This window comes from Piscibacillus salipiscarius JCM 13188, assembly GCF_001311865.1.
In the GTDB taxonomy this organism is placed as follows: domain Bacteria; phylum Bacillota; class Bacilli; order Bacillales; family Alkalibacillaceae; genus Piscibacillus; species Piscibacillus salipiscarius.
Genome location: NZ_BBCD01000002.1, coordinates 1 through 115,343, shown reverse-complemented (window position 1 = coordinate 115,343; position 115,343 = coordinate 1). Strand labels below are relative to the sequence as shown.

The 115,343-nt window shown below is 38.4% G+C and carries 100 protein-coding genes, 1 tRNA gene, 34 pseudogenes and 1 riboswitch (1 of these 136 running past the window's edge); of the genes and pseudogenes, 108 read left to right on the top strand and 27 right to left on the bottom strand.

From position 1 onward, the window contains the following. Positions 1-136 carry the final stretch of an ABC transporter permease gene (locus tag JCM13188_RS02150; protein WP_054751797.1) on the top strand. 770 nt of this gene lie to the left of the window's left edge, so the window shows 136 of its 906 coding nt (coding positions 771-906); its start codon lies off the left edge, out of view; its stop codon occupies positions 134-136. 223 nt (positions 137-359) lie between these two features. Next, positions 360-512: a hypothetical protein gene (locus tag JCM13188_RS17545; RefSeq protein ID WP_279401255.1), complete on the top strand. Its 153-nt coding sequence runs from the start codon at positions 360-362 to the stop codon at positions 510-512. Between the two features lies 1 nt (position 513). Here the strand turns inward: JCM13188_RS17545 and gltC are convergent, their stop codons facing one another. Next, entirely contained in the window at positions 514-1,419 is a 906-nt protein-coding gene (gltC, locus tag JCM13188_RS02145) for a glutamate biosynthesis transcriptional regulator GltC (RefSeq protein WP_054751795.1), read from the bottom strand. Between the two features lie 256 nt (positions 1,420-1,675). Here gltC and JCM13188_RS17540 point away from each other — a divergent pair, with 256 nt between their 5' ends. From JCM13188_RS17540 to proC, 7 genes and pseudogenes are all read left to right on the top strand, one after another. Next, on the top strand, positions 1,676-2,011 hold the full coding sequence (locus JCM13188_RS17540; RefSeq protein ID WP_279401254.1) for a hypothetical protein: 336 nt from the start codon (positions 1,676-1,678) through the stop codon (positions 2,009-2,011). After that, entirely contained in the window at positions 1,974-2,375 is a 402-nt protein-coding gene (locus JCM13188_RS17535; RefSeq protein ID WP_279401253.1) for a hypothetical protein, read from the top strand. The genes JCM13188_RS17540 and JCM13188_RS17535 overlap by 38 nt, the downstream gene beginning before the upstream one ends. After that, positions 2,356-2,936, top strand: a pseudogene (locus JCM13188_RS17530) (class II glutamine amidotransferase domain-containing protein); the annotation flags it as partial. The gene JCM13188_RS17535 and the pseudogene JCM13188_RS17530, both read left to right, overlap by 20 nt. 227 nt (positions 2,937-3,163) lie before the next feature. Beyond that, a pseudogene (locus tag JCM13188_RS17520) lies at positions 3,164-3,987 on the top strand (glutamate synthase central domain-containing protein). A gap of 80 nt (positions 3,988-4,067) precedes the next feature. Further along, positions 4,068-6,076: pseudogene (locus tag JCM13188_RS21645) on the top strand (glutamate synthase-related protein); the annotation flags it as partial. A 129-nt stretch (positions 6,077-6,205) separates the two neighbouring features. Further along, positions 6,206-7,694 (top strand): annotated as a pseudogene (locus tag JCM13188_RS21640) (glutamate synthase subunit beta). 345 nt (positions 7,695-8,039) lie between these two features. Further along, positions 8,040-8,831 (top strand): pyrroline-5-carboxylate reductase, encoded by a 792-nt coding sequence (gene proC, locus JCM13188_RS02130; RefSeq protein ID WP_054751793.1) that lies wholly within the window; start codon positions 8,040-8,042, stop codon positions 8,829-8,831. A gap of 23 nt (positions 8,832-8,854) precedes the next feature. Here proC and JCM13188_RS02125 read toward each other — a convergent pair. Continuing rightward, positions 8,855-9,956 (bottom strand): annotated as a pseudogene (locus tag JCM13188_RS02125) (M20 peptidase aminoacylase family protein). A 102-nt stretch (positions 9,957-10,058) separates the two neighbouring features. Between JCM13188_RS02125 and JCM13188_RS02120 the strand changes: the two are divergent. After that, positions 10,059-10,577, top strand: a complete 519-nt coding sequence (locus tag JCM13188_RS02120; RefSeq protein WP_054751791.1) for a VanZ family protein — start codon at positions 10,059-10,061, stop codon at positions 10,575-10,577. Position 10,578: 1 nt separating this feature from the next. On the opposite strand, the gene JCM13188_RS02115 is transcribed toward JCM13188_RS02120, so the two are convergent. Further along, positions 10,579-12,141: a SpoIID/LytB domain-containing protein gene (locus JCM13188_RS02115; RefSeq protein ID WP_054751790.1), complete on the bottom strand. Its 1,563-nt coding sequence runs from the start codon at positions 12,139-12,141 to the stop codon at positions 10,579-10,581. Between the two features lie 262 nt (positions 12,142-12,403). On the opposite strand from JCM13188_RS02115, the gene JCM13188_RS02110 reads away from it, so the two are divergent. The 12 genes and pseudogenes from JCM13188_RS02110 (at position 12,404) to JCM13188_RS02055 (ending at position 23,144) form a co-directional block, all read left to right on the top strand. Beyond that, positions 12,404-13,363, top strand: coding sequence for an N-acetylglucosamine kinase (locus tag JCM13188_RS02110; RefSeq protein WP_054751788.1), 960 nt, complete (start codon positions 12,404-12,406; stop codon positions 13,361-13,363). Between the two features lie 68 nt (positions 13,364-13,431). Further along, complete coding sequence (locus JCM13188_RS02105) at positions 13,432-14,304, top strand: MurR/RpiR family transcriptional regulator (protein ID WP_054751786.1); 873 nt, start codon at positions 13,432-13,434, stop codon at positions 14,302-14,304. Between the two features lie 163 nt (positions 14,305-14,467). Beyond that, on the top strand, positions 14,468-15,049 hold the full coding sequence (locus JCM13188_RS02100) for an anhydro-N-acetylmuramic acid kinase (protein WP_054751784.1): 582 nt from the start codon (positions 14,468-14,470) through the stop codon (positions 15,047-15,049). A gap of 40 nt (positions 15,050-15,089) precedes the next feature. Beyond that, on the top strand, positions 15,090-15,638 hold the full coding sequence (locus JCM13188_RS02095) for an anhydro-N-acetylmuramic acid kinase (protein ID WP_054751782.1): 549 nt from the start codon (positions 15,090-15,092) through the stop codon (positions 15,636-15,638). A 27-nt stretch (positions 15,639-15,665) separates the two neighbouring features. Further along, positions 15,666-16,567: pseudogene (gene murQ / locus JCM13188_RS02090) on the top strand (N-acetylmuramic acid 6-phosphate etherase). A 72-nt stretch (positions 16,568-16,639) separates the two neighbouring features. Further along, positions 16,640-17,374 (top strand): serine hydrolase domain-containing protein, encoded by a 735-nt coding sequence (locus JCM13188_RS02085; RefSeq protein WP_054751780.1) that lies wholly within the window; start codon positions 16,640-16,642, stop codon positions 17,372-17,374. After that, positions 17,359-17,583 (top strand): serine hydrolase family protein, encoded by a 225-nt coding sequence (locus tag JCM13188_RS02080; protein WP_054751779.1) that lies wholly within the window; start codon positions 17,359-17,361, stop codon positions 17,581-17,583. The genes JCM13188_RS02085 and JCM13188_RS02080 overlap by 16 nt, the downstream gene beginning before the upstream one ends. A 119-nt stretch (positions 17,584-17,702) precedes the next feature. Beyond that, complete coding sequence (locus tag JCM13188_RS02075) at positions 17,703-19,262, top strand: ABC transporter substrate-binding protein (RefSeq protein WP_054751777.1); 1,560 nt, start codon at positions 17,703-17,705, stop codon at positions 19,260-19,262. A gap of 70 nt (positions 19,263-19,332) precedes the next feature. Next, complete coding sequence (locus JCM13188_RS02070) at positions 19,333-20,277, top strand: ABC transporter permease (RefSeq protein WP_054751775.1); 945 nt, start codon at positions 19,333-19,335, stop codon at positions 20,275-20,277. 31 nt (positions 20,278-20,308) lie between these two features. Continuing rightward, positions 20,309-21,106 carry an ABC transporter permease gene (locus JCM13188_RS02065; RefSeq protein WP_279401249.1) on the top strand — a complete coding sequence of 266 codons (798 nt, stop codon included), beginning with the start codon at positions 20,309-20,311 and terminating at the stop codon, positions 21,104-21,106. A 178-nt stretch (positions 21,107-21,284) separates the two neighbouring features. Then, complete coding sequence (locus JCM13188_RS02060; RefSeq protein ID WP_279401248.1) at positions 21,285-22,202, top strand: ABC transporter ATP-binding protein; 918 nt, start codon at positions 21,285-21,287, stop codon at positions 22,200-22,202. After that, positions 22,171-23,144: pseudogene (locus JCM13188_RS02055) on the top strand (ABC transporter ATP-binding protein). The gene JCM13188_RS02060 and the pseudogene JCM13188_RS02055 overlap by 32 nt, the downstream one beginning before the upstream one ends. Positions 23,145-23,197: 53 nt before the next feature. Here the strand turns inward: JCM13188_RS02055 and JCM13188_RS02050 are convergent. Both JCM13188_RS02050 and glcD read right to left on the bottom strand, forming a co-directional pair. Next, positions 23,198-24,488 (bottom strand): annotated as a pseudogene (locus JCM13188_RS02050) ((Fe-S)-binding protein). A gap of 12 nt (positions 24,489-24,500) precedes the next feature. Continuing rightward, positions 24,501-25,906, bottom strand: a pseudogene (gene glcD, locus JCM13188_RS02045) (glycolate oxidase subunit GlcD). Positions 25,907-26,020: 114 nt separating this feature from the next. On the opposite strand from glcD, the gene nagA reads away from it, so the two are divergent. Both nagA and nagB read left to right on the top strand, forming a co-directional pair. Then, entirely contained in the window at positions 26,021-27,154 is a 1,134-nt protein-coding gene (gene nagA, locus JCM13188_RS02040) for an N-acetylglucosamine-6-phosphate deacetylase (protein ID WP_054751773.1), read from the top strand. Positions 27,155-27,168: 14 nt separating this feature from the next. Beyond that, a pseudogene (nagB, locus tag JCM13188_RS02035) lies at positions 27,169-27,902 on the top strand (glucosamine-6-phosphate deaminase). Between the two features lie 151 nt (positions 27,903-28,053). Here the strand turns inward: nagB and JCM13188_RS02030 are convergent. The 5 genes and pseudogenes from JCM13188_RS02030 to JCM13188_RS02010 all read right to left on the bottom strand — a co-directional run bounded on the left by JCM13188_RS02030 (position 28,054) and on the right by JCM13188_RS02010 (position 32,319). Beyond that, positions 28,054-29,185 (bottom strand): annotated as a pseudogene (locus JCM13188_RS02030) (ABC transporter ATP-binding protein). Positions 29,186-29,288: 103 nt separating this feature from the next. Then, positions 29,289-30,146, bottom strand: coding sequence for a PucR family transcriptional regulator (locus JCM13188_RS02025; protein ID WP_054751771.1), 858 nt, complete (start codon positions 30,144-30,146; stop codon positions 29,289-29,291). An 80-nt stretch (positions 30,147-30,226) separates the two neighbouring features. Next, positions 30,227-31,168 (bottom strand): AI-2E family transporter, encoded by a 942-nt coding sequence (locus JCM13188_RS02020; RefSeq protein ID WP_369404785.1) that lies wholly within the window; start codon positions 31,166-31,168, stop codon positions 30,227-30,229. Between the two features lie 291 nt (positions 31,169-31,459). Then, complete coding sequence (locus JCM13188_RS17505) at positions 31,460-31,603, bottom strand: anti-repressor SinI family protein (protein WP_279401247.1); 144 nt, start codon at positions 31,601-31,603, stop codon at positions 31,460-31,462. A 17-nt stretch (positions 31,604-31,620) separates the two neighbouring features. Beyond that, positions 31,621-31,703, bottom strand: a riboswitch (cyclic di-GMP riboswitch). Positions 31,704-31,962: 259 nt separating this feature from the next. Next, the gene (locus JCM13188_RS02010; RefSeq protein WP_279401246.1) at positions 31,963-32,319 is read right to left on the bottom strand and encodes a hypothetical protein; all 357 of its coding nucleotides are present in this window, start codon (positions 32,317-32,319) and stop codon (positions 31,963-31,965) included. Between the two features lie 361 nt (positions 32,320-32,680). Between JCM13188_RS02010 and JCM13188_RS02005 the strand changes: the two genes are divergently transcribed. Then, entirely contained in the window at positions 32,681-34,162 is a 1,482-nt protein-coding gene (locus JCM13188_RS02005; protein WP_279401245.1) for an APC family permease, read from the top strand. A gap of 364 nt (positions 34,163-34,526) precedes the next feature. Here JCM13188_RS02005 and JCM13188_RS02000 read toward each other — a convergent pair whose 3' ends face one another. The 3 genes from JCM13188_RS02000 to JCM13188_RS01990 form a co-directional block, all read right to left on the bottom strand. Beyond that, positions 34,527-35,630: a S8 family peptidase gene (locus tag JCM13188_RS02000; protein WP_279401244.1), complete on the bottom strand. Its 1,104-nt coding sequence runs from the start codon at positions 35,628-35,630 to the stop codon at positions 34,527-34,529. A 110-nt stretch (positions 35,631-35,740) separates the two neighbouring features. Next, a complete protein-coding gene (locus JCM13188_RS01995) occupies positions 35,741-36,061 on the bottom strand; it encodes a hypothetical protein (protein WP_054751763.1) in 321 nt (106 codons plus the stop codon). Positions 36,062-36,415: 354 nt separating this feature from the next. Continuing rightward, positions 36,416-37,057 carry a YigZ family protein gene (locus tag JCM13188_RS01990; protein ID WP_054751761.1) on the bottom strand — a complete coding sequence of 214 codons (642 nt, stop codon included), beginning with the start codon at positions 37,055-37,057 and terminating at the stop codon, positions 36,416-36,418. Between the two features lie 150 nt (positions 37,058-37,207). On the opposite strand from JCM13188_RS01990, the gene JCM13188_RS01985 reads away from it, so the two are divergent. From JCM13188_RS01985 to fliT, 22 genes and pseudogenes are all read left to right on the top strand, one after another. Continuing rightward, a complete protein-coding gene (locus JCM13188_RS01985; RefSeq protein ID WP_369404772.1) occupies positions 37,208-38,242 on the top strand; it encodes a sensor histidine kinase in 1,035 nt (344 codons plus the stop codon). Positions 38,243-38,409: 167 nt separating this feature from the next. Next, positions 38,410-39,108 carry a response regulator gene (locus JCM13188_RS01980; RefSeq protein ID WP_054751759.1) on the top strand — a complete coding sequence of 233 codons (699 nt, stop codon included), beginning with the start codon at positions 38,410-38,412 and terminating at the stop codon, positions 39,106-39,108. 159 nt (positions 39,109-39,267) lie between these two features. Then, a complete protein-coding gene (locus JCM13188_RS01975; protein WP_054751757.1) occupies positions 39,268-40,113 on the top strand; it encodes a DegV family protein in 846 nt (281 codons plus the stop codon). 160 nt (positions 40,114-40,273) lie between these two features. Next, positions 40,274-41,560 (top strand): ATP-dependent helicase ComFA, encoded by a 1,287-nt coding sequence (locus JCM13188_RS01970; protein WP_279401243.1) that lies wholly within the window; start codon positions 40,274-40,276, stop codon positions 41,558-41,560. A gap of 26 nt (positions 41,561-41,586) precedes the next feature. Next, positions 41,587-42,129, top strand: a complete 543-nt coding sequence (locus JCM13188_RS01965; RefSeq protein WP_279401242.1) for a type I phosphoribosyltransferase — start codon at positions 41,587-41,589, stop codon at positions 42,127-42,129. Positions 42,130-42,153: 24 nt separating this feature from the next. Further along, positions 42,154-42,267 (top strand): annotated as a pseudogene (locus tag JCM13188_RS17500) (ComF family protein); the annotation flags it as partial. 69 nt (positions 42,268-42,336) lie between these two features. Next, entirely contained in the window at positions 42,337-42,735 is a 399-nt protein-coding gene (locus JCM13188_RS01960; RefSeq protein ID WP_054751753.1) for a TIGR03826 family flagellar region protein, read from the top strand. Positions 42,736-42,805: 70 nt separating this feature from the next. Next, positions 42,806-43,075, top strand: coding sequence for a flagellar biosynthesis anti-sigma factor FlgM (gene flgM / locus JCM13188_RS01955; protein WP_054751751.1), 270 nt, complete (start codon positions 42,806-42,808; stop codon positions 43,073-43,075). 11 nt (positions 43,076-43,086) lie between these two features. Next, a complete protein-coding gene (gene flgN / locus JCM13188_RS01950) occupies positions 43,087-43,395 on the top strand; it encodes a flagellar export chaperone FlgN (protein ID WP_054751749.1) in 309 nt (102 codons plus the stop codon). Next, positions 43,395-43,577 carry a flagellar export chaperone FlgN gene (gene flgN / locus JCM13188_RS01945; protein WP_054751747.1) on the top strand — a complete coding sequence of 61 codons (183 nt, stop codon included), beginning with the start codon at positions 43,395-43,397 and terminating at the stop codon, positions 43,575-43,577. The genes flgN (JCM13188_RS01950) and flgN (JCM13188_RS01945) overlap by 1 nt, the downstream gene beginning before the upstream one ends. 21 nt (positions 43,578-43,598) lie before the next feature. Continuing rightward, entirely contained in the window at positions 43,599-43,904 is a 306-nt protein-coding gene (locus JCM13188_RS20250; protein ID WP_054751745.1) for a flagellar basal body protein, read from the top strand. Between the two features lie 17 nt (positions 43,905-43,921). Then, a complete protein-coding gene (gene flgK / locus JCM13188_RS01935) occupies positions 43,922-45,160 on the top strand; it encodes a flagellar hook-associated protein FlgK (RefSeq protein ID WP_369404771.1) in 1,239 nt (412 codons plus the stop codon). 10 nt (positions 45,161-45,170) lie between these two features. Then, positions 45,171-46,053, top strand: a pseudogene (gene flgL / locus JCM13188_RS01930) (flagellar hook-associated protein FlgL). A gap of 56 nt (positions 46,054-46,109) precedes the next feature. Continuing rightward, a complete protein-coding gene (locus JCM13188_RS01925) occupies positions 46,110-46,703 on the top strand; it encodes a DUF6470 family protein (protein WP_054751741.1) in 594 nt (197 codons plus the stop codon). 17 nt (positions 46,704-46,720) lie between these two features. Next, complete coding sequence (gene fliW / locus JCM13188_RS01920) at positions 46,721-47,182, top strand: flagellar assembly protein FliW (RefSeq protein ID WP_054751739.1); 462 nt, start codon at positions 46,721-46,723, stop codon at positions 47,180-47,182. Continuing rightward, positions 47,154-47,423, top strand: coding sequence for a carbon storage regulator CsrA (csrA, locus tag JCM13188_RS01915; RefSeq protein ID WP_054751737.1), 270 nt, complete (start codon positions 47,154-47,156; stop codon positions 47,421-47,423). The genes fliW and csrA overlap by 29 nt, the downstream gene beginning before the upstream one ends. A gap of 83 nt (positions 47,424-47,506) precedes the next feature. Then, a complete protein-coding gene (locus tag JCM13188_RS01910; RefSeq protein ID WP_054751736.1) occupies positions 47,507-48,316 on the top strand; it encodes a flagellin N-terminal helical domain-containing protein in 810 nt (269 codons plus the stop codon). A gap of 117 nt (positions 48,317-48,433) precedes the next feature. Beyond that, complete coding sequence (gene flaG, locus JCM13188_RS01905) at positions 48,434-48,805, top strand: flagellar protein FlaG (RefSeq protein WP_054751734.1); 372 nt, start codon at positions 48,434-48,436, stop codon at positions 48,803-48,805. Positions 48,806-48,819: 14 nt separating this feature from the next. After that, complete coding sequence (fliD, locus tag JCM13188_RS01900; RefSeq protein WP_279401241.1) at positions 48,820-49,944, top strand: flagellar filament capping protein FliD; 1,125 nt, start codon at positions 48,820-48,822, stop codon at positions 49,942-49,944. Next, positions 49,907-50,308 (top strand): flagellar filament capping protein FliD, encoded by a 402-nt coding sequence (gene fliD, locus JCM13188_RS01895; RefSeq protein ID WP_054751730.1) that lies wholly within the window; start codon positions 49,907-49,909, stop codon positions 50,306-50,308. The genes fliD (JCM13188_RS01900) and fliD (JCM13188_RS01895) overlap by 38 nt, the downstream gene beginning before the upstream one ends. 19 nt (positions 50,309-50,327) lie before the next feature. After that, on the top strand, positions 50,328-50,714 hold the full coding sequence (gene fliS / locus JCM13188_RS01890; RefSeq protein ID WP_054751932.1) for a flagellar export chaperone FliS: 387 nt from the start codon (positions 50,328-50,330) through the stop codon (positions 50,712-50,714). A 125-nt stretch (positions 50,715-50,839) separates the two neighbouring features. Then, positions 50,840-51,019, top strand: a pseudogene (gene fliT / locus JCM13188_RS17495) (flagellar protein FliT); the annotation flags it as partial. A gap of 132 nt (positions 51,020-51,151) precedes the next feature. On the opposite strand, the gene JCM13188_RS01885 reads toward fliT, so the two are convergent. From JCM13188_RS01885 to JCM13188_RS01860, 5 genes and pseudogenes are all read right to left on the bottom strand, one after another. Further along, the gene (locus JCM13188_RS01885) at positions 51,152-51,403 is read right to left on the bottom strand and encodes a hypothetical protein (RefSeq protein ID WP_054751728.1); all 252 of its coding nucleotides are present in this window, start codon (positions 51,401-51,403) and stop codon (positions 51,152-51,154) included. Between the two features lie 97 nt (positions 51,404-51,500). After that, complete coding sequence (locus tag JCM13188_RS01880; protein ID WP_054751726.1) at positions 51,501-51,962, bottom strand: hypothetical protein; 462 nt, start codon at positions 51,960-51,962, stop codon at positions 51,501-51,503. A gap of 180 nt (positions 51,963-52,142) precedes the next feature. Next, positions 52,143-52,672, bottom strand: a pseudogene (locus tag JCM13188_RS20245) (YheC/YheD family protein). Further along, positions 52,665-53,246: a YheC/YheD family protein gene (locus JCM13188_RS01865; protein ID WP_054751719.1), complete on the bottom strand. Its 582-nt coding sequence runs from the start codon at positions 53,244-53,246 to the stop codon at positions 52,665-52,667. The pseudogene JCM13188_RS20245 and the gene JCM13188_RS01865 overlap by 8 nt, the downstream one beginning before the upstream one ends. Before the next feature lie 3 nt (positions 53,247-53,249). After that, on the bottom strand, positions 53,250-53,558 hold the full coding sequence (locus JCM13188_RS01860; RefSeq protein WP_054751717.1) for a DUF8042 domain-containing protein: 309 nt from the start codon (positions 53,556-53,558) through the stop codon (positions 53,250-53,252). A 186-nt stretch (positions 53,559-53,744) separates the two neighbouring features. Here JCM13188_RS01860 and hpf point away from each other — a divergent pair. The 42 genes and pseudogenes from hpf to JCM13188_RS20220 all read left to right on the top strand — a co-directional run bounded on the left by hpf (position 53,745) and on the right by JCM13188_RS20220 (position 93,624). Next, positions 53,745-54,297: pseudogene (hpf, locus tag JCM13188_RS01855) on the top strand (ribosome hibernation-promoting factor, HPF/YfiA family). Between the two features lie 80 nt (positions 54,298-54,377). Then, positions 54,378-54,881, top strand: a pseudogene (locus JCM13188_RS17490) (GrpB family protein); the annotation flags it as partial. Then, positions 54,864-55,439, top strand: coding sequence for a GNAT family N-acetyltransferase (locus tag JCM13188_RS01850; protein ID WP_279401277.1), 576 nt, complete (start codon positions 54,864-54,866; stop codon positions 55,437-55,439). The pseudogene JCM13188_RS17490 and the gene JCM13188_RS01850, both read left to right, overlap by 18 nt. 108 nt (positions 55,440-55,547) lie before the next feature. Further along, positions 55,548-55,961: pseudogene (locus tag JCM13188_RS01845) on the top strand (cytidine deaminase). 614 nt (positions 55,962-56,575) lie between these two features. Then, positions 56,576-59,088: pseudogene (gene secA, locus JCM13188_RS01840) on the top strand (preprotein translocase subunit SecA). Positions 59,089-59,211: 123 nt separating this feature from the next. Continuing rightward, a pseudogene (prfB, locus tag JCM13188_RS01835) lies at positions 59,212-60,314 on the top strand (peptide chain release factor 2). 57 nt (positions 60,315-60,371) lie between these two features. After that, positions 60,372-60,740, top strand: a complete 369-nt coding sequence (locus JCM13188_RS01830) for a c-type cytochrome (RefSeq protein ID WP_054751715.1) — start codon at positions 60,372-60,374, stop codon at positions 60,738-60,740. 273 nt (positions 60,741-61,013) lie between these two features. Next, a pseudogene (gene ftsE, locus JCM13188_RS20240) lies at positions 61,014-61,700 on the top strand (cell division ATP-binding protein FtsE). After that, positions 61,690-62,586: a permease-like cell division protein FtsX gene (gene ftsX, locus JCM13188_RS01820; protein ID WP_054751713.1), complete on the top strand. Its 897-nt coding sequence runs from the start codon at positions 61,690-61,692 to the stop codon at positions 62,584-62,586. The pseudogene ftsE and the gene ftsX overlap by 11 nt, the downstream one beginning before the upstream one ends. Before the next feature lie 29 nt (positions 62,587-62,615). Then, complete coding sequence (locus JCM13188_RS01815) at positions 62,616-62,948, top strand: hypothetical protein (protein WP_279401237.1); 333 nt, start codon at positions 62,616-62,618, stop codon at positions 62,946-62,948. After that, on the top strand, positions 62,908-63,999 hold the full coding sequence (locus tag JCM13188_RS01810; protein WP_054751709.1) for a murein hydrolase activator EnvC family protein: 1,092 nt from the start codon (positions 62,908-62,910) through the stop codon (positions 63,997-63,999). Before JCM13188_RS01815 ends, JCM13188_RS01810 begins: the two co-directional genes overlap by 41 nt. Before the next feature lie 150 nt (positions 64,000-64,149). Beyond that, positions 64,150-65,625 carry a S41 family peptidase gene (locus JCM13188_RS01805; RefSeq protein WP_054751707.1) on the top strand — a complete coding sequence of 492 codons (1,476 nt, stop codon included), beginning with the start codon at positions 64,150-64,152 and terminating at the stop codon, positions 65,623-65,625. A 114-nt stretch (positions 65,626-65,739) separates the two neighbouring features. Further along, on the top strand, positions 65,740-66,288 hold the full coding sequence (locus tag JCM13188_RS01800; protein WP_054751705.1) for a hypothetical protein: 549 nt from the start codon (positions 65,740-65,742) through the stop codon (positions 66,286-66,288). Then, positions 66,285-66,932, top strand: coding sequence for a hypothetical protein (locus tag JCM13188_RS01795; RefSeq protein ID WP_054751703.1), 648 nt, complete (start codon positions 66,285-66,287; stop codon positions 66,930-66,932). Before JCM13188_RS01800 ends, JCM13188_RS01795 begins: the two co-directional genes overlap by 4 nt. Before the next feature lie 185 nt (positions 66,933-67,117). Further along, the gene (locus tag JCM13188_RS21910) at positions 67,118-67,666 is read left to right on the top strand and encodes a DEAD/DEAH box helicase family protein (protein WP_369404770.1); all 549 of its coding nucleotides are present in this window, start codon (positions 67,118-67,120) and stop codon (positions 67,664-67,666) included. Further along, positions 67,569-68,833 (top strand): annotated as a pseudogene (locus JCM13188_RS21905) (helicase-related protein); the annotation flags it as partial. The gene JCM13188_RS21910 and the pseudogene JCM13188_RS21905, both read left to right, overlap by 98 nt. A 147-nt stretch (positions 68,834-68,980) precedes the next feature. Beyond that, positions 68,981-69,085 (top strand): annotated as a pseudogene (locus JCM13188_RS21900) (UvrB/UvrC motif-containing protein); the annotation flags it as partial. A 9-nt stretch (positions 69,086-69,094) separates the two neighbouring features. Continuing rightward, a pseudogene (uvrA, locus tag JCM13188_RS01785) lies at positions 69,095-71,958 on the top strand (excinuclease ABC subunit UvrA). Positions 71,959-71,971: 13 nt separating this feature from the next. Beyond that, positions 71,972-72,325: a YojF family protein gene (locus JCM13188_RS01780; protein WP_054751701.1), complete on the top strand. Its 354-nt coding sequence runs from the start codon at positions 71,972-71,974 to the stop codon at positions 72,323-72,325. A gap of 12 nt (positions 72,326-72,337) precedes the next feature. Then, positions 72,338-73,027: a bacillithiol biosynthesis deacetylase BshB2 gene (bshB2, locus tag JCM13188_RS01775; protein WP_054751699.1), complete on the top strand. Its 690-nt coding sequence runs from the start codon at positions 72,338-72,340 to the stop codon at positions 73,025-73,027. Positions 73,028-73,138: 111 nt separating this feature from the next. Next, entirely contained in the window at positions 73,139-73,582 is a 444-nt protein-coding gene (locus JCM13188_RS01770) for an SHOCT-like domain-containing protein (RefSeq protein ID WP_054751696.1), read from the top strand. A gap of 2 nt (positions 73,583-73,584) precedes the next feature. Further along, positions 73,585-74,211 carry a DUF4097 family beta strand repeat-containing protein gene (locus JCM13188_RS01765; RefSeq protein WP_054751695.1) on the top strand — a complete coding sequence of 209 codons (627 nt, stop codon included), beginning with the start codon at positions 73,585-73,587 and terminating at the stop codon, positions 74,209-74,211. A gap of 12 nt (positions 74,212-74,223) precedes the next feature. Further along, positions 74,224-74,580 carry a phage holin family protein gene (locus JCM13188_RS01760; RefSeq protein ID WP_054751692.1) on the top strand — a complete coding sequence of 119 codons (357 nt, stop codon included), beginning with the start codon at positions 74,224-74,226 and terminating at the stop codon, positions 74,578-74,580. Between the two features lie 536 nt (positions 74,581-75,116). Next, a pseudogene (gene hprK / locus JCM13188_RS01755) lies at positions 75,117-76,056 on the top strand (HPr(Ser) kinase/phosphatase). A 13-nt stretch (positions 76,057-76,069) separates the two neighbouring features. Then, positions 76,070-76,927, top strand: a complete 858-nt coding sequence (lgt, locus tag JCM13188_RS01750) for a prolipoprotein diacylglyceryl transferase (RefSeq protein WP_054751691.1) — start codon at positions 76,070-76,072, stop codon at positions 76,925-76,927. A gap of 18 nt (positions 76,928-76,945) precedes the next feature. Then, complete coding sequence (locus tag JCM13188_RS01745; RefSeq protein ID WP_054751689.1) at positions 76,946-77,920, top strand: nucleoside recognition domain-containing protein; 975 nt, start codon at positions 76,946-76,948, stop codon at positions 77,918-77,920. After that, positions 77,895-78,533, top strand: coding sequence for a pyrophosphatase PpaX (ppaX, locus tag JCM13188_RS01740; RefSeq protein WP_054751687.1), 639 nt, complete (start codon positions 77,895-77,897; stop codon positions 78,531-78,533). Before JCM13188_RS01745 ends, ppaX begins: the two co-directional genes overlap by 26 nt. A 5-nt stretch (positions 78,534-78,538) precedes the next feature. Beyond that, positions 78,539-79,054 carry an acyltransferase gene (locus JCM13188_RS01735; RefSeq protein ID WP_054751685.1) on the top strand — a complete coding sequence of 172 codons (516 nt, stop codon included), beginning with the start codon at positions 78,539-78,541 and terminating at the stop codon, positions 79,052-79,054. A 108-nt stretch (positions 79,055-79,162) separates the two neighbouring features. Further along, positions 79,163-80,656 (top strand): glycerol kinase GlpK, encoded by a 1,494-nt coding sequence (gene glpK / locus JCM13188_RS01730; RefSeq protein WP_054751683.1) that lies wholly within the window; start codon positions 79,163-79,165, stop codon positions 80,654-80,656. A 24-nt stretch (positions 80,657-80,680) separates the two neighbouring features. Then, positions 80,681-82,350, top strand: a pseudogene (locus JCM13188_RS01725) (glycerol-3-phosphate dehydrogenase/oxidase). 293 nt (positions 82,351-82,643) lie between these two features. Beyond that, positions 82,644-83,561 (top strand): tetratricopeptide repeat protein, encoded by a 918-nt coding sequence (locus JCM13188_RS01715; protein ID WP_054751679.1) that lies wholly within the window; start codon positions 82,644-82,646, stop codon positions 83,559-83,561. Between the two features lie 87 nt (positions 83,562-83,648). Next, positions 83,649-84,596, top strand: a pseudogene (gene trxB / locus JCM13188_RS01710) (thioredoxin-disulfide reductase). A gap of 228 nt (positions 84,597-84,824) precedes the next feature. Further along, positions 84,825-85,289, top strand: coding sequence for an NUDIX hydrolase (locus tag JCM13188_RS01705; protein ID WP_054751677.1), 465 nt, complete (start codon positions 84,825-84,827; stop codon positions 85,287-85,289). 20 nt (positions 85,290-85,309) lie between these two features. After that, positions 85,310-86,194, top strand: a pseudogene (rapZ, locus tag JCM13188_RS01700) (RNase adapter RapZ). Position 86,195: 1 nt separating this feature from the next. Beyond that, positions 86,196-87,152, top strand: coding sequence for a gluconeogenesis morphogenetic factor MgfK (gene mgfK / locus JCM13188_RS01695; protein ID WP_054751675.1), 957 nt, complete (start codon positions 86,196-86,198; stop codon positions 87,150-87,152). Positions 87,153-87,199: 47 nt separating this feature from the next. Further along, positions 87,200-88,149: pseudogene (gene whiA, locus JCM13188_RS01690) on the top strand (DNA-binding protein WhiA). A 99-nt stretch (positions 88,150-88,248) separates the two neighbouring features. Next, positions 88,249-88,506: an HPr family phosphocarrier protein gene (locus JCM13188_RS01685; protein WP_054751673.1), complete on the top strand. Its 258-nt coding sequence runs from the start codon at positions 88,249-88,251 to the stop codon at positions 88,504-88,506. 453 nt (positions 88,507-88,959) lie between these two features. Next, positions 88,960-90,033: an aminotransferase class I/II-fold pyridoxal phosphate-dependent enzyme gene (locus JCM13188_RS01680; protein WP_369404769.1), complete on the top strand. Its 1,074-nt coding sequence runs from the start codon at positions 88,960-88,962 to the stop codon at positions 90,031-90,033. Positions 90,034-90,108: 75 nt separating this feature from the next. Continuing rightward, positions 90,109-91,611: an aldehyde dehydrogenase family protein gene (locus tag JCM13188_RS01675; RefSeq protein ID WP_054751671.1), complete on the top strand. Its 1,503-nt coding sequence runs from the start codon at positions 90,109-90,111 to the stop codon at positions 91,609-91,611. A 27-nt stretch (positions 91,612-91,638) separates the two neighbouring features. After that, a complete protein-coding gene (locus JCM13188_RS01670; protein ID WP_054751669.1) occupies positions 91,639-92,811 on the top strand; it encodes a saccharopine dehydrogenase family protein in 1,173 nt (390 codons plus the stop codon). A gap of 67 nt (positions 92,812-92,878) precedes the next feature. Further along, positions 92,879-93,376: an IclR family transcriptional regulator gene (locus tag JCM13188_RS01665; RefSeq protein ID WP_369404768.1), complete on the top strand. Its 498-nt coding sequence runs from the start codon at positions 92,879-92,881 to the stop codon at positions 93,374-93,376. Further along, entirely contained in the window at positions 93,376-93,624 is a 249-nt protein-coding gene (locus JCM13188_RS20220) for an IclR family transcriptional regulator domain-containing protein (RefSeq protein ID WP_369404783.1), read from the top strand. Before JCM13188_RS01665 ends, JCM13188_RS20220 begins: the two co-directional genes overlap by 1 nt. Positions 93,625-93,909: 285 nt before the next feature. On the opposite strand, the pseudogene JCM13188_RS01660 reads toward JCM13188_RS20220, so the two are convergent. The 3 genes and pseudogenes from JCM13188_RS01660 to JCM13188_RS01655 all read right to left on the bottom strand — a co-directional run bounded on the left by JCM13188_RS01660 (position 93,910) and on the right by JCM13188_RS01655 (position 96,466). Continuing rightward, positions 93,910-95,115 (bottom strand): annotated as a pseudogene (locus tag JCM13188_RS01660) (acyl-CoA dehydrogenase family protein). A 239-nt stretch (positions 95,116-95,354) separates the two neighbouring features. Continuing rightward, entirely contained in the window at positions 95,355-95,642 is a 288-nt protein-coding gene (locus tag JCM13188_RS20215) for a helix-turn-helix domain-containing protein (protein WP_369404767.1), read from the bottom strand. Between the two features lie 179 nt (positions 95,643-95,821). Next, entirely contained in the window at positions 95,822-96,466 is a 645-nt protein-coding gene (locus JCM13188_RS01655) for a sugar diacid recognition domain-containing protein (protein ID WP_054751667.1), read from the bottom strand. Between the two features lie 166 nt (positions 96,467-96,632). On the opposite strand from JCM13188_RS01655, the gene JCM13188_RS01650 reads away from it, so the two are divergent. The 3 genes and pseudogenes from JCM13188_RS01650 to JCM13188_RS01640 all read left to right on the top strand — a co-directional run bounded on the left by JCM13188_RS01650 (position 96,633) and on the right by JCM13188_RS01640 (position 100,245). Beyond that, the gene (locus tag JCM13188_RS01650) at positions 96,633-97,799 is read left to right on the top strand and encodes an NAD(P)/FAD-dependent oxidoreductase (RefSeq protein ID WP_054751665.1); all 1,167 of its coding nucleotides are present in this window, start codon (positions 96,633-96,635) and stop codon (positions 97,797-97,799) included. Between the two features lie 13 nt (positions 97,800-97,812). Next, positions 97,813-98,634 (top strand): ornithine cyclodeaminase family protein, encoded by an 822-nt coding sequence (locus JCM13188_RS01645; RefSeq protein ID WP_054751662.1) that lies wholly within the window; start codon positions 97,813-97,815, stop codon positions 98,632-98,634. 157 nt (positions 98,635-98,791) lie between these two features. Next, a pseudogene (locus JCM13188_RS01640) lies at positions 98,792-100,245 on the top strand (sodium/proline symporter). 89 nt (positions 100,246-100,334) lie between these two features. Here the strand turns inward: JCM13188_RS01640 and JCM13188_RS01635 are convergent. Both JCM13188_RS01635 and JCM13188_RS01630 read right to left on the bottom strand, forming a co-directional pair. Next, complete coding sequence (locus JCM13188_RS01635) at positions 100,335-102,242, bottom strand: nitric oxide reductase activation protein NorD (RefSeq protein WP_054751660.1); 1,908 nt, start codon at positions 102,240-102,242, stop codon at positions 100,335-100,337. A 9-nt stretch (positions 102,243-102,251) separates the two neighbouring features. Further along, positions 102,252-103,133: an ATP-binding protein gene (locus JCM13188_RS01630; protein ID WP_054751658.1), complete on the bottom strand. Its 882-nt coding sequence runs from the start codon at positions 103,131-103,133 to the stop codon at positions 102,252-102,254. 126 nt (positions 103,134-103,259) lie between these two features. Here JCM13188_RS01630 and JCM13188_RS01625 point away from each other — a divergent pair, with 126 nt between their 5' ends. Next, positions 103,260-103,538: a YhdT family protein gene (locus tag JCM13188_RS01625; RefSeq protein ID WP_054751656.1), complete on the top strand. Its 279-nt coding sequence runs from the start codon at positions 103,260-103,262 to the stop codon at positions 103,536-103,538. Beyond that, positions 103,535-104,985, top strand: a pseudogene (gene panF / locus JCM13188_RS01620) (sodium/pantothenate symporter). Before JCM13188_RS01625 ends, panF begins: the two are co-directional and overlap by 4 nt. 223 nt (positions 104,986-105,208) lie before the next feature. On the opposite strand, the gene clpP reads toward panF, so the two are convergent. Beyond that, positions 105,209-105,790: an ATP-dependent Clp endopeptidase proteolytic subunit ClpP gene (clpP, locus tag JCM13188_RS01615; protein ID WP_054751654.1), complete on the bottom strand. Its 582-nt coding sequence runs from the start codon at positions 105,788-105,790 to the stop codon at positions 105,209-105,211. Positions 105,791-106,009: 219 nt separating this feature from the next. Between clpP and JCM13188_RS01610 the strand changes: the two genes are divergently transcribed. From JCM13188_RS01610 to JCM13188_RS01565, 12 genes are all read left to right on the top strand, one after another. Then, positions 106,010-106,081, top strand: a tRNA-Arg gene (locus tag JCM13188_RS01610). 385 nt (positions 106,082-106,466) lie between these two features. Next, entirely contained in the window at positions 106,467-106,814 is a 348-nt protein-coding gene (locus tag JCM13188_RS01605) for a VOC family protein (protein WP_369404766.1), read from the top strand. Positions 106,815-107,028: 214 nt separating this feature from the next. Next, entirely contained in the window at positions 107,029-107,463 is a 435-nt protein-coding gene (locus JCM13188_RS01600; RefSeq protein ID WP_279401236.1) for an SRPBCC family protein, read from the top strand. Positions 107,464-107,539: 76 nt separating this feature from the next. Then, positions 107,540-107,818: a putative quinol monooxygenase gene (locus JCM13188_RS01595; RefSeq protein WP_054751652.1), complete on the top strand. Its 279-nt coding sequence runs from the start codon at positions 107,540-107,542 to the stop codon at positions 107,816-107,818. Between the two features lie 130 nt (positions 107,819-107,948). After that, positions 107,949-108,833: a serine hydrolase domain-containing protein gene (locus JCM13188_RS17475; RefSeq protein WP_279401235.1), complete on the top strand. Its 885-nt coding sequence runs from the start codon at positions 107,949-107,951 to the stop codon at positions 108,831-108,833. Then, positions 108,814-109,434: a hypothetical protein gene (locus JCM13188_RS17470; protein ID WP_279401234.1), complete on the top strand. Its 621-nt coding sequence runs from the start codon at positions 108,814-108,816 to the stop codon at positions 109,432-109,434. Before JCM13188_RS17475 ends, JCM13188_RS17470 begins: the two co-directional genes overlap by 20 nt. A 152-nt stretch (positions 109,435-109,586) precedes the next feature. Continuing rightward, positions 109,587-109,913, top strand: a complete 327-nt coding sequence (locus tag JCM13188_RS01585; RefSeq protein ID WP_054751651.1) for an ArsR/SmtB family transcription factor — start codon at positions 109,587-109,589, stop codon at positions 109,911-109,913. Between the two features lie 21 nt (positions 109,914-109,934). Next, positions 109,935-110,453: an SRPBCC family protein gene (locus tag JCM13188_RS01580; protein ID WP_054751649.1), complete on the top strand. Its 519-nt coding sequence runs from the start codon at positions 109,935-109,937 to the stop codon at positions 110,451-110,453. Between the two features lie 13 nt (positions 110,454-110,466). Then, positions 110,467-111,270 carry a VOC family protein gene (locus tag JCM13188_RS01575; RefSeq protein WP_369404765.1) on the top strand — a complete coding sequence of 268 codons (804 nt, stop codon included), beginning with the start codon at positions 110,467-110,469 and terminating at the stop codon, positions 111,268-111,270. After that, positions 111,164-111,382 (top strand): VOC family protein, encoded by a 219-nt coding sequence (locus JCM13188_RS20210; protein ID WP_369404782.1) that lies wholly within the window; start codon positions 111,164-111,166, stop codon positions 111,380-111,382. The genes JCM13188_RS01575 and JCM13188_RS20210 overlap by 107 nt, the downstream gene beginning before the upstream one ends. A 129-nt stretch (positions 111,383-111,511) precedes the next feature. After that, on the top strand, positions 111,512-112,474 hold the full coding sequence (locus JCM13188_RS01570; protein ID WP_054751647.1) for an RNA polymerase sigma factor: 963 nt from the start codon (positions 111,512-111,514) through the stop codon (positions 112,472-112,474). Between the two features lie 85 nt (positions 112,475-112,559). Further along, complete coding sequence (locus tag JCM13188_RS01565; RefSeq protein WP_054751646.1) at positions 112,560-112,934, top strand: VOC family protein; 375 nt, start codon at positions 112,560-112,562, stop codon at positions 112,932-112,934. 143 nt (positions 112,935-113,077) lie between these two features. On the opposite strand, the gene ytxJ is transcribed toward JCM13188_RS01565, so the two are convergent. From ytxJ to JCM13188_RS21630, 3 genes and pseudogenes are all read right to left on the bottom strand, one after another. Further along, complete coding sequence (gene ytxJ / locus JCM13188_RS01560; protein WP_279401233.1) at positions 113,078-113,416, bottom strand: bacillithiol system redox-active protein YtxJ; 339 nt, start codon at positions 113,414-113,416, stop codon at positions 113,078-113,080. A 35-nt stretch (positions 113,417-113,451) separates the two neighbouring features. Continuing rightward, a complete protein-coding gene (locus JCM13188_RS01555) occupies positions 113,452-113,610 on the bottom strand; it encodes a glycine zipper domain-containing protein (RefSeq protein WP_279401232.1) in 159 nt (52 codons plus the stop codon). A gap of 179 nt (positions 113,611-113,789) precedes the next feature. Further along, a pseudogene (locus tag JCM13188_RS21630) lies at positions 113,790-113,904 on the bottom strand (IS1595 family transposase); the annotation flags it as partial. A 90-nt stretch (positions 113,905-113,994) separates the two neighbouring features. On the opposite strand from JCM13188_RS21630, the pseudogene nadE reads away from it, so the two are divergent. Both nadE and JCM13188_RS01545 read left to right on the top strand, forming a co-directional pair. Next, positions 113,995-114,734: pseudogene (nadE, locus tag JCM13188_RS01550) on the top strand (NAD(+) synthase). A gap of 6 nt (positions 114,735-114,740) precedes the next feature. Then, positions 114,741-115,295 carry a cysteine hydrolase family protein gene (locus JCM13188_RS01545; protein ID WP_054751640.1) on the top strand — a complete coding sequence of 185 codons (555 nt, stop codon included), beginning with the start codon at positions 114,741-114,743 and terminating at the stop codon, positions 115,293-115,295. The last annotated feature ends 48 nt before the right edge of the window (positions 115,296-115,343 follow it).

The following is a 115,343-nucleotide window of genomic DNA, read 5'->3' as shown; positions in this document are numbered from 1 at the left end:
TGAATCGCAGCAATATATCGTTTCTGCTCCATGGACGATGATTTTCCCAGGTTTAGCAATTATGCTGACTGTGTTAGGGTTTAACTTAATGGGAGACGGTTTGCGTGATGCTCTGGATCCGAAGATGAAAAGTTAATAGGTTCATAAAAAAGGCCCAAACTAGAACGGTGACGTTTAGCTTGGGTCTTTATTTTGGTTAAGAGGTTATAGTTATTGTACAATGACTATGAGTTTATTATCTAATTTTTAGTTTTATTATCTAATACAAAAATCGCAAGCGGTGAAACCATGTCTATGGCCAATCTCTTGAGAAATGGTAAAATATAATCATCTTAAACATCAAGAAGGAGTATTTAAACATGTCTTATCTTACATTATTAATGGGTCTCGTATCTGGCGTATTATCATGGATTTTCTTAATGGCTTATGACCCTATTAATCCGATCATTATTACGAATATATTATTAGGTTTAATCGTTGGGCTATTATTTGAAAGAAGGTCATCGAAGTAATCTAATACCCAAATTGGTTTAACTTATTATAATAGGTTTCGAGAAATTCAAAGAAAACTTTCTCTGATGGGGCGAGGGTACGGTTGGTCGGAAGCACAATCCCAACTGTTCTTGATACATCAGGCTCCACAATCTCAATTGCCTTCGTATCACGCATCGGCATATCCGTTAGCGTGATCTCAGGTAAAACGCTCACCCCTAACCCTGCTGATACTAAACCTTTGAGTGTATCGACATCCTCTCCTTCAAACGCAATTCTCGGCTGAAATCCAACCTGAGCGCAAGCTTTCATGACAATATCGCGAATAATGTACCCTTGTCTAAACAAGACGAACTGTTCATGCCTAAGCTGATCAAGCCTTAAGTAAGGCTCTGTTGCTAGCTCGTGCTGTTTTGATAATAAGGCCATCATTTTTTCAGTAAAAAAGATATGCCCATCAAGCTGCGGGTCACTTGAGGGGACAGGGGAGACGAATGCAATATCGATATGTCCTTGAACCACGGCTTCAGAAAGTTCCTTAACTGTCCCTTGTTGAAGCTGGAACCCGATTTGTGGATGTTCTTTTCTAAAAGCTGAGATGACATTTGGTAATGTTTTAGCAGCCAAACTTGTTGGAAATCCAAGACGAATCGTACCGGCCTCAGGGTTTAAGTATTCATATATTTCACGCTCAGCTTTGTCGAATTCATTCATGGCACTTTTCACTCGTTCAAGAAAGATTTCTCCAACAGGTGTTAAGCGTATTCGCCTGCCACCTCTTAAAAATAACTTAACCCCTAACTCATCTTCTAAGTTGGCAATTTGTCTACTAACTGCCGATTGAGCAACGTGCAGTTCAGCTGCTGCTTCACTAACGTGTTCTAATTCTGCAACTTTTATGAAATATTTAATTTGTCTAAGTTCCATTATATCAGTCCTTGTAAGCGCTATATCTCAAAATGAGATTGATTCTATCGAATATATATATTGATAGCATAACAGAAAAATTATACGATTAGAATAGCTATTTGTCGCATTTTTATAACTTTTTCGAACTGTTCCTGAATCCACTGAAATGACCTCATTATTTTAATCCACTTAAGTTGTTAATTAAGTCAAAACATAATTTTCTCGTAAAACGGGGTTTAACATAGCCACAATCAGAAAGAAAGGATGAAGATGTATGATACGCACAGGACTTCCTGAAAAGCAGGGATTATATGATCCGAAACACGAAAGTGACGCATGTGGTATTGGTTTTATTGCCAATATAGATAATAAACCATCACATCAGATGATTGAAGATGCCATTACGATCCTTTGTCGACTTGAACACCGCGGAGGACGTGGGTCTGACCCTAGCACAGGTGACGGTGCAGGGATTATGATGCAAATTCCAGATGAATTATATCGAAAAACGTGGAACGAATTATTGCCTAAGCAAGGCGAGTATGCTGTAGGAATGCTTTTTCTTCCTCAAAATGAACGTTTTAAGAAACAAGGCAGAAGAGATTGTTAATGAGGTTATTGAAGAGGAGAATCATGACTTAATTGGTTGGCGTGATGTGCCGGTTGATGAATCGATGTTATCAGACACGGCAAAATCTACGATGCCTTATATTAAACAGGTGTTTATTAAAAAGCCAGAATCGACTTATTCAACAGAGAAATTTAATCAATCGTTATATTTAATTCGCCGCATAATTGAACGCCGCATTTCAAGCTTACAGGGGTTCAAAGAAGGACCATTTTATTTTGCAAGTCTTTCTCCAGAAATTGTGGTTTACAAAGGTATGCTAGTGCCAGAACAGATGGATGAGTTTTATTTAGACTTAAAAGATCCATTAGCTAACGTCATTTGGTATGGTTCACTCTCGTTATAGTACCAACACATTCCCATCTTGGGAACGTGCTCACCCGAACCGTATGGTGATGCACAATGGTGAGATCAATACGATTACAGGTAACGTTAACTGGATGAAAGCGCGTGAAACAGCTGCGATTTCAACGGTTTATGGAGAACGTCATAAAGACCTTTTACCTATCATCGATGAATCATCAAGTGACTCTGGTATGTTAGACCAGGCATTTGAATATTTAGTGATGAATGGACGCAGCATGTCACAAACCGCAATGATGATGGTCCCTGAAGCTTGGGATTTAAATGAACAAATGAAGACCCGGAGCGTGCTTGCTTTGAGTATTTAAGTACGATTATGGAACCTTGGGATGGACCAACAGCGATTGCTTATACGAATGGTAAGCAAATCGGCGCATCACTTGACCGTAACGGTTTGCGTCCAGCACGTTTTTACATGACAGAGGATAACCGGATCGTTTTATCTTCTGAAGTGGGCGTGGTTGACATTGAACCTGAAAAGATTGTTCGAAAAGGTCGCCTTGCTCCAGGTGAGATGATCTATGTTGATTTAGAAAAACACCAAGTATTATTTAATGAAGATATAAAAAGGAACATTGCAAACAAGTTTCCTTATCGTGAATGGTTAAATGATTCCTTAGTTCAGTTAAAAGGTCCTGTTTTTACAGAATCGAGCGAAGAATTAGATGAAGAGACCTTACTCAAATTTCAGCTTGCGAATGGTTACACAAAAGAAGAAACGATGAAAAATATCCTGCCGATGGTGACAGAACAAAAGATCCAATCGGGTCGATGGGTAACGATACGCCGCTTGCAGTGTTATCGGAACAGCCTCAGCTTTTGTTCAACTATTTTAAACAGCTGTTTGCGCAGGTCACGAACCCGCCGATTGATGCGATTCGTGAGAAAGGAGTCACATCGACGACATCTTATCTAGGGCCGAGACATAATTTCTTAGACGATGGACCAGAGCATTGCCGAAGAATTCGTCTTTATACACCGATTTTGAAAAACAAGAGTTTGACGCAGTTGTGCATAACAGTCGTAGTGACTTTCGCTTTGAAAGGTTTTCGATTACTTACCCCGTATCACGTGGTACGCACGGGTTAGAATCAGCGCTTGAATCATTATTTAAGCAGGTTGAAACGGCAATTAATCAGGGTGTTTCAATGATTGTGCTGAACGATCGTGACACCTCTGAAGAGAGGGTAGCCATACCGTCCTTACTTGTGACGAGTGGGCTTCACCATTATTTAGTACGTAAAGGGTTGCGAACGAAAGCAAGTATTATTGTTGAGACGGCTGAAGCGAGAGATGTGCACCAATTCTCGACCTTAATAGGGTTCGGGGCAGATATGATTTACCCATACTTGGCTTATCGTACGATTGAGAAGCTAGTTGACGATCAGTTTGCTGAGAACTTCACTTATGAACAGGCAATCGAGCGTTATCGTGAAGCGGCAACGTCTGGTATTGTTAAAGTTATGTCTAAGATGGGGATCTCAACGATTCAAAGCTACCGCGGAGCACAAACATTTGAAGCCATCGGTATTGATGAAGAATTGATGAATAAATATTTTACGGGTCGTCATCTAAAATTGGTGGAATTGGTTTAGAGACGATTGCAGAAGAATCACTCACTCGTCATGAACTTGCCTACAACAGTCATCGCAAGACCTTACCATCAGGTGGTGACATGCAGTGGCGTCATGATGGGGAACATCACTCATTTAATCCGAGAACCATTCATACACTTCAGCACGCTGCAAGAATGAACAGTAAAACAATGTATGAGAAGTTCTCAGATCTAGTTGAAAACGAAAAAGTAACGTTTTTACGTGATTTATTAGATTTTGATTATGATGAAACAAATTCGATTCCAATTGAAGAAGTAGAATCAGCCGAAGACATTTGGAAAAGGTTTAAAACAGGTGCGATGTCATATGGTGCCTTAAGTAAAGAAGCGCATGAGACGTTAGCAATCGCGATGAACCGAATTGGTGGTAAAAGTAATAGCGGTGAAGGCGGAGAAGACCCGGACCGTTTTACACCAGATGAAAACGGAGACTTTAGACGTAGTGCGATTAAACAGGTGGCATCAGGTCGTTTCGGTGTAACGAGTTATTATTTAACGAATGCCGATGAAGTTCAAATTAAAATGGCGCAAGGGGCTAAGCCAGGTGAAGGTGGTCACTTGCCAGGTAAAAAGGTACACCCTTGGATTGCGAAAGTTCGTAAATCGACGCCTGGTGTAGGGTTAATTTCACCACCGCCACACCATGACATTTATTCAATTGAAGATTTAGCACAGCTTATTTATGACTTAAAACACGCCAACCCTGAAGCGAGACTAAACGTTAAACTCGTTGCGAAATCAGGTGTAGGCACGATTGCAGCAGGTGTTGCAAAAGGTAAAGCAGATGTCATTTTAATTAGTGGTTATGAAGGTGGTACAGGTGCATCACCAAAAACGAGTATCCGTCACGCTGGACTGCGTGGGAGCTAGGTTTATCTGAAGCTCACCAAACGCTCGTTTTAAATGGACTAAGAGAACGTGTGCGCCTTGAGACAGACGGTAAAATGATGACAGGTAGGGACGTGGTTAAAGCAGCATTACTCGGAGCTGAGGAATACGGCTTTTCGACAGCGCCAATGGTTATTTTAGGCTGTATTTTAATGCGTGCCTGTCATTTAGATACGTGCCCTGTTGGAATTGCAACGCAGAATCCAGAACTTCGTAAAAAGTTTGAAGGTAATGCTGATCACGTGGTGAATTACATGCGTTTTGTCGCAGAAGAAATGCGTGAGATTATGGCAAAATTAGGCGTTCGTACGCTAGATGAACTTATAGGACGCACTGAGCTTCTTAAAGTTAGTCACAAGAAAGAAGCTCATCCAAAAGCCCGCCAGTTAAACCTTGAACCAATTTTACATCATACGGATGCGGCATGGTTAAGCCGTGAACGTGTTCATATTAATGAGTATAATGACGGCCATTTAGATAAGACTGTCATTATTCCAAAGGTTGAAACGGCATTAGAGCGTGGTGAGAAGGTTGAACTTGATTTACCAATCGAAAATACGAATCGTACAGTTGGAACGACGTTAGGCTTTGAAGTATCGAAACGTTTTGGTGAAGAAGGATTGCCTGAGGATACGATTGATTTACGTTTTACAGGTTCAGCTGGTCAAAGCTTTGGCGCTTTTGTTCCGCAAGGTGTGACAATGCGCGTTAAAGGTGACGGAAATGATTACGTCGGTAAAGGCTTATCAGGCGGTAAGATTATTTTTCAGCCTAATTTACCATCCGCACTTCACCGAATGGAAGAAGTTATTATTGGTAACGTTGCTTTATTTGGTGCCACTAGCGGTGAAGCTTATATTAATGGTGGAGCTGGTGAGCGTTTTGCGGTTCGTAACAGTGGCGTTCACGCTGTCGTAGAAGGTGTTGGGGATAACGGCTGTGAGTATATGACTGGTGGACGTGTAGCTGTCCTCGGCGGCATTGGTAAGAACTTTGCTGCTGGTATGTCAGGTGGTATTGCATATATTTGGGCCAGTGATGAAAAAGAAATTAAGAAAAAGTGTAACCGTGAACTAGTGTTATTTGAACGATTAGACGATCACGATGAAATTAATGAATTAAAAGAGATGCTGACGAAACATGTGAAATATACAGGTAGTAAGCGAGCGAAGCATATTTTAAACAACTGGGAAGCATCGGTTAAGCAGTTTGTGAAAGTCATCCCAGAAGAATATAAAGCGATGCTCACAAAGGAAAAAGAACAAGAGAAAGTAGTTCAGTAAATTAACACCAAAGGAGGGAGAAGGCATATGGGTTATTTAAAAGGTTTTATGGACTTCAACCGTAAAGACCAAGACGTCCGTGATCCCATTGAACGTATAAAGAGCTGGGAAGAATACGTCATTCGATTTAGTGACCAAGATCTAAAGGAACAAAGCTCACGCTGTATGGATTGCGGGACGCCTTTTTGCCATACAGGAGCTGAGTGGGACGGTGCATATGTCGGCTGTCCTGTGAACAATTTTATTCCTGAATGGAATGAGCTTGTCAGTGAAGAAAACTGGGAAGAGGCCTTACGTCGTTTAGAAGAGACGAATAACTTCCCAGAGTTTACCGGCCGAGTTTGCCCCGCACCTTGTGAAGGGTCTTGTACTCTTGCAATTAACGATGACCCCGTTACGATTAAATCGATTGAAAATGAGATTATCGAGCGTGGTTTTGATAACAACTGGGTTGAGGCGAAAGTGCCTGAAAACCGTACAGGTCAGCATGTAGCGGTCGTAGGATCAGGCCCTGCAGGTTTAGCGGCAGCTGATCAGCTTAATGAAATGGGCCATCGCGTAACCATTTTTGAACGTGATGATCGCCCAGGTGGCTTACTAATGTACGGTATTCCGAATATGAAATTGGATAAAGAAACGGTTGACCGACGCATAGATGTGATGAAGAAATCAGGAATTGAATTCACTTGTAATACTGAGGTTGGCGTAGATATTACGCGAGAAGAACTAAACCGTGAGTACGATGCAGTGATTATGTGCACGGGTGCACAAGACCCACGCGATACACCTATTGAGAATCGTGACAGCCAAGGCATCCATTTTGCGATGGAATATTTAACTGCTGCCACAGAAGCTTTAGAAACAGATCCAAAAGATACACCAATTACAGCAGAAGGTAAAAAATGTTATCGTAATTGGTGGAGGTGATACAGGTGCTGACTGTGTGGCGACGGCCTTGCGCCAGAACGCTAATCGTGTTGTTCAGTTCGGTAAGCACCCTGCAAGCCCTGAAGACCGTACGGATGACAATCCTTGGCCAGAGTTTCCAATGACATTTAAATTGGATTACGGGTACAAGGAAGGATTAGAAGCACTTGGAGAAGACCCTCGTAAATATGAAATTTTAACTCAGAAGTTTGAACAGAACGACGATGGTCAAGTTACGGCTCTTCATACACTTAATGTCGAGAAGGTCTATGAAGATGGTAAGTTAGTCACAAAAGAAATCCCAGGAACGGAACAAGTTTGGGAAGCAGACCTAGTACTCATTGCCATCGGATTTTTAGGACCAGAGCAAGAAGTACTTGAGCACTTTGGACTTAAGACAGATGAGCGTGGCCGTATTTGGACGGTAGACGGTATGAATGATTACCGCACGTCGGAAGAAGGCATTTATGCTGCTGGTGACGCACGTCGCGGGCAAAGCCTAGTCGTATGGGCTATCCGAGAAGGACGCGAAGTCGCAGAGCAGGTCGATCAATTTTTATCTAAAAAAGAATCTAAGCAAGTTGTTTAAATTAGTGTAAGCTGAATGGATTAGGTGATCCATTCAGCTTTTTTCGAATATATGAGCAGAAATTAGCGGCATACGGACAGAAGTAACTGGAATACGGACCGAAGTCAGAGAAATGCGAACAGAATTCGGCGGAATACGGACAAAAGTCGGCCTAATGCGAACATAAGCCATTGGAATGCGAACAAAAGTCTCCGAGATACGAACAGGGATCCTAAGAAGACAAACTAACTTATAAGACAAAATAATTTTTCAAGTTTGAACTTATTAGTAACACTTGGCATTTGGGTACAATAAAGGTATGATATCAATTAAATTAAAATTCATTTTACGAAAGGGGTGTGTGGCATGGCAATCCGTACCATAGGATTTATCGGGTGTGGGAAAATGGCACAATCAATTATTAATGGCATGATTACTTACGGTGGTTATTCGCCCGAACAGATCCAAGCGACGGCTGTTACCGACAAAACGATCAACTATGTAACCGATCGGTTCGGTATCGAAATGGGTAGCGATAATAAGAAAGTAGCGGCTGAAAGTGATGTGCTCTATTTAGCTGTAAAACCGTATGCTTATCCAGATGTGATTGAAGAAGTCCGTACTCATGTTAATAAGGACACAATTATTGTAACTATTGCGGTCGGTGTAACACTTAATGAAATGGAAAACTTGTTCTCAAAATACACGAAAGTGGTGCGAACAATGCCCAACACGCCATCTTTCGTTGGAGAAGGTATGACCGCGTATTGTCCAAATGATAACGTCACGAATCAAGATCTAGAAGAACTGCAGGAACTGTTCTCTAGTTACGGAAAAGCCGAAATGGTTAAAGAAGACCTCATGAATGCTGTTACGGCAGTTAGTGGATCATCTCCTGCTTACGTTTATGTCTTTATCGAGGCGATGGCAGATGGGGCAGTTAGGCAGGGCATTCCGCGTGAATTAGCCTACGAACTTGCGACACAAGCAGTGTACGGCGCTGCTAAAATGGTCATGGAAACCGGACTTCATCCTGGTGAACTGAAAGATCATGTCACAACGCCAAACGGCACGACTATTCGTGCTTTGGCATCCTTAGAAGAAGATGGTTTCAGAGGTTCCGTCATTAAAGCAATTGATGCTTGTTTTAAAAAGTAATCCAACCCCCTAAGGTACTCGCCTTAGGGGTTTAATGTGTTTAAGACCGTCTGAGTCATAACCTCAACCGACTTCGGAATGACATCAAAATCAAACGTCATATCCGGGTGGTGTAATCCAGGCTTCAAATCGCAACCTATTCCGAGCATGGTAGCTTTTAAATGAGGTCGTTTAATCGTATAAAAGTGAAAATCGTCTCCGCCTGTTGTGACGATCGGTTCTTTTAATTTTTCCTTGCCAGCTGCAGCAATAATTCCTTCGCTCATCTTTTCGGTCGCATCATCGTTTGTCACGGATGCGGCGACATCAGCCCCGATTGACAGGTTAATTTCGACGTCGTAAAAATTCGCTAACGTATTGCATGCTTTTCTAAGCTGCAAATCAAGGGCTTCCATTCCCTCATTTGTTTGAGCTCTTAAATCAACCGAAAACTTTGCATTTCCAGGAATAATATTGGCATTTTTCCGCCAGCCATTAACTGAGTCATTTTGATTGAATGAGGAACCATCGGGTTAATGCCTATACCACAGATATGATTGTTTAATTCGGTTGCCACGTTGATCGCATTAGAATTTAAATGTGGTCTTGCGCCGTGAGCGTCATCACCATTAATTTCACCAAAATAAACCGAGCCGCACCGTGTTTAATCACAGGCGAAAACTCGCCGCACGTTAACTCCTCTGCTGGTCTTAAGTGCATGCCATATAAGTAGTCAACATCATCGACTAGACCTTGACTCACGAACGTTAAAGCCCCATTACCTTTTTCTTCAGCAGGCTGGAACAGAAAACGCACAGTTCCGTGTAAAGGCTGATCCTTCAGCGATAGTAAAGTACCAATTGTAATCGTCATATGCGCATCGTGTCCGCATGAGTGATTCGCCTTAAATTCACCATCCACTTCTTGCCATAACGCATCCATATCTGCTCTGACAGCAACAACGGGTTTACCTGAACCAATCTCAGCGACTAAGCCAGGGATATCAGGAAATGTCCTCACCTGCTGCACCCCTTCAGATTCTAGCAGTTTTTTAATATAGTTAGTTGTTTCGTACTCTTCCCAGCTAATTTCAGCATGAGTATGTAAGTGATTGAAAACGTCCTGAATGGAAATCATGGTGAACATCTCCTTTAAAAATATAATCTGATTTTTAAAAAGATTAGCACACTGCAAAAGCCGTTTCAATCTTTTATAATAGGTTCTAGGAAAAAGTTAGGATGATCAAACATGAAGGAACTTAAATGGTGGGGGCTACCTCTAGTATGGGTGGGGGTGATCTTCGGGTTTTCTAGCCAGTCAGCGGACGAGCAGGAGATGGAGCCTTTTCTATCTCAATATCTCCCTCTAGAAACTTTAAGACCTTTTTTAGAGAAAATTGAATTCACTTATTATCATTCAACTAGAAGCGTGGAAGTTATGGGTCTCGAGCCATTCGTAGAATTTCTAATTCGAAAACTCGCTCATTTTGGCGTGTATTTTATTTTGGCCCTTTTAATCTACGTAGCGGTTTTAAAAATACTAGATTCTAAGAGGTTTATCCAGATTGCCATGACATACTTCTTGCTGATTCATTTTGCGATTTCTGATGAACTGAGTCAAAGCTTTTCACCTGGACGTACGCCCTATTATGGTGACGTCGCTATTGATGCATTTGGTGGATTGGTAGGAATATTTGTTGCATTATTTTTTTTATATTTTAAAAAGAAAGATTATAGAAGCTCGGGCGTTCACTCCCGAGCTTTTTGAATTAATATAGTGTATCAAGCTCAATGCCTTGATAGTAATGTTTTAATATATCTTCATAGGAAGAACCTTTTTCAGCCATACCGACAGCGCCGGTTTGCGATAAGCCAACTCCATGGCCCCAGCCGCCACCGTAAGCTTTAAACCCGACAGTGCCATCATCATGTTGAACAGGTTCGATATAAAATAACGTACTTAATAAAATACGTTCGATACCATCTGCAGTGATATAAGGTAACGACCAACGAACACGATCTTTATATTCATAGAAAGTGCCGTTTTCAGTCACATATTCTATTTCTAACACACGACCTGAGTCTGAGCGTTCGAGTACATTAATCTCGTAAACTTCTCCAACATCGGTATTATAGTAACCACTTAATACTTGAGAGATTTCTTCAGACGACCACTCAAAGTTCCAACGGTGATATTTAGACCAATCAGATTCAAAATCTCCATTCTTAACTGCGCGAAGAGAAGTTGAATTTGCGGCATTTTTGAATACAGATAGATCTGGAACATTTTCGGGTGCTTCACCACGCTCAGAATCTGGCACTCCTCTTAAATATTCTACAGCTCCTGAGCTCCAAACATCTTCATTATTAGCCGTAAACCCACCACTTGTTGAATGATAAACGGCCGTAATAAGATTGTCATTATAGGTTGCAACGACCCCTTTAGTCTCTTCAATGGCCTGTGATGAGATTGGGTGCTCTGCATCATAGCCTCCGTAAACTTGGTCAGAGGTTGTTGGCAATAGATCATATCCATCAGAACTACGTTTACCTAAGTTAGCAAATGTGTAAGTGCGTGCTGCAATAGCTTGTGATTTTTGTGCTTCTAACTCTCCATATGGAACTGGAGGGAGTTCTCTAGGAACAACACCTTTTAAGTATTCCTCAACTGGTAATTCGTTAATTCCAGCCAATGTACCTGATGAGTTAAACCCTACTTCAGCTAGACCGCGGTAACGTGTACCATTAATTGAAACAATTCCATCATCAGATTGTAAAACAACGGCATTTTCCAAGTTCACAGTTTCATTTTGAAAGGTTAATTTAACAGATGAATTTCCTTCATTTATAGTTACAACCTTCCAGAATGAGTCTGTGCCGGCTAGTCCTTTGTCAATGACTTCGTTTCGAAAATCATTACGGTCACTCCACGGGGCATCAGGTGCAAATTCACCGATAAAAAGTCTCCATCCACCATTGTAATCTTCAACGTAGGTAGCATAACCCTCAGCCTGAGCTGCTTCTACCCAGTTATTCTTAGATGATTCAGAAGTTGTCCAAGATACTTGTAGACGGTAATTTGATTGGATGGTGCCAGTCGAATCCAGTTCTGCTAGGACATGGTCATCTGTTCCAGAGAAGATGACCTCACCTGTTTCCTTATTAATCACAGAAAAATTTCCTTCACCACCAATTGTCAGTTGTTCGGCATTAGGAACAACACCAATCCGAATATCAGGATCTTGCTCTTCTGCTGTTATGGTCAATATACTTACTGATATTAAAGCGCTTAGAACTAGTGAAAACATGATAACCTTTAGCAAGCGATTCAAAGCAATCACTCCTTTTACAAAAAAGTATTTTCTTCTACAATATTTGATTAAAGACTGAAAAAACCTTTCAAAATTAAACTATCAATCATAAAATAATAGTTTAGAATGATAGATTTACAAATTTATACTATTAACGTAGTGCTAAAATAATATAGCTTTTGAGATAGGTTAATTGAAATTAATTTTTAATAAAAATAAAAGTATTTAAATTATTATGTCAAGTAATTATAATAGAGTTAATACTTCAGAAAGTGTGAGATTAATGACGTATGTGATTGGAATTGACGGTGGAGGAACAAAAACAAAAGCGATATTAGCCGATGAGTTTGGTAACGTATATGCTTCAGTAACAACAGGCCCAAGTAACCCCAATGCAATGATGAAAGAAGAATTGGCCGAAACCATAAACTATATTTTTAACGAATTAGAAAAACAAGCTCTAAAACAATTTAATGCCTGTAAGTTATGCTTTGCCGGTATGTCTGGGATCGGTGAGACCAAAAATTATAACTTATTAAAAGGTCTTTTTGCCTGTCAATGTGAAAATTCTCAAATGCAAGTGGTTATGAATAACGATGCCATTAACGCTCTATATGCGGGGACACTTGGAGAAGACGGTATTGTACATATTTCTGGGACAGGTTCCATCACATTGTCTTTATTTAATAATAAAATTGATCGTGTGGGTGGATGGGGCTATTTATTTGATGATTTAGGAAGTGGTTTTGCCATTGGTGAAGCATCACTAGCAGCTGTTTTTCAAAGTTTTGATGGAAGAGGTTCTGTAACATCTTTAACCCCTCGACTGCTTAAGCATTTTAATTGTGAAGAAGTGCCAGAATTAGTTAAAGTTATTTACAATGCGCCGAATCATAGGGTGAAGGTTGCAGAAATTAGTCCCTTAACATTTGAATGCGCCGCTGATGGTGATTCTATTGCTAACGAAATCATACATTCAATTTCTAAAGATATTGCGCATTCAATTAATACACTTATTAAGTCTCGTAATAAAGAAGCTGAAACCATTACTGTTATATTATCAGGTGGGATTTTTAAACGTGCCGATATCATGATTCCGAAATTAAAGGAACATATAAAGTATCCTGTTAGTTTAGAAACCATCAAGGTTGAACCAGTGTTTGGAGCGGTCATAGCAGCATTAAACGAATTAGGTGTTAAAAGAGATGACGAGTTTGTTAATCGAATTAATGAACAATACTAAACATGATATGGCATAATTGTGGATAGTAAAATTAATGATCATATAAAACGTAGAAAGGAAATTTGAATATGGGACGTACCAATGCAGGAATCTTTATGTTAAATGAAATGAAAAGTAAACTTCCTCCTTCTGAACGGAAAATTGCTCAATTTATTCTAGATTATCCTGAGAAAGCCATTAATATGACAGCAACTGAGCTCGGAAAAGAAAGCGAAACAAGTAGTGCGGCTGTCATTCGATTGTGTAAATCACTAAAATTAAAAGGTTTTCAGGAGTTAAAATTACGCGTAGCAGGAGACCTTCAGCGTAATGACGTGATGGAATTTAGAGACATTGAACCTAATGAGCCTCACACGACTACGATAGAAAAGGTTACATTAAATAGTGTACAAACGATTCAAGAGACAGCTGATTTAATAGACACAGATAGCTTAAATCAGGCGGTAAATGCTTTGTTAGAAGGCAATCGAATTTACATTTTTGGCGTTGGGGCTTCAAGTATTCCTGCCATTGATGCTTATCAAAAGTTAATAAGGATTAACCGTGCAGCATTTGTTTTAACAGATTTACATATGGCCGCAACTGCAGTGGCGAATACGGATGAGAGAGATATTGTATTTGGAATTTCTTTCTCCGGTGAGACACATGAAGTAGCTAAAATTCTTGAGATTGCTAATTCTCAAGGAGCCAAGACCATCAGTTTAACTAAATATGGACGCTCAATGGTTGCGGATCAAGCGGACATTAATTTATATACTTCAGCAACAAAGGAAGCTTCATTTAGAAGTGGAGCAACATCATCTCGATTAGCTCAGCTCCACGTTATAGATATTTTGTTTATGTGCTTAGCTTCTAAATCTTATGAACAAACAGTCGATTATTTAGACTCAACACGTACAGCTATTAGAGATTTACAAAATAAAGTGAAAAAGAAGAAATAAAAATATCAAAACACTCGATAACGGGGCCATCCTGATTTTGAGTGTTTTTATTTTTGTAGAATCATGAAATATTTATTTTATTAATTTACTGATAATATTGATTTTTATTTTAATTCAATTAATATTATAATTATAGCGCTTACATAAAAGGGGAATCTGTTTAATGGAGACTAATACTCGGATGAGAGTCTGTGGAATCATGTCTGGTACATCTCTTGATGGAGTTGATGTAGCCATTGTGGATTTTGAAGAACAAAATGGGAACATAGATTTTAACCTCGTACATTTTTCTACAGTGCCTTATAGTCATCAATTAAGTGAGCGATTACGGTCAATCGTACAACCGAGCAGTCAATCACCTGATATTTCATCAATGAATATGTTGTTAGGTGATGTATTTGCAAACGCAGTCAATACCACGATTCAAAAGTCCGGGTTAAGTCATGAAGACATTGATTTAATTAGTTCACATGGCCAAACGATCTACCATGACCCAATCATTCACGAAGACGATTCTCTACATCAACCGAGCACCTTACAAATCGGGGATATTAGTGTTATTGCGGAGAAAACCGGTATCCCTACCATTGGGGACTTTAGAACAAGGGATATTGCGGTGGGCGGTCAGGGTGCCCCATTAGTTCCGTTTGTAGATTACACTTTACTTCGTTCAGAACACAGTGGAAGAATACTAGTTAATATCGGTGGTATTTCAAACTTAACCGTTTTAAAAAAAAGCTTGTAAACCTGAAGACGTCATAGCGTACGATACAGGACCAGGTAATATGTTAATAGATGCCTTTGTGAATTGGTATACAAACGGAAAGGAATCATTTGACCCCGATGGTAAGTATGCAAGCCGTGGGAAAGTTCATACAGAATGGTTAAATGAATTATTGAATCACCCATATTATTCAAAACTTCCACCAAAGAGTACTGGAAGAGAACAATTCGGTATTGAATATGCTGAAAAGTTATGGAAAGAAGCGGATGATAAACGTATTAGTGAACTAGATCGAATATCGACTATAACTGAGTTAACGGTTCAAACTTTAGCTAGGTCGCTTCGCTATCATGTAGAGACGGATCACATTGAATCCATTTATATTAGTGGTGGAGGTTGGAATAACAGGCACCTTATAGTTAATTTAGAGAAACAATTATCGAATCATGTCACGGTACATTCTACACAAGAGCTTGGGATGAATATGGATGCTAAGGAAGCGATTGTTTTTGCATTGCTAGGGTATTTAGGCTTTAATAAAAAGCCGAATAATTTACCAGCTGCTACTGGTGCCGAGAAGCAAGTGGTAATGGGAAAAATCTCTTGGTAATAAATTTTTAATTAGGAAGGTTTATTGATGAAAAAACTAACTAAATTAACAACAGAAACGCATAATCCTAAATCAAAGCAATTGGATCAAATGTCAACAGATAGTATCCTGCAACTGATGAATGAAGAAGATTTATTAATTCCGAAAGCGATTAATAAAGTCCTACCTGAAATTGAGGAAACAGTTGAGGCAGTCTATCATTCTTTTATTAATGAGGGTAGGTTGTTTTATGTTGGAGCAGGTACGAGTGGTCGAATTGGATTATTGGATGCCGTTGAATGTCCTCCAACGTTCAGTACGTTACCTGAAAAAGTTCAGGCGATTATTGCTGGTGGAATGGATGCCTTAATGGTAGCAGTAGAAGGGGCAGAGGATGATTTTGATCTAGGAGTTCATGATCTTAAAGAACATGGCATAACTGAAAACGATGTCGTCATTGGTATTGCGGCAAGTGGTAGAACTCCATATGTGAAGGGTGCTTTGTCATATGCGCAGAAGATTGGAGCTAAAGCAATCAGTCTTTCCAGTAATGAGGGCTCAGAAATCAGCGAGTATGCCGATATTGCTATTGAAGTTATAACGGGACCTGAGATTCTTACTGGATCAACAAGACTGAAGGCTGCTACTGCCCATAAATGATTTTAAACATGGTTTCTACAGCTTCCATGGTTAAATACGGGAAGGTTTACCAGAATTTAATGGTAGACGTTAATGCTACTAATTATAAGTTGAAGGAACGTTGTAAAAAGATCGTGCATGAAGCGACAAATGTTAGCTATGAAGAGGCTGAAGAGGTTCTGTTAAAAACAGGGTTCAAAGTAAAACCAGCTATTGTCATGATCCTCGCAAATGTGGATTATAGTCAGGCTAAATTACTGTTAGAACAATCTCAAGGCTTTGTAAGAGAAGCGATTGGAAATAGTAGATAGGTATATTCACATTATTTTTTAAATAAAATTTTTAGAAAAGTAGAAAAACAAATGCTCAATTGGGGAGTTATTATGCAATTGTTGAAATCGATCCTAGATCAATATTTAGAGAGGGAGTATTTCTCAGGTGCCGTTTGTACAGTTATTAAGGATGATGATTTAGTATTTGAACAATCACTTGGCTATACGAATATAAATCAATCACAAAAAGTTACTAGTGAGACGGTTTTTGATTTAGCGAGTTTAACTAAAATTGTCACGTCTACCTTAATACTTAGATTAATTACAAATCAGAAGTTATCGCTAAAAACACAATTAGGTGATTGCTTACCTATTCAACAAAAGGAATTATCGTCTATTACTATTCATCAGTTATTAACTCATTCTTCAGGGATAAAAGCATGGCATCCTTTTTATACTCATTTACCTGAAAGAAACTTTTTTAAACTATTAGATGATATTGAGATCAAGCATGATGGACGAGAAAAAGTTGAGTACAGTGATTTGAACTATATGTTACTTGGTAAAGTGTTGGAGCATGAGTATTCTACCGATCTTAACCAAATAGTGAACCAAAATCTTAATAAACGACTAAGTAGTGACTTTTCTTATGGTCCTTTGAACGCTAGTAATATAGCCGCTACTGAATTCGGTAATCGTACAGAGATGGGCATGTGCAAAAATCGGGGTTTAGACTTTAATCAATGGCGTCAAACAGATCAACCGATCATTGGCGAAGTAAACGATGGCAATACATATTACTTTTTAACGGTCAAGCAGGACATGCCGGGTTGTTTGGTTCAGTAAAGGACCTTATTAAATTGAATGATTTATATTTGAAAGGAGGAGTTTATAACCATGAAGTCTTCCTAAACGAAGAACTGATCAATCAGTCTTTAGAAAATCAAGTAGGTCAAAGGGGATTAGGCTGGCATTCAGGTAGACCGTTTCCAGCGGGGATGGGCCATACAGGATTTACGGGAACTGCAATTTGGATAGTACCAGACATCAATTGAATGTTGTTTTACTGACTAATCGTTTAAATACGAAACAGCCTCAAAATTTACAAGGTTTTCGTGAAGAAGTCTTTAAGGCGATTATGGATGAATTTATATAATTAAAAGGGGAGAAAATGATGTTTAATCGTAAAGGGTTACTAGTAAGTGTGTTGCTTTTATTCGTGTTAGTACTAGCTGCTTGTACGAACGTGGGAGGAAATGATGATTCAGATTCGCAAAATGAAGGCACAGAGGGAGAAGAGGCAAAAGAAACCGATGCAGAACAGGTGCTGAAAATTGCTAATGATCAAGAGCCTGCGGGGTTAGACCCTCATAAAACACCTGCACATTCATCTGTTAGAATCTACTCTCAAGTTTATAGTGGATTAGTCTCGTTTGATGAGAACATGGAGGTTGTGCCTGACTTAGCAAAAGAGTGGAATCAACCAAATGATACGACTTATGTGTTTACATTGCGTGAAGGTGTTCAATTCCATAACGGAAATGAAGTCACAGCTGAAGATGTTAAATACAGTTTCGAAAGAATTTTAGCAGAAGAAACAGCATCGCATATTGCATCTTATTTTTCAAATGTAGAAAGTATAGAAGTTGTAGGGGATTATGAAGTGCAGTTCAATCTAAGTAATCCTGATGCAACTTTCTTATCTAACTTAACGAATGCAAGTGCCGCTATTGTTGACCAGGAAGTGATTGAAGAGAACGGGGACTTGCAGCAGGTGGCAGTTGGTACAGGTCCATTTAAATTTGAAGAGTGGGTTGCTGATAGTAGAGTTAATCTAGTAAAAAATGAAAATTATTTTATTGATGGGCAGCCGAAGTTAGATGAAGTTATTTATTATACGATGAAAGAGGAATCAGCAAGACTATCTGCCATTCGTACAGGTGAAGTTGATTTAACCACTTTAACGGCGCAATCAGCTGAACTAATCAGTAATGAAGAGAACATTGAAGTGAAAGACTATCAATCTTTAGAGTATAGCTATGTAGGATTTAATGTAAATGCAGAACCACTAGATGATCCGAAAGTAAGGCAGGCTCTAAGTTTAGCGACAAACCGTCAAGCCATTACCGATATTGTATGGAGTGGTGATGCAGTTGTTTCAGGACCTGTAGCACCGTCTATGGGTGATTGGGCAATAGACGTTGAAAGTCACGAACTTTACCAGCATGATATTGAAAAAGCTAAATCTCTGTTAGAAGAAGCGGGTTATGCCGACGGTTTTGACATTACAATCACCACAGCTTCAACTTACGCTGACATGGTAGATACGGCACAATTATTACAGCAACAGTGGAAAGAAATTGGTGTTAATGCCGAGATTAATCAAATTGAGTGGGGCGAGTATATAGATACTTGGTCTAACACATCAGCTGATGTTCTTATTGGAAGAAATGGTTCTGGTACTGATCCGGACAGATCGTTAAATTATTTCTTTAATACAGAAGGTTCAGCTAATGTTTGGGGATTCTCTGATTCTGAGTTTGACTCTCTAGTTGAAGAAGGTAAGGTTACAGTTGACCAAGAACAACGTAAGGAAATTTACAACAAAGCTCAAGAACGCCTACTAGAATTATCACCAAACTTATTTCTTGTGTCTCCAATGAAATATGTAGCAGTCAGAGATTCAGTAGTTAATTTTACTCCTTATCCTCATGATGGGGGAAGACATTGTTGAAGTATCAAAACAATAAATTAAAAAGAGGCTGCTTAATTTAAGCAGCCTCTCATTATTAAGGGTGAGCGACATGTATGCATATATTTTAAGACGTTTATTAATGTTAATACCTGTACTATTTGGTGTGTCAGTGGTTATTTTCTTTACACTTCGTATCATCCCTGGGGATGTAGCTCAGACCATTTTAGGTACGGACGCAACAGAAGAAGCATTAGCTCAATTAAGAAAAGACTTCGGATTAGACCGTCCAGTCTTAGAACAATACATAACATGGATGAGTGGTGTGTTAGTCGGTGATTTTGGTGAATCCATGCGTACTGGAAGAGAAGTATTACCGGACATTCTTAGCCGTTTTAAAATTACCTTTGAACTAACTATGCTGTCTGCCATTCTTTCCTGGATTATTGCAATTCCACTAGGAATTATTGCAGGAATCAAGAGAAATACGAAAACAGATTTCACAGTGAGAATTATTTCGTTATTAGGTGTATCGATTCCAAACTTTGCTTTAGCAACCGTACTTATACTTGTATTGGCTTTAACCTTCTCATATAGTCCGCCTGTTGGATATGTTGGATTCTTTGAAGATCCTATTAAAAATCTTCAAATTCTATTATTACCTTCCATCGTTTTAGGAACTGCTATGGCTGGGGCTGTTATGAGGATGACTCGTTCTTCTATTTTAGAAATATTGAGGCAAGATTTTATTAGAACGATTAGAGCCAAAGGGGCAAAGGAACGCTTAGTTATTTTTAATCATGCTCTTAGAAATGCCATGATTCCTATTCTAACCATAATAGGTATGCAAATTGGTGTTTTACTGGGCGGTACTGTCATTATTGAGCAAATCTTTTCATTACCGGGCTTAGGACAACTCGTATTAACCAGTATCAATCAAAGAGATTTTACAGTGATTCAAGGTGCGATTTTGTTTATTGCTTTTGTGTTCGTATTGGTTAATTTACTAGTAGATTTACTTTATTCCTATTTAGATCCAAGAATCACTTATAAATAAAACAATACGCGAAGGAAGTGTGTGATGCTTCATGAAAGAGTTTCTTCAAAAATTAACAGATGACAAAGTGGGATTAGTTGGATTAATTGGTATCGTGCTAGTTGTCATATTAGCTCTATTAGCGCCTTTAATTGCTCCATATAAACCGGATCAAATGTTTACAAATCATACTCTTGAAGGGCCGAGTAGTCAATTTTTATTTGGAACCGATGAATTTGGTCGAGATATTTTCTCTCGCATTATATATGGAGCACAAGTGTCCTTGCAAGTTGGTCTAATTGCGGTAGGCATAGGAGCGATAGGTGGTTTAATATTTGGATTAATCAGTGGCTATTTTCAAGGTAAGGCTGACCAAATCATCATGAGAATTATGGATGTCTTCTTTGCATTTCCAGATATACTACTTGCCCTTACCATTATAGCGGTATTGGGTCCGAATTTGACTAATACGATGATTGCGATTGGTATTGTGTTTATGCCTGTCTTTACTAGACTAGTTCGATCAGCAGTAATGACAGTTAAAGAAAACGAATATATTACAAATGCCCAGGCTATTGGAGTAAAGCCCTCACTAATTATCATTAGACATATTACACCGAATATCATGGCGCCGTTTATTGTTCAAATTACCTTGGCGTTATCAGGCGCGATTTTAACTGAAGCAGCGTTAAGCTTCCTTGGGTTAGGGGTACAACCACCAGATCCATCTTGGGGCGTTATGCTGAATGATGCTAGAACTTATATGGAATTTGCGCCATGGACGATTTTATTCCCGGCAGGTGCAATTGTGATTACGATTTTTGTTTTAATTTATTGGGTGATAGTTTGAGGGACTTATTAGACCCTAAATTAAGACAATAAGATCGTCATTTTAAGTATAGCCACAAACCGAGGAGGTTTAAGATGAACCCTTTGTTGAATATAGAAAATTTATCTATTAATTATAAGACTAAAAAGAAAGAATTTAATATTATTAAAGATATTAAATATTAAAATAGATGAAAAAAATGAAGTATGGAATCGTAGGGGAGTCTGGAAGTGGTAAAAGTTTAACATCGCTCGCGATCATGAACTTATTACCAGACGTACTAGACATTAATGAAGGCTCGATTGAACTCAATACTAACACTAAAAAGGATTTAACTACTTTATCAAAAAGCGAGATGCGTAACGTTCGTGGTAGTGAAATCTCTATGATTTTTCAAGAGCCGATGACTGCACTTGATCCTTTATATACCATTCAATATCAACTACTTGAAGTATTAAAGATTCATAACAACTATAGTAAAGAAGAAATGTATCAAATGGGCGTTGACATGTTGGAAAGAGTAGGAATCTCGCGCCCTAAACAAATCATGAAGGAATATCCACATCAGTTGTCGGGTGGTATGAGACAACGTGTGATGATTGCGATGGCGTTGATATGTCAACCTAAGTTATTAATTGCTGACGAACCCACTACTGCTTTAGACGTAACTATACAAGCCCAAATTTTAGATTTAATGAACGAACTTTCTGATCTGCACAATACGGCTATCCTTATGATCACGCATGACTTAGGGGTCATATTAGAAACGTGTGAAAGGGTAGCGGTCATGTATGCTGGTCAAATTGTAGAAGAATCGACTGTCGAAAAAATATTCGAGGAAGCAGCTCATCCTTATACGAAAGGTTTATTGTCATCTATACGCTCGTTAGGAAATAAATCTGAAGAGTTATATTCGATCCCAGGAAATGTACCGACACCTGATCATTATCAAGATTTGGGCTGCAGGTTTGCGACGAGATGTCCTTATGCGATGGAGCGGTGTTTTGAACAAGAGCCTCCACTCTATCAAATTCAGGATGACCATTCGAGTAAATGTTGGTTACATGAAGAGGAGGAAGAAGCCCATGACCGATACACAACAAGTGTTAGAAATTAAAAATTTAAAAAAACATTTTCCGATTAAAGGCGGTGTTTTAAAACGCACCTATGGCTATGTTAAAGCAGTGGATGGCATCAGCTTTGATGTGAAGGAAAATGAAACATTTTCTTTAGTTGGAGAAAGTGGATGCGGGAAATCTACTACAGGGCGTGCCATACTCCGATTACATGAACCAACAGAAGGAGAAGTATTATTCTATGGGGATAATTTGTTAGATGTGAATAAGCGCTCTTTTAGACAGATGCGGAAGAATATGCAATTAATTTTCCAAGATCCTTATAGTTCATTAAACCCTAGAATGACCGTGAAGAAATTATTGATGGAACCGTTGTTAACCCACAAAATGGCTACTAAGAAAGAAGCTGAGCAAAAGCAGCTGATATGATCGAGAAAGTTGGTTTATCAAAGGACCAACTTGATCGTTATCCACATGAGTTTAGTGGTGGTCAAAGGCAACGAATTAGTATTGCAAGAGCATTAGTACTAAACCCTAAATTAATTATTTTAGATGAAGCGGTATCAGCACTAGATGTGTCGATTCAATCTCAAATACTTAATTTATTAATTAAGTTACAGAAAGAATTTAACCTGACTTATATTTTTATTTCGCACGATTTAAATGTTGTTAAGCATTTGAGTGACCGGGTCGGAGTCATGTATTTAGGACAGATGATGGAGCTTGCTTCAACAGATAAGTTATATGAAAATCCATTACACCCTTATACAAAAGCTTTATTATCGGCTATACCAAGTATTGACCCAAAAGAAAAGAAAGAACGAGTAATTTTGCAAGGGGATGTGCCCGATCCGAGTGATCCTCCATCAGGATGCCCATTCCGATTGAGATGTCCGATGGCTCATGAACGATGTGCTGAAGAAAAGCCAGAATTTAAGCAGATAGAAGAAGATCATTGGGTAGCATGTCATTTGTATGATTAAAAATTAAGGCTGTTCCTATAAGTTTTATAACTTTAGGAACAGCCTTGTTTTCATTATAATGCCTCAAGCAAAAAGTCTGCTAAATGAATGGCTCGTATGACATCAGATTGACCTTCACGCTCGATTCCGAGTTTCATTTGGATTAAACATCCAGGGTTAGAAGTAATAATTGTACGTGCCTGAGTTGCCCTTGCATGTTCCATCTTGTGGTCTAAAATCTGCATGGACATCTCTGGCTGGGTGATATTATAAATCCCTGCAGACCCGCAGCATGAATCCGCTTTTTCCATTTCCACATAATCTGCGCCATTAATGGCCTGAATTAACCGACGTGGTTCTTCAGATACCCCTAAGACGTTTCTCAAATGACAGGAGTCTTGATAAGTGACGACTTGTGAAGGGACGTCAAGATGATGATCCATAAAACCTAGCTCTACTAAAATGCTGGAGAAGTCGATAATCTTGCTAACGAACGATTCAGCCCGCTCAGACCATTTAGCATCGTTTTTTAGCAAGTAATCATAATCATGTAGAAAAGCACCGCATCCTCCAGCATTGGTGATAATATAATCACAGTCCACCTGTTCAAAAGCCTCAATATTTTGTTTGGCTAACTCAAGTGCACCTTGCTTTTCACCACTATGACCATGTAGAGCCCCGCAGCAATTTTGCGTATCGGGTACAACAACGTCACAACCGGCCTTGTTCAATAGTTTAATAGTCGATTGATTCGTCTCGCGGAACATGGTATCCATTAAGCAGCCGCGAAACATGGCAACCGTTGCTTTTGTTTCTCCTTCAGCTTTAAAGATCGCCTCCTCCGGTTGTTTTGACTGACTGACCTTGGGCAGGGCACGTTCCATTTGCTGCATATGTTTCGGAAGTATTTTCATAAAACCAAGTTTTCGAGTCGTTTTTTTGAAGTCCTGATTTTTGATAAAAGCTAAGTAGACTTGTCGCTTGCTCCATTCGTTTTTGATTAGGAAATAACTTATGAAACACGGTTTTTCTAACAGTTTTTTCTTTAAAAGAATGGTTTTTATGTTCTTCAAAAATGGCACGTGCTTCTTCCAGCATATGACCATAATTAACCCCGGCAGGGCATGCTGGCTCACATGCTCTGCATCCTAGACACACGTTAAGAGAATGCTCAACTTCTTCATATTCTTTGATTTCTCCATCACGTACGGCCTTCATTAATGCAATTCGCCCTCTAGGCGAGTGAACTTCGCTTTTAGTCTCAACATAAGTTGGACAAGCCGGCAAGCAGAAACCGCATCGCATACAATTGAGAAGTTCATTCTCTTCAATCCGTTCTTCAAAATCTTCCCTAATGGTATTCATCGGTTCACCACCTTAAAGTATGATTCGTTTTCGTGTTTCTTTAGCGAACATTTTTCCAGGATTCATAATATTAAGCGGATCAAATGCAGCTTTGATATTTTTCATCACATCAAGCCCTGCATTGCCGACTTTCCAAGCTAAATAAGGCGACTTCATTTCACCAACACCGTGCTCGCCTGTAATTGTTCCGCCAAAATGAATCGCATAGGCAAAGATTTCTTCAAAAGCTTTCTCAACTCGCTCCATTTCGTCTTGATTCCGCGCATCCGTCATACAAGTCGGGTGAAGATTACCATCTCCAGCGTGACCAAATGTCGCAATGTTTACGTTATGCTTTTCTGCAATTCTATTAATCTCCTGAACCATTGGTGCTATTTCAGACCTTGGAACAGTTGCATCTTCTAAAATTGTTGTTGGACTAAGCCGGGCAATGGCTGACAATGCAGCTCTGCGCCCCTCACGCAACCTATCAGCTTCTGTTTCTGATTGAGCCGTTTGTACATCAATGGCACCTTCTTGCTTACAAAGTGCTGCAATCCTCTCAATATCTCGTTCAACAACCAGAGGTGGTCCGTCTTGTTCTATAAGTAAAACAGCCTCTGCATCAGTTGGGAGACCTAAATGCGAAAACTCCTCAACGGCTTTAATCGTTTTCTGATCCATAAACTCAAGGGTCGCTGGCGTCATTTTATTAGCTATGATTCTAGAGACGGTTTGCGAGGCTTGATCAATAGATTTATAAATGGCTAGTAGAGTCTGTTTCGCTTCTGGTTTTGGAATTAATTTTAATGTTGCTTCTGTGATGATTCCAAGTGTACCTTCAGATCCAACGAGTAGTTTCGTTAAGTCGTAACCTGCGACATCTTTAGCAAGCTTACCACCTGTGCGTATAATTTCACCATTCGGCAGCACGACTTCGAGTGCTAGTATGTAATCTTTCGTCACGCCATACTTTAACCCACGAAGGCCACCTGAATTTTCGTTAATGTTCCCACCGATTGTAGATATTTTCATAGAGCTAGGATCAGGTGGGTAAAAAGGCCCTTCTCTTCAACCGTGTCGCAAATCGTTTTAGTAATCACACCTGGTTGAACTGTTATGGTTAAATTCTCCTCATCAATTTCGAGAATTTCATCGAGCCGATTAAATAAAAGCACAACGCCACCTTGAGTGGGTGTTGTTCCTGCTGCCAAATTTGTCCCCGAGCCGCGCGGAACAATCGGTACTTGATGTTCACCGCATGCTTTTACAATTTGAGATATTTCTTCCGTATTTTTAGGGCTGACAACAAGGTCAGGCTTACTTTGGAAATTAGGAGTTGCATCATAGGAGTAAGCCATTCTTGCGCTTTCGCTATGCTCTACATGCGACTCACCAACAATGTCTGTGATTTTTTGAATAAAAGAATTTGGGATCATACTATCTCTCCCTTTATTAATCTTACTTTTTATTATAATATGAATGTGAAGGTAATGAAATAATATTACAAAAATTAATAGTATTTAATAAAATTAAAGTTCAAAGGTGATTGTATGAATAAACTAATTAAAGATGTCCAGGTTTATACAGAGAAAGGCATCTTGAATAATCACCACGTTTTAATAGAAGACGGAGTGATTAAGCACATTAGTAATGAACTAATTGAAGCCGATGAATCTGTAGATGGGGAAGGGCATCATTTGATTCCCGGGTTCATCGATGGTCATATTCACGGAGCTGGTGGAGCGGATGTGATGGATGGAACCGTTGATGCGATCGAGGAAATTTCACGCACGATTGTCAAAGAAGGTGTTACATCATTTGTTCCAACGACGATCACTAGCAAACATGAAGACATAGAACGAGTGCTTAAAACAGCCGCTAACGATCAGTATCAGGGCAGAGCAGAGATACTTGGTCTCCATATTGAAGGCCCTTTTGTTGAAAAGAAAAAAGCAGGTGCTCAGCCAAAGGAATATATCGTGAAACCTGATGTGGAACTTATGAAAAAATGGGTGGCGTTAGCAAACCACCGTATAAAAACTGTAACCTTAGCGCCGGAACTTGATGATGAAGGTGAGCTGATTCGTTATTTGGTAGAGCAGGACGTTAACGTTTCCGCTGGTCATACGGATGCCAATTCGAGTGAGATTAGAAAAGCTGTTTCGCGTGGCGTTCATCAAATGACGCACCTATGTAACGCGATGAACGGCATTCATCACCGAGATGTTGGTGCTGTGGGAACGGCGATGCTTTTAGATGAGCTAAAGAGTGAACTTATTGCCGACCGCATCCACGTAGGTGATGATATGCTTCAGTTAATTTATAAAACGATTGGACCTGATCGGTTAATCCTCATTACTGATGCGATGCGGGCAAAAGGAATGCCCGACGGCACCTATTCACTTGGAGGTCAGGATGTGACAGTTGAAAACGGGAAAGCTACACTTGATGACGGAACGCTTGCTGGGAGTGTTTTAACGATGGATCAAGCTTGCCGGAATATGATGAAGGTTGCAGGTGCGAGTTTTGAAGAATGCATACAAATGGCATCGGTTAATCCCGCTAAGCAGTTAGGAGTTTTTGACCGAAAAGGGAGTATCACCATCGGTAAAGAGGCCGATTTGGTTCTGGTAGATTCTAATTTTAATGTGCAAAAAAAACTTCTGCAAGGGTGTTTTGTATGAATAAGGTGAATGAGATGGAGTTTTTAAAAGTTAATAGTTATAAAGAGTTGAGTCAAAAGGCTGCTGATAAAGTTGTGAAGGTGATTCAAGAAAATCCACATGCCGCGTTAGGTCTAGCAACAGGTAGCACGCCAGTTGGATTATATGAAAACTTAGTCCAGGCGTATCAACATGGACAGGTTGATTTTCATAAAGTAAAACATTTAATTTAGATGAGTATGTCGGGATTCATCAAGACCACCCACAAAGTTATCATCAGTATATGCAAAAACATCTGTTTCAATTTATTAATCTTAAAGACGATCATGTTCACATACCAGACGGTGAAACGGGAGACTTGGAAGAGGAATGTCAGCGATACGAGAGGTTATTAGCTAAAGAAGGTCCTATTGATCTTCAAATTTTAGGGCTAGGTATTAACGGCCATATTGGTTTCAATGAACCTGGAACAGCCTTTGATGCAAGAACTCATGTTGTTAATTTGACTGATTCGACCCGTGAAGCAAATGCGAAATTTTTCGATACGAAGGAGGAAGTTCCAAAACAAGCGATTACCATGGGGATCGGTAACATAATGGAAAGCCGAGAAATTATATTGCTTGCCTTCGGTGAACATAAACAACCAGCTATCAAGCAGTTGATGGAAGGTGAGGTATACGAGGACTTCCCAGCGAGCGCTCTTTTGCAGCACGATCGTGTAAGTGATTTATGGAGAGAAGGACAGTTGAATTTGCGTAAATTGAGTTAGGGACCTGGTGAGCGCTATAGCGCTATTTGGGAGAGCGCGAGTGTCGATAGGGGAACCTTGAACCTAAATAAAGAAGCATCCAAACGAATTAGGGAGCACATGAAGACCAATAAAAAAGGAGTTCGTCACCTCAGACGAACTCCTTTCCTGTTTATGCTTCTTGAGTTTCTTCTTGTTCTTGTCGTTGATAGTCAATGCGTTCTTCAGAATCAGCATCAAAGAAGTGAGCTTTGTTCATGTCAACGGCTAGTGTAATCGCTTGGCCAGCATCGACGTTTGAGCGAGCATCCACGCGGGCTGTGAATTCTTGGTCGCCAATTTTAGAATAGAGATAAGACTCTGAGCCCATTAACTCAGCCACTTCTACATCAGCTTTGAACGAAGCACCTTCTGCCGTTTGTAAAAATGCTGGTTCATCATGAAGGTCTTCAGGACGAATGCCGAGAATGACTTCTTTACCAACATAATCTAAATCGCGTAACACCTTCATGCGACCTTCAGGTACAGCGATATCGTGATCTTCAACCGTAATTGAATTTTCATTTAATGTTCCTTTTAAGAAGTTCATGGCAGGTGATCCGATAAATCCGCCAACGAACACATTATTCGGCTTATCGTAAACTTCTTTAGGTGAACCGACTTGCTGGATTACGCCGTCTTTCATAACAACCAGACGAGTTGCCATGGTCATGGCCTCTGTTTGGTCGTGCGTGACATAAATCGTTGTCGTCTGTAGGCGTTTGTGAAGCTTTTGAATCTCAGCACGCATTTGGACACGTAATTTCGCATCTAAGTTTGATAATGGCTCATCCATTAAGAATACTTTAGCATCACGGACGATCGCGCGGCCTAATGCTACACGCTGACGCTGACCACCAGATAAGGCTTTAGGTTTACGGTCAAGCAAGTCTTCAAGTCCTAGAATTTCAGCTGCTCTCTGAACGCGTTCTTTAATTTCCTTTTATTAACCTTACGAAGTTTTAAACTGAACGCCATGTTATCATAAACGTTCATATGCGGGTACAGTGCATAGTTCTGGAAAACCATCGCAATATCACGGTTTTTCGGTGCCACATCGTTCATTTTGTCATCACCAATATAAAATTCTCCTGATGTAATTTCCTCAAGTCCTGCGATCATTCGTAGAGTCGTCGATTTACCACAGCCCGAAGGACCGACAAAACGATAAACTCCTTATCTTGAATATGTAAATTAAAATCTTGTACCGCATGTACATCTTTTTCATAGATTTTATTAATGTTTTCTAAACGTAACTCTGCCATGTCAATTCCCCCAATATAAAAGTGTTAATTTAAGTGTACCTTAGGCGAAATCGCTTTCATATAGAAAGATTGCACAAAACTCAGAATTTTTTGTGCATATCTATCATTCTATTAACTGAATCGCTAAGTAAACGTTTAGCATGTCGTTAAAGTTTTTGATATCATGCCCCGTCAGTTCTTGAAATTTATCCAATCGGTACTGAACACTGTTTCGGTGCATATATAATGTTTTCGCTGCAGCGGTCACATTCCCTTGATGTTCAATGACGGTTTTGATGGTTTTAATTAAGTCTTCGTCATCCGAACTGTTTTGTAAAATCGACTGGCCAAAATATTCACGTTCCCCAAATGTGTATTTTTCAGGAAGAAGAAGGATTAGAGCATCTCCTTGTTTGACTAATCGTTTAGACGTTTTAGTAAATACCTTATCAGCCGTATCAATAAACCACTTATAAAATTCAGGCGTTTTTTCATCTACTTTAAGTGGGTTACTTATCATTAACCTCAAATTCAAATCTAAATCGTCACTCATCACGTCGATAATTTCTTCAAAGGGAATTGGCTCATAATCACCACATAATGATTCAAGCAACACAAGCAAATTAGGTTTCTCCCACAGAAATAAAACTGACTTATTTAAGAGTAAAGAAATGGACTCTTTGAGTGTGTCCTGCTGTTCAGAATTATTTTGTATTTGCATGATGGTTAGGCGAATGTTTTGTCCCTGGATAGGTCGCTCAGAGCTAAGTCCATTAAGAAAGTCCAGCCAGTTTTTTTCTTCATTAGTATGTATAAGTTCATGATCCGCAAAGGCTTTTATAATCTGTTTATAATCATAAGTTAAGTCTTTTTCCGGTATAGCATAAAGCTGCCCCTGTATACGAAAGGTAAAAGAATGTTTAGGCTCAGAATGAACTCGTTTTAAATTAGGAAACAACTCTACTAATTTTTGAAAATCCATCAAACGTTCTCCTTTAATCAGTCTTTAAAGCTATTATATCAGACAAGTCAGTAAAAAAGGCTGCCTCAATTGAGACAACCTTAATCAAACATCTCTTTATTTCGTAGTTTAATAATGCGGTAAATGTGACTGACAATAACTTTACCGACTGCATAAGTTGGTACCGCGATAATCATTGCTACAACTCCGCCGAATTTACCAGCAAATAATAGTAAGAAAATAATCGTAATAGGGTGGACGTTTAATTTTTTACCCATGACTTGTGGTGATATTAAATTACTTTCAATTTGCTGAACGACAACGGCTACGATGACTACTAACAGTGCTTGAAGTGGTGATTCAAATAAACCGACAATAACGCCTGGTGCTGTTCCAATCCATGGACCGATAAATGGAATAAAGTTTGTAAATAAGGCAATAAATGCTAGAATTAACGCGAATTTTAAATCGATAATCAAGTAGCCAATATAGATCAGTATCCCAACACAGAAACTAACAATAATCTGGCCCTGAATGTAATTACTTAACGCATCATCCATCTCATCTAGAATCTCGCCTACTTCATACTTATATTTCTTCGGTAAAAAGCTGATGATTCTCTTTGGTAAACGCTCACCGTCTTTAAGTAAATAAAACAATACAAAAGGTACAACAATTAGAACAATAATGGCACTAGCAACGACACCTAAATAGGTCGTGATGTTTCCAGCTAAATTAGAAGCAATATCTGTTAAGTTGGTTTCTAAACTCCTTAACCATTCGGTGATGGCTTGTTGGTCAGGAGAAATTCGATTAAACCATTCACTGTTTTGCACAGATAGTAAAAATTGATTGGCTTCATCAATAAATGTGGGCACCTGTTCAGCAAAATTTTCAATTTGTTTTTGAAGTTCAGGATAAACTAACATGACTAAGCCAACTAATAAACCAATCCCTGTTAAAAATACAATTAACACCGCAACCGGCCGCGGCATTTTATTATCTAGTACATCGACAATGGGTCTTGTTAAATAATATAAAATCCCTGCAATAATTAATGGTGTAAAAATTGTTTGAGCTAAAACGAATAGGGGGGGAGAAGATAAACTGTATCTTTGTCGATAGAAAGATGATTACCATAATGATGATGACAGCATAACCGATTCGGAACCATTTTCCATTAGGCACGTATTTCACCAACTCTCTAAAATGTATAGTCATATTGTAATATAGTAAAATTTGCTAGTCTACTTATTTATGGTTCTAGTATTTCCAAAATAATAGTCTCTAAACATAAAGATACCGTGAACTCACTGTCCACGGCCGTTTGTAAGTTATATACTTGGTCGTTCAACATCAATGAATTTTCTTATTTCTCTTTTACTAATACCCATTTCTTTTGCTTTTTTCATTAGTAGTACCCATTCTCGATCCAGTTGTTTTTCTGTAGCTTTTTGGTAATGCGTCATAGTGACCATTTTCCTCCCCCAACAGATGAGGCAGCTGTGCTGTCTTAGGTTTCCCCTTAGACCACTCGCTTTGCGTCCCTTTTTTTCAAAAGGTTTGCCTTTAAACTGCATCGACTTTATCTTAATTTAATTGTATAAGCTTTACTAGGAAAATGTTACCCCTTTTTCATCTAAAAATTCCGAGACTTTTTTTACTAAATTTTCAATTAATTTTAATGTTAAAGTATTTTCTTGTCGAAAATTTAAAATTTTCTGCCTTCCATCCAAGCACTTGCTTCTTTTACAAGTTCATTTTTAAGGTCTGTTTTTGTACTTTTTATATTTTCGCTCCAGCTTTACAACTGATGCTTTGGAATACCCATAACGATCTAGCTCTTGCTCAAACGCCTCAAATAATTCCTCAAACTTCTGATCGATATCATTTTCCAGTTCCGTTGCTTTTGTTCATATTTAATAGCCATTGCTCCAAGCTTGAGTGGGTTTGGGTCTTCTTCAAGTTCAGATAGTACGTTTTCTTTAATTTGCTCAACTTCGGTTATGGTTTCTTGTTTTAATTCTTCATAGCTCGTTTCATACTTGTTAATAATGTCATCTTCATCGGGTTGGGTTGTCTGGTTTGTTGGGGTTCTAGGTAACACATCGTCTGTCCAAGTATAGGACTCTTTATCTTGATTCGTCTCAGATTGTTTCTCAGAAGTGAAATTATAGTCTAATATACGATCCACCGTGTTGACACCATTAATAACAAAATAAATGATTAAGATACTTAAAATCAGGAGAAATTTACGCATGTCATGCCGTCAGCCTTTCTCTGTACAATAATTCCTTTGTTCTTATTTCATCTTCGTCAAAAAAATATGATTTATACGGTACATTTCGGGGAAAATAAACAATGATGTGACAGATTTGGACAAAATGAAGCAAAAACCGTTTTATGGTAACCTCTCAATAACTGAGGACCTTATTAGAGCGTAAATGCTATTTCATGGTGCGTTTTAGTTGTCCAAACCTGTTTTTATATGATGAACCGTAGTGGTAAAATAGCGGTTATAGTTGTGAAAAACTAAATATAAAGGGGTTTTAAAATTGAGTTCTGGAAATGGACTGGAGAGAAAGAAACTAAGTAAGACACTCAAACCACATTGGGTATGGGCCATAGCATTAGGTTCATCAATTGGTTGGGGGTCATTTGTACTACCTGCTGATTGGATGGCTGGTGCTGGGCCATTAGGCGTTATTTTAGGATTGAGTATTGGCGCTGTATTAATGGCTATTATTGCAATCAGTTATGGAGTGCTGATCAGGAATTACCCGGTTTCAGGCGGGGAATTTGCTTATGCATTTTTAAGCTTAAACCGTGTACACGCTTATATTAGTGGTTGGTTCTTAACGTTAGGGTACATATGTATTGTGGCGTTAAACGCGACAGCTTTTGCATTGATGCTTAAATTCGTTTTCCCTGATTTCATTCAAAATATGAAGATTTATACTGTTGCAGGCTGGGATGTTTATTTTACTGAAATTATTATAGTTACTTTATTAGTTGCATTTTTCACTTATCTAAATATTAAAGGATCAGGATTATCTGGTCGCATGCAATTTATATTTGTTATGATTTTAATCTTGGGAGTATTTTCATTAACAGGCTTTATGACGACGAATAGCGGGGCGTCATTTAGTAACATGAATCCTGTATTTAGCCCAGAAGTATCACCGCTAGCAGCAATCTTAACCATTGTTGCGATTGCACCATTTGCTTATGTCGGGTTTGATAACGTACCACAAGCTGCAGAAGAGTTCAAATTCTCAGCACGAAAAGCGTTAACGTTAATTATGATGGCATTATTATTTGCTGCGATTATCTATTCATTTATGATCATCACAACAGCTGTCGCAGCTCCTTGGCAGGATACGTCATCTGCAGGTCTTCAGTGGGGAACAGGTACTGTCGTTCAAGACGTATTAGGAACTGGCGGATTAGTTATTTTAGTAGTCGCTTTATCTATGGGGATCTTCACAGGCTTAAACGGATTTTTAATTTCAGCAAGCCGTGTATTATTCGCTATGGCAAGAGGTAAAGTGCTACCGAACGCCTTTTCTAAATTGCATTCTAAGCATAATACACCATACTTTGCGATTATTTTCGCTGCCATTGTTGCAATCCTTGCTCCATGGTTTGGTCGTGAAGTACTAGGTTGGATTGTTAATATGTCTTCTCTAGGTGTATCCATTGCTTATTTCTATACTTGTTATACAGCATATAGCTTACTTAAGTGGAATGATCAAGGAAGTGAGTTTGATGAAACACTTCACATCGTTTCACCAGGTAAAAAATTTATCGCTATTTTAGGAATGGTATCAAGTGTTGGTTTCTTAATATTATTACTATATCCGAATTCGCCGGCTGCACTAGGTTCTGAGTCGTTATGGGCATTAGTGATTTGGATTGTGCTAGGCTTTATTTTCTACTTAGTTAAGCGAAAAGATTTACAGAGTTATGATCGTGAAGATTTAGCTTATTTAATTTTAGGAAAAGAGAAATTTAAATTAACAGATAAAGAAGATTAATATGTGGGGCTGCTCTAAATGAGATTTAGGGCAGCTTTTTTATGGAAATGATGTTAAGGAGGGAACCAACCCGCCGTGAGGAGAGTTTAACTCCTCGTTAGGGAAAATCCGCCCGCAGTGAGCAAAAACTGTTTCGCGTGGCCGTAGGAACTGTCCGTATCTAGAGGTGAAGTTTTCGTGAAATCGGGTGAATTGTCCGCATTCCGGGGAGAAGTGTTCACGTGACCGTAGGAACTGTCTGTATCCAGAGGTGAAGTGTTCGCGTGATCGGGTGAATTGTCCGTATTCTGAGGGGAAGTGTTCGTGTAACCTATGACATAAAAAAACGAACTCGCTAAGAGTAGCGAGTTCGTTTTAGTGTTAATTATTGTACTGCATTTAATGCGTTTAAGTGACCGTTACCGAATTTTTTCTTATCTTGGCCATTGACTTCTTCAACTGCACCATTTAGTAATTCACGCTTCACTTGTGCAGGAGATAAGTCACCATTGTTTTGGTCAATAATTAGACCAGCTACAGCAGATACTTTAGGCGTAGCCATTGATGTACCAACACTGAAGTAGTAACCATCATTTGAAGCACTGTCTGCACTTAAGTTGAATTCGAAGTAGTGCATATTATTTGCAAGATACTCATCTAAACGTCCTTGCGATGCATACCAGTTATATAGACGTGTGTCTCCACCTACAGTTGCAATGTCAATTTGACCTGCACCATAGTTAGAATACTCTGCTAAAACATCTTCTGGACCAGTAGCAGAAACGTTCACAACGTTTGATAACTGAGCTGGAACTGTTTTAGCTGTTCCACGGAACTCAACGTTTTCACTACCATATGCTGATTGTAAGTAGTTCATCACCTGATTGTTGTTGCTTAGGTCAAGGCCATCATTACCTGCTGCAACGACCACAACCGCGCCTTTTTCTTCAGCGTAATTTGCAGCACGCTTGTAAGCAACATAGTCTGCTACATCATTACCAGCGTTTTCCCATTTTCCATCTTCATTTTTAACAAATGTTTGACCGAATAGATCCCATCCACCAAGGCTCATCGATAATACATCGGAACCATCATCAGCAGCTGCGATCATCGCTTTATAAATCCAAGCCGATTCAGCTGAGCTAGTACCGAATACGCGGTAAGCACGTAGACCTAAGTCTGGAGCTACACCTAACATACCGTTACCAGCACCTGCGATTGAACCAGAAACGTGACTACCATGACCGTGTTTGTCTACAAAGTCATTAGGGTCACCAGTTTCACTTGGTTCAGTACCTTGGAAACCACCAGCAGGTACAAAGTTTTTAGAACCAGGCATTAAGTTCGGTGCTAAGTCGATATGATACGGGTTGATTCCAGTATCAATAACCGCTACTACTGTATCGTGAGAACCAGTGTGCTCAGCATAGCTTGCACCATTTTCAGTAATGCGCTGAATGTCCCACTGGATTGGCCAAAAGCCAGGCATCTCCATGCCAGCTTCTTCTAATAGGTCTCCGTTAAGGTCGCCTAAAAGATCTCCATTTAAATCTCCGTATAGATCACCATATAAATCACCATTTAAGTCACCTGAAAGATCTAAATCTCCGCTAAACTCAATTTTTGAGATTCAGGTAAGTCCCAAGATAATGAAAGACTTGCAGCTTGTACACCTTTGAATCCCTTAATTTGGTTTAAATCACCAGCCGTACCTTTAACTTGGTAGTAACCAATTTCAGGTACTTCATATACGATCTCGGCATCTGTTAATGAAAGATCGCCTTTAAACTTCTCAACTTGTGCATTGTTCTTTAGCACAACCGAGTAATAATTTTCTTCTTCATCAGCTCCAACTCCTAGAGCCGAGAAAGAAAATAACGCGATTGCAATAGCTGCAATCAATGTTAGTACTTTTTTCATATAAATAATTCCTCCCCCAATTTTTTTGGTGAAACACTATAACTATTTTCTTAGTAAATTCTGATTATCCTTCATATTTTGAAAAAATAAGAATAAAGGACTAGTTTATTTGTAATAATTATTAAGTAAAATTAGTTACAATTTTATGAAAAAATTTTAATTAAAAGTTCATTTTTTATGCTAAAAACAAATTTATTTATCAACTCACAAAGTATTGCAGTCGTTATAATAAAAATAATAATTGACCTCGATCATAAAGGGTTATTTAGACGCTATCTTTTTATTTTGCCCCCAAAATTATTTTTGGGGGAATTTTTTTATTAAAAAAGATGCTCGCCGTCATAGGCAAGCATCTTAAGCTAATGAAATATCCTTTTCTACATAACGCTCATCACCTTCAGATAGATGAGCTTGATCTGACGTCAGGTCAATCATCCAGGTTTTAAATGTGTCAACGTCTGAAATAGGAACAAAGACATGAAAGGTGACTTGATCCAAATACTCCGTATCGCCCATTAAATATTCACTATTACGTAATTCATTTTCTAATTTACCAATTAGGCCGTAATCTACTTTAATGAGTATTTCTTTCATTAAAGTGCGCTCGACAACACCAATATGTTTGATAGCTTCAGATGTTGCATTTGAATAAGCACGGATGAGTCCGCCTGCACCTAGTTTAATTCCACCGAAATATCTCGTTACGACAACAGTCGTATCTTTTAAGTCCATCTTTTTAAGGACTTCAAGCATTGGTACACCAGCAGTTCCACTAGGTTCACCGTCGTCCTGGGCTTTTTGGGTTAAGTTTTGTTCGCCAATCATATAAGCAGAGCAATTATGTGTGGCGTCTTTTATGTTGTTTTTAATTGAATTTATAAATTCTTGAGCTTCTTCTTCGGTTTCCGTTCGTTTAACATGGCCAATAAATCTAGACTTTTGGATCACGATTTCGTGAGAGCCTGTTTCTTTAATCGTTAAATATTTTTCTAACATAACACGTACCCCTCTCTTCTTATATTATAATGTTATTACAAATTTCGAGCAAAAGGTGTGCTATAGGATATTTAATGATAAAATGTGACTACACCCTCACGAATATTTAAAATCTTTCGAAATGTTATACTTACAATGGAGGAATTAGTCATGTCAGTTGTCAAAGATCATGAAAAAGCACTAGATTCCGTAATTGATGAAATGATTTCTGTTGTCACCAATAGCAAACAAGAAGTCTTTGAGATTGGTGAAGAATCACGGAAACAACAAGATACACTTAATAAAGAAGTGAAGGAAATTAAGCGTGAGGTAGAGAATATAATTAGTGAGAGCGACGAATTAGAGAGACGACTTAAAGCTTCTAGAGTGCGGTTATCCGAGGTAAGTAAAAACTTTGAACAATATTCTGAAGAAGAGGTTCGCCAGGTGTATAACAATACACACGAACTACAAACTCAGTTAGTTGTTCAAAGACAAAAGGAAGTTGCGTTAATAAAACGGCGTGACGATTTGGAACAACGAATTAAAACATTAGCAAATAGTGTTCAAAGAGCCGAAAAGTTGATGAGTAAAATCAATGTGATTTTAACTTATCTTCAAGAAGATTTTAAAGAAGTGAATGACGCGTTAGAGTCTGCGAAGCAAAAGCATGAGTTTGGGCTTAAAATTATTGAAGCCCAAGAGGAAGAACGCCGAAATTTATCTAGGGAGATCCATGATGGACCGGCTCAAATGCTTGCTAATGTACTAATTCGTTCAGATATTATTGACAAGACGATTAAGCAGCGTGGTATGGACGAAGCGCTAAAAGAGATAAAAGAAATGAAAGAAATGGCGAGAAGTGCGCTGTATGAAGTGCGTAGAATTATTTATGATCTACGACCAATGGCGCTGGACGACTTAGGACTAGTTCCGACTTTACGTAGGTACCTCTCAACAATTGAGGAATATCACGAGCTCAAAATCATTTTTGAGTTTAAAGGTAAGGAAATGCGATATGGGCATAAGTTTGAAGCGGCAGTTTTTCGAATGGTACAGGAAGCTGTTCAAAATGCGGTCAAGCACGCTCAAGCGAAAATTATTCGCGTACAATTTGAAGCAACAGATCATAGGCTAAATATTCGCGTGATTGACGATGGTATTGGATTTGACCAAGAGGCGAATAAAACCAATCGTTTGGTTTAATTGGAATGAGAGAGAGAATTGAAATGTTGGACGGCAACTTAAAGGTTGAATCTGAATTAGGTCAAGGCACAAAAGTTAAAATTTCTTTACCAAACGTTTACGATGACCAATAAATATAGGGCATTCGTTATACTGTGAATAGATTCGAAAATTTAGGAGGTTGTCAAATGGGAACTAGAATCGCGTTAATTGATGATCATAAATTATTCCGTGAAGGTGTTAAACGTATATTAGAATTTGAAGAAAGTTTTGAAGTAGTTGCTGAAGGTGGCGATGGTTCGGATGCGATGAAGATCGTTGAGGATACGAACCCAGATATCGTGATTATGGATATCAACATGCCTAATATTAATGGTGTAGAAGCAACACGCAAATTGATTAATAAATTTGAGGATTTACGAGTGATTATTTTATCGATTCATGATGACGAATCTTACGTGACGCACGCGCTTAAATCCGGTGCGCTCGGATATATGCTTAAGGAAATGGATACGGATGAGCTCGTTAATGCCATCAAGATTGTAAGTAACGGCGGCTCTTATGTTCATCCTAAAGTCACTCATAATTTAGTAAAGGATTATCACAGGTTAGCTTTAGCTGGTGTGAATTCGAGTGGTTCAGGTTCGAACACGGCATTTCAGCCAATAGAATATCGTAAGCCACTTCACTTACTAACAAGACGTGAATGTGAAGTGCTCCAGCTTATGACAGACGGACAAAGCAACCGAGGCATCTCAGAAAGATTATACATCAGTGAAAAAACGGTTAAAAACCATGTATCAAACATATTGCAAAAAATGAACGTTAACGACCGAACGCAAGCCGTAGTGACAGCAATCAAAAACGGCTGGGTTGAAGTAAAGTAAGGTGAAACGCCGGGGAGCCCCGGCGTTTTTTTATATGTGAAAGGTCGATATCTTGTGAGAGTGGGTCGGCTAATGTCATGATTCTAACCTGAAAATAGTATCGCAATTATTTTTGTTATATAGTAAAATTTATAGTAAGAAAAAGAGGGGGGAGAGGGAATGAAAACGGTTGTTGTAACGGATAGTACAGCCTACATACCCGAAGAACAATTAGAAGAGCTAAACATTCATGTGGTGCCTTTAGCTGTGACGTTCGGTCAGGAAAGCTATCGTGAATTATATGACATTTCGACAAAAGAGTTTTACGATAAGGTCCGTACCTCGGACGAGCTTCCTAAAACATCTCAGCCGTCGATCGGTGATGTCCTAAATAAATACGAGGAATTATCTAAAGAGTACGATGCTATTATATCCATTCATTTATCAAGCGGGATCAGCGGGACATACCAAGCGGCGGTTTCGGCTGGACAATCTGTTGACAATGTTAAGGTGTACCCATATGACTCTGAAATCAGCTGTATGGCGCAAGGCTTCTATGCGTTAAGAGCAGCTGAAATGGCAAATGAAGGCACAGCACCTGAAGATATTATAAAAGAATTAAATGAAATAAAAGAAAACATGCGTGCCTACTTCATGGTAGATGACTTAAGCCATTTGGCACGCGGTGGTCGACTCAGTGGTGCACAAGCGATGGTCGGTAGCTTGCTACAGGTTAAACCACTTCTTCACTTTGAAGATAAAAAAATCGTTCCATTTGAGAAGATTCGTACAAGCAAGAAAGCATTCAAACGGATGGAGCAGCTGTTAAAAGAAACGTCTGACGGTTCGGAGAAGGTCAAAGCTTGCATTATCCACGCTCAGCGCGAGGAAATTGCGCAAAACTGGAAAGAAGAACTTGAACAGAAGTATCCAAACGTTGAATTTGTCATCAGTTATTTTGGGCCTGTCATCGGAACGCATTTGGGTGAAGGTGGTATTGGCCTTTGCTGGTATAAAGTTAGTTAATGAGACAGGCAGGCTGTTGGCTTGCCTGTTTTTAAAAGTGGAAATTGACCGATATTTTTATAAAACTGAACGATAAATTTTGAAAAGTGATCGATAAAATCGGAAAACTGACCGATACAACCACACATCTGAAAGGAGTAAACATAGTTGAACGACCATTTTGCCTCGCTATTCCACGGAAAAACGCCTTCTTAAGCAAGAGCTTCATTTAGATGAACCAACCTTCCAATATTTAATCAATCAAAATTTACTAACTGAAATTCCAGGTATTCATCAGCATCAATGCCAAAGGTGCTTTAACCAAGGACGTAAATATTTTGGTAAGTTGCCGTCTGGTCATATATATTGCCGGAAGTGTATTAATATGGGTAGAGTGAGCGAGTGTGAGCCGTTATACCAATGGAATGGGCCGGCACCAGTATATGAGCAGGTTCAAAATCCTTGTGTCTGGGGTGGGGATTTGACTCCTCTTCAGGAGCATGCCTCTAATGAACTAGTGAATCAGATAAAACTGAACGGGTCTTTGCTCATTCATGCCGTTTGTGGCGCAGGAAAAACTGAGATGTTATATGAAGGAATCTCTTACGCAGCTAGCCATTCTATGAAACTATGCATAGCGACGCCACGAGCTGACGTTGTAAGGGAATTAGCTCCTAGACTTAGAAAAGATTTTCCAAATGTGAAGTCCGCGGCTCTCTATGGCGGGTCATCTGAAGTTGATGAACAGGCGCAGCTCGTTATTGCAACCACGCACCAGCTGCTTCGTTATGATTGTGCGTTTGATGTCATGATCGTTGATGAAGTGGATGCATTCCCGTACCATAAAGACCCAGCCTTGCCAAAAGCCGTTAAACGCGCCGTCAAAGAAAAACACACCTTAATATACTTAACCGCAACTCCGCGTACCAACCTAAAACTAAAGTCCAAGCTTAACCTTATCCCTACTGTTTCGATTCCAATGAGATTCCACGGCCACCCTTTACCCGTTCCGTCGTTTCAATATAATAAAAAAATTGAAAAGCAAATTCTTGAGGGAACTCTTCCGAATCAAATTGAGAAGTGGATTAACGATAGAGGTAATCGTCGTTACCTGTTGTTCACCCCGACGGTAGAAATGGCTAAGCAATTGTCTACATTATTAAACCATACTCCTTACGTCTATGCAGAGCACCCAGACCGGGAAGACCTCGTCAAACAGTTTCGCTACAACAAATTTCAGGCCCTCATTACGACGACCATTTTAGAACGAGGGGTGACATTTCCCTCGATCGATGTTGCCGTTATTCAAGCCGATCATGATGTATTTGATGAAGCGGCACTGGTTCAAATTGCTGGACGTGCAGGAAGAAGTGCTAATGATCCAAATGGAAACGTGACGTTTTTTTGCAGAAGTGAAAACAAATGCGATGGTCCGGTCGAAACATTATTCATTAGTGATGAACCATAAAGCAAAGAAATGGAAGGAGCAGGAACATGCACTGCCTCATTTGTTATAAACATTTGCAACCTGACACAACTTGGTCGACGCTATTTACCTCAGCCGAGAAACAAATTTGCGCAGATTGCGAGAGTCAATTTGAAAGACTAATAGAAGTCTCAAACCATCACTGTCAAATTTGCATGCGTCCTTTAAAAGAATCACTTAACTTATGCGGTGACTGTTTTGCCTGGCGGGAACGACTTGATGGACGTGATCCGCTTAAGAGGAACATGTCCATTTTTACGTATAACGAATTCATGAAAGAAATCATGACGCTCTTTAAATACCGCGGAGATTATGAACTCATTTATGTGTTTAAAGAAGAAATCAAACAAACGTTTGTATCACTAAAAGATTTTGCGATTGTTCCGATTCCTTTAAGTGAGGAACGTTTTAATGAACGAGGGTTTAACCAAGCGGAAGCAATTGCTAGTTTAGCAGGTGAAAAGATCCTCAATTTACTTAAACGAACAAGTTCAGAAAAACAATCAAAGAAAACGAAGCAGGAGCGAATTTTTTTCAACAAATCCATTTGAACTAACACAACTACCGCCAAAAAGGTCTTATTGGTTGATGATTTATATACGACGGGAACGACGCTGAGACAGGCGGCACAGCTTCTAACTGATTCAGGTGCAGAAGTCATTCAGTCGTTTACACTCATTAGAAGCTAGAAAACTTATTTTGTGAACATTCAGTATAAACGGTATAATAGTTGATAGATTGATTTAGGAGGAATGACGATGGGAGAGTTAGCAAACTGCCCACAGTGCGGCGAGTTATTTGTGAAAGGAGCAATTTCAGTATGCCAAAAATGTTATCAAGAAGAAGAGAAAAAGTTCGAGAAAGTCTATAAATTTATTAGAAAAAGAAAAAATCGCACAGCAACCATGTACGAAGTGGCGAGCGAAACAGGGGTTGAAGAATCATTAATTACAAAATGGATAAAAGAAAAACGAATTCACCCATCACAAGCGCCAAATTTTAATTATCCGTGCGAAAAATGTGGCAACCCTATCTCAGAAGGGAAGCTATGCCCAAGCTGCACTGATACACTTAGGAAGAATATGACTGAAGAGGCCGATGTGAAGCAAGAAGCCGTAAATACGATGACATACTATAACGTGAATAAAAATAAATAAAGCACTAAACTTTTTTAATAACATGCCGATATTAATAATAAAGAATAGGACGGTAAAAGAGGTGTTTTGATTGAAAATTAATGGAGTAAACGGAGCAAAATTAAACCCTTATCAAAATCAGATTCAAAAACAAGAACAGGCTAAATCAACTCAACAAAAGCAAGACCAGATTGAAATCTCAAATGCCGCTAAACAGCTTCAAGAAGGTAAAGGAATTGCTCAGGCGAGAAAAGAGAAAGTCGAGCATCTTAAACAACAAGTTCAAAATAACGAATATGATGTGAATCCTCAAAAAACAGCTGAAAAAATGATTGATTTTTGGACGAATAAACGAGTATAGGAGAGGGTCTTTTGACTATCCAAACTATTATCAGCCACTTGGAGAAACTTGATCAATTTAATGAAAGTCTGCTTGCGCTTTCCAAACAAAAGACAGAATTCGTTAAAAATAGCCAAATCGACGAATTTAACCAGCTACTCATGAAGGAAAAGAAGCACGCTCAGGCGATTGACCAAGTGGAATCAAAAAGGATTCAGTTGACAGAGAAGTGGTTTGAAGAACATGCGCCAAACGCAAAAGAACAGACCATTACTCAGTTGATCGAACTGACGGACGACGAAGAGGCTAAACAAAACTTGAGGAGATTTTTGAAAAATTAGTGATCAACCTTGCTCAGTTAAAAGAACAAGAGCAGTTAAACCGGGAATTAATCGAACAGTCATTACAATTCATTGATTTGTCGCTTGAGATGTATGAACCACAATCCAAGCAAATGAACTATGATTCAAATAAACAGGCACCTCAAAGACAACAAACATCGATGTTTGATTCAAAAGCTTAAACAGGTAGAGGAGAGACGATTATGCCTTCAACTTTTCACGGGTTAGAGGTGGCCAGGAGAGCCCTTTTCACCCAACAATCGGCATTACATACAACTAGTCATAATATTGCGAATGCCAATACAGAAGGGTATTCAAGACAGCGCGTACAGTTTGAACAAACAAGCCCATTTCCAGCACCGGCACGAAACAGACCTGAAATACCTGGTCAGTTGGGGACAGGCGTACAAGCAGGACAAATTGAACGTGTGCGTGATGCTTTTTTAGACTTTCAGTACCGCACAGAAAATAACAAAATGGCTACTGGAGCTCTAGAGCAGATGCCTTAAGTCGTATGGAAGACATTATGAATGAACCAAGTGATCAAGGATTGGCTAAGGCGATGGATCAGTTTTGGAATTCATTACAGGACCTAGCGACTAACCCTGAAGATGGTGGCGTGAGAAGGGTTGTAACTCAACGTGGAGAGGCCTTAGCAGAAACGTTTCATTATATTGATCGTTCACTAAAGAATGTCCAAGGTGAATTTAAAAATCAATTAAATACGAATGGTAGTCAGGTTAATTCAATTATTAATAATATACAAGAATATAATGAACAAATTAACCGAATAGAACCAAATGGTTATCTACCTAATGACTTATACGATAAGCGAGATGTACTAATTGACGAACTGTCACAGTACGTAAATATTAAGGTAGAAAAGATAGGTAATGGTGGTAATTCTAAAGCATCTGCTGAAGGAATTGCTAAAATCACACTTTTAGATCAAGACGGAAACCCTTTGAAAAACGAAAATGGGGAAAATTTAACATTAATTTCAGAGGAAAATGAATCTCGCGCTTTTAGCTTTAATTTTGTAGAACATGAGGGTCAAGAGCTAGTTTCGCAAGTGAATCTAACTGATCAAGAGGGTAATTCGGTATCTTTTAATGCATTAGAATTTAATTCCACTGGCTCTCTAAAAGGTACAATGGATGCAAATGGTCAAGTCACTGTTGAAAATGGAACAGTTGTTGGTGAGCCAGTTGGAGATTATTATAATATGGTTAATCAAATTAACAAAATGGCTTACGAGTTTGCAGAAACTTTTAATAATGTGCATGAACAAGGTTTTACACTTAATGGTCAGCAGGGCGGAACTTTCTTTGACATGACAAACACCGATGAATTTAATGCGGCTTCCTTGATTAAGGTATCTGATGAAATTAAAAATGATGAGAACAAGATTGCTGCTTCTTCAGATGGTGCTCCTGGTGATGGTAAACATGCTCTTGAATTAAGTGAGGTAAGAGAAACAGTTTTAGGTGACTTAGATGGAAAATCTGTTCAGAAATATTATGAATCCATGATTGGAGACCTTGGAATAAAAGCGGAAGAAGCTAACAGAATGGAATCAAATACTTCTGAGTTAAAATCATCAGTCGAAAGCAATCGACAAGCCGTTAGTGGAGTTTCATTAGACGAAGAAATGGCAAACATGATCAAATTTCAACATGCTTACAATGCAGCTGCACGTAGCCTAACTGTTGTGGATGAAATGCTAGATCGCGTCATTAACCAATTGGGTATTGTCGGGAGGTAGGTGATAACTGATGAGAATAACACAAAATATGATGAATAATAGTCTGTTAAATAATTTAAGAAATAACTATGCACAAATGGATAAATATATGGAACAGCTTTCAACAGGTAAAAAATTAACCGCCCATCGGACGATCCAGTAGTAGCAATGCGTGGAATTAATTATCGGTCAGAGCTTGGGAAAGTAGAACAGTTTGATCGAAATATGGGTGAACTACGCAATTGGATGGAAACCTCGGATGAAACGATGAATCAATCAGGTCAAGCACTAAGTCGGGTTAGAGAAATTATCGTCCAAGCCAGTAATGATACATATGAAGAAGAGCAGCGCGAAAGCATGTCTAAAGAAGTTGATCAGATTAAAAATCACTTAATTGACCTTGCGAATACTAAAGTCAATAATAAGTACATTTTTAATGGAACGAATACGCTAGAAGCTCGTTTTACAGATGACGGTGAATTAATCGCAAATCCTAAAAATGATGAGGCGGTTATGATAGAAGTGTCAGAAGGGATTCAAATAAAGCAAACATTAATCCATCAAATGCTTTCAGTGAAGATCTATTTACAGAGCTAAATAATCTCGTTGAAGGATTACAAAACCCGGATATGTCAGGTGATAATTTTGATGAGTACTTAAATGTCATTGATTCTCATACAAATGATTTATTAAATGAACGCGCTGATTTGGGTGCACGAATGAATCGTGTTGATCTACTTGAGACTAGATTAAGCCAACAAGAAATATCGACCAATAAGATTATGTCAGAAAATGAAGATGCTCATATGGAAGAGGTTATTATGAACCTAAAAATGCAGGAAAGCATCTATCGTTCGTCACTATCAGCTGGTGCTCGAATTATACAACCAACGTTAATGGATTTTCTAAGATAATGGATAAAAGCTATCTGTTCAACGACAGATAGCTTTTCTTAAATGCGGTGATTAATATGAATTTACCAAAACTAAATATTACTCAGCAGTCGGCTATGATTGGAATGAATAAAACACCAGGTCAACTGTCAATTCGACAACCTCATGCAGAATTACACATTAGCCAACCGCCAGCAAACTTGAAGATACATAGGCGACCATCTAAATTGACTATAGACCAGTCACAAGCATTTAAAGAATTAAACATGGTTGGACCGGTTGAGGCGATTAAAGAGGCAGCTCAAGAAGGTAAACAGAAAGCTGCTGAAGGTGTATCTCGCATAGCGAATGAAGGGGATCAACTAATGCGTATTGAAAAAGGTGCAAATGGTGTTATCGCGCAAATCTCCGAAAATAATTCATTTAATGATTATCAACCTATTCAAATGAAGTGGATTCCCTCTAACTTTGCTGTTAAGTTCGATTATGATCCTGGAGACGTTCAAATTGAAGCCAATGCTAATAAGCCAATTATTAACGCAACACCTCATCAACCTGAAATAGATTATCAACAATCGAAACTTGATATTTATTTACAACAAGACAATCAAATTGATATAAATTTTGATAACTTGACATATAAGAACCTAGGTTTTGAAATGGAAATTTAGACAGGAAGTGGTGACTTATGAAATTAACGACTTTATACTTCGGTGAAATTGTAATAACTAAAGATGACATTTTAACATTTGATAATGGTCTGCCAGGTTTTCAGGAGTACAAGCAGTTTGTTCTATTAGATTTAGAGGGTAATCCAGCATTTAAGGTTTTACAATCGATTAACCAAGAAAACCTAGCATTTATAGTCACAAATCCATTCTTGATAGAAGCAAAATATGAATTCAAATTAGATCAGTCAACAAAACAACAGTTATATATCGAGGAACCTAATGATGTACAAGTATGGAATATTGTCACCGTACAAGACCCTTTTGAACGTTCTACTGTAAATTTAAAAGGACCTATCGTGATTAATGTAAAACATAAAAAAGGAAAACAATTACTGCTTTCAGAATTCAATTATTCGACTAAATCTCCAATCAAAGGAGGGGAGCCGAACCATGCTAGTACTCACAAGGAAAATCGGTGAATCAATTCAAATTGGTGATGATATTGAAGTGAAGGTTGTGTCAGTAAATGGTGATCAAATTAAACTCGGCATTGAGGCTCCTAAACATATTGATATTCATCGGTCTGAAATCTACCAACAAATCTTACAAGAAAATCGAAATGCTAGCAAATTGACATTGGATACAATAAATTTATTAAAAAATACAAAAAAACGACTAAACCTTTTTAAAAAAACCTCCGATATTAAACATGTAAGATAATCAGTCAAATGTCGGCCGACTTTCTGACTGTTTCATCTTGCCACAAGGATGTGGCAATTATAAAACTCAAGGAGGAATTTTAAATGATTATTAATAACAACATTCCAGCGTTGAATACTCACCGTCAAATGGGTATTAACCAAAACGCAATGCAATCTTCAATGGAAAAATTATCTTCAGGTCTACGTATTAACCGTGCTGGTGATGACGCAGCAGGTCTAGCAATTTCTGAGAAAATGCGTGGACAAATCCGTGGTTTAGATCAAGCTAGCCGAAACGCTCAAGATGGTATCTCAATGATTCAAACAGCAGAAGGCGCATTAAACGAATCTCACTCAATCCTTCAACGTATGAGAGAACTAGCTGTTCAGTCTGCTAACGATACTAACACGAATGAAGATCGTGCTGAACTTCAAAAAGAAGTGGATGCATTAGTAGAAGAAATCGATCGTATCTCGCAAGATACTGAATTTAACACTCAAACTTTATTAGATGGTGAATTAGAAGTTAATTTCCATATTGGTGCAAATGAAGGTCAAAGCATTGAATTAGGAGTAGGAGACATGTCAGCAGAAGGTCTAGCTATAAACGAGATTGATATCTCAGAGCAAGAAGGTGCTGATGAAGCAATTACAACAATCCAAGAGGCAATTGATACGGTTTCAGGTCAACGTTCAGATCTTGGTGCTGTTCAAAACCGCTTAGAGCATACTATTGCGAATCTAGACAATTCTTCAGAAAATCTATCTGCGGCAGAATCACGTATTCGTGATGTTGACATGGCCAAAGAGATGATGGAAATGACTAGAGCAAACATTCTTTCTCAAGCATCTCAATCAATGTTAGCTCAGGCAAATCAACAACCACAATCAGTACTACAATTATTAGGATAATTAGAAATAAGTCTGGGACTCTAGTAAATCTAGAGTCTCTTTTTTTGTTTTGGACTAAAAAATCACTAAGTTATGCCGATATTAAATATAAAGAATAGATTGAGGAGTTGTTTGTAGATGAAAGTAGAAAGCATTTTGTCTAATTCTCAACTCCTGCGGGGCACGGGCGAACAGACATTACATAAATTTAACAGCTTAAGTTATAGGCCGGCATTGCAGGCGGAAGAAAATAATAGAGAGTTAATACAGCCTATTGAAGATATTACGAAAGAAAAGGCTGAGGAGTTAGTAGAAGGATTAAATGATTTTCTCGAACCCATGAAAACATCAATACATTTCGAGTTTCATGATAAGCTTGATCGATATTATGTCTCAGTTGTAGACAAGGAGACAAAAGAGGTAGTTAAGGAAATTCCTCCTAAGAAACTACTTGATGTTTATGCAGCAATGGCAGAATTTATGGGTTTTATAGTCGATGAACGAATCTAAACGAGGTGAGAGAATTGATCAATAACAATATGAGGTTGACTGGTTTTGCGTCTGGTATGGACATAAATCAAATGGTAAAGGACTTGATGAAGGCAGAACGCTTACCCTTACAGAAGATGGAACAGAATCAATTATGGTTGACACAAAAACGAGATGCATACCGTGAGGTTAATACGAAACTATTAGATTTTAAGACTCAATTTTTAGACATGAGGATGTCTTCTACTTATATGTCCAAAACAGCTTCTAGTTCTACTGAAGCAATTTCTGTTTCAGCGAATAACCAGGCATCAGAAGGAAATTATTCCTTAGATGTCAATCAATTAGCTAGTGCTGCTATAAGAGTCTCAAATCCAGAAGGAACTACGTTTGGAGAAGGCTATGATGCTGAACAGGCATTAGGGCAAGAGTATGTGGGACAAGAAGTTAGTTTTGATTATTATAATAAAGATGGACTTCAATCTGTTTCATTTACAATTGAAGATGGTGATTCACTTAATGATGTTCTATCAAGAATATCTGATGAATCAAATGAAGACGTTCGAGCCTTTTATGATCAAACTTCCAATCGAGTATTTATGGAAAGAACAGAAACAGGTAATTATAATGCAAATGGAAATGAATTTAATAATCTATCAGCTTTCTTTACTGATTCATTAAATGTCTCTACTACTGAACAAGGTGGAGAGGATGCTATCTTTCAATATAATGGAATTGATATGACATCTCATAACAATGAGTATCAACTTAATGGATTATCTTTGCATTTTAATGAGACTACTAATGGTCCTGTAAACGTTACTGTACAGAAAGATACTAATCAAGCAGTAGAAAAAATTAAAGGCTTTATCGAAAAGTATAATGAATTGATTGATTTTGTTAATGAAAAGGTTGGAGAAGAGCGGTTTCGTGACTACCCACCTTTAACTGAAGACCAAAAAAAAGAAATGTCTGAAAGGGAAATCGAACTTTGGGAAGAACGTTCTAAAAGTGGAGAACTTAGAAATGATGGGATTTTAAGACGAGGAGTATCTGATATGCGTACTGCATGGTACGGATCAGTAGATAACCCTAATGGTGACTTAAATAGTATAATAGACGTTGGAATTACTACAACTTCTAACTGCGCGAGGTGGTAAGCTGGAAGTTGATGAAGCGAAACTGAGAGAAAAGTTACAGGAAGACCCTGATGCTGTGTACCGATTGTTTTCTAATAGTGAAGAAGGAAACTCTCGAGGAATACTTAACCGTGTTGAAGATGTAGTTGAAACAACTATGAATAGTATTGAAGAACGTGCAGGCAGTCCTGCACAAACTGATTTTCAATATACAATGGGGCGAGAATTAAAGAGTACGGCAGAGCGCATGGTAGACTTTGAACGTCGTATGCAACAAACAGAGGATAGGTATTGGGAACAGTTCACTGCAATGGAGCAGGCGATGCAAAAGTATAATCAACAAGCATCATATATGATGCAAGCCTTTGGTGGAATGCAACAATAAAAGGAGTGTTATTTATGGCATATGGAACACAACCTCATATAGCTTATCAACAAATTCAGTTACAACTGCCACACCTGAAGAATTAACACTCAAACTATATAGCGGGTGTATTCGTTTCATTAAATTAGCAGACAAAGCTATAGTAGAAGAAAATATACAAGATAAAAATACTAATATACAAAAAGCTCAAGACATAATCCGTGAGTTAATGGTAACATTGAATATGGATTATGATATATCTCATCAATTGATGCCACTATATGAATATATGCATCATCAATTGACTCAAGCAAACGTTAAAAATGATCCTTCTATATTAAAAGAGGTTCAAGGTATGGTTGAAGGTTTTCGTGAAACATGGCAACAAGTAATCAAGGCCAATAAGCTTCAAACACAAGCTAGATAGGAGCCTTAGCAAATGTCAGAAGTTAAAGAATTATTTAGTATAACTCAACAAATGGTGCATAAATTTAGACGTTCAAATCACAGTGACAGAGAAGAACTTATTAAAGTTTTTGAGAATTTGTTGAAAATAGAGATCGTTTAATGAAAGACATTGATCCACCTTACACAGATGAAGAAAAACAACTCGGTCAAGAAATTATAAAACTAGATGAAGAGTTAAAGGTTTTGGTTATTAAATACCTAGGATCGATTCAGCAAGATATTAGTGTTATGTCAAAAAGAAGCTTTCGAATAAAAATATATTAATCCCTATGCAAGTCTATACGGGATAGATGGAAGCTATATTGATAAAAGAAATTAACCCAAACGCTATAGCGTTTGGGTTAATTTTATAATGAGACTAAGTTTTTTGGCTTGAAATCGATTTGACTTTTGATATTATCTTTTTGCGATTTGTAACTCATTAGAATTAATATTTAAACGATTTAAATTTATGTCATTAATTTTGAGTTGATTTTTCATATCGAATGCGAAGTAAATTTCTACTTCAGTTAAATGTTCAAATACAACGTTGAGTATATCTGACACTTCAATGGAAGTATTTATCACTTCATTCTCAAGTTTATCAGAAATCCCCATAAGTGATTTTATTTTTGAGTTTAGCTCTGTTACAAATTCAATGTCACCCATTTGACTGATAGGACTAAGATTGGCAATTTCCCATTTGTTATCAGAGTTATTAATTAGTTGAACCTTTAAAAAGTTGTTACTCTCATTATTGAGAGATTTATTGATGACGAAATACTGGTTCTTTTTTAAGAGCTTCTTTTAGAAAGTGCTCTAATGTTAGCTTGTTGTACCTTTTTTCATTACCGTTTTCAATAACTAAATACTCAAGAGCTTCAAGTTTTTCTATATAATAATGTTGTGTAGAACTTGACTTAAATCGCGGTTGTAATGTTACTTTTTTATTTTGTTCAATAAAATTAACAATTTCTTTAACTTTATCCACAGATTTGAATGGTAATAAGTACTCGTTTGGAAAATTAGATTGTGCTAATACTTCATATATATTGAGTGTATTTAGGTCTGATTCATAGGTTTCGTTCATAATAGGTATACTTTGAAATTCTTCGTATATATTATTGTTTTTATCTGTGCCGTTCAGACAATCATATATAACGTCAGGATAGTTTACGACTTTTTCAATCCATTTATTATTTTCAAAAAACTTTCCTCTAATCAGCATTTCTTCATAGTCAACATCAATTGGTGTGAAATAAATAAATTTAAATTATCATAATTGGCAACATATGCTGTCGTTAAAATGAAATCATCTGCTTGTTTTTGTTTCCTAAAATCCCCAACATTATTTTATCATCTGTTTTAAAGTATTCTAGATTAGACTCGTTCGCATTAAATTGATTTTTTAACAAACTTCTGTCATTAAAATGATTTGTATGGAATATTCTATTTTGGCTAGGTATCTGCTATACGCAATCACATTTGCAGCTCTTTCTTCTTCGTGTGCAAAAGTCTGTGGACCAACGTTTGCCTCGTGAAGCCAAAAGCGTCTGTTTACATCAATAGCTATATCTAAACCCATTTCGTCAATAGCAAGACCATGTAATTTATCAATATGGAAAGCTAAATCCATAGCTAAAGTCTTCATTTTCTTATCAAGTTTTTTCCTTCTGAATCACCAAACTCGTTTATTAAAAACTCTTCTGTATCTCTAAGGTTACCACCTTTAATTAGATCAATTTGAATACTATTGGAGCTGCCGGTTCTAGGATAGATTTTAGTAATTTGCCATTTGCCTTCACCATTCTTTTGCATATGAGCACGAAAGTCAAAAGGTTCATCATTTTTTGTACGCGCATTAATATATTTTTGTACTATATAATTGTTAGGTAGAATTTTTTCATGAATTAAATTAGAGAATTTTTCTCTATTCATAATGACCGTGTTTTTCTTTCAGTAACTCTATAACGATCTCCCTTTTTTGAACGAAGTAAATGTTCTCACCTCGAGCACCGCGAATCGGTTTTATAACTGCTTTTTCGTTTTCTCTTAAAAATTCATGGACAATATATTCTTCATCTACTACTTTGAATGGAGCTAATAACTCAGCGTATTTTTTGTTTTTAACAATTTTTTTAGGTAAATTAAATTTATCTCCAAACACAAATGATGTAAAAGGTATTTTCTTTCTCAGTTTACGTTCAATCAATGTCTGTTGGTAGATTGTTTTTGGAAAAATATTGTGAATAACATCTGGAAATGGAAACATCATTTTGTTTCTTTGATTACCTTCAAAGAACTCACCGTGAATTTGCTCGCTTTCAATATCTACATCCTTTGAAGTAAAGAAAAAGATATTTGTATTTGCTTTTTCTGCTTCACTAACCAATGCTTTTACACGTTTCTCAGGATAAGCGTCAATAGGGTTCATGTTATTTTCATAAACACCAATTGTTATAGATTCTTTCTCATGTACATTAGGTAAAAGACTTAAGATTTCTTTTTCCATTTTTTAAGGTAGGAATAAAATAAATTGTAAAGTTTCAGTTGTTTTTATCAATTCATTGTTTTCGATAGTGGTTGATATGGTTTTGAAGTTATTAGTAATCTTGTTTTCATATGTACTTAAGCTCTGTTTTAGTTCTTGATCCTTATTAATCATATTTTGAACAGCCGTATAACCTTCAATAATAGAACTGAATATATATATGCTTTCCGTATACTTTTTGTCTCTTGTTAAAGCTAGAAAATGCTCAGAAGCTTCAACTAATGTATCGACTATATTAATTAATTGATTTTGATCTTGCTCGGCTAACTTCATAATGTCTCACTCCTTATGTTTATATTAACAATATTTATATCGGTATGAAACTCAATTTGTTAATACAACAGTTTATTATCTGCACTGAATATTAACTAAATATTATAAATATTTTTATTGTTTAGGTAGGGATATTTGCGGGTATTGTAGAATATAGATTACATATCTTGAAAGGAGGATATGCATATGAACTATAACATCAGAGGAGAAAACATCGAAGTCACGAATGCGATCCGAGAGTATGTAGAGAAAAAGATAGGGAAGTTGGAACGTTATTTTGACACAACACCAACTTCAGATGTAAATGTGAACTTGAGTGTACACAATGATGGGCAGCGTATCGAGGTGACAATCCCGATGACGGATTTGTTACTGAGAGCAGAGGTAGGTCACGCTGATTTATATGCCGCAACCGATTTGGTGGTTGATAAGTTAGAACGACAAATTCGTAAGTATAAACAAAGGTTAATCGTAAAGCTAGACAGGCAGGAGCACCAAAACACGTTTTGCTGAATTAGAGCGTGAAGCTGCGGTTGCTGTTAATGAAGAAGCTGAAGAAGAGGATATCCAAATCGTTAAGAAAAAACGTTTTGATTTGAAACCAATGGATGAAGAGGAAGCAGTCTTACAAATGGATATGTTAGGGCACAACTTCTTCGTATTTGAAAATGCTGAAACTGGTGAAACAAACGTGGTTTATAAGCGTAATGATGGTAAATACGGGTTGATTGAAACTTAATACATGACTATTAAGCCGCTCCAGGTGTTGGGGCGGCTTTGCTGTGTGGAAGTCGTTTTATGAGACAGGGAGTTGATAAAATGAGAATTCGTTTAACAGATTATAAAGATGAATGGAAAGCAATGTTCAGGGATGAAGCACAATTCCTTAAAAATATTTTGGTCAAGAAATAATCGATATTGAACACTTTGGCAGTACGTCGGTCAAAGGTATGAAAGCCAAGCCTGTGATTGACATGATGTGTATTGTGAGAGAAATAGATAATATTGATAACTTTAATGATGAAATGGCATCACTAGGTTATGATGTTGCGGGCGAGTGGGGGGATTACAGGTAGGAGGCTATTTAGAAAAGGTGGAGATGAGAGAACTCACCATATTCATTTTTACCAGTATGATCATCCAGAAATAGATAGACATTTAGTCGTTCGAGATTATTTAAGGTCTCACCCTGAAGAAGTAGCGGCATATAACCAATTAAAAGAAGAGCTAGCAATTCTATATGATGACACAAGCGATTACAGTCCAGCTAAAAAAGATTACGTAAGTAGGCTGGAGCAAAGAGCTTTGTCATGGAAAGGTGAAGACTCTACCTTTTTTCAAAACGGTGACTTAGAAGTACGTCCATTAAATCAAATGGATATACCGTCTTTAGCAAAGTGGCTGTCAGATCATCGTGTCCTGGAGTATTATGAAGATCGAGACCAATCATTTGATGCAGAACAAGTTCGAGAAAACTTTTTCATTAAAGATAGTGACACGGTTCGTTGCATGGTGTTATTTAAAGGCAAGAGAATAGGGTACATACAATTTTACGAAGCGGAGAATGAATTTATAGAGGAACATGGTTATATGGGTCAAAAAGTTTATGGAATTGATCAGTTCATTGGAGAGCCTACTTATTGGAACAAGGGTATTGGGTCATTGCTTGTATCGTCAATGGTCAGCTTTTTAATTTATAAAAAAGGGGCTGATGTGGTGGTAATGGATCCACAAGTTAGAAACACAAGAGCTTTGCGCTGTTATGAAAAGTGTGGTTTTGATAAAGTGAAGGTGCTTCCTGAACACGAATTGCATGAAGGTGTGTACCAAGATTGTTGGTTGATGGAATACAAAAGTTTAGAACTTAACGAATATCGATAAGGAATATTAGTTTATCTAAGAATTAGACTAACCAATTACCAGAACCACTTAAGTTTAAAGAGAAAGCTGAGATCTGAACACTGTGATATGAAAAAGGAGAAATTAACAATGAGTATTGAACAAAAACTCTATGAATCTGCAGTTGGTTTAATAAAACAACGATACCCTACTGGGTGGGGCGGTGCAGCGGCTATGTATACCGAAGACGGCAAGGTTTTAACTAGTGTCGCTCCTGAAGTGATTAATGCCTCAACTGAATTATGTATTGAAACGGGTGCCATCCTTGAAGCGCATAAATTACATACAAAAGTGACACATTCCGTTTGTGTAGCAAGAGAAAGTGAAAATGATGAATTCCAAGTATTAACCCCTTGTGGTGTTTGCCAGGAAAGATTGTTCTACTAGGGTGCAGATGTGAGGGCGGCAGTGACTAACACGGATGGTCAAATAGTGTTTAAGACACTTGAGGAGATCCAGCCATATCATTGGTCTAAGGCATACGATGATATTTTTGGTGAGTAATCACGCTGAAAAAACTTTAAAAAAGTTAAAAAAACATCATTTTTCAATTTTCGTCTGCAAATCGCTAATTTCTACATCATAATCTGACCTAAAACTTCAATATTTATTAGTAGAAAATCGAATTTTCGGGGGTGTGACACAAATAATTTAGTCATGGTATAACTTAATCAACAAGACAAAAGGGGGACTGAAAAGTGAACCATACGACTCCAGCAACTTGCTGCCCCAGTTGTTCAGAGTTGAAAAATATGTGGATCAACAAGCTGAGTTGATCTCGCAGTTAATGCGCATGATTGCCCATACCCACGAAAAGTTATTGTCATGCAGAAAACAGTCCAAAGTATCCAAAAGGAAAAAGAGGTGAGTTATGCTTACTCTGTTTCCGAACCCAACCAATCCTCCGAATGCCGGTCATAGTGATTAACCCTCAAACATAATAGTCCCCTTTATTTGGGTCTTGTTGAAGGTCAGTTTCCAAGGTTCTGACCTTCTTTTTCTATTATAAGCGCATAAATCGCGTGTTTTAGACAATTTCCTTTTATTGTACCTCTGTTTTTTTAGTGTTATCATTATACTTGGATTATTGTAAATGAAGAATTAGAGGTGCAGACTATATGAGGCAATTGTTAACGAAAGTTTTTGGTGATGGAAATTCAAAACAGCTTAAAAAACTTGAAAAATTGCGAATGAAATAGAAGAAAAAGAGTCTGACATTAAGCTCTTGTCTGATTCTGAACTTCAGCGTAAAACAGATGAGTTTAAAGAACGTTATCAAAATGGTGAATCATTAGATGATTTATTAGTTGAAGCTTATGCCGTTGTAAGAGAAGCGGCTGTGCGTGTGTTAGGTCTTAGACCTTACCTAGTACAGTTATTGGTGCTATTGCGCTTCATCATGGTGATATTGCTGAGATGAAGACTGGTGAAGGTAAAACATTAGCATCTACCATGCCGGCATATTTGAACGCTTTAACTGGTAAAGGGGTTCATATTATTACGGTAAACGATTATTTAGCTGATCGTGACTCGAAAGAAATGGGTCAGTTATATGAATGGTTAGGTTTAACAGTTGGTTTAAATACGAATGATTTATCTAAAGATGAAAAACGTGAAGCGTATGCTTGTGACATCACGTATGGTACGAACAATGAATTTGGATTCGACTATTTACGTGACAACATGGTTCTTTATAAGGAAAAAATGGTTCAAAGGCCATTACATTATGCGATTGTCGATGAAGTTGACTCAATTTTAATTGATGAGGCGCGGACTCCGCTAATCATTTCAGGGTCTCAAAAGCGTTCTCAGTCTAATTACATGCAAGCTGATTCGTTTGTTCGTACGTTAAACGGTGAGGATGATTACACGTACGATGAAAAACGAGAAATGTACAGTTAACAGAGTCTGGTATTACTAAAGCTGAGAACTATTTTAATATTGAAAACCTATATGATTTAAATAATGTGACTTTGACTCACCATATTAACCAGGCTTTAAAAGCACATGTGGTGATGCAGCGTGATACGGATTATGTGGTTCAAGATGGTGAGGTTGTCATTGTCGACCAATTTACAGGTCGTTTAATGAAGGGTCGTCGTTATAGCGATGGCTTACACCAAGCTATTGAGGCTAAAGAAGGTCTTCAAATTCAGAAAGAAGTATGACGTTAGCTACTATTACGTTCCAGAACTTCTTCCGTATGTATGATAAATTAGCGGGTATGACAGGTACAGCTAAAACAGAAGAAGAGGAATTTCGTAACATCTATAATATGAGGGTTGTTGCGATTCCAACGAATAAACCTATTATTCGTCAAGATTATTCTGATCTAATTTATAAATCGGTTGAAGGTAAATATAAAGCGTTAGTTCAAGACATTAAAGAACGTTATGAAAAAGGACAGCCCGTGCTAGTTGGTACAGTTGCGGTTGAAACCTCAGAGATTATCTCTAAACTCTTAAAACAAGCTGGCGTTAAGCACAACGTTTTAAACGCGAAAAACCACTTTAGAGAAGCAGAAATTATCCAAGAGGCAGGACAAAAAGGTTCTGTAACGATTGCAACGAACATGGCCGGTCGTGGTACGGATATTAAACTTGGAGATGGTGTTCGTGAGTTAGGCGGTCTTGCGGTTATTGGTACAGAGCGTCATGAATCACGCCGTATTGATAATCAGCTTCGTGGTCGTTCGGGTCGTCAAGGTGACCCAGGTGAGTCACAGTTCTATCTTGCGATGGAAGATGAGCTAATGCGCCGTTTTGGGTCAGATAACATGCGCAACATGATGGACCGACTTGGCATGGATGATGATCAGCCAATCGAAAGTAAAATGGTTTCACGTGCTGTAGAATCAGCTCAAAAACGGGTTGAGGGAAATAACTTTGATGCTCGCAAGCAGCTACTTGCTTATGATGACGTGTTAAGACAGCAGCGTGACATTATCTATGAACAACGTCAGCAAGTGTTAACGAGTGAAAATTTACGAGAGATCATTATAAATATGATTCGTTCAACGGTTACCCGTAATGTTCAAGCCTACACTCAAGATGAAGACGATGAAAAATGGGAGCTAGATGGATTAGTTGATTTCATTCACGCTAACATTCTAGAGACTGATGAGATTAACGCCAATGATTTAAAAGGTAAAGAACCTGATGAAATTATTGATCTCATTATGGAACTCGTGAATAAAAAATATGATGAACGTGAAGAAGAATTAACTGAAGAACAGATGCGTGAATTTGAACGCGTGATTTTACTTCGCACAGTGGATTCTAAATGGATGGATCACATCGACCAGATGGATCAGCTGCGCCAAGGTATTCACCTTCGTGCTTACGGTCAAACCGATCCACTTCAAGAGTATAATATGGAAGGTTTCTCAATGTTCGAAGAGATGATTGCTGAAATCGAACAAGAAGTTTCGAAATATGCGATGAAGGCGCAAATCAGAGATAACCTGCAGCGTGTTGAGGTTGCCTCTGGTACGAAAGCTGTCTCAGGCGGACGTCAAAATGAAGAGAAGAAAAAGAAACCTTATATTAAGAAAGAGAATATTGGTCGTAATGACCCATGTCCTTGCGGAAGTGGCAAGAAGTATAAAAACTGTCACGGTAAAAATGCCTAAACCAAAATCCTCAGTCTTTTCGGAGACTGAGGATTTTTAATACATTTGTCAAGAATAGGTTGTTTTTTCCAAGACCTTAAGTGGTATACTAACAGTAGATACAGATGCAGTAGAGGTGATGAAATGGATTTATCAGAAATCAAAGATCAATTAAACAAACTACAAAACAGACTTGAAGACTTTAGGGGGTCTCTTTGACTTAGAAGAAGACCGAGAGAAGATCGCAGAACTAGAGCAACAAATGACAGCTCCCGAATTTTGGGATGACCCAAGTGGAGCGCAAAAAATTATTAATGAAGCCAATGCGCTAAAAGAACGAGTACAAAGCTTTGATAAAAACGAAGAGGATTTAGAAAATCTTGAAGTTCCTATGAATTAGTGAAAGAAGAAGGAGACGAAGAGCTGTTTGAGGATCTTCATAGGGAAATCCAGCGAGTGACCGAACAGTTTAATGAGTTTGAATTAGAGATTTTACTTAGTGAACCTTATGATAAAAACAACGCCATCTTAGAAATTCACCCAGGAGCGGGCGGGACAGAATCTCAAGACTGGGCTGAAATGTTACTTAGAATGTATAAACGTTATGGAGAGAAAAAAGGTTTTAAGGTTGAAACATTAGATTATTTACCTGGCGATGAAGCCGGAGTTAAAAGTGTAACCCTACTTATTAAAGGCCATAATGCATTTGGCTATTTAAAAGCTGAAAAAGGTGTGCATCGTTTAGTTAGAATTTCACCGTTTGATTCTTCGGGACGTCGTCACACATCCTTTGCATCGTGTGATGTCATGCCGGAGTTCAACGAAGAAGTTGAAATTGATGTTAAGACAGAGGACTTAAAGATTGATACTTATCGTTCTAGTGGTGCTGGTGGTCAGCATGTCAATACAACGGACTCGGCTGTTAGAATTACACACCTGCCAACCAATGTCGTTGTGACATGTCAATCTGAACGTTCTCAAATAAAAACCGAGAACAAGCAATGAAAATGTTAAAGTCGAAGTTATATCAACTAGAGATTGAAAGACAACAGCAAGAACTCGATGAAATTCGAGGTGAGCAAAAAGAAATTGGTTGGGGCAGTCAAATTAGGTCTTATGTTTTCCATCCATATAATATGGTGAAAGATCACCGTACAAATTTAGAAAATGGTAATACTCAAGCAGTTATGGATGGTGACTTAGATTCATTTATAGATGCATTTTTAAGATCAAAAGTAAAAGGATAATTTATTTAGAATTGGGTAGAGTATTACCATAACATCTCAAAAGAGGAGGTCCTATTTATGAAAAAGATTCTTGTAGGTATGTTTAGTGTGATGTTAGTACTAGCTGCTTGTGGTGGCGGCGATGATGGCGGTAACAATGGTGATACTGGCGATACTGGTGACACAGGTGAAGAGCAATCTGGTGAAGAATCTGGTCAAGAAAGTGGCGGCGAACAAACTGCCCAAGCTGGTGAAGAAGTTTATAAGACCAACTGTGCTAGTTGTCACGGTGGAGACTTAAGTGGTGGCATGGGTCCATCTCTAAAAAATGTTGGTGATAACTATAGTGCTGATGACATTGTAGGTATTATCAAAAATGGTAAAGGGCAAATGCCAGCACAAGATCAAGTTAGTGAAGAAGATGCACAAAAGTTGCCGATTGGTTAGTAAATAGGTAATATAATGACAAATGTCCTTGGATTTAGGTCCAAGGGCTATTTTTTTGTCTTTGTAACTCACTTTTTAACGTTTGAAATAAAAATGTAACAAAATTTTTCCCTAAACAAAATGTCGTAACGTGTTATAATATAAAATATCTGAATAAAAGGTTTAATATAAAATAGGAATAATTGTCGATATATGATATAATGAATGTTGAAATAAATGAATTTTCAGAAATTTCATGGCTTTTCTTTTACAACAGGAGGTACTGTGGCGTCTATGATTCAAATGAAAAATGTCTACAAGGTTTATAAGAATGGCGTGGCTGCCTTGAATGGCATAGATGTATCCATCCAAAAGGTGATTTTGTATATGTGGTAGGACCTAGTGGCGCCGGAAAAACATCGTTTATTAAAATGATGTATCGTGAGGAGGTCCCATCAAAAGGTGAAGTGTACATAAATAATGTGGAGTTAGGACGATTGAAAAAGAAAGATGTTCCGTTTTTAAGGCGCGATATAGGTGTTATCTTCCAAGACTTCAAATTGCTTCAGCGAAAGTCCGTTTATGAAAACGTATCTTTTGCGTTAGAAGTTATTGAAGAAAACCCTAAAAAGATCCGTCGTCGTGTCATGAGTGTACTCGATCAAGTTGGTTTAAAACATAAAGCGCGTTTTTATTCCAGCACAATTATCAGGTGGGGAGCAGCAACGGATTGCTATTGCAAGGGCAATCGTCAACAATCCGAAAGTTGTAATTGCTGATGAGCCAACTGGTAACTTAGACCCGGAGACGTCGTGGGAAATCATGAGGCTTTTTGAAGATATTAACTCATCTGGAACTACCGTCATTATGGCGACCCACAGTCAAGAGATTGTCAATAACATGAAAAAGCGCGTTATTGCGATGGAAAATGGACAAGTTGTAAGGGATGAGCATCGAGGAGAGTACGGTTATGAAGCTTAGTACAGCTAGAAGACACTTTAGAGAAGGTTCTAAAAACATCATAAGAAATAGCTGGATGACAGTCGCTTCAGTCGGTGCAGTAACGACCACATTAATTCTCGTTGGGATTTTTCTAGCTTTAATTCTGAACTTAAACCAAGTCGCACAAAACATTGAACAGGATGTACAAATGAATGTATATGTTGAACTTGGTGCGGAAGAACAAGCTATTGAGGAACTTGAATCTAACTTGAATGAATTATCCAATGTTAAGTCGATTGAGTATTCATCAAAAGAAGAAGAATTAAACAAACTGATTGAAGATATGGGTGAATCTGGTGATGAGTGGGGCATGATGTTTGAAGACAGTAACCCACTTAATGATGTGTTTGTAATTAAAGCAACCAATGCGAATTATTATAAGAATCTATCAAAACAAGTTAAACAGATGGATTACGTTGATGAGGTTGATTACTCTCAGGCAACCGTAGAACGTCTTTTAACTTTTAATAAATATGCTAGATACATAGGAATTGGGTTCATCACAGCGCTGCTATTTACAGCAATCTTCCTAATTTCTAATACGATTAGAATGACGATTATCGCAAGAGCAAATGAGATTGGCATTATGAAGTTAGTAGGGGCTAAGAACAGCTTTATTCGCTGGCCATTCTTTATAGAAGGAATGTTAATGGGAGTGATTGGTTCCATTATTCCAATCACAATGGTTGTAGTTGGCTACTACTATCTATATCAAAATGTAGCTGGACGTAATTTACTGCCATTCGTAGAATTATTACCATTTAATCCATTTGCTTGGCAGCTGTCATTATTGTTACTTGGACTTGGAGTCTTTATCGGTGTTTGGGGAAGCGTAATGAGCGTAAGGAAATTCTTGAACGTATAGTGAGAGAGTATAATAGGAGGGAATGTGTGTTGTACAAAAGAATAACCGTTATTATGTCAGTAACGTTGTTAGCGATGTTTGGAGCAGCTTTTACTCAAGTTAATGAAGCACATGCAAATGTTGATCAAGAAATTAATGACCTAAAAGAGAAATCAGAAAAAGCTACTGAAAAACGAAAAGCTTTATCAGGTGAATTATCAAAATTAGAGAATTTAATTGAAGAAAACAAAGAAGAACAAAGCGAAATGAGAAGCAAGATTAATAGTTTAAAAGAAGAAATAAACAAAGCACAAAATCAGATTGATGAAAAGAAAGGCGAAATTGAACGTACGCAAAACGAAATTAAAAAAAGTCGAAAATGAAATTCAAGAATTAGAAGAAGAAATCGAGCGTTTAAAGCAAAAAATCAAAGAGTTAAAACAAAGTATTAAAGAAACGAAACGAAAAATTGAACAGCGTGAAGATTTACTAACAGATCGTTTGCGTAATCTTCAGCGTAATGGTGGTAGTGTTAAATACTTACAAGTAATTATGGGCGCATCTGATTTCGGTGATTTTATTAGCCGTACGCAAGCCGTTAGTAAAATCATGGATCAAGACCAAGCCATCTTAAGAGAGCATCTTAATGATAAGATGAAACTTGAGAAGGACAAGCAAGAGTTAGAAGATTCAAAGGCACAGGTTGAGGAAAATAAAAATCAATTATCTGCACAAAGAGACCAATTAGAAGGTCAAAAGGAATCGTTAGTTGCAGATATGAGAGACTTACAAGGTTTAGAGAGTAGCTTAAATGATAAGCTATCAGAACAGAATACATTATTAGCTAATCTTCAGAAAAAAGAAGAGGAACTACATGATCATAAAATGAGTATTGATGAAGAACGAGCGAATTTAGCTTCTCAGAAACGCGCTTTTGATAAGCTGATCGATGAACTTGAAGCGCAAAAGAGAGCAGAGAAAAAAGCTGCTCAATCTGGTGGAACTGTCCAACAGACAACGAATGTTAAAAATGACTCTGGATTTATTCGCCCAACAAGTGGTGTCTTAACATCTGGATTTGGAGGTCGTTGGGGTGACCTACACGCTGGTATAGACATTTCACGTCATGGCCCTGGCGTAGCCGTAAAAGCAGCTGCATCGGGAGTTGTGTCTCGTTCCTATTATTCTAGTAGTTACGGTAATGTAGTATTTATCGTACATATGGTTAACGGGCAAAAATATACAACGGTATATGCTCACATGAGAAATCGACTAGTATCAGAAGGTCAGACAGTTAGTCAAGGACAAGTAGTTGGTCACCAAGGTAATACAGGTCGTTCATATGGACAGCATTTACACTTTGAACTACACAAAGGAAGCTGGAATATGAGTAAATCTAATGCTGTTAACCCTGCAAGTTATGGAATTCAATAGTTTACTATACAACCTAATTGTTTATTCAATTAGGGTTGTTTTTATATTAAAAGGATATTTTTATAAAGTTTTAACTCGACTCATTACTTTAAGAACACGTCATGGTATAATAAACTAATACAAACATTGTATTTTATTGGGGTGAATCGATTGGAATTAACGAAGAAGTGGTTAGTGATGATTGTAGTTGTCTCCCTACTCGTTGGCGGAGGGGTTACAGCTGCGACACTAGAATTGTTAGATGAACCAAATGAACAAGCCAGCCCAACAAATGAGCAAGAGCAAGAAGAGCAGGAAGATGAGAACTCAGAACAAAAGGAACAAGAGGATTACTCAGATCTTGATGCTTTAAGCTACACAATGAATATTATTGAAGATGAATATGTTAAAGAAGTTTCTCGCGAAAAGTTAATTGAAGGTGCATTAGAAGGGATCGTTAATAAACTTGGCGACCCTTACAGTGAATATATGAATGCCGAGACGATGGAGCAGTTCCAAAGTCAAATCGAGTCTACCTTTGAAGGGATTGGGGCGGAGGTTACAAAGCGTGATAATTACATAACGATTGTATCCCCAATTAAAAATACTCCTGCGGAACGAGCGGGAATTAGACCTAACGATCGTATTTTAGAAGTTGACGGAAAGAGTCTTGAAGGGATGAGTGTGTTTGAAGCTGTTTCACTCATTCGCGGTGAAAAAGGATCGGACGTCACGTTGACAATTGATCGACCTGGAGACGGTGAACCGTTTAAAGTAACTATCACAAGAGATACGATTCCTGTTACAACAGTATATTCTGAAGTAGAAGAGCAAGACGGGAAAAAAGTAGGTATTCTTGAAATCCGTTCATTCTCTGAAAAAACGTCACAAGAGTTTAGTAAAGAATTGAAGAAGTTAGAAGATGAAGAGAATATAGACGGTTTAGTTATTGATGTTCGAGGTAACCCTGGTGGTTTACTTAACTCTGTTCAAGAGATATTAGGGAACTTTTTACCGAAAGATGAACCGTTTATGCAAGTTTCTATGAGAGACGGAGACCCACAGCCTTATTACCTAAAACAATCTGGTGAAAAGGATTATCCAATTTCGGTATTAACCAACGAAGGTAGTGCATCGGCTTCTGAGATTTTAGCTGGGGCGATGAAAGAAGTGGGTGGCTACGAAATTGTAGGTAAAACAACATTTGGTAAAGGTACCGTCCAGCAAACGATGGAAGTTGGAGATGGATTACTTAAACTAACGGTTATGAACTGGTTAGACCCAAGTGGGGATAAAATTAATGAAGTTGGTGTAGAACCTACTGTTAAAGCTGAACAGCCTGAATTTTTCTACACGTCACTCATTCAAACAGAAGAGCCTCTTGAGTATAATCAAACAGGGCAAGAAGTCGTTAAAATGCAAGTGATGTTAGAAGGTCTCGGTTACAAACCTGGTAGAACGGACGGTTATTTTAATCAGGAAACACAAACGGCCTTAGAAAATTTCCAGAAACAAAATGACCTTGACGTTACAGGTACATTAAATGAAAAAACTGAAGCAGCATTAGAACAACAAATATTAGATGCTGTAGATAACGCAAAGTATGATGAACAGTTACAAAAGGCAATGGAAGTACTTTTTAAATAATGTTTTAGGTGACTCAGCTTTGGTTGAGTCATCTATTTATATTAAATGAAGGAGAACACTATATTTTGACGAAAATATTAGAGTAGGACATCTTGATCGGAGGTTTGAACAGCGATGGCGATAGAGTGGTTGAAAGAGTTCGGAATTGGGGTTTTATGGCTATTTGCTCAGCCTATGTTTTATTTGGCTATATTGTTTACGTTTTGGACAGGTTATATTAGGGTTAAAAATGAGAGATCTATGTTTCGGCATCGCGTGTTTCCGATAGGTGCGGAATGGACAGGTACATGGGTAACCAGTGTTGTATTTGGAGTTCTGTTATCTGCGGCAATGATCTTAACTGGATCAATGCTCAGTCTGCAATGGCTTTGGTTACTTACAGTGGTAGTCGCTTTGCTTTTGTTAATCAACCAAGTGTGGCTGTTATCACCTGTTTATACCTTGGGAATCGTTGCAATTACGATGTGGTTAATTAATACCTTTAATGTACAACTGCCTGATTGGTTGAGTTCATTAAGTAATATTAATCTCGTGTTAGTGAGTTATGTGTTAATGTTTTTATTAATCGTTGAGATTATTTTGTTTGCGACTGCTAAACGCAATCAATCATTTCCTGAATTGCAAAAAGCAAGCGTGGTAAATTTGTCGGAAGTCACTTGGTGAAACGGTTATGCGTCATTCCTGCCTTTGTTCCTGTTCCATCGGGAGCTTTAGAGTTATCACTGTTTACTTGGTGGCCAGCATTTGGCTTAAGCGATCAGTTCGGACTTGTATTATTTCCGTTTGTGATTGGAGTGTCCCAGCGTTTTAAAGGGAACTTTTCAGATATTGGCGCACGAAAAGTTGCTAGAGCCTTATCAGTTTTACTTGTTCTTCTCTTAATCGGTTCATACGGAATTTATGTATTTCCTGAGTTGAGTATATACTTAGTGTTAGCTGCCATCTTAGGTAGATTAGCCATCCATTATGTTTCATATGTATTGGACAGAGAACAATCGCCTATTTTTATACCGAAAGAAGATGGCATTGTGATTGTGGGTGTTATGCCTAATTCACCGGCAGAAGAAATGGAACTTGTCGTTGGTGAAAAAATTGAACGAATTCACGATGAGCCTATTTCAAATGAACAAGAATTTTATGAAGTGATGAGCGAACATCGTACTTTTTGTAAAATGGCAGTTCAAGATTTGTCTGGAGAAGTTCGATTTGTTCAAAGAGCCCTATATGAAGGGGAATACCATGAATTAGGATTAATCTTTGTAAAAGAAATGCCTAAATTCACGCTAAGAACAGAAGAAATAAGTTAATTGGTCAAACGCGATCATCCACTAGGGTGATTGCGTTTTTCTTTAATGTAGACCTTTCATTCACATTCTTTGCAAATTAGGCCCGACAAACTTATCCTTAAAATAGAGAAAAATATCAAAACAGAACTTTTGTTCGTGTTTTTATGTTATAATATTTGTAGTTTATATATATTGGAGATGATGTTGTGAATCAGTTTGAACTTCATTCTCAGTTTGAGCCTCAAGGAGATCAGCCAAAAGCCATTGAAAAAATTGTAAATGGCATTGAACATAACGAACGACACCAAACGTTACTCGGTGCAACGGGTACAGGGAAAACGTTTACGGTTTCAAACGTGGTTAAGGAAATAAATCGCCCAACGTTAGTGATTGCACATAACAAAACGCTAGCAGGACAGCTGTATAGTGAGTTTAAAGAGTTTTTTCCAAATAATGCGGTTGAGTATTTCGTCAGTTATTACGATTACTACCAGCCTGAAGCTTATGTCCCGCATACAGATACGTATATTGAAAAAGACGCTAGTATTAATGATGAGATTGATAAGCTAAGACACTCCGCGACGTCTTCATTATTTGAACGTAATGATGTACTAATCGTTGCAAGTGTGTCGTGTATTTATGGTTTAGGTTCGCCTCATGAGTATAAGGAGCTCGTCTTATCACTTCGTGTTGGAATGGAAAAAAGAACGCGATCAAGTGCTAAGAGATCTTGTCGATATTCAATATGCACGTAACGATATTGACTTTCAGCGTGGTACATTTAGGGTGCGAGGTGACTCAGTTGAAGTCATCCCGGCGTCGAGGGAAGAGCACTGTATTCGTATAGAGTTTTTGGAGATGAAATTGACCGAATTCGTGAAGTGGATGCTTTAACAGGAGAAATTATAGGTGACCGTGAACACGTTGCTATTTTCCCAGCATCCCACTTCGTCACGCGTGAAGAAAAAATGAAGCGCGCGATTAAAAATATCGAACAGGAGCTTCAAGAGCAGTTAGAGAAGTTTAGACAGGAAGATAAGCTGTTAGAAGCACAACGCTTAGAGCAGCGTACAAATTATGATTTAGAAATGATGAACGAAATGGGCTTTTGTTCTGGGATTGAGAACTACTCAAGGCATTTATCATTTCGTGAACCTGGATCAACTCCTTACACATTATTAGATTATTTTCCAGATGACTCACTCATTGTCATTGATGAGTCACACGTCACACTACCTCAGGTTCGTGCGATGTATAACGGAGACCAAGCACGTAAAATGACGTTAGTGGATCACGGTTTCAGATTACCATCTGCGCTAGACAACCGTCCGCTTAAATTTGAAGAGTTTGAAAAGCATATTGATAATATTTTATATGTATCGGCAACACCTGGTGATTATGAACTCGAGCACTCTCCAGGGGTTATTGAACAGATTATTCGTCCGACAGGCTTGTTAGATCCGAAAATTGATGTTCGCCCAATCAAAGGCCAAATTGACGATTTAATTGGTGAAGTAAATAAACGAAAAGAGCACAATGAACGCGTCCTTGTAACCACGCTTACGATCAAAATGGCTGAGGACTTAACGAATTACTTGCAGGAAATGGGCATTAAAGTTGCTTACCTTCATTCTGAAATAAAAACTTTAGAACGTATTGAGATTATTCGTGATTTACGTCTTGGCGTTTATGATGTATTAGTTGGGATTAACCTACTACGTGAGGGACTCGATATTCCTGAAGTGTCATTAGTTGCGATTTTAGATGCTGACAAGGAAGGATTTTTACGTTCTGACAGATCGCTAGTTCAGACAATTGGGCGTGCTGCACGTAATGAAAACGGTGAAGTCATCATGTATGCCGACCGCATTACAAAGTCTATGCAATTCGCCATGGACGAGACAGATCGTCGTCGGGAGATTCAAAAGGCTTACAACGAAAAACACGGCATAACACCTAAGACGATTAATAAAGAAATTCGCGACGTAATCAAAGCAACTTATGATTCGGATGAGGAAGATAAGCTAGCCGAATACAGTAAGTTATCTAAAGATGAAAAAGCAGAAATGATTGAACGTTTAGAAGCAGAAATGAAACAAGCCGCTAAAGAGTTAGATTTTGAAAAAGCAATGGAGCTAAGAGACATCATTACAGAGCTAAAAGTGGAAGGATGATTTATTCAAATGAAGTCCATTAAGATTCAGGGGGCACGCGCCCATAATTTAAAAGATATTGATATTGAAATTCCTAAAAATAAATTAGTGGTGATGACGGGTCTTTCTGGTTCAGGTAAATCATCCCTTGCCTTTGATACGATATACGCGGAAGGTCAGCGCCGTTATGTCGAATCGTTATCTGCATATGCTCGTCAGTTTTTAGGGCAGATGGATAAGCCTGATGTCGATGCCATAGAAGGCTTATCCCCAGCAATCTCGATTGATCAGAAGACTACGAGTCGCAATCCAAGGTCAACGGTTGGTACGGTTACCGAAATTTATGATTATCTTCGTCTATTGTACGCAAGGGTTGGTCATCCAATCTGTCCAATTCATGGTGAGGAAATTTCAGCTCAAACGGTTGAGCAAATGGTTGATCGTGTGATGGAACTTGAAGAACGTACAAAACTTCAAGTTTTATCTCCAGTTATTTCAGGAAGAAAAGGTGAGCATGCGAAAGTTCTAGAGGACCTTAAAAAAGAAGGTTATATTCGTCTACGCGTAGATGGCGAAATGCGTGAGATTAGTGAAGAAATTAACTTAGATAAAAATAAAAAACATACCATTGAAGTTGTAGTGGACCGCATTATTGTCAAAGAGGGTGTGGAAGCCCGTTTAAGTGATTCCTTTGAAACGGCTTTAAAATTAAGTGATGGTCAGGCGATCGTTGATATTATTGATGGTGATGAACTATTATTTAACGAAAAACTTTGCATGTCCGAAGTGTGGATTTACAATTGGCGAGTTAGAACCAAGACTATTTTCGTTTAATAGTCCTTTTGGTGCTTGTCCAACCTGTGACGGACTTGGTTCACACTTAGAGGTTGACTTAGATTTAGTCATTCCCGATTGGGACTTAACACTAAATCAACATGCTATTGCGCCTTGGAAGCCCGTGTCGTCCAATTATTATCCATCACTCCTTAAGAGTGTTTGTGATCATTACGGGATTGATATGGATACACCTATAAAAAATCTACCTAAGAAACAGTTAGATAAAATTCTTTACGGAAGCGGAAAAGACCGTATTTTATTCAAATATGAGGGCAGAAGAGGTCAGGTTCGTGAAAACGAGATATACTTTGAAGGCGTCGTTTCTAATGTGTCTAGACGTTACCATGAAACCGTATCTAGCTATGTGCGTGAACAAATGGAGAAATATATGGCACAAAAAGAATGTCCGACGTGTGAAGGCTATCGCTTATCTGAAGAAGCGTTATCCGTTAAGGTCAACGGCATTCATATTGGTCAGCTAACTGAAAAATCAGTTGCACATGCATTGGATTGGATTGAATCGATTCAATTAAGTGAAAAAGAACAACAAATTGCTAGAATGATTGTCAAAGAAATTAATGACCGATTAACCTTTTTAGTTAATGTGGGTCTAAATTATTTAACACTTTCTCGCTCTGCCGGTACGTTATCAGGTGGGGAAGCTCAGCGAATCAGGCTCGCTACTCAAATTGGCTCAGCTTTAACAGGCGTGCTTTATGTATTAGATGAGCCTTCAATTGGCTTACACCAACGTGATAATGACCGGTTAATCTCTACGTTAAAACGAATGAGAGATTTAGATAATACGCTCATTGTCGTTGAGCATGATGAAGATACGATGTTAGCTGCCGATTACCTTGTTGACATTGGTCCTGGAGCAGGGGCTCAAGGCGGAGAAATTGTGGCTAGTGGGACACCACAACAAGTAATGGAGCATGAACAATCATTAACAGGGCAATACTTAAGCGGGAAACAATTTATCCCACTTCCAATTAAACGACGTAAAGTTATTAAGAAACGCACTTTAAAGATTAAGAAAGCAGAAGAAAATAACTTGAAAATGTCGATGTGACAGTACCTTTAGGTGTTATGTCTGTTGTAACCGGCGTATCTGGATCAGGTAAAAGTACACTCATCAATGAAATTTTATATAAATCATTGTCACAGAAACTCCATCGTTCAAAAAGAAACCAGGTAAACACAAAGAAATCAGAGGCATTGATCAGCTTGAGAAGGTAATTGATATTGACCAATCACCAATTGGGCGTACACCTAGGTCGAATCCTGCTACGTATACAGGTGTCTTCGATGATATTCGTGACGTTTTTGCGCAAACAAGTGAAGCCAAAATTAGAGGCTATAATAAAGGCCGTTTTAGCTTCAATGTAAAAGGCGGACGCTGTGAAGCTTGTAAAGGTGATGGAATCATTAAAATTGAGATGCACTTTCTACCTGATGTATACGTACCATGTGAAGTTTGCCATGGTAAACGATATAATAGAGAGACGCTTGAAGTGAAATACAAAGGTAAGAACATTGCAGATGTATTAGAGATGAGAGTAGAAGAAGCACTTGAGTTCTTTGAAAACATACCTAAAATTAAGCGAAAAATTCAAACCGTTGCAGATGTTGGTCTTGGATATATTCGTCTTGGGCAACCAGCAACAACATTATCTGGTGGTGAAGCTCAGCGGGTCAAGCTTGCGAGTGAATTACACCGCCGTTCAAATGGTAAATCTTTTTATATATTAGATGAACCAACTACAGGACTCCATGTTCATGACATTTCGAGATTGCTTAACGTGCTTCAAAGATTAGTTGAAAACGGTGATACCGTATTAATTATTGAGCATAATTTAGATGTCATTAAAACGGCCGATCATATTATTGATTTAGGACCTGAAGGCGGAGAAGGTGGAGGTCAAATTATCGCAACTGGGACGCCAGAAGAGGTCTCTGAAGTAAAAGAGTCGTTTACAGGGCAATATTTAGGGCCAGTATTAGAACGTGACCGAAAACGAATGGAAGAAAGAATTTTAGAAAGCACAGCGAAATGAAAGGGGAAGCATGATGGAAGCTATTAAACTTGAAATCGTTCAAGATTATATTAATCAATTTGCCAACCAACCCGTATATGTTCACCTTGAAACAACTAACGGGGCGTATGCTAGTCACTTTAATGCAAATGCCTACAATGTTGGTGCTTATATTCGAAATGCGAGATTAACTTATAGTCAAGGTAAAATCGTTGAGCACGAAGGTTCTTATCGAGTTGGATTAAAGCATGAGATTGGCTGGATTTACGCAGAAGGCCTTACAGATTTTGAATTTAACGAAAACAATCAACTACTTATTGCAGGACATGACAAAGAAGGACGATTAATGGTCGCGCTTCAAATCAGTCCAGAGCCATTTTCGTACTAAGGAGGAACCGTAATGAATTTTGAAGAACATAATCATGTAGTGGTCATATATCCACACCCAGACGACGAATCCTTTGGGGCAGCAGGCACCATTACGAAATTCCGCAAAGCGGGTGTTCCGGTAACGTATCTATGCGGAACATTAGGGGAAATGGGACGGAACATGGGAAGTCCATTTTTCGCTAATCGTGAGACGCTTCCTCAAATTCGTAAAAAGGAATTACAGGATGCTTGTAAAGTCCTCGATATGAACTTAGAAATGCTTGGTTATCGCGATAAGACGATTGAGTTTGAACCGAGAGATGAGATGGCAGAACGGTTTAAAAATTATTTAGAGAATTTAGGGGCAACACTTGTCATCACATTTTATCCTGGGTTCGCTGTGCATCCAGACCATAATGCGATGGGTGCAGCAGCTTTTGAAGCGGTTAAAATGATGGACCCTGATCAAAGACCGACTGTTTGGGCGACAGCTTTTTCGAATGACCATGTCGAAAAGCTAGGTAAGCCTAACGTCGTTATTGACCTCATAGATTCATTTGATCAGAAGTTAGATGCAATTAAAGCCCACCGCTCTCAAGCAGAGGGAATGCTTAGTCAGTTATTAGCAAATAGCGAGTCAGATAATGAATACGAGGCAGCTCTCGAGAGATTCCGTTTTGAAGGCTTCTATGAAGTGGATATAGATCAAGTGAACTACTAATCTCCGACTCAGGTCTGAAAATAAGTTTAAACATTTCAGTCCTCTGGTTGATGGCGAACATCTTAGTATTTCATACAATTAATGTAGGATGTTCTTGAGAGGAGTATGTAAATGAGTGAAGAGCGAAATAAAATTTTAAAGCTATTAGAAGAAGGTCATATTACATCAGATGAAGCCGAAAAACTGTTAGACGCGGTTGATAAAGGTCAACACGTCAAAGAGTCTAATAGTAAAACAGATACAGATGAGGATTCATTTAAAGAGTTTAAAAAAGAATTTAGAAGTTTTAAGGACGGTTTCTTAAGTTTTATAGACGATACGATTCAGAGAATTAAGGAAGGTCCATTTGAATTTACGTTTAATCATGTGAATGTTAATCGGAGCTTTGATTTCTCTTCAGAAGGTATTAAGCAGTTCGATTTTGATTTAGTAAATAGTTCAGTTGAGTTCATTACATCCGATCAAGACCAAATCTTAGTTGAACTAAAAGGTAAAGTCTATAAAGAAGATGATCAGTATAAAGCGGAACAAACCTTTGATGAGACGTTTCAGTAGGCGTGACCAATGATGCTCTACAAATCAGTCAGGGTCAAAAGAATGTTTCAGCCGAAATTATCATACATTTACCTAAAAAGGAATATGAACAAGCTTATATTAAAACGATTAATGGGTCGATTAAATCCAGAGATTTGACGATTCACATCGCACGTCTATCTACCATTAACGGTAGTGTGCGTTTAGATGGCTATCAAGGAGATTCAGTTTACGTTGAAACAAGACATGGGTCGATTCGGTTAGATCAAGTGAAATTGTCTAAGGCAAAATTAGAGACCACAACAGGCTCAATTTATTATGATGGTCAGATCGAGCATTTAGATGCAGATATTACAACGGGCAGCCTGCGCACATATCTACGAAATTCAAATGTTAAACGGGTGGACCTTAAAACGACGACAGGTTCAGCACAATTATATTTACCTAAGTCTATCAAGGTAAGGGGCCATGCCAATACGAGTGTAGGTAGTGTGGATGTCAATATACCGAATGTCGTTGTTCAAAAAGTAGAAGATCAGATTGTTAAGAAGACGGTTCAGTTTTATAACACCTCAGATGAAGATGAATCTTATGTAGATGTTGATATAGAAGCTAAAACAGGAAGTATTAAAATAAACGGTTTTAGTTAAAGGAGTTAGGTTATGATCAAAAATTGGATCATCTCTATTGTCGTTAATACAATAGCATTACTTGCGGTAAATGAATTGTTTCAAGACGTAGAAATTGATGGTGTCACGACGGCAGTAATCGCCGCCATCATTCTCGGAATCTTAAATGCCATCGTCAAACCGATTTTAGTCGTACTCACTCTACCGATTACGATTATATCTTTAGGACTTTTCTTGTTTGTCATCAATGCTATTACACTCATGATTACTCAAGGATTGTTAGGTACGGACTTTGTTATTAATGGCTGGGGAACCGCAATTCTCGCCGCCATAATTATTACCATTCTAAACACTATACTTCAAAAGATCTTAAAGGAAGTATTAGATTGATGATTGATCCTCCTCAAATGAGGGGGATTTTTTAGTGACTCTGTATTTTATTAATTAGGGTAAAAAAGGTTGACTTTCCAGGTTAGGCCTTCCCTTTCGGCGGGCAAGACACGAGGGTGCTACTTTGAATTAGCTTCCTTGAACCCTTGACCCGAGGAATAATACCTCGAATCTGTGTTTTGTAAAGTGATAAGCGAAGGTGGCGACTCCAGGTCGGCTAAAACTGGCCGATAAATCCGAAAAAGTGGCCGATAAATCCGAAAAACTGGTCGATAAATCCGGAAAAATGACCGATAAACCCCAAAAAGTGCGCCTATAACGTCTTGTTCGACGGGAACAGCACTAGCTGAAGATCAACATAGTTTGCACCTGCGTTTTCTAATTGGGCTTTTTTAGGTTCCTCGTGCAAGACTGCAAAGAAGTATTTTGACGAAGCGAATATACTATTAAAATATATCAATTAAACCTTTTTCATGATATAGGTTTTTACGATATGATATAGTTATGAATAATGTGATATAGAAGGAGAGAGACGGATGATAAAGGTCCGTACGAAGGATTTAATTGAACGATTTGATTTAGAACTTGTCGCTGGTGAAGATGGCGTACATAGAGAAATTTTCAGCAGTGATATTTCAAGGCCAGGTATGGAGATGGCTGGTTATTTTACGCATTATCCAAAAGAACGGCTTCAGTTAATGGGAAGAACGGAGCTTTTATTTCTTTATGACTTAAAACCTGAAGAAATTGCAGACAGAATGGAGCGTTTATGTACTGATGTAACTCCAGGTATTGTCATTACACGAGGACTTGATGTGCCCAAGGCATTGATAGAAGCAGCCAACCAAGCTGGCGTTCCTGTGATGCGATCACCTTATAAAACGACTCGTGTTATTAGTCGTTTAACGACGTTTTAGAGACAAAATTCGCACCATCAACAGCTCTTCATGGAGTGTTGGTGGATGTGTATGGTGTTGGCGTGTTAATTACAGGCAAAGTGGTATCGGTAAAAGCGAAACAGCGCTTGAGCTAGTGAAGCGTGGTCATCGTTTAGTTGCCGATGATAATGTAGAAATTCGCCAGGAGGATTATGATACGTTAATCGGTAATCCGCCGAACTTAATTGAGCATTTACTCGAAATACGTGGACTTGGCATTATTAATGTGATGACGTTATTTGGGGCAGGTGCAGTACGAAATTATAAACGCATATCGTTAGTGGTCTATCTCGAAACTTGGGAAGCGAATAAACAATATGATCGTCTTGGTTTAGATGAGGATAAACTCAAGATTATGGATGTTGAGTTACCGAAAGCAACGATTCCGGTTAGACCTGGACGTAATGTATCGGTTATTATAGAGGTAGCTGCGATGAACTTCCGATTGAAACGGATGGGAGTTAACACAGCTGAGGAGTTTTCAAACCGTTTAAATGCTGTGATTGAAGATGATGTTGATAAGAAAGAAATTGAATAAAGGGGAGTAAATGATGTACTGTTCAGCAGAACCATATGATCGCGTATTTATTAATTTAGGCCCATTCCCTGTATACTGGTATGGTTTTTTAATTATGTTAGGTGCATTAACCGGGCTGATTGTTGCACAGCGTGAAGCTAAACGTTTAGGCTTACATAAAGATTTCTTTATTGATTTATTAGTTTTTGCGATTCCTGCTGCTATTATTGGGGCAAGAATGTATTATGTCATTTTTCAGTTTGAGCATTACGATTCGCTTTTAGAGATGATTGATATCCGCGAAGGTGGCCTAGCGATTCATGGTGCATTAATTGCATCAGTATTAGTTGCGTATCTTTATACGAAGAAGAAAAATGTGTCATTTTGGAAAGTGGTAGACATTGCAGCGCCTAGCCTTTTAATTGGTCAGATGTTAGGTCGCTGGGGGAACTTCATGAATCAGGAAGCCTATGGAGGCCCCATTTCTGAGTCAACTTATCAAAGCTTCCATCAATACTTGCCTGATTTCATCATGAATCAGATGTGTGTCGATGGCGTATATCATCACCCGACGTTATATGAGTCGGTTTGGAGTATGTTAGGCATCATTTTATTACTTGTTTTAAGATATAAAGTGAACCCGCGCCGTGGTGTGATTTTCTTATCATATGTGATGTGGTATTCATTTGGACGTTTCTTTATTGAAGCCATGAGAACAGATAGTTTATATATTGTACCTGGTTTACGTACAGCACAGGTTATTTCAATTGTACTCATCTTAGGTAGTTTAGCAGTGCTCTATTACCGCCACAAAAAAGGTTATGATGACGTGCTGTATGATGGAACTTCTCTAAAGAAACAAGGTTCTAATAGGAAGAAAAAGAAAAAATAACACAAGGGAGACGAGAACGTGAAGGGTATATTAAAAAGGGGAATTCAAAGTGGTCTGTCATTAACGTGGACTTTAGGTAAAATCATATTTCCAATTACTCTGATCGTCACAATCCTGCAGTACACACCTGTTCTTCCGTGGATTATTGACTGGATTGCGCCGCTTATGACATTACTTGGACTGCCAGGGGAAGCGGCCGTCCCGTTAGTGTTAGGTAATGCACTCAACTTGTATGCTGGAATTGGAGCGATCGTCAGTTTTGATTTTACGGTAAAAGAAGTGTTTATTTTAGCGCTCATGCTATCGTTTTCACATAATTTATTTATTGAATCTGCTGTTGCATCTAAAGTCGGTGTGAAATTTTGGATTATTATTGCGGTCAGAGTTGGTCTAGCTGTTGTTTCAGCAGTACTTGTGAATTTATTTTGGCAAGGCGGGAAGGAGATGGCTCAGTACGGTCTGATCTCAAATGAAGGCCCTGAACCGACAGGCTGGGGTGAGATTGTGCTAACCGGTCTTGAAACCGCTGCGTTATCCATCGTTCAGTTGGCTGCTATTGTCATTCCGTTAATGATTGTTATGCAATATTTAAGAGAACATAAATGGATGGACTGGATGTCGCAAAAGATGGCTCCATTTACAAAAATGTTAGGCGTCAAAGAAAACGCATCCATGACTCTCGTTGCCGGTCTAACTATCGGTCTTGCGTATGGTGCAGGGCTTATGATTCAAGCCGTTAAAGAGGATGGTGTGTCTAGAAAAGATATGACGTTAGTCTTAATTTTCTTAGTCACATGTCACTCCGTTGTCGAAGATACGTTGGTCTTTGTCCCATTAGGAATACCGGTTTTACCGTTATTAATTATACGTCTAACGACAGCCGTTATTTTAACCGCAACCATTGCTTATATTTGGAACAAAGCTGAAAAGAATAAGAAAAAAGACACCAGAAAGGATGCAGTCACACATGAGCATACGTACGATTCTATTTGATTTAGATGGGACTTTAATTGATACGAACGAGCTGATTGTTGAATCATTTAAACATACATTTAAAGAGCATTTAAATAAGGATTACTCTAGAGAGGATATTCTTCAGTTTATTGGCCCACCGCTTCGTGATTCGTTTGAAAAAGTAAAGCCCGATGAAGTGGAAGAAATGGTGACAACCTATCGCAAACATAATTTATCGAACCACGATCTGTATGTAAAAAGCTATGACGGTGTGTTTGAAACCATACAAGCATTACACGAAAAGGGATACCAGATGGCGATTGTCACAACGAAAATTCGTGAGACAGCGTTAAAGGGTCTTGAGTTAACGCATTTGGATCAATTTTTCGATGTGGTTATTGGCTTAGATGATGTTGAAAACGCAAAGCCTGATCCTGAACCTGTTTTAAAAGGGATGAAGGCTTTAGAAGGAAATCCAGAGTCAACTATTATGATCGGTGATAATTCCCATGACATTCATGCTGGGCAAAACGCTGGAACGAAAACAGCAGGTGTGGCCTGGTCTGCAAAGGGGAAAGATTTTATAGAATCATTGAATCCTGATTATGTGTTAGACCATATTTCAGATTTACTTAAGATTGTTGAGGAGTGACATACATGCGCAAGACGAATCGTTATAGAGTAACGGAAAGTAATTCACTTTGGCAAATCTATAAAACGGTTCCGTTTTTTAAGGTTTGTAAAAACTTTATCGTCATTCAGCTAGGCCGTTATTCGCCGTCGCTTAAGCTGAAAAACTGGCTCTATCGAACGTTCTTGCGCATGAAAATTGGTGAATCGACAGCGCTTGCTTTAATGGTGATGCCTGATGTCATGTTTCCTGAAAAAATCTCGATTGGCCGCAATTCAATCGTTGGTTATAATACGACGATATTAGCTCATGAGTATTTAATAGAAGAATACCGCTTAGGTGATGTCGTAATTGGTGATGAAGCAATGATTGGGGCTAATTCTACTATTTTACCAGGTGTCACGATTGGTGATGGGGCTATTGTGTCAGCTGGCACTTTAGTTCATGAAGACGTGCCTGCAGGGTGTTTTGTTGGCGGAAATCCAATGAAACTCATTTATACGAAAGAAGAGATGGACAAGCGGCAATTACAACAGAAATAATTTAATGACGGATGACGTATACTTCCTAGAAGAAGGGCTTTTGGAGTATACGTTTTTCATATTTATAAAAGGGAAAAATATAACTAATAGCTCAAGGGAGGAATCGGGATGGAGCAGTATATTTTATCGCTTGATCAAGGAACCACAAGTTCAAGGGCGATTTTATTTAACAAAGATGGAGAAATGATGAAAGTTGCTCAGCAGGAATTTAAACAATATTTTCCGAAGCCAGGTTGGGTGGAACATGATGCGAACGAGATCTGGACATCGACTCAGTTTTGTATGTCAGAGGTTTTAAGAAAGGCAGACCTTGAACCTGGTCAAATTGCCGGAATAGGGATTACCAATCAGCGCGAAACAACCGTCGTTTGGGATCGTCACACAGGACGCCCGATACATAAAGCGGTTGTCTGGCAATCAAGACAAACGGAAGATATTTGTGAATCACTTAAAAAAGAAGGTCACGAAGCTCTTTTTAGAGAGAAAACAGGATTGTTATTAGATCCGTATTTTTCTGGTACAAAGGTGAAATGGATATTAGATCATGTTGAGGGTGCAAGAGAGAAAGCAGAAAATGGCGACCTTCTGTTTGGCACGATTGATACATGGTTAATTTATAAATTAACAGGCGGAAAGGTTCACGTCACTGATTATTCAAACGCCTCGCGTACACTTATGTATAACATTCATGAGCTTAAATGGGATGATGAACTGTTAGACATTTTGGGTGTCCCAAAAAGCATGCTGCCTGAGGTACGTCCATCATCTGAAGTGTATGGACAAACAGCGGAATATCAGTTTCAGGGTTATGAGGTGCCGATTGCGGGAGCTTGTGGCGACCAGCAGTCAGCTTTATTTGGGCAAGCATGTTTTGAAAAAGGTATGGCTAAAAATACTTATGGCACTGGCTGCTTCATGCTGATGAACACGGGTAAAGAAGCGGTTAAGTCAGAGCATGGCTTACTGACAACATTAGCATGGGGAGTCGATGGTGAGATACACTACGCGCTAGAAGGAAGTATTTTTGTTGCGGGCTCTGCTATTCAGTGGCTACGTGATGGCCTTCGGATGTTTAAATCGGCAAAAGATAGCGAAATGTATGCGAAGCGTGTTGAATCCACTGACGGTGTTTATGTGGTGCCAGCTTTTGTTGGTTTAGGTACGCCTTATTGGGATAGCCATGCTCGAGGATCTGTGTTTGGACTTACTCGTGGAACGGAAAAAGAACACTTCATTCGTGCCACATTAGAATCTCTTGCTTATCAAACAAAAGATGTCGTCAATGCGATGATTGAAGATGCGGGACTGAAACTGAAAACATTACGCGTTGACGGAGGGGCTGTACAAAACGATTTTCTTATGCAATTTCAAAGTGACATTTTAAATGCTAATGTCGAACGCCCAGTTGTAAATGAAACGACGGCACTAGGCGCAGCTTATTTGGCAGGACTTGCGGTTGGCTTTTGGGAAAATAAAGATGAGATTGCCAACCAGTGGAAGACAGACCGAGTATTTGAACCTAAGATGAGCGAAGAAGATCGGCAGGAGAAATATGATGGCTGGAAGCGAGCGGTGAAAGCGACACAGGCATTTACATCGTAGAAAGGGTGTTTAAAATTGACTTCAATGTCGAATAAATTTCGTCAAAACAACAAAGAAGCGTTGCAAAAAGAATATGATCTAATCGTGATTGGAGGCGGGATCACGGGTGCAGGGATTGCACTTGATGCGATTACCCGCGGGCTGTCAGTTATCGTGTTAGAAATGCAGGATTACGCTGCTGGTACGTCTAGCCGGTCGACGAAGCTTGTACACGGTGGTCTGCGCTATTTAAAAAACTTTGAAGTGAAAATGGTCGCAGAAGTCGGGAAAGAACGTGAGATTGTCTATGAGAATGGCCCGCACGTGACAACGCCAGAGTGGATGATGCTCCCGTTTTATGAAAAAGGAACGTTTGGACCATTTACGACGAATGTTGGTCTTCGTGTCTATGACTTTTTAGCAGGCGTGAAAAAAGATGAGCGCCGCCAGATGTTATCTACCGAAGAGACGATAGATCGCGAACCTTTATTAAAACGAGAGGGCCTTAAAGGTAGTGGTTACTACGTTGAATATAAAACGGGCGATGCACGTTTGACATTAGAAGTTTTAAAAAAAGCGGTTGAAAAAGGTGCGAAAGCTTTTAATTACATGAAAGTAGAGCAGCTTTTATACAATGATGGTCAAGTGATTGGCGTTAAGGCGCACGATTTAACTGATGGCGAAGTGCATCATGTATACGGTAAGAAAGTCGTTAACGCGACGGGGCCATGGGTTGACCAAATCAGATCCATGGATCATGTTGAAAAGGATAAATATTTATTTCATACAAAAGGCGTTCATTTAGTATTTGACCATACCAAATTTCCACTACAGCAAGCGGTTTATTTTGATACACCTGATGGCCGGATGGTTTTTGCGATTCCGCGCGATGGAAAAACTACGTGGGAACTACGGACACACCTTTTGAAGGTGACCTGACCAATCCAACTGTGAATAAGGATGACCGAATCTACCTGTTAGAAACCATTCACGAGATGTTCCCGAATTTAAAATTACTTGAGGAAGATATTGAATCAACCTGGTCAGGTGTTCGGCCGCTTATTCATGAGGAAGGCAAGAACCCTTCTGAAATTTCGCGTAAGGATGAAATATTCATCTCAGACTCTGGATTAATGTCAATTGCAGGAGGGAAACTAACAGGCTATCGCAAAATGGCGGAAGAGATCGTTGACTTAGTGGTGAACCAACTAGAAGTAGATGCTCCAAAATCACAAACGAAGCATCTTCCAATTAGCGGCGGTGATGTGAACGGGTCTAAAGGTTTTGAATCGTATGCCCTACTTTCCATTTATGAAGGGCAGAAATTAGGACTAAATGAAGCGGATGCTAAAATGCTCGTCCACCGTTACGGTTCGAATGTTCAGAAGGTGTTTTACTATTACGAACAGGCACCTAGTGATTTAAAGCTAACTAAAGAGGTTTACGCTGAGCTCATGTACTCGCTTGAATATGAGCAAGTGTATAAACCGGTCGACTTTTTCGTACGTCGTACAGGAGCTCTGTTTTTTAATATTGGATGGGTTGAGGCACATCAAAAAGAAGTGATTAATTTCATGAAGACTTATTTTGGTTGGTCAGATCAAAAAGTTAAAGAGTATTCAAGTGAACTGGTGACCGCACTCCAACAAGCTAAAAAGCTGTCCCACAGGCATAAGCCTGTGGGTTTTTCTTCCCTGATAAGTTTGGGACTGTAATTATAGTTAGTAGTTGAAATACAACGAAGACTTTAGTGGGAATAGCGAGGCTAACGAGACCGCACAGAACGGAATGAAAATGAAGTTCGAGGAGGCTCGTAGACAGCCCGCGGAAAGCGAAGTGTATTTCAACTGCGATTTTATTCATCATATTACAGAAAATTCCGCAAAATACGTCAAACTTCTACAATTATGCTATACTTGTTATGCAAACTTTGTTCGGGAGGCCTTTATGCAAATTACAGATTCGAAAGTCTTACCTTATCGTCATGAAGGTGATTTTTATTTTTCATATGGGGGTTAAAGCGTTTCAGCAAAAACGATTCGATAAGGCTGAGAAGTGGTTCAAGAAGGCGTTAGAGCTTAAGCCAAAGCATCCACTTTATTTATCTCAGTTGTCGGTGCTATATACTGAGATTGGTCAGTACCATCAAGCGAATGATTTACTTCAAGAATTGGTGAATCATCATGGACAAGCTTATCCGGACTGTTTTTATTTGTTAGCTAATAATTACGCGCATTTAGGTCTGTTCTATGAAGCGAAAAAGTATGGAAATCAGTACTTAGAGCTCGAGGAAGACGGTGACTTCAAAGATGAGGTCGTTCGTTTATTAGGGATGCTTGATCAGCTTTCGGCTGAGGAGTATGAGGAAGATGATTTTGATATCGATTCGATGGACGAGATTATGATTCACCAGGAGACAGCTTTTTATCACCTAGAGCATGAAGAGTGGGATGAAGCGATTGAAATCTTAGAAGAAATGATGACGGTTTATCCTGAGTATTTTTCGGCTAAACATGAATATGCTTATGCTCTTTTTAGAAAAGGTGATCAGGAAGAAGCAATCACCCTAGAAGAAGCGTGGTTCAATCAAGATCCTTCAAATCTTCATAGCCGGCTTAATCTTGTTTATTTTTATTATGAATATGGAAAAATTAGCGAATTTAATGAATTGTTACCAACATTATTTAACGTATATCCAGCGTATGAACCGCAGAAATTAAAAGTAGCTATGACGTTTGCTCGTGTTAATGAGAATGAAGAATCACTAAGACGTTTTCAGCAAGTGAGCAGGCATCACGTTTCAAATTATTTAAGCTATTATTATTGGTATGCGAAAGTTTTAGATGCTAATGGCATGTGCGAGAAAAGTGAACAGATTTGGAAAGAGGGAATTAATAAACATCCGTCTTTGCAGTCTTTTAGCTAAATACGGTTAAGGGTATAAGCAAAACGTTTTGTCGAAGGCTAACAGTTTTAATATGATATAGAAAGAAGTAGAAAAGGAGTTGAGGTCATGACGGAAGAACGAATTTATGATGTCATCATTGCAGGCGCAGGTCCTGCTGGATTAACGGCTGCCGTTTACACATCACGTGCCGACTTAGATACATTAATGTTAGAGCGCGGTGTTCCAGGCGGACAGATGGTCAACACTGAAGATGTCGAGAACTATCCTGGCTATGATCATATTCTTGGCCCGGATTTATCAAATAAATGTTTGAGCATGCGCAAAAATTGGTGCTGAATATGCCTTTGGTGATATTAAAGAAATTAAGGACGGAAAAGAATATAAAACCGTGATTGCTGGAAATAAAGAATATAAAGCTCGTGCGGTTATTTTAGCAACTGGTGCCGAATACAAAAATTAGGTGTTCCAGGTGAGGAAGAATACAGTGGCCGAGGCGTTTCTTATTGTGCGGTATGTGACGGTGCATTCTTCCGAGGTAAAGACTTATTCGTTGTTGGTGGAGGCGACTCTGCAGTAGAAGAAGGTGTTTATTTAACTCGCTTTGCAAGTAAAGTGACGATTATACACCGCCGCGATGAACTTCGCGCTCAGAAAATCCTACAGCAACGTGCGTTTGACAACGATAAAATTGATTTTAAATGGAACACTGAACTTAAAGAAATTAAAGAAAAAGACGGAAAAGTCGGAAGTGCAGTTCTTTATAACAACGAATCAGACGAGACGTATGAGGAAGATATTGAAGGTGTCTTCATTTATATTGGTATGATTCCTTTAAATCAAGCCTTCACCGACCTTGGAATTACAACTGAAGAAGGCTATGTAAAAACGAATGAAAATATGGAAACAGAAGTTCCTGGCATTTTTGCAGCTGGAGATATTCGTGATAAAGAGCTTCGCCAAATTGTAACAGCAACAGGCGATGGCAGTATCGCAGCTCAGTCTGCACAGCATTATATTGAGAACTTATTAGAAGAATTAAAGGTTGAACAGTAATCGTAATAGCTTTTTAATTCATGTGTAACACGGATGAAACAATGATACGTTACAATAGGGTTAATTAATTGACCCCCTTTATTAACTATAGATTAGTTAGCGCACAGGTTGGAATTGGCCTGTGTGTTTTTTTGTGCAAAAAATATACAAGCCATTGGATTCCGTTCTCTGTTTTTACAAGCCTTAAAGATGTATAATAAACTTAGAGATCTTAAGGGAGTGAACGTGATGCAACGTGTTACCAATGCTGTGTATATTCATGATAGTAAGATCCTAATGTTAAAAAAGCCAAGACGTAACTGGTATGTAGCTCCTGGAGGCAAGATGGAGCTAGGTGAAAGTATCACACGTGCGGTTAAACGTGAATATAAAGAGGAGACGGGTCTAAGTCTTTTAAATCCACGGTTATCAAGCGTATTTACATTTGTGATGGATGAGAAAGAGGAATGGATGATGTTCACTTATGTATCTCATCAAGCCGATGGTAATGTGCTAGATCATACACCAGAGGGTGTGCTTGAGTGGATTTCAGTTAACGACGTGCTTAGATTACCAATGGCAGAAGGTGACCGGACAATTATTAAGCATGCCATTAATCATCCTGAATATGTTTTAACAGGTACGTTTTATTATACAGACGATTTTAATTTACAAAAACAAATTATAGATGACCAAAAAGATTTACTAGTGTAAAAAGCGAGAGGGGTGGCGTCATGCAAGAGCAAAGTAAAGTAGAGCTTGTCATTATAACAGGCATGTCTGGGGCAGGAAAAACGGTCGCAATTCAAAGCTTTGAAGATATGGGGTATTTCTGTGTCGATAATTTGCCTCCGACATTACTGCCTAAGTTTTTAGAACTGATGAAAGAGCATCCAGAGGAAAACAAAAAGCTTGCTGTCGTTATGGATTTGCGTGGTCGTGAATTTTTTGATAGTTTGTATGAAACGTTAGATCAACTAGCGACTGAGACGTGGATTCAAGAGCATGTGTTATTTTTAGATGCTTTAAATGAACAGCTCGTTAAACGTTATAAAGAGTCAAGACGATCGCATCCATTAGCGCCAGATGGTCTTCCGCTTTCAGGAATTGAACAGGAGAGGCAAATTTAGATGAGCTCAAAGGCAGGGCGCAGAAGATCATTGATACAACGGGACTATCAGCTCGCGAGCTTCGTGAAAAAATTTTAAAGAACTATTCAGAGAAAAAAACAACAAATCTTCTCGGTTCAAGTTGTTTCCTTTGGGTTTAAGCATGGCGTACCGATTGATGCTGATATCATGTTTGATGTTCGCTTTTTACCAAACCCGCATTATGTCGAATCCATGAGAGACCTCACTGGGTTAAATCAAGAGGTTAATGCGTATGTATTTAAATGGAAAGAGACAAGGCAATTTGTTAGAAAACTTCAAGATTTACTCGAGTTTATGCTACCTCATTATCACAGGGAAGGTAAAAGTCAGCTTGTTATTGCCATTGGTTGTACTGGAGGTCAACACCGCTCAGTAGCAATCGCTGAGAAACTTGGAGAGATTATTAATCATCAGTATACAGCGCATGTCTATCACCGAGATATAGATAAAAAGGGGAAGAAAAAGTAATATGACGAATGTAAATGGACCTAAGGTGGTCGTCATCGGTGGAGGAACCGGACTACCTGTATTATTAAGGGGATTAAGAAAGTATCCTATCAATTTATCCGCGATTGTAACGGTGTTTGATGATGGCGGAAGCACGGGTAGGTTGCGTGAAGATTTATCGATTCCTGCTCCAGGGGATATTCGTAAAGTGATCGCCTCGATGTCAGATGTGGAACCTACGTTGTTAGAGTTATTTCAACACCGTTTTGAAAATGGAAATGGTATTTCTGGTCATTCTTTGGGGAACCTAATTTTAGCAGGTATGACATCAATTACTGGTGATTTCTATAAAGGAATTAAAGAGATTTCCAGGGTGTTTAATGTTAAAGGCCGTATTTACCCAATCGCGAATGAGAATATGTACTTGAAGGCTGAATTTGAAGATGGTACAGTCATTCGCGGAGAGTCTAATATTCCTAAGGCTGGAAAGCGGATTAAGCGTGTGTTTTATGACCCACCCAAAATTGAACCTTTACCAGAAGCTGTCCAGGCAATTCAGCGTGCTGAGATGATTGTGGTTGCACCCGGAAGTCTTTATACGAGTATTATTCCTAATTTAATTGCACCTGAAATCAAACAGGCACTTCTAAAAGCAAAAGCCAAGAAATATTATATATGTAACATCATGACGCAGTTTGGTGAGACAGAGGGCTACACGGCTTCTCATCATATTAAGGCACTTCACGATCATGTTGGTGAGTCTTTTATTGATGAAGTAGTGGTTCACGGTGAAAGCATTTCGCCTGTTATAAAAGAAGGGTATGCTAAAGAAAAGGCAGAACCTGTCATCTGTGACGAAAAACCACTTAACGAGCTTGGCGTACAGGTGCTAAAAGGAGATATTGCAAGTCTCCATGAAGATGGCACGTTAAAACATGATGAGCAAAAGATCGCAAAACTTCTTTATAACTTGTTATAATAGAGAGTAAGCTAAGAACAGTTGAAGTTAGAAATGAGGGGAATACCATGTCATTCGCATCAGATACCAAAAAGAATTAACCAACATCGAGAGCGATGACTGTTGTAAATGGGCAGAATTAGCTGCGTTAATACGGATGAACGGATCCTTATCCTTCTCAAACAGGCAGTATATTTTAGATGTCCAAACTGAAAATGCTGCGATCGCAAGACGAATTTACTCGCTTATTAAACATATGTACGACGTTCCAATTGAGCTATTGGTACGTAAAAAAAAAATGCGTCTTAAAAAGAACAACATTTACATTGTAAGAATGTATGAAGAAGTTAAAAACTTGCTTACTAACCTTGAAATATTAGAGGGCACATTTTCAATTAATCGTGAAGTATCTAATTCGTTTATTCAAAAGGAATGTTGTAAAAAAGCTTATTTAAGAGGAGCATTTTTAGCGGGTGGTTCGGTTAATAACCCTGAAACGTCATCTTACCACTTAGAAATTTATTCGTTTTATGAAGAGCATAATGATACGCTTTGTAGACTATTAAATTATTTTGATTTGAATGCGAAGACGCACGAGCGTAAAAAAGGCTTTATTTGTTATATTAAAGAGGCTGAGAAGATTACCGAGTTTTTAATATTAATCGGTGCGCATCAAGCGTTATTGAAATTTGAAGATGTTCGGATAATGCGCGATATGCGTAATTCAGTAAACCGCTTAGTGAACTGCGAAACAGCCAACCTTAATAAAACGATTGGTGCGGCATTCAGGCAAGTCGAGAACATCCGTTATATTGAAAAAACAGTTGGGCTAGAAGCATTACCTGAAAAACTCCGTGAAGTCGCTGAACTTAGGGTTGCTCATCAAGACGTGACGCTAAAAGAACTTGGCGAATTATCTAAACATGGTAAAATTAGTAAATCAGGGATCAATCACCGTCTTAGAAAGATTGATGAGTATGCAGAAAAACTCCGTAAAGGGGAATTATTAGAAAACTAAGGTAAGTTGACTTTTTATTTCTAATTTTTCATGCTATAATATATGAAATTTCATTGAAGCGCTTTTATACAGATTATATATAGAGAGGAGTAGCTGAATTTGGTTGAAAAGGAATTATCAGTTCAGTTAGAGACTGGCTTACAAGCAAGGCCGGCTGCTAAATTTGTTCAAGAGGCAAACCGTTTTTCATCAGATGTATTTTTAGAGAAGGACGGTAAGCGAGTTAATGCGAAAAGTATTATGGGTGTTATGAGTCTTGCGATTGGATCAAACGAGGTCGTTAAGATTCAAGCAGAAGGCCCTGATGAAGAAGAAGCGATGGAATCATTAATTAATTTTATTGAAACTGAAGAGTAAGACAAGGCGCTTGGATTAATTCCAAGCGTTTTTTTATGTGCGGAATTAAATGAATATTAAATAATCTACTACTTCATAGTATCAATGATAGTTGACATACACGTAGACTCCAGCAGGAAGAGCGAGGCTAGCGAGACCCCGCAGATCAAAACAAAGTGGAGATCGAGGAGGTTCTCAGACCGCCCGCGGAAAGCGAAGTGTATGTCAACTGATATGATCTAAAATCAAATGAGCAGAGAAATTTGTCGTAATTTTTGTTTATTCTGAGTATTGTAAAATTAGACTTCTCACATATACTCAAGATAGATGTTATTTTGAAACACGATTTCAATTATTGAAATGATGGGGGGATTGATTATTTGAACATTCGCTCGGAACGTGTTCAATCGTTACCACCTTATATTTTTTCACGGATTAATAAACGCAAAAGAACTCCAACAAGAAGGAATGGACATGATCGATTTAGGAATCGGTGCGCCTGACTTTCCAACTCCAGAGTTTATCATTGACGAATTGATCAAAGAAGCTAAAAATCCTAGTAATCATCGTTATTCACCTTATGGTGGATGTCAGGAATTTCGTGAGGCAGTCGCCGAGTTTTATCAGAAACGATACGGCGTCACGCTTGACCCTGACAAAGAAGTTTTAACACTCATTGGATCCAAAGAAGGAATCGCCAATCTCATCTCAGCAGTTCTCAACCCTTCCGATACTGTTATGGTTCCAGATCCAGGTTATCCAGTATATGAATCGGCCATCCATTTAGCTGGTGGCAAGTCACTATATCTACCCTTAGATGCTTCAAACTATTTTCAGCCTAATTTTGAACTAATCCCAGATGAACATTATCAATCCATAAAACTAATGTTATTAAACTATCCGAACAACCCGACAGCGGGGACGTGTGAATTAAATACATTTAAGAAAGCGGTTTCACTTGCGAAACAACATGATTTTGTGATTGCTCAAGATGCGGCCTATGACTTGATGACGTTCGAAGATTACCGGGCACCAAGTTTACTTCAAGTTAATGGTGCAAAAGATGTCGGTGTTGAATTTGGCTCATTATCAAAGAGCTTTAATATGACAGGCTGGCGTATTGGCTATGTCGTTGGAAATCAAGATTTGATTGATGCTCTAGCAACTGTTAAAAGCAATACAGACACGAGTCAATTTTTACCGATTCAAAAGGCCGGAGCTAAAGCTCTTAGAAGTGATTTACAGGCCGTTCACGAAAATAATGCGATCTATGAAGAGCGATTGAATCATGTCATTAGTGCTTTAGATGATATGGGAATCAAAGTCCAAAAGCCAAGAGGTACTTTTTATGTTTGGGCTGAAGTGCCTGAAGGTTTTACATCGATGGGTTTTTCAGAAGAATTAATGGAAAAGACAGGTGTGATCGTAACGCCTGGCAATGTATTTGGAACAAGTGGAGAGGGGTATTTTAGAATCTCCCTTTCTCATCCCAAAGACCGATTATTAGAGGCAGTCAGACGAATGAACGAATTATTGATGGAAGTATGAAATATACATCGATAATAGTGGTCAATAATTGAGGTCCTACCTCAATTAATATTAATAAAATGGAGGGAATCAAGTATGTCTAACGCACTCGTTACAGAAAAAAAGTTGTCTAATTTTATTAACGGAGAATGGGTTGAGTCGAAGCAAGAACAGTTTACGCCAGTTATCAACCCAGCTAATGGTGAAAAATTAATCGATGTTCCGTTATCGAGTAAGGAGGATGTAGATCAGGCTGTAAAGGCGGCGAAGAAAGCTCAAAAGGAGTGGGCCCTCGTTCCGGCACCTCAGCGTGCAGAGGTTTTATATAAAGTCGGATATATGATGAAGGAGCGTAAAGAGCATCTTTCTCAGCTCTTAACGATGGAAAATGGAAAAGTCATTGAAGAAGCGCGCGGGGAAGTGCAGGAAGGTATCGATATGGCGTTTTACATGGCAGGGGAAGGCAGACGTTTGTTTGGACATACAACACCTGCAGAACTAAAAGATAAATTTGCAATGAGTCAAAGGGCCCCTGTTGGAGTCGTCGGAATCATTACACCGTGGAACTTCCCGATTGCGATTGCTACGTGGAAGTCATTCCCAGCTATTGTGGCAGGTAATGCGGTCATTTGGAAGCCGGCAACAGAAACTCCTATGATGGCTTATGAAATGGCGAAAATTTTTGAAGAAGCAGGACTACCTAAAGGCGTTGTGAACGTCGTGTTTGGTGCAGGTTCAGAAGTGGGCGATGCGATGGTGGAACACTCAGACATCCGCGTCATTTCGTTTACTGGATCTAATGATACTGGCCGAATGATTGCAGGTAAGTGTGGTCAGCTTCTTAAAAAAGTATCGCTTGAAATGGGTGGTAAGAACGCAGTCATCGTTATGGATGATGCTGACTTAGACTTAGCGGTTCAAGGAATTATTTGGAGTGCGTATGGTACGAGTGGCCAGCGCTGTACAGCTTGTAGCAGGGTCATCGTGCATGAAAGTGTGAAAGATCAGCTTGAAGAGCGATTACTAGTTGAGATGCAGAAGTTAACCATTGGTGATGGTCTTGATGAACAAAATAAAGTCGGGCCCATTATTAATGAAGCGGGCTTAAGAAAAATCGAAAAATATATTCAAATTGGTAAAGAAGAAGGAGCGAACATGGTAACAGGTGGCATGGTGCTTAATGATGGTGAGTTAAGTAAAGGTTATTATTTTGCACCAACGCTATTTACGGATGTAAAAGCAGATATGCGCATTGCTAAGGAAGAAATCTTCGGCCCAGTACTATCGATTATACCTGTTAAGGATTTAGACGAAGCGATTGAAGTCAATAACGATGTGGCGTATGGCTTATCAAGTTCGATTTTTACTCAGGACATCAACAAGGTATTTAAAGCGCAGCGCGATTTAGACACTGGAATTGTCTACGTCAATGCTGGTACGACTGGAGCTGAGATCCATTTACCATTCGGTGGAACAAAAGGTACGGGTAATGGTCATCGCGACTCTGGCCAAGCTGCACTTGATGTCTTTACAGAATGGAAAGCTGTATACGTTGACTTTAGTGGAAAATTACAACGCGCGCAAATAGACGTGGAATAAACATTAAGCCAAAGGGGGAGTTTGTACGTGAAGGTAGCTGTATTAGGTTCTGGATTAATGGGAAAAGAAGCGGCAAGGGATTTAGTGAATAGTGATGGAGTATTTGAAGTCGGGTTAGCGGATATTGATTTGGCAAGAGCCAATCAAGTATGTGATACATTAAACTCAGATAAGCTAGAAGCATTTCAAGTTGATGCGAGTAATCCTGATGAGCTTGGCAATTTCATGAAACAATACGACGTTACGATTAATGCGTTATTTTATAGTTTTAATGAAATCGTTGCTAAGACAGGAATTGAAGTAGGGACTCACGTGGTTGATTTAGGGGGTCACATCGGCCATATTACAGATAAAGTTTTAGATTTAAATGAAGAAGCTCAAGCAAAAAATGTGACGGTGATACCAGATTTAGGTGTTGCACCGGGAATGATTAATATTTTATCTGGCTACGGTTCTAGTAAGCTCGGTCAGTTGGAGTCAATTCGCCTTTTCGTTGGCGGTATTCCAGTGCAGCCTGAACCACCGCTAGAGTACAATCATGTTTTTTCAATGGAAGGGCTTATGGATCATTACACGGACCCAGCGCTCATCATTCGAAATGGAGAAAAGACAGAAGTTCCGGCATTATCTGAAGTTGAAACGCTTCACATTGAGAGGTTCGGACCACTTGAAGCATTTCATACGTCAGGCGGGACTTCGACGTTGCCTCACTCATTCCCGAACGTAAAAACGCTTGAGTATAAGACGATTCGTTACCGGGGTCATGCAGAGAAGTTTAAATTACTCGTTGATTTAGGCTTAACTCGTCAAGACTTTGAAGTTGATGTTCATGGGCAAAAGGTGAAGCCGAGGGATGTCTTTTTAAAAGTCATTGAACCAATTGTTGAATTAAAGGATCGTGATGATGCGGTACTATTAAGAGTTGTTGTCGGTGGAACGGAACATGGCGTGCCAGTTGAGTACAAATATGAAATGACGACATTTAAAGATCGGGTTAAAAATGTCACAGCCATGGCTCAAGCAACAGCTAACACGATTTCTGTTGTCGCACAAATGATCGGAAACGGTACGATTACGAAGCGAGGCGTCTATCCACCAGAACGCATCGTCCCAGGTCGTGCTTATATTGATGAAATGGGAGCTAGAGGAGTTACGATTAAAGAGAGCCGAAGTGAAACACCGTTAATGACGAAAGCGTAATGGCAATGGGGGTGAGGCAATATAGTCTCATCCTCATCTATACATATCATGATTGAGGGGATTGACCATGAATCAAAGCGTCGTAAAAGCTTTAAAGATTATCGATTTGTTTAACGAGACGACTTCTGAACTATCCTTAAAAGAGATATCGGTTAGGACAGGTCTGCCTAAACCGACTGCCTACCGCATGCTTCAATCACTGGAATCCATGGGCTATGTGATGCGGACGGAAGCTTATGACCAGCGTTATCAGCTTGGGCTGAAGTTTTTAGAGCTTGGTCATTTAGTGTCACATCAATTGGATTTACGGCAAATTGCCAAACCGCTCATGAAACGTTTAGCAGAAGAAATTAACGAAGCGGTTCATTTAGTTGTTGTTCACGGTAATCACGCGACGTACATTGAAAAGGTCGATAGCAATAGAGCACTACGCCTTTATACGAAAGTAGGTAAAAGTTCCCCGCTTTATATCGGTTCAGGCCCCAAGCTGCTTCTTGCTTTTATGAGTAAAGATGAACAACTTACTCGGCTAAATGAGCTGAACAATCATCATAAAAATCCCTAATTGAGGAGCTGGCCTCCATTAGGCTGCAAGGCTATGCCCAAAGTGAGGGTGAACAAGATGTTGATACAACGGGTTTGTCCTATCCACTCTATGACCATAAAAGAGAAGTGGTAGCTGCCTTGACGGTAAGCGGCCTTTCAAGTCATTTTGAAGGTGAAAATCTTGAGTGGATTAAGTTACAAATGAAGCAAGCCTCAGAAGAAATTTCGCGGTGTTTAGGCTACTCGCCAAGTGTGGTGCAAAGATGATGCTATATACAAAGTTCCTCCATTTTTTAGCTGTGTCAAAATGCTTCGCTTTCCGCAGACACGGCTTTAACTTCACCAAACTCACTCCTGTTCGTTTGGCGTGATTTTCAGCTCGTGTTGTTTCTGCTGGAGTCTCAGCATTTTGACTGCTTAGGATCAACTTATAATTGATCTTAAAATCAATCAGCTACATTTTGTCTCACCCATGTATCAATTTTATTTTATAAATTACAGTAAATTCCCCCCCAAAAAACAGAACTCCATAATGGGAGTCCTGTTAGTCATCTATTTAACCTCTTCTAATTCAAACGGCCAGGCCGGAAGCATTTTGTTTAATGGTTTATCCTCACGCTCACCTAACACATAATTAGCCTGCATGACCGTATGAATCTCGCGTGTGCCCTCATAAATAACAGGTGCCTTCGAGTTACGTAAATAACGTTCAACTGGATACTCATCAGAAAAGCCGTAAGCTCCATGAATTTGTACAGCATCATCAGCTGCTTGATTCGCAAAATCACAGGCTTGCCATTTAGCCAGCGATACTTCGCGTGTATTTCGCTTGCCTTGATTTTTAAGCTCACCAACTCGGTAAACAAGCAGACGGCTCATTTGAAGGCCTGCTTCCATTTTAGCAAGCATTTGCTGAACTAACTGATGTTGTCCAATTTCTTTTCCAAACGTTTTTTCGTTCATGACAATACTTCACGCTAGCTTCTAAACAAGCCTCAATTAAACCACACGCTCCAGCTGCCACTGTAAAACGGCCATTATCAAGAGCAGACATCGCAATTTTAAAGCCTTCACCTTCTTCTCCAAGTAGGTTTTCTTCCGGAACATATAAGTGATCGAAGAAAATTTCACCCGTATTACCGGCACGTATTCCGTGTTTGCCTTTAATGGCTTTAGAGGAAAAGCCTGGCATCGTACGTTCAACGATAAATGCTGAGATTCCTTTATGCTTTTTACTTTTATCTGTATATGCAAACACTAAAAGTGGTCGGCCTGATCGCATAGGGAAATCCATGTCTTTTGTCCGTTTAAAACATAGTAGCTGCCTTCTTTAACAGCGGTTGTTTGCATGGATGCGACATCCGAGCCTGCTCCTGGTTCGGTTAAGCCATAAGCTCCTATTTTTTCACCTTTCGCTTGAGGCGTTAAATACTTTTGCTTCTGCTCTTCAGTTCCCCATTGCAAAAGCGTTAAGCTATTCAGCCCTGTATGTACCGAAACAGCTGTTCTAAAGGTCGTGTCCCCACGTTCTAACTCTTCACAGACAATTGCAAGAGAATTGTAGTCCATTCCGCTTCCACCATATTCTTCTGGGATGCACACTCCCATAAGGCCCAGTTCCGAAAGTCTAGTCCAAATGGCTGGATCAAAAGCACCTTCCCGGTCCCATTTTTGAATAAAAGGATTAATCTCTTTGTCAACAAATTGTTTCGTCGTTTGGCGTAACATGATTTGTTCATCGGTAAAATCAAAATTCATCCGTCATTCCTCCTTCGTTAAAAAGCCAGTCTTTACCCGGGAAAAGGAGTAAAAACTGGCATCTCATCTGTTGCATCAAACCATGCAGGTCAGTGCCAGATGCAATTATGCTAAAAGTGTTCAGAGGAAGGGATCTCCTCTACATATATAATTATAGATTATTCCGAATATTTTGTAAATGTTAAATAGAAATTTATAAACATATACAAAATCGAACAATCATAAAAAATCGTTGATATCTAGAGAAGTAAGCTGCTCAATTTTTTAAGTCTATAAGTGAGTGTATTACGGTGAATATATAAACTTTTAGCAGCCCGGCTCACATTCATCTGGTGGTCACAGTATTGGACGAAGCATTTCGCAAGCTCTACAAAATCCTCTCGATTGATAAAATTTGAAAAAAAGTTCTCGAAGTAATCCCATGTTTCTAGATTAATATCTTCTGGTATAAGCTTGGACAGTACCTCCCAGTTGTGGTAATGATAAATTTCTCCTGAAACGTTGTATCGATGAGCGAGTCGAAACAACTTTTCAGCTCGTTGGTATGATTGATGTAGTGTATAAAGTGAATGACTTACTGTTCCTGCAGAAAAACAGGTGGGAATTTGTAAATCACTTAAGCACTGCTGACATTTAGATGCTTGATAATGGAAGGTGCTCGCAAATTGGTCTATATGTTTGTCTGAAACAACTGATTTCCATAAGACTAGCTTTTCATAACTAATAAATGTACAAAGATCATGTTTGGCATGAAAGAAATCTCTAACGATAGACGTAATCTCGAGCTTTTTTGTTCAATTGGGGTAAGAGTTTGTTCAGCATAATAGATAATCGGACGATTCAGCGTGATGATGACGACGATACGCTTTTGCTCGATCGAAATCTTTAAATCACTAGCGTATTGCCTTGTCTGTTCTGTGTCTAGCTCATTATTTAATAGAACATACTGGGCAAATCGTTCAATTGTATGGGAGTATAATGAATCTTGTTGTGATTGATAGATTTCTTTCCAAAGCATTTCGACATAGTTTTTGAGTAACAGAGCATAAGGTTCAACTTCTTCAGGGTCACCGATAATACCTAATACTCCAACTGTTTTATAGCCGAACGTTAACGGCACGGCAATACCAGGCAGGACATTGTCATACTGTTTAACCGTCTCTTCATCGAATTTAACGGGTTTTTTTAAGCGAAATGACTTTCTTTGAAGGTGAGTGGATGGTACCAATTCGTTCTTGATTTGATCTCCGATAATTTTACCGTGTTCGTCCGTTAGACTAATAGGAAATGGAGATTGTTTTGAAATCGCTTTCACAATCTTTTGTGCAGACTGCACTAAGCCTTCGATCATAACCACCTCACTTATATGGTCTCTTTCTCAATCTATAACATTCTATTAACTTGTCATCGCAAAAATTCGAGCTCATTTTCTGTTAAAAATCAACATAGAAATCAAAATAATTAACGTGTAAGTTTAATATAATCAGAAAATTCAGTTTAACGCAAGGGGGCTTACGATGAATCAGAAGAGTGATCTTATTATTATAGGTGGCGGCGTTATTGGGTCAAGCATTGCTTATCATTTATTAAAAGATGGTTTTCAAGGTGACATCACGATTTTTGAAAAAGATCCTGTCTATGAATTCGCAGCCACACCAAGAAGTGCAGGTGGAATTAGGCAGCTTTTCACAACCGAGATTAATGTCAAAATTAGCCGCTATAGTCTACAAAAATATAAAACGTTCCCCGAAGATATGGCAGTAGGTGGAGAAAAAGCCAAAATAGATTTTAAACAAAGAGGTTATTTATTTTTAGCTGAACATGAAACTCTTAGTGAATTAGAAAAGCAAGCCAAGCTTCAGCAGAAATACGGCGTGCCTTCGGAGCTATTAACCCCTGAGGAACTTAAAAACATTATTCCAGAAGTGAACACGCATGACCTAACAGGTGGTTTATACTGCGCTGAAGATGGCTACCTGGACCCTTATTCTGTGATGCAGGGTTATGTGAAAAAAGTTAAAGAATTAGGTGGTCAATATGTACAAGATGAGATTTATTCCGTAAACAAAGAGAAAGGCCATGTAACAGGCGTCGTAACTAAAGACGGTATGATTTACTCTGCACCAATCGTGATTAACAGCGCTGGGGCGTGGGCTCAAATCATTAGTGAAAACAGTGGATACCCACTTCCGATCGTTCCATTAAAAAGGCAAATCATTCAGTATGATATTGCTGAACCATTAGAGAAACCATTGCCATTAACCGTAGACCCTACAGGTGTTTACTTTAGGCATGAAGGAGACAGTTTGATTACAGGTTATTCTGAAAAAGTAAAACCTGGTATCGACTTTACGTGGAAGCGGTCATTCTTCGAAGAAACGTTGTGGCCGATTCTAGCAAACCGCGTTCCTAATTTTGAACGAGCTAAAATTATAAGCGGCTGGGCTGGGATGTACAGTCATAATACTAAAGACCAGAATGCCATTATTGGAGAGCATCCTGAATTGAAAGGTTATTATCTTGCTTGCGGATTTAGTGGACACGGGATGCAGCAAGCACCAGCAGTCGGGCAGGGGCTCGCGGAGTTAATTATAAACGGCCGATATGAAACCATTAATCTATCACCTCTTAAGTTTGAGAGATTTAAGACGAATGAATTGGTCATTGAAGGAGCCGTTGTTTAAAGGAGGATGTCCAATGAAGTATTTAAATGAAACGGATATTTGGAAGTGCGTCACGATGACGGATGTGATTGATTCGATTGATGAAGCGTATTGGCAATATGAGGAAGGGAACTTTAAGATGCCCACAAGATCTCAAATTCCTGATGGTGACAATACGTTGATTTTAATGCCTTGCATTTCGAGTGCAAGTATTGGAACAAAATTAGTGACATCGTTTCCTCACAATCAAACTCATCCAACACTTCATAGTTTAGTCATTTTAAATGATAAAGATAATGGGTCTATACAAGCGATGATGGACGGGGCTTTTTTGACTGGACTAAGAACGGGTGCGATTGGTGGTTCTGCTGTTCGTCACTTAGCTAAACCAGTTGTTAAAACACTAGCTGTGGTTGGAACAGGTGTACAAGGATATTATCAAACTCTAGCAGCATGCTCAGAACGGGATTTTACGGATATTTATTTTTATAATCGATCATTACATAAAGTCCCTGATTTCATTGAACAACTCAGGCCTCATTTAAATCCAGAAACTCGACTTCATATTTGTTCGACAGTTGAAAATGCCGTTCGTGACTCAGATGTCATCATTACGGCGACAACTTCTAAAACACCCGTCTTACCAGAAGATGAATCACTGTACTATGGCAAGTTGGTCATAGGTGTAGGATCATTCCAGCCGGCGATGCAAGAGTTTCCAAATAGCTTATTTAGGTCAGCACAAGCTTATTATATAGATTCTCACGATGCAAAAAAGAATCAGGGGATGTCATTAATCCAATTAAACATGGCACCATTCATGAATCCCAGATCCAAATTTTTCCGCAGTTATTAAAAACGGTATTCAATCCAATCAACTGAATTACGAAGAAGGGAGTGTGATCTTTAAGTCCACTGGTATGGCATTGTTTGATGTCGTATGCGCGTCAGATATATATGAGCGTGCTAAAGAATTAAACGTTGGTACGGAATTATAAAATTGGAGGGATACGATGGGGATTATAATAACCGAGTTTATTATTTATTGTTTGATTATACTGGGGATTGGTTACATCTATAGTAAACAAAGTAAGACGCAAAATGATTTCCTGCTTGGTGGTAAAAAACTTCCTGGCTGGGCACTTGCCTTTTCTGAACGTGCAACTGGGGAGTCTGCATGGTTGCTTTTAGGATTTACAGGATTCGTATTTGCTTCAGGACTTTCAGGAGTCTGGGTAGCTGTCGGAATTGCACTTGGTATTATCTTTGCTTGGTTATTTTTAGCGAAAAATTTATGGAAGAAACAGACAAGTATAACGCACTCACGCTTCCCGATTACTTAGCGAAACGATTTGGTCAGAAGGCAAAATTAATTCGCTGGCTAGCTGGTACCTTAATTGCAGGTTTCTTAATGTTCTATGTAGGAGCGCAGATGGCCGGGGCCGGGAAAATGTTCTTAATCACGTTTGATTTACCTCCGACTGTTGGAATCGTCATTGCAACGGTCATTATCATTTTAATTGCTTTCGGTGGAGGATTCATTTCAGTCGTATGGACAGATATGATTCAAAGTGTCATGATGGTCATCACGTTAGTCGTTTTACCGATTCTGGCTTTATTTTATATTAATGCCAATGATTTATCGATTTCACAATCATTACAAACAGCAGGAAGCTCATTTGATTCGTGGTTTGGCGGATTAACTGGCTTTTCTTTAGGTGTTTTATTCTTTAGTAATTTTGCCTGGTTCTTTGGTTTTTTAGGTGGGCAGCCGCAGTTGAGCGCTCGTTTTATGGCACTAAAGAATGAAAAGGAAGTACGACAGGGGACCATCGTTGCGATTGTCTGGACAATCCTCGCTTATGGTGGTGCCTTTATGATTGGGATTACCGCTATCGCAATGTATCAGCAAGGGTCTTTTGCCGATGTTGAAACAATACTTCCTACTATGATTCTTCAGTTAACGCCTAACTGGATTGCTGGGTTACTATTAGCCGGGATTTTGGCCGCCATTATCACAACAGCCAACTCGCAGCTATTAGTTGTCACAGGGTCGGTTAGTGAAGACATTATTCATAAAGCATTAGGCTTTAAGCTAACAGAAAAACAACTTCTATGGCTATCACGTTTTTCAGTTTTAGTGTTCGGTATTATTGGAATGGTCATTGCGTTAGTTTCTGATTCGTTATTATACCTTGTTGTTAGCTGGGCGTGGGCCGGCGTCGGATGTACACTTTCACCAGCCATATTGATGACCTTCTTCTGGAAAAAGTACTCGAGTGCAGGCGTGATCGCAACGATTTTAGCCGGTCTAATTTCAACGATTGTTTGGATCAGCACGCCACTAGAAGAAATGATGACATCCCGTTTTACAACGTTCTTCATTGCAGCAATATTCGGGATTTTGTTCAGTTACCTTATGCCAGATGAGAAAGAGGAAACTGACGCTGCTCAGAATGTATCGTAAGAGGGTGCTTACGGCAAGTTTTGAGTGATTAACGTCAAGTTTGCAAAAAAAGCACGGATCACTTCGTCATCGAGTGTTCCGTGCTTAAATTATTTAATAGCAGAAATTAAAATTTTCCTCAATAAAAAAGATAAGGCATCTGGCAACTCTTCTAGCCCTTGGACTAACAAATGCTCACGACCATAAATATTCTTCATGAGTAATTCTTCGACTTCCGTTATCGGATCTTCAGATAAGAAAACTCCAATGACATCGAGACCTTTCTTGCGCGCATTAAGTACGGCATCGTGTGTGTCGATGATACCATTCTCACTGTAGTTGTAAGCGGATGGTTCACCATCTGAGAAGACTAATAGCACTTGATGCTCTGCTTGATACTGCATGAGTTCTTCAGCTGCCACCCTAATACTGAACCCATCCCGGTTATCTTCTTGCGGCTCTAGTTGCAATATTTCAGGTCCTGACTTAGGATTGAGAGAGTCATGTTGATGAATGACTTTATGAAAATAATTAGGCTGCTGTGCATCGTCTGATTCAAATCCGTCTTCCCAAAATCCAATAATGCTATGAGGGATTTTTAGCTCTTTTAAAACTTCATGGAATAAAACAGTGGCTTTTTTAGTTTCTGCCATTTTGTTCATCATGGAGGCAGAGCAGTCAATTAGTAACGTGAACACGGCATCAATGTCTTTCGACTTCTGATCTTTCTTATAAAAAACTCTTGGGTCATCATCAATGATTAATGGCAGTAATTGTTTTTTAGATAACCTGCCCGATATGAGGTGGTTTCTCGCTGCATTTTGCTTATGCTCAAGCGCCTGGTCAATCGTTCGCTTTAGCTTTAGTTTTTCTGCTTGAATCTCTTTGACAATCTCTTCGTATTGATGAACGTCATCAACGGATGGCGTAGAAGGGTCTACGTCTTGCTTCGTGGCTTTGAGATGATCCTTTCCATAACGCCCCGTTTCTCCAGACTTTTGCTGTTTCTTTTCATCTAAGTTTTCTAAATCAGAATAATCATATTCTTGGCTTTCAGACGAGAAGCCTTGCACAATCGCCATGGCTTGATCGCCTTCTTCAGTTTCGCGTGCCCCGTCACCTAATATATTCGATTTCGTCCCTTGATCAAGCTCATATCTTAGGAAGCTTTGCGACCTATCGCTATTTTCATTTTCACGATGCCAAGTAGAAAACTTCTCATCTATGACTTCGTCTTGGTCATTAACATCCTCTTGGTCATCATTTGAAAGTGAATCCGTTCTCGTTAGTTCATCAAACAATAAATTATTTTGAAAATCGGCTTCATGTTTAATTGGCATAACAAAATAACGGTTCACAGCATCCTGATAATCCGCTTGAATCATCGTAATCATTTTCATCGTTAAATTTACAATATCACGTGTCGATTTCGCTTCAAATGACTGAAAAAGGTAGGGCTGTAGTTGCTCTAAAGTATTTCTTTGCTTTTGATTCGCATTTGGAAACGACTCGAAAGGTGAATTTGACGTTAACTTTAGATAAATCATACAAAACAATTCGTCTGTCGGGTAATTACGCGTGACATTTGTTTGCAATTGTGTTTTAAAATAACGTCTGTAGGCCTGATGTCGTGTTTGGAAAAATGAAACTGTGCCAACACGCGTTTTTCGAATAAATTCTTCTAATCTCAAATCTTCTAATAACGTAAAAAGCTCTGTTGCGAAATTAGGAATGGATGACTCTTCAATAAATTTGTTAAACTCATTAACATCCTTCAAATTAGTTTGTGTCATTGTCCCTAGGGCTCTAAGCCAAACGTCGGTTTTATACCCCGCATGTCGTTCTTCCTCACTAAAATAATCCCAAAAGTGGCTTGCTGAAATCTTTCGGTCTTTAACATTAATATAGTGACCATATTGGTAATCAAACTCCAGGTCAGGAACTTTTGATAAAACAGAGGCTAAGTCCTGTAGCTCAGTAAAACGTTTCGCATCGACAATCGATTTATCAAACTTCATAAGAACCTCCTATGATCCAAACAACATATCAGCTAAGTTTCGAACAACATCTTTTTCTCGATCATCTTCTAATTTATCTGTAATGGCGCGTTTAATCGCGCGCTTAGGTGGAATCATTTCGCTTAAATCACAAGCATCAAGTAACGCACGAATACTAGCCGCATCCTCTGAAACTTTGCCTTGCTCAGTTGCCGAAATCAGATCTTGTGATAACTGAGCAAACTGGTTAATGAGTTTGTCGTCGTTTAAATTCGTATGATCTTTAATGAGACTTTTAAGTTGTTCACCTTGAAGGTACGAGACATCAATAACAATGAAGCGGTTTTTAAGAGCTTCGTTTAAACGTGTCGTTCCGATATATCCTTCGTTTATCGCGGCAATGACATTAAAGCCTTCTTTAGCTTTAATCACTTCGTTTGTGAGTGGGTTGGTTATCTGGCGGCGGTAATCGAGCACGCCATTAATCACGGGAAGAGTCTCAGGCTTCGCCATATTAATTTCATCAATATATAAAAAGTGACCATTTTTCATCGCTTGAACGAGGGGACCAGGCACAAAATCAATCACCTGTTTGCCATCTTTATAGTCAATCGTTTTAAACCCGACAAAACTTTCAACATCTAAATCCACTGAGCAGTTCACGCTAAATAGTGGTTGGTTGAAGAGGGCTGATAAGGTCTCAGCAAGCTTTGTTTTACCTGATCCAGTTGGTCCCTTGAGTAAGATGTTTTTTCCTTGAGCGATGGCGACAATTAAGTCAATGAGCACATCTTGATTTTGCGGGATATAGCCGCCATTTCCAACCAGGTGGTCAAAGTCCGTTTCATTCGTTAGCTTATATTGATCAATCAATTTTGTTATGTTCTGTGGTAAATCTTTAGTAATATCCATATCGACTTCTCTCACTCCTGTACGTCAGTCTACCCGAATTGTACTATACAATGGTGCTTCAGGCGAAATCTTACACTTTATTACTTCGGTTTCCGTGATATAATGTAGTCAGACAAAAGGGGAGGAATGGATATGAGAAAGGACCTGCGCTTTCGGATTGCTCATCGTGAAGCGCTCATAGGTGTCGTGCTGGCCTTGATTAATATCCTCTGGTGGTACGGCTTTGCATATGGATTAGGTAGTAAGTCTCCTGAAGAATATACATATATATTGGGATTTCCAGCATGGTTCTTCTGGAGTTGCATCGTTGGTTTTCTCGTAATGGTTGTACTTGTCATCTTAACGGTTAAATTTTTATTAACAGATGTTCCTCTAGATGACGGGGAGGAGGAACAGACAGAATGAATTGGGATGTTTTAATACCTTTATTAGCTTTCTTAGTTCTTATTTTTCTTATTGGAGTTTGGTCGAATAGAAAGTTAAAAGAGTCGAAGTCATTTTTAAGCGATTACTTTATTGGAAGCCGTGAACTCGGAGGCTCGTACTCGCCATGACCATGGTGGCTACATACGGAAGTGCTTCGAGCTTCTTAGGAGGTCCAGGGGCAGCTTATAGTATTGGACTTGGCTGGGTGCTCCTTGCGATGACGCAGGTTGCAACAGGGTATTTTGTTTTACTTATTTTAGGTAAAAAATTTGCTATCGTCACAAGACGCTATAATGCCGTTACGTTAACGGACTTTTTAAAAGGACGATATGAAAGTAAAACAGTTGTGATTCTTGCTGCTGCAAGTATTATGATCTTTCTGTTTTCAGCTATGGCAGCGCAGTGGATTGGTGGGGCTTATTTAATTCAATCAATCACCGGTTTGAGCTACATAGGTGCGTTATTTATATTTGCAGTTGCGGTACTTATTTACGTGATTATTGGAGGCTTCCGTGCCGTATCCATTACCGATACGCTACAAGGGATCGTGATGTTTTTCGGAACGTTGTTGTTATTAATTGGTGTTGTGATTGCTGGCGGAGGCCTCGATCAAATATTCACTGATTTAAGAACGGAAAACCCTAATTTAGTGACGCCTTATGGTCATGACGGGAATTTATCAGCTCTCTATGTGTCCTCATTTTGGATATTAGTGGGAGTTGGAGTTGTCGGACTTCCGCAAGTTGCTGTCCGTGCGATGTCATATAAAGATTCGCGTTCCATGCACAGAGCGTTAATAATTGGGACGATTGTTGTTGGGTTTATTATGTTAAACATGCACTTAATCGGTGTATTCGCAAGGCCTGTTCTACCAGGGATTGAAGTAGCCGATCAAGTCATCCCGCTGATTGCACTTGAGGTCCTGCCTGGATGGTTGGCTGGAATCGTTCTAGCTGCACCACTCGCAGCGATTATGTCGACGGTTGATTCACTGTTACTCTTGGTAAGTTCTTCCGTGGTGAAGGACGTGTATATTAATTACGTCAAACCTGAAGCGACTCGAAAGCACGTTGAGAAAGTAAGTTTTGGAGTGACAGCTGTGATCGGTATCATCGTGTTTCTAATGGCCATCCAGCCGCCTGACTTTATTATTTTCTTAAATTTATTTGCGTTTGGCGGACTTGAAGCGGCCTTTATTTGGCCAGTCGTGTTAGGGCTTTATTGGAAGAGGGGAAATAAGTACGGAGCAATTGCCTCAATGATCGCAGGTATAAGTTCGTATATGGGTATTCATTTTTATAATGAAGCCTATGGCAACTTATTAGGCGTTCACACGGTGACACTACCTGTTTTTATTTCGTTAATAGCATTCGTTTTAGTTAGTTTAATAACCAAACATCGCGTTAATCCAGTTAATGCGATTTAATTAGGAGAACTTTTGCGTTGTAACGCAAAAGTTTTTCGCTTTTTGGGACACTTTGTATGCGTTTTGGGACATAATCGCCTTTGATTAGGAATCGAATTTTGTCGAAACGGGGTATCGGGCTTCATTTATGAGACAATGAGGTCCGTTTATAGGACATTGCCCTCAAAATATGAGACATTTGAACATGAAAAACCCGCGATTCGCTCGCGGGTCTGACTTTCAATCAATTATTTTGCATAACTTCATCGATTAAACCGTATTCTTTAGCTTTTTCAGCTGACATGAAGTTATCACGATCTGTATCGCGTTCAACAACTTCTAATGGCTGACCAGTACGTTCAGAAAGAATCTGGTTTAGTTTCTCACGCATTTCAACAATACGTTTTGCGTGGATTTGGATATCAGCAGCTTGACCTTGAGTTCCACCTAATGGTTGGTGAATCATTACTTCACTGTTAGGCAGACCATAACGTTTTCCAGGCTCACCAGCTGCAAGTAGGAAAGCACCCATAGATGCTGCCATACCTACACAGATAGTTGATACGTTTGGCTTGATGAACTGCATCGTATCGTAGATTGCCATACCTGCGGTGATAGAACCACCAGGTGAGTTAATGTATAAGGAAATATCCTTCTCTGGATCTTCAGCTGCTAAGAATAACATTTGCGCAACAATTGAATTTGCAACGTTGTCATCAACTGGACCACCTAGCATAATAATGCGGTCTTTAAGTAAACGAGAGTAAATATCATAAGCACGTTCTCCGCGGTTCGTTTGTTCAATAACTGTAGGAATTAAATTCATTCTCATTTCCTCCTTCTACAACCTTAATTATTTCTACACTTTTATCTTACCCTTTGGTCAATAAAGGTCAAACAAAATAAATCGTAGATATACACAAACAATTTTCCCATTAAAATAAGGAAATAAAACGTGTCATATTTTATTTATATGTACTTGAAAGTATGCTTGAATTATAACCAAAGTAGAAGTATAATTACAAATGCATTTCAAATTGACTTTGCCCTCGTGGTGTAACGGATAACACATAAGATTCCGGTTCTTACGATGGGGGTTCGATTCCCTCCGAGGGCGTAAAATAAAACCTAATGAATAGCCTAAGTTCTTTATAGAATAGAGAATTTAGGCTATTTTTTGTTTGTGATACTGAATCATATAATTTATTAAATTAATGGTTTTTCATGATCAAATAAATCCAAAACTATAATTTATCGTAAAAACTACTATTTTTAAAGGTATTATTGATGTGTACTTATAATAGATAAAGTAGAAGTAAAAGTCTCAATAATTAAACTGAATGATAGTCTATAAACTCGTTGTAAATAGATAAAATTATCCAACATTATTTTGAAAGGAGGTACATTGAATATGAAAGTAACACGAATTGATCATGTGGGTATCATTGTTAATGACCTTCCTGTAATGAAAAAAATTCTTCCTTAACTTTGGTCTTGAGTTAATGGGTGAAGGCGAAGTGGAAGGTGAATGGGTGGAGCGAATCATCGGTATTCAAGATGTTAAAGAAGAAGTTGTTATGCTAAGGACACCAGATGGAGAAGCGAATATCGAACTAGTAAAATTTTATAACCCTAAGGATGAAAATGGCATCCAGAAGCCTTTGGCCAATACGTTAGGCATCAGGCATATTGCTTTTGCAGTTGAGAATATTGAAGCTATTGTTTCTAAAATTGAGAGTGAAGGTGCAACTCTCATAGGTGAAATACAAAATTATAAGAACTCTTATAAACTTTGCTACATTCGTGGGCCAGAAGGAATTATCTTAGAATTAACTGAGGAAATCAAATAAATTAGAACCTCAAAAAATCTAGGTCTAAAAACTTCAAACTATTATTTTATAGTTTATAAGAATCCTAATATTAATAAAGTATTCCTTGGCAGGAATATTGCTATAATCGTATATTCCTTTTGTGAAATATTAATCTTAACGTAGTAGGTGAAATTTTTGTGGTATCTACAAGATTATCTTAAGGATTCTCAATAAAAATCTAGGAGGAATTAAAATGGGAACTCAGGTTGAATTAACTCATACTTTCAATGCTCCACGTGAACTGGTGTTTAAGGCATTCACCGAATCAGAACATCTACAAAATTGGTGGGGACCAGAGGGATGGGTGTTTCAAGTTGCTAAAGCGGATTTCCGTCCAGGCGGTGTCTTTCATTACAGTCAGAAACCTGTTGACGGTGATGTAATGTGGGTGAAATTTGAATACAATGAAATGATTGTACCAGAAAAACTCATTTATACGAGTTATTTTTCTGATGAAGAAGGTAATGTTGTTCGGGCACCTTTTAATGAAAACTGGCCACTTAAAATTAAGAATACCTATACGTTCCAGGAGCTTGATGGAAAAACGATCCTTATGATGACAGGAACTCCAGTTTCTGCAACTGAAGAAGAGATTAAAACCTTCAAACTATCACAAAAAAATGTTTAAAGAGGGGTTTTCAGGAACCTTTACCCAGTTAGAAAATTATATGTCAACAAAGTCAATATAATAAGGAGGTCTTTATTTGAGTACACCAAAAATTATTATAGCTGGATGGTATACAGTCGAACCGAGTAAACGTGACGAAGTTGTTAAGGCGCATGAAGATTTAATGAACCGTGCAAGGCAAACTCCTGGATGTCTTGATCTAGCTATAACTGCTGACCTGGTTGACCCTGCACGAATCAACAATTTTGAATCATGGGCATCAGAAGAAGCACTACAAGCATTTCGTAAAGTAGCAAATCCCCCCGAAACAGATCGCCCCAATCTTAGAAATGGAAATGTCGAAGCATCACATTAATAAGACTGAACCTCCATTCTAAATAACTAATTGATATAAGAAGAAGGTTATAACAGTGGCCGAAAATAACATGTAACATTTATGTCTAATAATCGTCTATAAACTAAACAAAAGAATTTGGGGAATAATCATGTTTAAAAAAATAAGTGTTTGGTTTTTATTCACCTTATTATTAGTCAATCTATGGTCTGCACCATTAGCTCACGCAGCAGATTCAATTACTACAACTGATGTTGACGAATACGTTAAACAATATCTGGATCAAAATGGGTTACCTGGCGCTGCCGTTGTCATTGTCAAAGACGGTGAGTTAATTTATGAAAAAGGTTATGGTCATGATTCTGAAGGTAACCAACTGACCGCTAATACTAAAATTGGTTTGGCTTCAGGAACGAAACCGTTTACTGCATTCGCGGTATTACAACTAGTCGATGAAGGTAAGGTTGAATTAGATGAACCTATAACCAGTTATCTATCAAATCTAACCATTTCAGATAATCGGTGGGACCAGGTGACAGTAAGGCACCTTTTAAGTCATACATCTGGTTTGCCTAATCCCACCATTGTTGGGCCGGCTTTTACACTTAAAGAGGGCGTTGAACGTTTGCAAAACTGGGAATTAAAAACGGATCCTGGTGAAAATTATTTTTATAGTAATGCAAATTACTGGGTTTTAGCTTATTTGGTCGAGCAAGTTAGCGGAGTGTCATTTAATGATTATTTAACTGAAAATATTTTCTCACCACTTGAGATGAGAGACTCCATATCGTTAGTAAACTCAGGTGATATTTATCATGAAACTAGTATTCCTCAAGGTTATGTCACGCTATATGGTACGGCGATGCCATGGACAGAGCTTGAGAAAATGTTTAGTGGTTCGGGAAGTATTTTTACAACCGCTCATGATATGGGCAAATGGTTAGCCATGCACACGAATAGTGGCAAAGCGGCTGGTGGGGACCCATTATTATCACAAAGTTTACTCGAAGAATCATATGCATCACAAACAAAATAATCGCTATGGATTAGGTTGGTCACTAAGTACGTCAGGTACAAAACCACCACGAATTTCTCATAGTGGTTCTATCTCTACATTTCAATCACAACAAGATATCGTTCCAAGTAGTGGCTATGCTGTCGCCGTCTTACTTAATAGCTTCACTCCAACGTTCGAGCATGCTTATGAGATTAGCTCTGGCATTATTAATATAACTGAAGGAAACCAACCAGAAGTAGGGACGTCTTTACCTAAGGTCGCTGATTTTTCACTCGGTTTTTTAACAATACTTTATTTGGTATTAGGTATTAGAGGCATCTTTCGAAGTAAAAAGTGGACTGTTAAACGGTTAAAGCACCCTATTTGGAGATATGGTTTTCGCTTAATACCTCAAGCTTTACCAGTAGTGTTAATAGGTTGGTTACTTTTTATAGTTCCGACACTTCAGAACAACAGCTCAACTACACTGGATGCATTTGGACTATTCCCAGCAGCTATGATTCTACTGGTAGTAGGTTTTATATTTGGATTGATTCTAACGGTTTTAAGAATTTTTTTATCGAATAAAACTGAACTAGTTAATATTGTATCGAAAATGGCATTTAAATATAATTATTAAATATTCCTTGACAAGAATATTCCTTATAAGGAATAATATAATTAACTACTAGAATACACTTTAATCATCCTTTGATTTGGAGGTGGCCAATAAAGTGCTGAGTGATTGTTGAATATTTGGATGTAAAAAACTTTGAGTAGGAGCTGATCAACATGAACGAACAAACATTTAGTGCACTAGCAGATTCTAATCGATTGGATATTATTGATTTATTACTAAAAGAGCCACAATCAGTCGGAGAAATCGCAGAGAAACTTGAACTCAACCAACCTCAGACATCAAAGCACCTTAAAGTATTAAATGAAGCGGGGCTTGTTGAAGTTCAACCTGAGGCCAATCGTCGAATTTATAAATTAAAAGCAGAATCGTTTCAGGAAATAGATCGATGGCTCGACTCTTACCGTAAGATGTGGGAAGCACGTATGGATCGGTTGGATGATTATCTAGATGTATTACAAGGGAAAAAACCTTTGAATTAATTTATTAATGGAGGCGTTATGATGTCAATTCAAGATGTTAGTTCAAGAGTAGAAGGAGATCGAGTCTTAATACTCGAGCGTACATTTGGGGCACCGCGTGATCTTGTATTTAAAATGTTTAAAGAACCTGAACACCTTAAGCATTGGTGGGGCCCTGTTGGCTGGGAGTTACCTTATTGTGAGATTGATTTTCGACCAGGTGGGACCTGGCATTATTGTATGAAGTGTGTTGATCGAAATCAAGGAGACTATTACGGCATGGAATCTTGCGGCAAAGCCATTTACAAAGACATCATAGAGCCAGAAATGATTGCATATACAGATTATTTTTCAGACGTTGATGGGAATATCGATGAGGAATTACCGGCTTCTGAGGTCGTAGTGGAATTTATTGACTTAGGGGATGAAACGAAACTGGTTAACCGCGTAGAATATGCGTCTGCAGAAGGACTCAATACGGTCATGGATATGGGTATGCTTGAAGGTATCGCGCAAACTTGGGATCGTCTCGAAGAACGCCTAGCGAAAGTAAAATCTTAGGAGGCATTAATTTATGATGAATCAAAAGATTGTACCGCACTTATGGTTTGATGACCAAGCAATCGATGCGGCAGAGTTCTATACGAATATCTTTCCGGATTCAGAAATTACTAGTTTATCTACCGTTAACGATACGCCATCTGGAGATAGCAGTATAGTTTCCTTTGATTTAGCGGGTTTTTCGTTTATGGCTATAAATGGTGGGCCGCATTTTAAATTTAACCCCTCCATTTCGTTTATGGTTAATTTTGATCCTTCTAAAGATGCTAATGCTGAAAAAAATTTAAAGTGGCTATGGGATCAGCTTGCAGAAGGCGGAACTCCACTTATGGAATTGCAAGAATATCCATTTAGTAAGCTTTATGGTTGGATTCAGGATAAATATGGTCTGTCATGGCAATTTATTTTAACTAATCCAGAAGGTGAAGAACGTCCATTTATCATTCCATCAATGATGTTTGTTCAAGATATGGCTGGCAGAGCAGAAGAAGCGAGCGACTTTTATCTTTCAGTATTTAACGATACAAAGAGAGGATTAATCGCTCGTTATCCAAAAGGTATGGAACCAGATCAAGAGGGAACAGTGATGTTTACTGATTTTATGCTTGAAAATCAATGGTTTGCAGCTATGGACAGCGTACAAGAACATGACTTTAAATTTAATGAAGCTATTTCACTTTTAGTTAAATGTGAGCAACAGGAAGAAATAGATTACTATTGGGGGGAAGCTTTCTACGGACCCTTCAGCAGAACAATGCGGTTGGTTAAAGGATTCTTACGGGGTCTCTTGGCAAATATGGCCCGAAGTGATGGGTGAAATGTTGTCTAAGGCAGAAGGTGAACAAAAAGAACGATTAACCAAAACGTTTCTTCAGATGAAGAAATTTGATATTGAAAAATTAGAAGAAGCTTATCAGGGAAATATTTAAAACAGGCACCAGTCAACTTTGTTGGCTGGTGTTTTAATGTCTTTTATATAGAGCCAATAAAAAAAGATTAGGTGTTATGTTAATATTTAATATAAATACTATCGCTTTAATAGAAGGGGTTATGGATTAATGCCAATAGATAATCTTAGTAGTCTGAGTCGGGATTTAAGGGAAATCGAGAGAGAGTTTAAAGCGAAAATTGAACCTCATCGTTCAGATTTATGGGGATATTGTTATAACCTTACCAAATCTCCCTGGGATGCGGAGGACTTAGTACAAGATACTCTACTAAAATCCCTCTCTGTACTTGCTAAACTTTATCAACCTGTTAAGTCGAAATCTTATTTATTTAGAATCGCCACCAACTTATGGATTGACCAAATAAGAAAGAATAAGCTGACTTATAACCCTTTAGATGAACAGAATGTAATTGATGAGTCATCCGAAAATGATCTTCATTTAATTGAAAACTTAGAAGTTTTGATGAATATTTTATCTCCTACTCAATATGTCAGCCTAATTCTTACTGAAGCGTTTGGTTATAAGGGGAAAGAAGTGGCAGAAATTATAGGTACTACAGAAGGTGCTATACATACTAATTTAAGTAGAACCAGAAGTAAGCTAGAAAAGTATAATGCCAAAATTACAGATATAACTACTCAAAGATCTCACGTTGAGAAAGTTAAACCTGACCACACTATAAATATAATGCTCGAAGGTTTCAGAAATAAGGATACCACTTTAATATCCTCAATATTAGATGAAAATATAGTTACAGATATAACACATTCTGGAATAGAATTTGGAATTGAAGAAACTAAGAAAAATTCTTTAAGCGATTGGAAGGAAATTGTTCACAACCAAGAGACAATCGTGGCCGAGTATAAAATGCTATGGGGTCGTCCAGTTATTGTTGAGTTAGAAAGGAAGTTAGATAATCAACTATATTTAAACAATGTTCATTACGTTGAATTCAGTGAGGGGAAAGTAACTTATTGGAAGTTTTATTGTTTCGCTTGGGACTTGATGAAATTGGCCGCTAATGAATTAGAAGTTAAATTAAATGCAAAATATTTCTACAATATTTTTTAAAATACATGTAAGGTTTTCAAACCCAATCTCGTTTTATATAGTGAACCCTTTGAAAGGGAGCATATAAAAGGAGAGTGGGAAAATAATGATTAGCCCAATTAAAAACCAAATAAACACAATCTTTGTCCATGTAAGTGATTTAGAAAGGTCGGTTAAATGGTATTGCCAATTACTTAACCAAGATTATAACCTTTCTACAGTTTCGAAGCCGGTGTATAATGTGCGAATTAACGATTATACAGGTTTGACATTAGATGCAGGACCATCAGGAGAAATAAAAACAGTAGCGCCCTCACCGTATCCGTTGTTTAATTTCCATACTGATAATATTGATGAATCATATGAATACGTGAATAGCCTGGGTTTTAAAAATCTATCTAGCATCATAAGATTTCAAGATTTTTCATATTTTACAGTCAGTGATCCAGATGAAAATATAATCATGATATGTACAGGATAAGATAAATAATAAACAAATAACCTCCATCTTAATGTTTATTGTTGATATTAGGTAAAAAAGAACTTCCATAAGTATGGGAGTTCTTTTTCGTAAATTGTCTTTTTAATCTTCTAACAACCTACCTGCACACCCTATTACGATAATTAACCAACTGCTTTCCGTATATGATGTTCTGTTATCTTCCAATGTGATGTATTCCATAAAATTTGTTGTTTATCAATGAGGAGGATTTGAGGGGATTTATGAGGAATGTTTGTGTCATCTGCAATCTCATTGGATATTCTTCTGTTTTCAATAATCTTCACCATATAGCAATCTATTTTATCTTCCTCTGCCCTTTGGAAAGACTTTAGGTGCTTAAAAGCTCTAGCACTGATTAAACAAGATGTGCTATGTTTATAGACCAATATTGGAGAATTCATCGAATAATTCCATGCATTTCGCCAATCTTCAAGTGATGTCAGTTCATTAATAGTCTCCATTTTTATTCCCCCATTAAGTCTAATAAGACAATTTCCTACCTATTACTCCGATTGTCTAAAATGGAACCGAAGACTAAACCCAACACGATACCGACAGGAATACTAATCGCTACTTGATTAATAGCTACTCCTACGCTTGTGCCAACCGCTACACCAAGAACAATTCCTAATCCACGGTACGATAATTTTCTCATAATAATGTCTCCTTTTGTTAAAATGTATTGGTCCATACACCCAAAAATATCCTTACATTATACGATTTTAAACTGTATACGATACATAAATTTCCCACCTTACATTTGTTAGGTTGCATATTAAATATTACGGCACCATTACTAGAATAATGAAATTACTTTTATACAGTAAACTTTGATCACCTAATTGTATCATATGTATTTTGTATTAAATTACCTTTAATTCAAGTCGTTCATTGTCAATTCATTTCTCTGGTGTTGGATAATTTCCAATATTTGTAACCAAACAAGGTGAATTTCAACTTTATATTTAGAAAGGAGAAAATGTTTATAGATATTCCTATAAGGTAAATAATTATAAAGACCAAAAAAGGAGGGGTTTTCGTGGAAGATCGTGTGAATTATCTTGTGAACTGGATGCAAGATTACGTGGATAAAGCAGGAGCTAATGGAGTCATCGTTGGTGTAAGTGGCGGGATTGACTCTGCTTTAGCTGCAGCACTCATAAAACGAGGTTTCCCTGAAAATTCTTTGGGTGTGATTATGCCGATTGGAAAACCAGTTGACGAGCAGCCAGATGCTTTAGAGCTGGTTAAGAAAAAAGACCTTACCTATTATGGTATTGAGTTAACGAAAGCATACGATGCACAACTAATTTTAATTAAGGAAGCTTTAGCTGACCAGTGGAGTAAAGATACAGAACAAATGGTGAGTGCGAACTTAAAAGCAAGAATTCGTATGAGCACCCTGTATGCAATAGCTCAAAATTTGGTTATTTAGTAATTGGTACTGGAAATAAAGCAGAAACGTATACTGGATATTTTACTAAATACGGAGACGGCGCATCAGATTTAGAGCCTCTTAAGAACTTAACAAAAGGTGAGGTCTTTGACATGTCAGAATATCTTGGCGTGCCTAATGCGATATTAAATAAAAAGCCAAGCGCCGAGCTTTGGGAAGGACAAACGGACGAGCAAGAAATGGGTGTCTCATATGCACATATAGACTCGTATTTAAAAGGTGAAGAAATCCCTAAAGATTCAATGGATGTGATTGAGCAGCTACACAAACAAACGGAGCATAAACGGAATATTGCTCCAAGTCCTAAACCATATAAAGGGTGAAGTTCAATGGGAAACCATAAGAAAACAGCTCTTCTAATTATAGATATGATTAATCGAATGGATTTTGAAGGGGCAGAGGATCTTTATAACAATACAATTGACATTATTGATCCAATGTTAGAACTTAAGCATTTAGCTAAACAACATGATCTGCCCGTGATTTATGTTAATGATAATTTCGGAATGTGGAAGGAAAACCATGACGAGTTGATTGATTATTGTTTGGAAGGCATGGGTCAAGAATGGATTAAGAAGTTACATCCTGAAGATGATGACTTTTTTATTTTCAAACCAAAACATTCTGGTTTCTACGGTACACAGCTTAAATTATTGTTAGAAGATTTAGATGTGAATCACCTTATTTTAACGGGGATCGCCGGTGATATGTGCGTGTTATTTACGGCAAAAGATGCTTATCTTGAAGGGTGTTCTTTGTGGGTACCGCAAAACTGTATGGCATCTGAAGACACATTTTATAACGATGCTGCCTTACACATTATTCATCGTTTAACACATTGTGATATTTCAGAGTTTACTGGGGAGCTACCAGAACATGAGTAGGGAATAAACGATCAAACTAGAGAATAAAACTGACAAAGTAGCGAAAAA

Bases quoted from the DNA above. Each gene is read 5' to 3' on its own strand.
- JCM13188_RS02070 (WP_054751775.1), top strand. From the start codon at position 19,333: ATGTATGCATATATTTTAAGACGTTTATTAATGTTAATACCTGTACTA.
- JCM13188_RS17505 (WP_279401247.1), bottom strand. From the start codon at position 31,603: ATGGTCACTATGACGCATTACCAAAAAGCTACAGAAAAACAACTGGAT.
- JCM13188_RS20250 (WP_054751745.1), top strand. From the start codon at position 43,599: ATGCCTTCAACTTTTCACGGGTTAGAGGTGGCCAGGAGAGCCCTTTTC.
- JCM13188_RS02025 (WP_054751771.1), bottom strand. From the start codon at position 30,146: ATGGATTTTCAAAAATTAGTAGAGTTGTTTCCTAATTTAAAACGAGTT.
- JCM13188_RS01975 (WP_054751757.1), top strand. From the start codon at position 39,268: ATGAAAACGGTTGTTGTAACGGATAGTACAGCCTACATACCCGAAGAA.
- JCM13188_RS01880 (WP_054751726.1), bottom strand. From the start codon at position 51,962: ATGCTGATTAGAGGAAAGTTTTTTGAAAATAATAAATGGATTGAAAAA.
- JCM13188_RS02120 (WP_054751791.1), top strand. From the start codon at position 10,059: ATGAAGGAACTTAAATGGTGGGGGCTACCTCTAGTATGGGTGGGGGTG.
- JCM13188_RS02085 (WP_054751780.1), top strand. From the start codon at position 16,640: ATGCAATTGTTGAAATCGATCCTAGATCAATATTTAGAGAGGGAGTAT.
- nagA (WP_054751773.1), top strand. From the start codon at position 26,021: ATGAATAAACTAATTAAAGATGTCCAGGTTTATACAGAGAAAGGCATC.
- JCM13188_RS01910 (WP_054751736.1), top strand. From the start codon at position 47,507: ATGATTATTAATAACAACATTCCAGCGTTGAATACTCACCGTCAAATG.
- JCM13188_RS01680 (WP_369404769.1), top strand. From the start codon at position 88,960: ATGATCGATTTAGGAATCGGTGCGCCTGACTTTCCAACTCCAGAGTTT.
- JCM13188_RS02065 (WP_279401249.1), top strand. From the start codon at position 20,309: ATGAAAGAGTTTCTTCAAAAATTAACAGATGACAAAGTGGGATTAGTT.
- JCM13188_RS02060 (WP_279401248.1), top strand. From the start codon at position 21,285: ATGAAGTATGGAATCGTAGGGGAGTCTGGAAGTGGTAAAAGTTTAACA.
- JCM13188_RS17475 (WP_279401235.1), top strand. From the start codon at position 107,949: ATGTTTAAAAAAATAAGTGTTTGGTTTTTATTCACCTTATTATTAGTC.
- JCM13188_RS01575 (WP_369404765.1), top strand. From the start codon at position 110,467: ATGATGAATCAAAAGATTGTACCGCACTTATGGTTTGATGACCAAGCA.
- JCM13188_RS17535 (WP_279401253.1), top strand. From the start codon at position 1,974: ATGAACGTTTTAAGAAACAAGGCAGAAGAGATTGTTAATGAGGTTATT.
- JCM13188_RS01605 (WP_369404766.1), top strand. From the start codon at position 106,467: ATGGGTGAAGGCGAAGTGGAAGGTGAATGGGTGGAGCGAATCATCGGT.
- proC (WP_054751793.1), top strand. From the start codon at position 8,040: ATGGCAATCCGTACCATAGGATTTATCGGGTGTGGGAAAATGGCACAA.
- JCM13188_RS01995 (WP_054751763.1), bottom strand. From the start codon at position 36,061: ATGAAAAAAGTACTAACATTGATTGCAGCTATTGCAATCGCGTTATTT.
- ftsX (WP_054751713.1), top strand. From the start codon at position 61,690: ATGAAGCTTAGTACAGCTAGAAGACACTTTAGAGAAGGTTCTAAAAAC.
- JCM13188_RS01705 (WP_054751677.1), top strand. From the start codon at position 84,825: ATGCAACGTGTTACCAATGCTGTGTATATTCATGATAGTAAGATCCTA.
- JCM13188_RS01565 (WP_054751646.1), top strand. From the start codon at position 112,560: ATGATTAGCCCAATTAAAAACCAAATAAACACAATCTTTGTCCATGTA.
- JCM13188_RS02095 (WP_054751782.1), top strand. From the start codon at position 15,090: ATGTTAATAGATGCCTTTGTGAATTGGTATACAAACGGAAAGGAATCA.
- JCM13188_RS01885 (WP_054751728.1), bottom strand. From the start codon at position 51,403: ATGGGTGACATTGAATTTGTAACAGAGCTAAACTCAAAAATAAAATCA.
- JCM13188_RS01735 (WP_054751685.1), top strand. From the start codon at position 78,539: ATGCGCAAGACGAATCGTTATAGAGTAACGGAAAGTAATTCACTTTGG.
- bshB2 (WP_054751699.1), top strand. From the start codon at position 72,338: ATGAATTTTGAAGAACATAATCATGTAGTGGTCATATATCCACACCCA.
- JCM13188_RS01650 (WP_054751665.1), top strand. From the start codon at position 96,633: ATGAATCAGAAGAGTGATCTTATTATTATAGGTGGCGGCGTTATTGGG.
- mgfK (WP_054751675.1), top strand. From the start codon at position 86,196: ATGACGAATGTAAATGGACCTAAGGTGGTCGTCATCGGTGGAGGAACC.
- JCM13188_RS01625 (WP_054751656.1), top strand. From the start codon at position 103,260: ATGGATATGAGAAAGGACCTGCGCTTTCGGATTGCTCATCGTGAAGCG.
- JCM13188_RS01655 (WP_054751667.1), bottom strand. From the start codon at position 96,466: ATGATCGAAGGCTTAGTGCAGTCTGCACAAAAGATTGTGAAAGCGATT.
- JCM13188_RS02110 (WP_054751788.1), top strand. From the start codon at position 12,404: ATGACGTATGTGATTGGAATTGACGGTGGAGGAACAAAAACAAAAGCG.
- JCM13188_RS01570 (WP_054751647.1), top strand. From the start codon at position 111,512: ATGCCAATAGATAATCTTAGTAGTCTGAGTCGGGATTTAAGGGAAATC.
- gltC (WP_054751795.1), bottom strand. From the start codon at position 1,419: ATGGAACTTAGACAAATTAAATATTTCATAAAAGTTGCAGAATTAGAA.
- JCM13188_RS17545 (WP_279401255.1), top strand. From the start codon at position 360: ATGTCTTATCTTACATTATTAATGGGTCTCGTATCTGGCGTATTATCA.
- JCM13188_RS01925 (WP_054751741.1), top strand. From the start codon at position 46,110: ATGAATTTACCAAAACTAAATATTACTCAGCAGTCGGCTATGATTGGA.
- JCM13188_RS01585 (WP_054751651.1), top strand. From the start codon at position 109,587: ATGAACGAACAAACATTTAGTGCACTAGCAGATTCTAATCGATTGGAT.
- JCM13188_RS02075 (WP_054751777.1), top strand. From the start codon at position 17,703: ATGTTTAATCGTAAAGGGTTACTAGTAAGTGTGTTGCTTTTATTCGTG.
- JCM13188_RS17540 (WP_279401254.1), top strand. From the start codon at position 1,676: ATGATACGCACAGGACTTCCTGAAAAGCAGGGATTATATGATCCGAAA.
- flgK (WP_369404771.1), top strand. From the start codon at position 43,922: ATGAATGAACCAAGTGATCAAGGATTGGCTAAGGCGATGGATCAGTTT.
- JCM13188_RS01545 (WP_054751640.1), top strand. From the start codon at position 114,741: ATGGGAAACCATAAGAAAACAGCTCTTCTAATTATAGATATGATTAAT.
- JCM13188_RS02000 (WP_279401244.1), bottom strand. From the start codon at position 35,630: ATGCCTGGCTTTTGGCCAATCCAGTGGGACATTCAGCGCATTACTGAA.
- JCM13188_RS01645 (WP_054751662.1), top strand. From the start codon at position 97,813: ATGAAGTATTTAAATGAAACGGATATTTGGAAGTGCGTCACGATGACG.
- ppaX (WP_054751687.1), top strand. From the start codon at position 77,895: ATGAGCATACGTACGATTCTATTTGATTTAGATGGGACTTTAATTGAT.
- JCM13188_RS01985 (WP_369404772.1), top strand. From the start codon at position 37,208: ATGTCAGTTGTCAAAGATCATGAAAAAGCACTAGATTCCGTAATTGAT.
- JCM13188_RS01600 (WP_279401236.1), top strand. From the start codon at position 107,029: ATGGGAACTCAGGTTGAATTAACTCATACTTTCAATGCTCCACGTGAA.
- JCM13188_RS01555 (WP_279401232.1), bottom strand. From the start codon at position 113,610: ATGAGAAAATTATCGTACCGTGGATTAGGAATTGTTCTTGGTGTAGCG.
- JCM13188_RS01580 (WP_054751649.1), top strand. From the start codon at position 109,935: ATGTCAATTCAAGATGTTAGTTCAAGAGTAGAAGGAGATCGAGTCTTA.
- JCM13188_RS01800 (WP_054751705.1), top strand. From the start codon at position 65,740: ATGGCGATAGAGTGGTTGAAAGAGTTCGGAATTGGGGTTTTATGGCTA.
- JCM13188_RS01860 (WP_054751717.1), bottom strand. From the start codon at position 53,558: ATGAAGTTAGCCGAGCAAGATCAAAATCAATTAATTAATATAGTCGAT.
- JCM13188_RS01715 (WP_054751679.1), top strand. From the start codon at position 82,644: ATGGGGGTTAAAGCGTTTCAGCAAAAACGATTCGATAAGGCTGAGAAG.
- JCM13188_RS01780 (WP_054751701.1), top strand. From the start codon at position 71,972: ATGGAAGCTATTAAACTTGAAATCGTTCAAGATTATATTAATCAATTT.
- JCM13188_RS01675 (WP_054751671.1), top strand. From the start codon at position 90,109: ATGTCTAACGCACTCGTTACAGAAAAAAAGTTGTCTAATTTTATTAAC.
- JCM13188_RS01770 (WP_054751696.1), top strand. From the start codon at position 73,139: ATGAGTGAAGAGCGAAATAAAATTTTAAAGCTATTAGAAGAAGGTCAT.
- JCM13188_RS01630 (WP_054751658.1), bottom strand. From the start codon at position 103,133: ATGGATATTACTAAAGATTTACCACAGAACATAACAAAATTGATTGAT.
- JCM13188_RS17470 (WP_279401234.1), top strand. From the start codon at position 108,814: ATGCATCACAAACAAAATAATCGCTATGGATTAGGTTGGTCACTAAGT.
- csrA (WP_054751737.1), top strand. From the start codon at position 47,154: ATGCTAGTACTCACAAGGAAAATCGGTGAATCAATTCAAATTGGTGAT.
- JCM13188_RS02100 (WP_054751784.1), top strand. From the start codon at position 14,468: ATGGAGACTAATACTCGGATGAGAGTCTGTGGAATCATGTCTGGTACA.
- JCM13188_RS01960 (WP_054751753.1), top strand. From the start codon at position 42,337: ATGGGAGAGTTAGCAAACTGCCCACAGTGCGGCGAGTTATTTGTGAAA.
- ytxJ (WP_279401233.1), bottom strand. From the start codon at position 113,416: ATGGAGACTATTAATGAACTGACATCACTTGAAGATTGGCGAAATGCA.
- JCM13188_RS01965 (WP_279401242.1), top strand. From the start codon at position 41,587: ATGCACTGCCTCATTTGTTATAAACATTTGCAACCTGACACAACTTGG.
- JCM13188_RS02105 (WP_054751786.1), top strand. From the start codon at position 13,432: ATGGGACGTACCAATGCAGGAATCTTTATGTTAAATGAAATGAAAAGT.
- JCM13188_RS01980 (WP_054751759.1), top strand. From the start codon at position 38,410: ATGGGAACTAGAATCGCGTTAATTGATGATCATAAATTATTCCGTGAA.
- JCM13188_RS01635 (WP_054751660.1), bottom strand. From the start codon at position 102,242: ATGAAGTTTGATAAATCGATTGTCGATGCGAAACGTTTTACTGAGCTA.
- JCM13188_RS01830 (WP_054751715.1), top strand. From the start codon at position 60,372: ATGAAAAAGATTCTTGTAGGTATGTTTAGTGTGATGTTAGTACTAGCT.
- JCM13188_RS01665 (WP_369404768.1), top strand. From the start codon at position 92,879: ATGAATCAAAGCGTCGTAAAAGCTTTAAAGATTATCGATTTGTTTAAC.
- fliW (WP_054751739.1), top strand. From the start codon at position 46,721: ATGAAATTAACGACTTTATACTTCGGTGAAATTGTAATAACTAAAGAT.
- glpK (WP_054751683.1), top strand. From the start codon at position 79,163: ATGGAGCAGTATATTTTATCGCTTGATCAAGGAACCACAAGTTCAAGG.
- flaG (WP_054751734.1), top strand. From the start codon at position 48,434: ATGAAAGTAGAAAGCATTTTGTCTAATTCTCAACTCCTGCGGGGCACG.
- JCM13188_RS01865 (WP_054751719.1), bottom strand. From the start codon at position 53,246: ATGGAAAAAGAAATCTTAAGTCTTTTACCTAATGTACATGAGAAAGAA.
- JCM13188_RS01760 (WP_054751692.1), top strand. From the start codon at position 74,224: ATGATCAAAAATTGGATCATCTCTATTGTCGTTAATACAATAGCATTA.
- JCM13188_RS01990 (WP_054751761.1), bottom strand. From the start codon at position 37,057: ATGTTAGAAAAATATTTAACGATTAAAGAAACAGGCTCTCACGAAATC.
- lgt (WP_054751691.1), top strand. From the start codon at position 76,070: ATGTACTGTTCAGCAGAACCATATGATCGCGTATTTATTAATTTAGGC.
- clpP (WP_054751654.1), bottom strand. From the start codon at position 105,790: ATGAATTTAATTCCTACAGTTATTGAACAAACGAACCGCGGAGAACGT.